This window comes from Mesorhizobium amorphae CCNWGS0123 (assembly GCF_001686985.1).
GTDB classification, from domain to species: Bacteria; Pseudomonadota; Alphaproteobacteria; order Rhizobiales; family Rhizobiaceae; genus Mesorhizobium; species Mesorhizobium amorphae.
In genome coordinates, this window is record NZ_CP015318.1 from 1,118,997 (window position 1) to 1,229,690 (window position 110,694).

The following is a 110,694-nucleotide window of genomic DNA, read 5'->3' on the forward strand; positions in this document are numbered from 1 at the left end:
GCTCGGGCAGCGCCTTGATTTCGCAGCCGATCTTGACCTTCAAATCATGCAGCAGCGGATTGTCGATCGGACCGATCGCCGAGCGGCCGGCGCGCATCTCGCTCCAGATTGCCGATGCATCGGTGCCGAGCCCGCAGAGCCCGCCGATGCCGGTAATGACGACGCGCTTCAGCATTCGGTCAGGCTTTTTTCGCGATCAGCGCGCGAACAGCCTCGACCATGTCGCCGACATTCTTCAAATTGCTCCAGGCATCGACCGTGTTCATCTCGATCTCGATGCCATACTGTTCTTCGAGATCGAAGATGATCTCCGTCAGTTCCAGCGAATGGATGCCCAGCGACGTCAATTCGGTATTGGTGTTGATCTCTTCGCCGCCAGGCTCGGCGTGAGCCTTGATCTTCTCGATGATGTCCGTTGCCAGCTGGTCAGCCATTCGGTTTCTTCCCCAACTTTGTCGTTTCCCGACGCCGACTGATCAGCGCCCCTTTATCCCCGGATGCACACCGTCGTCGTCGCCCTATACCCCGCCAGGCGCTGCGTGACCGTTCCAAGGTGGCTCCCTCTATAGAAACCGAAACGTTGTGAGGCAACAAGCTATATATCGACAAAGCCACGGGAGTGCTTAACGTTGGTCGTGTGGACATGATGGAAACTATCTCGACTTCGGCTCCCGCGGCCCAGCGTGTTGCGGGGCGAGCCAGGCTTTTCTGCGGCAGGAGCGATGGTCGCACGCGCCTTCGGCGTCTCTATCAGGACGGCTCGGCCAAGATCCGCATGCCGGCCGTCTCGGCCGATCCGCTCGAAGCCGTGCTGATCAACACCGCCGGCGGACTGACCGGTGGCGACCGTCTCGACTGGGAGGTGGATGTCGGCGCCGGTGCCTCGGCCTCGATCACCACCCAGGCCTGCGAAAAAATCTATCGCGCGGCATCGGATCGCGCCGAAGTGCGGGTGAGGCTGACCGTGGGCACTGGGGGCCGCATCGCCTGGCTGCCGCAGGAAACCATCGTCTTCGATCGGGCAGCCTTCGCCCGCACGCTCGATGTCGAGCTTGCCGCCGATGCCGAGGCGCTGCTGCTCGAGGCCACCGTCTTCGGCCGCCTGGCGATGGGCGAGCGCACGACGCATGGCGGTTTTCACGACCGCTGGCGCGTCCGCCAGGACGGCGCGCTCGTCCACGCCGAGGATTTCCGTATCGGACCGGATATTGCCGCCAGCCTTGGCCGTGAGGCCGTCGCCGGCGGCGCCGCCGCGATGACGACGGTGCTGTTGGTCTCGCCGCGCGTCGAGGCGTTTCTCGACCCGGTTCGCGCAATCATCGGCGGCGAGGGCGACGCCAGTGCCTGGAGCGTGAAAAAATCTGGCAAGCTTCTTGCGAGGCTGTTTGCCGAGGACGGCTACCAGCTCCGCAAGCGGCTGGTTCCGCTTGTCGAATTGCTCAACGGGCGGGCGGGCCTGCCCAAATTATGGTCACTCTGATTCTGCCACTTTGATTCTACCTCTTTAGGAAAACGCATGAACCTGACGCCGAGGGAAAAGGACAAGCTGCTCATCGCCATGGCGGCGATCGTGGCGCGCAAGCGGCTCGAGCGCGGCGTCAAGCTCAACCATCCGGAGGCGATTGCGCTGATCACCGATTTCGTCGTCGAGGGTGCTCGCGACGGCCGTGCGGTCGCCGAACTGATGGAGGCCGGCGCCCATGTCGTCACCCGCGCGCAGGTGATGGACGGCATCGCCGAGATGATCCACGACGTCCAGGTCGAGGCGACGTTTCCCGACGGCACCAAGCTGGTGACCGTGCACGAACCGATACGGTGAGGAGAAAAACATGCTCGAGCTGCGCCCAAACTGCGAATGCTGCGACAAGGATCTGCCGCCGGAGGCGACGGATGCGCTGATCTGCACCTTCGAATGCACCTTCTGCGCCGATTGCGCGGAAAACGTGCTTGGCGGTGTCTGCCCGAACTGCGGCGGCAATTTTTCGGCGCGGCCGATCCGCCCGGCAGCGAAGCTGGAGAAATATCCCGCTTCGACCAGGCGCGTGCTCAAGGCCGAGGGCTGCGGCTCCCGCAAGGCCGCGTGACCGGCACGAACCCTGTCAGCAGAGAAGGCATTTCGATGATATCAGCTCCGATGAAACGAACCACGCTCGCGGCGATCCTGCTGCTCGCCGCCGCCATGCCCGCCTACGCTCATGTCGGCGTCGGCACCACCTCGTCCTTCGCGGCCGGCTTCATGCATCCGCTGTCGGGCATCGACCACATGACGGTGATGATCGCGGTCGGGCTTTGGGCGGCGCTCAAGGGTGGCAAGGCGATCTGGGCCTGGCCGCTCGCCTTTGTCGGCGTCATGCTGGTCGGCGGCGCCCTCGGCATGCTGCAAATGCCGCTGCCCTTTGTCGAACCGGGCATCCTCGCTTCCGTCGTGGCCTTGGGCCTGCTGGTGGCGCTGGCGGTCGATCTGCCTGTCTCGGCGGGGGTTGCCATTATCGGCCTGTTCGCGCTGTTTCATGGTCACGCCCATGGCGCTGAGGTGCCCGAAAATGCCGGCGGGCTGGAGTACATGGCCGGCTTTGCCGCGGCCACCGTGCTGCTCCATGCGACCGGCATTGCGGCTGGTCTGGGCCTTGGCATGCGCTTCCGCGGCCTTGCCCGTGCGGCCGGCGCCGCCTGCGCGGCGATTGGCGTCGGCCTCGTCTTCGGCGTGCTGTGAGGCGCGCCAGATGATCCCGGGCGAAATCATCACCGCGAGCGGCGAGATCGAACTGAACAAGGGCCTGCCGACCGTGACGCTGAAAGTGGCCAACAGCGGCGACCGGCCGATCCAGGTCGGCAGCCACTACCACTTCTTCGAGACCAATGAGGGGTTGAAATTCGATCGTGCCAGGGCGCGCGGCATGCGCCTGGATATCGCCGCCGGCACGGCGATGCGCTTCGAGCCGGGCCAGGAGCGCGACGTCACGCTGGTTCCGCTCGGCGGCAAGCGCGAGGTCTACGGCTTCCAGCAGAAGGTGATGGGCAAGCTGTGAGATCGATTGCCGATGCATGTCGCCCAAAAGTGCCGAGTGGTTTTGGGGCAACGACATGCATGGAAACAAGCAGCGCTTTCGGCTCAGCCCGACGGCTTGGCCGCCGCATAGATGACGACTTTCCCCGGATCGTCGAACTCGACGGCGAGAACGTCCTCGGCGGCCACGCGCCTGGAATCGATGGCATTGAACAGCAGCGCGTTCGCCTCGATCTCCTTGCGCAGTTCCGCGATATCGTCCTGATGCTGCTTGATCTTGGTCTCGATCGCCGGCGGCGGGCCGCCTTCGCTGCGCGCCGCGTCGGTCAGGAATACGATATCGACCTTGTCGAGCTTGGACGTCTTGCGCACGGTGCCGATGTTTTCCCGCGTCCGGTCGATCGCGCTGCTGACCTTCCCGGCTTCAGTGCTTGTCCTGGTCTCTTGCTGCTTGACCTCCGAGCCGATGATGCGGTCGACGGTCTCGGTGCTTCCAAGCCCTTGCGCGTTGAGCTCGGTGTGGGAGCCGGCCGCAGCGAGAAGCGCCAGCGCGGCCGTCGCTTGCAGCCATCTTGTGGTGGGGGTGATCGCCATCGCTCGCTCCAGACGGAACTCTTTTCGGGACGCGGTTCTGCGCGAAAAGATAGAAACGAATCCCGCCCGGCGAAGGTTCCCTTGCTGATGTGGCCGGCGGGCCGGGTGCCGGCCCGCCGCAGCCACGCGTCAGCTCGCTTTCCCGGATCAGCTCGCCTTCTTTGTGATCAAGGTCAGCGCGCCGTCGGTGTTCATGCTGGCGGCGATCACCTGCGCCGAGGTCAGCCCCTTGGCTTCGAGCGCCGACTTGACCTTGGGCGTCGCGTCGATCGAGCTGCGCAGCTTTTGCAAACCGCCCTCGCCGCGCTGGGCGATTACCTGGTTGACCTGCGTCTGGGTGTCCTTGGGCAGTTCCGTGATGTCGACGATGTTCACGCTCTGGATCGTCGGCACGGCCGGCTGAGCGCCGGGCGCGGCGGGTGCCGCCGGCGGCTGGCTGGGCTGTTGCTGCGCGGGCTGTTGCTGAGCGCTGGCTGCGCTCGCCAACGCCAGGGTGGCGGCGGCTGCGATAAGTATCGTTTTGCGCATGGATCTTCCTTCCATCGATTTGGCAAACGGTCGTTTTGGGGTGACTCGCCCACCTCAACCGCCAAATGGGAACACAAGGTGTCGCCTAGCGGGTCATTGCGTGACCATAGGATGGCGGCAATGTGGGGCATGGCTTCGCAGCCGCATTTCGGGAGCAGTTTCTGATGGCTAGAATTACCCGCGCCGCCTATGCGCAGATGTACGGCCCGACGGTTGGCGACAAGGTGCGGCTGGCCGACACCGAATTGTTCATCGAGGTGGAAAAAGACCTCACCGTTCACGGCGAGGAAGTGAAATTCGGCGGCGGCAAGGTCATCCGCGACGGCATGGGCCAGAGCCAGGTTTCGCGGGCGCAAGGTGCTGTCGACACCGTCATCACCAACGCGCTGGTCATCGATGCTTCGGCCGGTATCTTCAAGGCCGATATCGGCCTCAAGGACGGCCGCATCGCCGCCATCGGCAAAGCCGGCAATCCGGATACTCAAGATGGCGTCACCATCATCATCGGTCCCGGCACCGAGATCATCGCCGGCGAGGGCAAGATACTCACCGCCGGGGGTTTCGACGCGCATATCCACTTCATCTGCCCGCAGCAGATCGAGGAAGCGCTGATGTCAGGCATCACCACCATGCTCGGCGGCGGCACCGGTCCGGCGCACGGCACTCTGGCCACCACCTGCACGCCGGGGCCGTGGCACATGGCGCGCATGATCCAGTCCTTCGATGCTTTCCCGATGAACATCGGCCTGTCGGGCAAGGGCAATGCCTCGCTGCCGGCAGCCCTTGAAGAAATGGTGCTCGCCGGCGCCTGCTCGCTGAAGCTGCACGAGGACTGGGGCACGACGCCTGCGGCCATCGACTGCTGCCTGTCGGTCGCCGACGACCATGATGTGCAGGTGATGATCCACACCGACACGCTGAACGAATCGGGGTTTGTCGAAAACACCGTCGCGGCGATCAAGGGCCGCACCATCCATGCCTTCCACACCGAAGGCGCCGGCGGCGGCCACGCGCCCGATATCATCAAGGTCTGCGGCCTGCCGAACGTCATCCCGTCCTCGACCAACCCGACCCGGCCCTACACGGTCAACACGCTTGCCGAGCATCTCGACATGCTGATGGTCTGCCATCATTTGTCGCCGTCGATCCCGGAAGATATCGCCTTCGCCGAAAGCCGCATCCGCAAGGAAACCATCGCGGCCGAGGACATACTGCACGACATCGGCGCCTTCTCGATCATCTCGTCGGACTCGCAGGCCATGGGCCGCGTCGGCGAGGTGGCGATCCGTTGTTGGCAGACCGCCGACAAGATGAAGCGCCAGCGCGGCTCGCTGCCGCAGGAGACCGGCGACAACGACAATTTCCGCGTCCGCCGCTACATCGCCAAATACACCATCAACCCGGCCATCGCGCATGGCCTGTCGAAGGAGATCGGCTCGGTGGCGGTCGGAAAACGCGCCGACCTCGTGCTGTGGAACCCGGCCTTCTTCGGCGTCAAGCCGGAGATGGTGCTGGTCGGCGGCTCGATTGCCGCTGCTCCCATGGGCGACCCCAACGCCTCGATCCCGACGCCGCAGCCGATGCACTACCGGCCGATGTTCGGCGCCTATGGCAAGGCGCTGACCAACTCCTCGGTGACCTTCGTTTCCAAGGCGGCGTTCGAGTCAGGCCTGCAAGGCCGGCTCAGCGTCGACAAGGCCATGGTCGCGGTCGAAAACACCCGCGGCGGCATTGGCAAGCACTCGATGGTGCTCAACGACGCCACGCCGCATGTCGAGGTCGACCCCGAAACCTATGAGGTCCGCGCCGACGGCGAGCTGCTGACCTGCGAGCCAGCCACCGTGCTGCCGATGGCGCAGCGGTATTTCCTGTTCTGACGCCGGCATTGCCCGGGCAAAATGCGTTGCGGCCGAAATCCGTACGCCGCAATATGCCGTCGAGCAGAAGCCGAATAGTGATCAGGCATGGCCACCGAAATAGCCTCTCCCCACGACGTCTTCCCGCATATCCGCATCGTCATGGGCATGGTGATCGGTCTCGGCGTCACCCGGCTGCTGTCGGGGCTCGCCCGCATCGTTCAGCATCCCGGCCAGTACAAGCTCTATCCTGTGCATCTGGCCTGGGTCGGTTCGATGCTGTTGCTGCTTGTGCATTTCTGGTGGTGGGAATTCGGCCTCTACGCCATCGAGACCTGGACCTTCGGCATATACCTGTTCCTCATCTTCTATGCCGTCACACTGTTCCTGCTCTGCGCGCTGCTGTTCCCGGACTCCATGCTCGACTACACCGGCTACGAGGATTTCTTCTACTCGCGCCGCGCCTGGTTTTTTGGCCTGCTGGCGATGACCTATCTGCTCGACGTCGTCGACACGCTGCTGAAAGGGCCGGAGCATTTCGCTCACTACGGCAATGAATATCTCATCCGCACCCCGGTTTTCGTTGCGCTGTGCATTGCAGCCATCCTGGTTCGCGATCGCCGCTTTCACATCGTTTTCGTCGCCGGCACGCTGATCTATCAGGTATCGTTCATCCTGCGGCTCTTCGACACGATCGTATGACGGCAGCGGATGGATTAGGTTTCTCGCAAAAGGCAAGGTTTCAACCATGTACAAGGCCGTCGGATCGCGCGGGTCCCGGGTCAGCCGCGTGCTCTGGATGCTCGAGGAGCTCGGGCAGCCCTATGAATTCGTCGAGGTCAAGTTGCGCTCGCCGGAAGCCTATGCGCTCAACCCGTCCGGCAAGGTGCCGATCCTGATCGACGGCGAGCTGAAGGTGACGGATTCGGCAGCGATCTGCGTCTATCTCGGCGACAAGCATGCCGACATGGGTATGGGCGCCAATCCGGGTCTCGCCGGCCGCGCCGAGATGGATTCCTGGATGCATTTTGCCCAGTCGGAATTCGAGGCACCGTTGTGGAACAAAGTGCGCCACCGCTTCCTGCTGCCGAAGGAGGTGCGGGTCGATGTCGGCCCCGCTGCGGCGCATGACTTCGCCACGGAGGTCAAGGCCCTGGACCGCCGCCTTGGCGACAATCCTTTTGCGCTTGGCGACCGGTTTTCCGCTGTCGACGTGCTTTTAGGCGATATGGGCGGCTGGGCCCGCGCCGGCCGGTTCCCGATAGAGTCCGACAGCGTCAACGCCTATTTCGACCGCGTGCTGGCCCGTCCGGCCCGCGCCCGCGCGCAGGCCAATGGAGGATCTTCCAGATGAAGCTCGACATCCGCACCGACTTCACCAAGTTTCCGCGTGCCGTCTCCGTGCTGGCAGGCACAGAGGCGGGGCCGACCGTGCCTTACGCCAAGGCTGTGCTTGCTCACGACGAGCGGCATCTGCGCCGCCGCGCCATCGAGACGTCAGGCGGCGAGAAGGTGCTGGTCGATCTGCCGGAGGCGGTCGCCTTGAATGATGGCGACCGGCTGGTGCTGGAGGATGGCCGCCATGTCGAGATCGTCGCCGCGCGCGAAGAGGTCTATGACATTCGCGCCCGCGGTGCCGTGCATCTGGCCGAGCTCGCCTGGCATATCGGCAACCGCCATCTCGCAGCAAGCATCGAAGCCGATCGCATCCTCATCCTGCGCGACCATGTCATCAAGGCGATGCTGGAGGGGCTCGGCGCCACGGTGAGCGACGTCTCCGAGCCATTCAAACCTGTACGCGGCGCCTATTCCGGCCATGGCGGTCATGATCACGGTCATGCCCATGCCGAGGCGCATGCGCACAGCCATTCTGAATCGCATTCCCATTCCCATGCCGAATCGCATTCCCATTCGCACAGCCATTCCCATTCGCATGATGACGACCACCACCATCATGACTGACCAGCCTTCCGGCATCGCACTGCTGCGGCTGATGGCATGGCTGTCGCCGGCCTTTCCTGTCGGCGGCTTTTCCTACAGCCATGGCCTCGAACGCGCCGTGCATGACGGCCTGATAACCGACAGGCAAAGCCTCGCTGCCTGGCTGGAGACGCTGGTCGCGATGGGCTCGGGCTGGAACGATGCTGTGCTGTTCGCCGAAGCCTGGCGGCGCGCCCGTGATGCTGGCGATGTCGATGAAATTGCCGCGCTCGCCGAAGCCTTGGCCGGCTCGCGCGAGCGTCATGCCGAGACAATGCTGCAGGGCGCCGCCTTCCTGAAGGCGGCGTCGGCCTGGCCGTCTCGGGTGCTGGATCGTCTGCCGCAAGACTGCGCCTATTGCGTCGCCGTCGGCGCCGTTGCCGGCGGCAATGGCATCGCCTTGCAGGATGCACTCTCTGCCTTTCTGCAGGCCTTCTTCTCCAACCTCGTCCAGGCAGCGATCAGGCTTGGCGTCGTCGGACAGAACGACGCCACGGCGCTGCTCGCCGGCTTCGAACCATTGGCATTGGCGACAGCCGCCCGCGCCGCCGGCTCGACGCCAGACGATCTTGGCGGCTGCGCCTTCGTCTCCGACGTCATGGCGATGAAGCACGAAACCCAATATTCGCGGCTATTTCGCTCATGATCCTCCTCGCCTTTGCGCTGTCGCTCGTCCTGCTCGGGATCACCGTTCTGCATGTATATTGGGGCATTGGCGGTGTCTGGCCGGGCAGGGACGCTGCGTCCTGCGCCCATGCCGTCGTCGGCTTTCGCGGCGTCAGCGAGATGCCCTCGCCCTTTGCCAGCTTTGCCGTTGCCGCCTGCCTTGGCCTGGCGACGCTGTGGCCGATGGCGCTCGAAGGCGTCTTTGCCTCGCCCTTTCCTAGGGAAGGCCTTGCCGCCACATCGATGCTGATTGCGCTGGTCTTCCTTGGCCGCGGCATTGCGGGCTTCACGCCCTGGTGGCGGCGGCTCACGCCCGAGCAGCCTTTCGCGCGGCTCGATGTCCGTTATTATTCGCCGCTGTGCCTGCTGATCGGGCTCGGCTTCGCCGTCCTTGCCATCACGGAGTTCTCGACATGACCCAAGCCAACGGTCCCCTTCGCATCGGCATCGGCGGTCCTGTCGGTTCCGGCAAGACGACGCTCACCGAAAAGCTCTGCAAGGCGCTGCGCGACGACTTCTCCATCGCCGTCGTCACCAACGACATCTACACCAGGGAAGACGCCATGATGCTGGCCAGGCTGCAGGCGCTGCCCGAAGACCGCATCGTCGGCGTCGAGACCGGCGGCTGCCCGCACACCGCCATCCGCGAGGATGCCTCGATCAATCTGCAGGCGATCGCCGAGCTGAACAAAAAATTCCCGGATCTCGACGTCATTTTCATCGAGTCCGGCGGCGACAACCTTGCCGCCACCTTCTCGCCCGATCTCGCCGATCTGACGCTCTATGTCATCTCGGTCTGCCAGGGCGAGGAGATCCCTAGAAAGGGCGGCCCGGCGATCACCCGCTCCGATTTCCTAGTCATCAACAAGAGCGATCTCGCGCCCTATGTGAACGTCAACCTCGATGTCATGGAAAGCGACGCCGCCCGCATGCGCGGCAAGCGGCCCTTCGGCTTCACCGATTTGTCGCGCGGCAAGGGCCTGCGGGAGGTGATCGATTTCATCGTCGAGCATGGCGGGCTCAGCGTCGGTGCCGCCAGAAGCACGGCCGCGTAGGGCGGGAGCCTCATCCTGCCGGGGACTGCACCAAACGAAACCGGTTGCGTGCTTGTCAGGCGCGCGGCATCCTCGCCTCTTTCACGGAGTACTCTCGATGAGCATTGCCCGCCTGCAGAAAGAGCCGCTGACCAATTTGCCCTTCTATGAGGAGCGCGTCGATCTCGCTTGCGCATTCCGCTGGACGGCGCGGCTCAACATGCACGAGGCGGTGGCCAATCATTTCTCGCTGGCCGTCAACGAGGATGGCACCAGGTTTCTGATGAATCCCAACCAGGTGCATTTCTCGCGCATCAAGGCCAGCGATCTTCTGCTCATCGACGCCAACGATCCCGAGACGCTGTCCGGCCCCAACGCGCCCGACCCGACGGCATGGGGCCTGCATGGCGCCATCCATCGCAATGTCCCGCATGCGCGTTGCGTCATGCATGTGCATTCGGTCCACGCCACCGTGCTCGCCTCGCTCGCCGACTCGACCCTGCCGCCGATCGACCAGAACTCGGCCATGTTCTTCAACCGCCATGTCGTCGACGCCAATTATGGCGGGCTGGCCTTCGAGGAGGAGGGCGAGCGCTGCTCGCAGCTTCTGACCGATCCGAAGGTCAAGGTCATGGTGATGGGCAATCACGGCGTGCTGGTCATCGGCGACAATGTTGCCGATGCCTTCAACCGCATGTTCTATTTCGAGCGCGCCGCCGAGACCTACATCAAGGCGCTGTGGACCGGCCGTCCGCTGCGCACGCTGTCCGACGCCATTGCCGAAAAGACGGCAAGCGAAATGGATGACTATCCCGGCCAGGCCGAGCGTCATCTCAGCGAGTTGAAAGCGATCCTCGACGAGCAGGAGCCGGTCTACCGGAACTGAGGGCTATTTTTAAAGCCCGAATTCCCGGCGCAGATCTTCGGCGCTGTTGATGACGACAGCACCGGGCGGCCCTTCCATCGGCGCCTCCGGCCAGAACATCGTGCGCATTCCCGCCGCCAGTCCGGCCATGGCGCCGGTGCGGCTGTCGTCGACCGCCGCCGCGTCGGCCGGCTCGACGCCGGCCAGGAAGGCGGCGCGCAGGAAGGGTTCTGGATGCGGCTTGCCTTCGTGCACGTCGTTGCGGCTGATCGTCTTCATGCCGGGATAGACGAGGCCGACCGCGCGTAGATTGGCGTCGACGATCAGCCGGTCGGAATTGGACACCACTGCCTGCTGCACGCCGCGTTCGCGCAATTCGTTGAAGATCTCGATCGCGCCGGGACGCGGCTTCAGCGTTTCGGCCATTGGCAGATAGTGGTCGTATTTGCGCACGATCCAGTCGTCGAAGGGCAGGTCGAGGCCGAACTCGCCACGCAGCATCTCGTAGACCGGCCATGCGGCGACGCCCAGCACCCGCTCATGCAGATTGGTCGGCGGCGCGATGCCGACGCTGCGCAGTGCCGCCACCAGGGCTGCCTCGTGCAGCGGCTCGCTGTCGACCAGCGTACCGTCCATATCCCAGAAAACCGCTTTCGGCGTCATGCAAGGCTCCTTTTCTGACCCCCATAAAGCGTTTGTGTCCGGAGATAAACCGTCGAACCCGCGATCCCCGATATTCATGAGGCTGCAGCGTCTTCGCGGAGGTTCGGCCGTAGTGCCGGATGCCCGGTCAGGGGCGCCAAAAGGCGTAAGCAATTGCCCTTTTTGATAGACAATTGCGCACGGCGCCATTCCTTGTAAGCTAAAGCACCCGCTTGCATACTAAGCGGGGCTTGGGAGGCAGGACGTGAATTCGCGGCAGGATGGTGGCAGCAACCGGTTGGACGACGCGGCGCGCGCCGGCTGGCTTTACTATGTCGCCGGCAACACGCAGGACCAGATCGCCGCCACGCTCGGCATCTCCAGACAGACGGCACAGCGGCTGGTGTCGCTGGCGGTGTCCGAAGGGCTGATCAAGGTGCGCGTCGACCACCCGATCGCCAATTGCCTCGATCTGGCGGCGCGGCTGAAATCGCGCTTCGCGCTCGATCTGGTCGAGGTCGTGCCGAGCGACCCGACCTCCTCTTCCACCATTGTCGGCGTTGCCGAGGCGGCCGCGGCCGAGATCGAAAGGCGGCTGAGATCGCCGGAACCGATTGTCATGGCGATCGGCACCGGGCGCACGCTGAAGGCCGCGATCGAGCAGTTGCCGCCGATGGAGTGTCCGCAGCACAAGGTGGTGTCGCTGACCGGCAACATCTCGCCCGACGGCTCCGCCGCCTTCTACAACGTCATCTTCACCATGGCCGACAGGGTCAAGGCGCGCTCGTTCCCGATGCCGCTGCCGGTCATCGCCTCTTCGCCGGAGGAGCGCGAGATGCTGCTCGCCCAGCCGATGATCCAGCCGACGCTGGCGCTCGCGGCAGAGGCCGATGTCACCTTCGTCGGCATCGGCGATCTCGGCCCGAAGGCACCGCTCTACGAGGACGGGTTCATTTCGGAGAGTGAGCTAAAGGCATTGCAGAAAGCCGGCGGCATCGCCGAGATCGTCGGCTGGGTGTTCGACCGCGAAGGCCGCATGATCGAGGGCATCACCAACGACCGCGTGTCGTCGGCCGCGCTGCCGTCGCGTGAAAGATCACTGGTGATTGCGCTGGCCATGGGCGAGCGCAAGCTGCCGGGCATCCTGGCGGCGGTCAACCGGCGGCTGGTCAACGGCCTCATCACCGACGAGCGAACCGCAGCCGCGCTGCTGGCCGCCAGCTGACTTTCCATAAGACAGGCAAGCCTATTTAGACGGTCCGTGAGGGTCGTTGCCGTCGAGGAAACCCATGTCGCGCTGCAGATGCGGCGACAGTTCCCTTATGTCGATGTAGGCCCGCCGCTTTGCCGTGTGCCGCGCAAATCCATGCGTCAGCCACGAAAACCAGCTGTAGCCTGGCGTGAAAGACAGCTTTTCCTGTACCGTGGTCATGATCGTCAGCCTCCGCTATGTCTAGACGAGAGTGATCGTCGACCCCAGATATCGGCCCGATTGGCCCTCGCTGCCAATCAAACGTCGATCACGGCCCATAAGGAGGCCTTATGCCCGAGCTCAACCCACGGCAGCTCTCCCAACTCCCGCCACTCGCGGCGATCCGGGTGTTCGAAGCCGTGGCCCGGCATCTATCCTTCACCAAGGCGGCCGAGGAGCTCGGCATGACCCAAGCCGCCGCGAGCTATCAGATCAAACTTCTCGAGGAGCGCGTCGGCGGGCCTTTGTTCCTACGCCGTCCCAAGCAGATCGTGCTGACCGAGGCGGGGCAACGCATGGCGCCTGCCGTCAGCGAGGCGTTCGCCCTGCTGAGCGGAGCCTATTCCGCCGCGCGCACCGGGGCCGATGGCCTGCTCTGTGTCTCGACGCTGCTGACCTTTGCCTCGAACTGGCTGGCGCAGCATCTCGGCTCTTTCCAGCTCGCGCATCCGTCGTTGGCCGTTCGCCTCGACACGTCGAACCGCCTCGTCGATTTCGCTCGCGAGGACATCGACATCGCCATCCGTTCGGGCGGCGGAAACTGGCCGGGTATGGAAGTGCACAAGCTTCTCGATGCCGACTTCACGCCGATGCTGAGTCCGAAACTCGCAGCGAGCATCGGCGGCGTCAACGAGCCTGCCGATCTGTTGCGCCTACCCATCCTCGATCCCAGCGATATCTGGTGGAGGGACTGGTTCGCGGCTGCCGGTGTGCAGTCGCACGATCTTGCCGCTCGTCCCGGCTCAAGCATGGGTGCGCAAGCCTACGAGGCCAATGCCGCCATCGCCGGGCAGGGCGTCGCCATCCTGACCAGAGCGCTGTTCAAGACCGAACTTGCCGATGGCCGCCTCATCCAGCCCTTTGACCTCGTCGGCGACGACGGCCATGCTTACTGGCTGGTCTATCCCGAGGCGCGGCGCAACGTGCCGAAGATCCGCGCCTTCCGCGACTGGATCCTGGCCGAGATCGCCTGCCAGTAGGCAGCCAGTTTCTTCTCTGCGGCTCGTCGCCGGTATCCGCCCGCTTCGCGGCCGCGACATCCCATCGTCCTACGTCCTCAAGCGCCCCGGCGCGCGATGCCGCGCGGCATCGTCGTGCTGCGCTGCAGCAACGAATCTGGCTTGACATAATTAACGCCAAGTGAGTAATTGCTCACAGCCAAGGCAAATGCTCATCTTGGTTTATGGGAGGAATTTGATGAAACTTCGCACGCTCACACTGGGCCTGTTGTCGGCCAGCGCTCTTGCGTTCGCCGCGCACGCCGAATCCATCACCATCGCCACCGTCAACAACGGCGATATGGTCCGCATGCAGAAGCTGACGGACGACTTCACCAGCAAGAATCCCGACATCCAGCTCAACTGGGTCACGCTCGAGGAAAACGTCCTGCGCGAGCGCGTCACCACCGATATCGCCACCAAGGGCGGCCAGTACGACGTGATGACCATCGGCACCTATGAGGTTCCGATCTGGGCCAAGCAGAGCTGGCTGCTGCCGCTCGACAAGCTCGGCGACGACTACGACGCCAAGGACATCATCCCGGCCATCGCCGGCGGCCTTTCGGTCGACGGCAAGCTCTATGCCGCGCCTTTCTACGGCGAAAGCTCCTTCGTCATGTACCGCAAGGACCTGATGGAGAAGGCCGGGCTGACCATGCCCGACGCGCCGACCTGGGACTTCATCAAGCAGGCCGCCGAGAAGATGACCGATCGCGCCAATGGCGTGAACGGCGTCTGCCTGCGCGGCAAGGCCGGCTGGGGCGAGAACATGGCTTTCCTGACCGCCATGTCGAACTCCTTCGGCGCCCGCTGGTTCGACGAGAACTGGAAGCCGCAGTTCGACCAGCCGGAATGGAAGAACACGCTGCAGTTCTATGTCGACCTGATGAAGGCCGCTGGGCCGGAGGGCGCCTCGTCCAACGGCTTCAACGAGAACCTGGCGCTGTTCCAGCAGGGCAAGTGCGGCATGTGGATCGACGCCACCGTCGCTGCTTCCTTCGTCTCCGACCCGAAGGCATCCACCGTCGCCGACAAGGTTGGCTATGCGCTGGCGCCGGACAATGGCCTCGGCAAGCGCGGTAACTGGTTGTGGGCCTGGTCGCTGGCCATTCCCGCCGGCACGCAGAAGGCTGACGCGGCACAGAAGTTCGTGTCCTGGGCGACCAGCAAGGGCTATGCCGAGCTCGTCGCGTCGAAGGAAGGCTGGGCCAACGCTCCGCCCGGAACGCGCACCTCGCTCTATGCCAATCCTGAGTACCAGAAGGCAGCGCCCTTCGCCAAGATGACGCTGGACTCCATCAACGCCGCCGACCCGACGCATCCGACCGTCAAGCCGGTGCCCTATGTCGGCGTCCAGTTCGTCGCCATCCCTGAGTTCCAGGGCCTTGGCACCACGGTCGGCCAGCTCTTCTCGGCGGCACTCGCCGGCCAGTCGAGCGTCGACGATGCCTTGAAGCAAGCCCAGGACGCCGCCACCGCGGCGATGACCGAGGGCGGCTATATCAAGTAGGCTCCTCCCGGTGCCGAAGCCGGTCGCGCATCATGACCGGCAGAGGCCGCCCGAATCCCAGTTCGGGCGGCCACCTTCAAAACCTGGGAAATTCTGGCACAACTCTGAAATCTGGCTGACCTTTGGAGGGTGACCGTCATGGCTACTCAGCAGACCCGCTCGCTTGCCCGCTTCATGATGGCGCCATCCGTGGTGCTGCTGTTCGTCTGGATGATTGTCCCGCTGGTCATAACCATTTGGTTCTCTTTCCAGCAGTACAACCCGCTCAACCCGATCCGCGACGGGTTCGTCGGCTTCTCGAACTACGCGCTTTTCTATTCCAACCCGGCCTTCCTGCAGTCGATCCTCAACACGCTTGTCCTCGTCGGCAGCGTGCTGCTGATCACGGTGATCGGCGGCATCGCGCTGGCGCTGCTGATCGATCAGCCGATGTGGGGACAAGGCATCGTCCGTATCCTCGTCATCTCGCCCTTCTTCGTCATGCCGCCGGTGGCCGCACTGGTCTGGAAGAACATGATCATGCATCCGCAATACGGCGTCTTTGCCGACATTGCGCGTTTCTTCGGTATGCAGCCGATCGACTGGTTCGGGCAGCATCCGATGCTGGCGATCATCATCATCGTCGCCTGGCAGTGGTTGCCATTCGCGACGCTGATCCTGTTGACCGCCCTGCAGTCGCTTGACGGCGAGCAGAAGGAAGCCGCCGAGATGGATGGCGCCGGCTTCGTCAGCCGCTTCATCTATCTGACGCTGCCGCACATGTCGCGGGCGATCACCGTCGTCATCCTGATCCAGACCATCTTCCTGCTGTCGGTCTATGCCGAAATCCTGGTCACCACCAATGGCGGCCCGGGCTACGCCTCCACCAACCTGCCCTTCCTCGTCTACCAGAAGGCATTGCTGGAGTTCAAAATCGGCCAGGCATCCGCAGGCGGTGTGATCGCCGTCATTCTCGCCAACATCGTCGCCTTCTTCGCCATGCGCGCCGTCGGCAAGAACCTGGACAAGTAAGGGAGGCTAAGATGGCACGTGCAGTCACCACCCAGCACAAGACGATCGCAACCGCTGCCGCATGGATCGTCGCGCTGCTGATCTTCTTCCCAATCCTTTACACGATCATCACCTCGTTCAAGTCGGAGCAGGAGGCGATCCAGGGCTTCGCCCTGATCCCGTCGGGGACCATCGAGAGCTATTCCGAAGTCCAGGCGCAGAGCGGCTATTTCAAGTTCTTCTTGAATTCCGTGCTGCTGTCGGTCGGCTCGACCATCCTGGCTCTGCTCGTCGCCATACCGGCGGCGTGGTCGATGGCCTTCTCGCCGACCAAGCGGACCAAGGACATCCTGATGTGGATGCTCTCCACCAAGATGATGCCGGCGGTTGCCGTGCTGTTCCCGATCTACCTGATCTTCCGCGACTCGGGTCTGCTCGACAGCCGCGTCGGCCTGATGGTCATGCTGATGCTGATCAACCTGCCGATCGTGGTCTGGATGCTCTACACCTACTTCCGCGAGATCCCCGGCGAGATCCTGGAAGCAGCGCGCATGGACGGCGCCTCGCTGTGGAACGAGATCGTCTATGTGCTGACGCCGATGGCGGTGCCAGGCATCGCCTCGACCATGCTGCTCAACATCATCCTGGCCTGGAACGAGGCGTTCTGGACGATCCGGCTGACCACCACTGAAGCCGCACCGCTGACCGCCTTCATCAGCTCCTTCTCCAGCCCGCAAGGCCTGTTCTGGGCCAAGCTGTCGGCGGCCTCGACACTGGCGATCGCGCCGATCCTGATCATGGGCTGGTTCAGCCAGAAGCAGCTGGTGCGCGGCCTGACTTTTGGCGCGGTGAAATAACAACGCCGCAGGCGGACGACGGACACCAATCCCCGGGAGGAAACCATGGGAAACATCACGCTCAAGAACGTCTCCAAATCCTTTGGGTCGACGTCCATCATCCCCGGCCTCGACCTGGTCATTGAGAATGGCGAGTTCGTCGTCTTCGTCGGCCCGTCCGGCTGCGGCAAGTCCACGCTGCTGCGTCTGATCGCCGGGCTGGAGGACACCAGCGGCGGCACCATCAACATCGATGGCCGCGATGTCACCGGCGAGGCGCCGGCCAAGCGCAAGCTCGCCATGGTGTTCCAGTCCTACGCGCTCTACCCGCATATGACGGTGGCCAAGAACATCGCCTTCCCGCTGAAAATGGCGGGCGAGGACCAGGCGACCATCGACAAGAAGGTCAAGGACGCGGCGCGGGTGCTCAACCTCACCAACTATCTCGAGCGCCGCCCCGGCCAGCTCTCCGGCGGCCAGCGCCAGCGCGTCGCCATCGGCCGCGCCATCGTGCGCCAGCCGTCGGCCTTCCTGTTCGACGAGCCGCTGTCCAACCTCGACGCAGCGCTGCGCGGCACCATGCGCCTCGAGATCAGCGAACTGCACCACCAGCTCAAGACGACGATGATCTACGTCACCCATGACCAGGTCGAAGCCATGACCATGGCCGACAAGATCGTCGTCCTCAATGCCGGCAACATCGAGCAGGTCGGCTCGCCGATGGAGCTCTACAAGACGCCAAAGAACCTGTTCGTCGCCGGCTTCATCGGCTCGCCCAAGATGAACCTGATCGAAGGCGCGCCGTCCGCCAAATACGGCGCCAAGACGATCGGCATCCGTCCCGAGCACATGGAGATTTCGACCACGGCCGGCGAGTGGAAAGCCACCGTCGGCGTTGCCGAGCATCTCGGCTCCGACACCTTCCTGCACGTCCAGGCCGATGGCGTCGGGCCGCTGACGGTGCGCGCCGACGGCGAACTCGCCGTCCATCACGGCGACACCATCTACCTGACTCCCGAAAAGGCCAAGCTGCATCGCTTCGGCCCCGACGGGAAGGCGATGTAAGCATGCGCCTGGCCGGCAAATCGGCGCTGATCACCGGGTCGGCGCGCGGCATCGGCAAGGCCTTCGCCGAAGCCTATGCGCGCGAAGGCGCCATGGTGGCGATTGCCGACATCAACCTCGAAGCCGCCGCCAAGACCGCCGCGGAGATCGGCGGGAAGGCCTATGCGGTCAAGCTCGACGTCAGCGATCTCGCTTCGATCGAGGCGGCGGTCAAGGCGGTCGAGACCAGGACGGGCGGTCTCGACATATTGGTCAACAACGCCGCCCTGTTCGACCTGGCGCCGATCGTCGAGATCACCAAGGCAAGCTACGAAAAGCTGTTTTCGGTCAACGTCGCCGGCACGCTGTTCATGCTGCAGGCCGCCGCCCGCTCGATGATCGCCGCTGGCCGGGGCGGCAAGATCATCAACATCGCCAGCCAGGCCGGCCGGCGTGGTGAGGCGCTGGTCGCCGTCTACTGCGCCACCAAGGCCGCCGTCATCTCGCTCACCCAGTCGGCGGGGCTCGATTTGATCAAGCACCGCATCAACGTCAATGGCATCGCGCCCGGCGTCGTCGACAGCGACATGTGGGATGATGTCGACGCGCTGTTCGCCAAATACGAGAACCGGCCGAAGGGCGAGAAGAAGAGACTGGTCGGTGAGAGCGTGCCTTACGGCCGCATGGGCAAAGCGGAAGACCTGACCGGCATGGCCGTCTTCCTGGCCAGCGAGGACGCCGAATACATCGTCGCCCAGACCTACAATGTCGACGGCGGCCAGTGGATGAGTTGAGGGGCGAAGGCGCGCTTCTCCCCGTACCTCCGCGGGGAGAAGACGCCGGGATCGCGAAGGCCGAGTTGGGCCAAAGGGTAAAAGCAGATGACCGTGAAACTCTCGTCTTCCACTCTCGCCAAGCTTCCCTCGAAGGTCGCCGGCCCGCAATACGATCGCGCCACACTCAAGGCTGGCATCGTGCATTTTGGCGTCGGCAATTTCCATCGCTCGCACCAGGCCGTCTATCTCGATGACCTGTTCAATCAGGGCGTCGGCCACGACTGGGCACTGGTCGGCGCCGGCGTCTTCGAGGGCGAGAAGGTGGGCCGCGGCAAGCTGCAGGAACAGGACTGGCTGACCACCGTGGTCGAGCAGGACTCAGGCCATATGAGCGCCCGCGTCACCGGCGTGATGATCGACTTCCTGATGCCGGGCGATGCGACGGCGATCATCGAGCAGCTTGCCGATCCGGCGATCAGGATCGTTTCGCTGACCATCACCGAAGGCGGTTATTTCATCGATCCGGCCTCCGGCGTGTTCAACCCGACCCACCCTGATATCGTTGCCGACGCGCAACCAGGGGCGACGCCAAAAACCGTCTTTGGCCTGATCCTCGCCGGCCTGATGCACCGCCGCAGCGACGGCGTCGTGCCGTTCACCGTCATGTCCTGCGACAACATCCCTCACAACGGCCATGTCACCTCCGACGGCGTTATCGGCCTCGCCCGCCTGATCGACGAAAACTTGGCCAATTGGGTCAGCGACAACGTCGCCTTTCCGAACGGCATGGTCGATCGCATCACGCCCGCCACCACCGACCGCGAGCGCGGCATCCTGGCCAGCGATTTCGGCCTCGAGGATAACTGGCCGGTGTTCTGCGAGCCGTTCAAGCAATGGGTGCTGGAGGATCATTTCACCGACGGCCGTCCGCCGCTGGAAAAGGTCGGCGTGCAGTTCGTCAAGGACGTCGCGCCCTACGAGCTGATGAAGATCCGCATCCTCAATGGCGGCCATGCGACGATCGCCTATCCGGCCGGGTTGATGGACATCCATTTCGTCCATGAGGCGATGCAGGAGCCGCTGGTGCGCGGCTTCCTCGCCAAGCTGGAGCGCGACGAGATCATCCCGACCGTGCCGCCGGTGCCGGACACAGTGCTGGAAGATTATTACCAGCTCATCGAGCGCCGTTTCTCCAACCCGAAGATCGGCGACACCATTCGGCGGCTTTGTCTCGACGGTTCCAACCGCCAGCCGAAATTCATCATCCCGACCATCGCCGACCGGCTGAAGGCGGGAAAGAGCGTGGCCGGGCTGGCGCTGGAATCGGCGCTCTGGTGCCGCTACTGCTTCGGCACCACCGACAGCGGCGCCGTCATCGAGCCCAACGACCCGAACTGGGACCGGCTGCAGGCGACCGCGAAGGCGGCGAAGGGTACACCATCCGCCTGGCTTGCCATGGAGGACATCTATGGCGATGTCGGCCGCTCGCCGGTCTTCGCCGAAGCGTTCGCGCATGCGCTCAATGTTTTGTGGGCGAATGGTACGCGCGCGACGCTGACGCGCTATATCGCCGGCCAGCTCTGACGCCGACGGAAGCAGAGAATGACGCCCGAACTGGTCATCTTCGACTGTGACGGCGTCCTGGTCGACAGCGAGGCGCTCTCCGTCTCGGCTTTGCTCGGCATGATCGCGCTTGCCGGCGGCACTGTCAGCGAGGATCAGGCCTACGAGCATTTCCTCGGCAAGAGCATGAAGAGCGTCCGCGAGATCCTCGATCGCGATTTCGGGCTCGATATCTCCGACCAGCATCTGACCGCGATGCGCGTCGAATTGATGCGCAAATTCCGCGAGGAGCTGAAACCGATCCCCGGCATCAAGGACGTGCTGCCGAAGCTTGGCGTGCCGTTCTGCGTCGCCTCCTCCGGCACACTCGAGCGCATCAGCTATGCGCTCGACGTCACCGGACTGCTCGGCCTTCTGGAGCCGCATCTGTTCAGCGCCACCATGGTGGCCAAAGGCAAGCCCTCGCCCGACCTTTTTCTCCACGCAGCCGCCAGCATGCGCGCCCATCCGCGCAAATGCCTGGTCATCGAGGACAGTCCGGCCGGCATCGCGGCCGCGCGGGCGGCGGGCATGCGCGTCTTTGCCTTCACCGGCGGCTCACATGCCGGCAACCCGGCATTGAAAGCGCGGCTTGCGTCGAGTGAACCGGACTTTATATTCGCTGACATGCTGCAATTGCCCGATCTGATTGCAGGCCTGGGAGCGAGAGAAAAAGCATCTTGACCAACAGTTTCGTTTGCGCGGTCGATGTCGGCACCGGGAGCGCCCGTGCGGGCATTCTCGACACCAGGGGTACCTTGCTTGGCCGCGCCGATCACCCGATCGCCATGCACCAGCCCAAGGCCGATCATGCCGAGCATGATTCGCGCGATATCTGGTCGGCGGTGTGCATCGCCGTACGCGCCGCCCGCGAGAAGGCCGGTGTGGCGGCTGGCGACATTGTCGGCATCTCCTTCGATGCCACCTGCTCGCTGGTGGTGCGCGACAGGCAAGGCGGCCAGCTCAGCGTGTCGGCGACCGGGGAGCGGCGCTGGGACACCATCGTCTGGCTCGACCATCGCGCCATCGCCGAGGCCGACGAGTGCACGGAAAGCGGCCATACGGTGCTCGACTATATAGGCGGCGTCATGTCGCCGGAGATGGCGACGCCGAAGCTGATGTGGCTGAAGCGCAAATTGCCCGGAACATGGAATGAAGCCGGCTATCTATTCGACCTCACCGATTTCCTGACCTGGAAGGCGACCGGCTCGCTGGCGCGCTCGCAATGCACGCTGACCGCCAAATGGACCTATCTCGCGCATGAAGAAACCGGTTGGCGGCGTGATTTCTTCGAAACCGTCGGTCTTGGCGATCTTTTCGAGCACGGCAATCTGCCGGAGAAGGCAAGTCCGGTCGGAGCCGATATCGGCCCGCTCAGCGCCGAGGCGGCGGCGGAGCTTGGTCTGACGGAAAAATGCCGGGTCGGTGCCGGCGTCATCGATGCCTATGCCGGCGCGCTCGGTGTGCTTGGTGGTTTTGCCGGCGACGGCAGCAATATCAGCCGCCATCTGGCGCTGATCGCCGGCACCTCCTCCTGCGTCATGGCAATGTCGCCCGACCCGCAGCCTTTCGCCGGCGTCTGGGGGCCGTACTATGGCGCGGCACTGCCAAAACTCTGGCTGTCGGAAGGCGGCCAGTCGGCCACCGGCGCGCTGCTCGACCACATCATCCGCTGGCATGGCGCCGGCGGCGAGCCCGACGCCGCCATGCACGCCAGGATCGCCCGCCGTGTCGCCGAACTGCGTGCCGCCGAGGGCGAAGGTCTCGCGGCGAGGCTGCATGTGCTGCCGGATTTCCACGGCAACCGCTCGCCGTTGGCCGATCCGCATGCGGTCGGCGTCGTCAGCGGGCTTACACTCGATTCCTCCTTCGACAGCCTGTGCAAGCTCTACTGGCGCACCGCAGTCGGTATCGCGCTCGGCGTGCGCCATGTGCTGGAAGCGCTGAACGAGAACGGCTATCTGATCGACACGCTGCACGTCACCGGCGGCCACACCAAGAACCCGCTTTTGATGGAGCTCTATGCCGACGCCACCGGCTGCGCGGTGGTCGAACCGCTGGCCGATGAGGCGGTGCTGCTCGGCACCGGCATGGTCGCGGCCACCGCCGCCGGGCTTTTCCCCGACCTCAACGCCGCCTGCGTCGCCATGCAGCAAGGCGGCAAGAAACGCGCCGCCAACCCGGCCGCCGGCACTCGCTTCGACCGCGACTACCGCATCTTTCTGGAGATGCACCGCCAGCGGCAGGCGCTGGACGAGATCCGTTAGAACAATTCCAGGAAAAGTGTGAAGCGGTTTTCCCGGGAAAAGCGCGTAGCGCTTTCCCTTGGGAATTGCGTCAAGGCAAACAGATAGAGCGGGTCTGCGTTTCCGTGAAACGCTGAACCGCTCAAGCTCTGGCTCAATAGCTGCCCGCTCCTCCTCCCTTGCCTTCATGTCGCATTTCGTTCAATAGACGGCGCAAACGCCGCGAAACCGAGGGTTTTGCCGTTTGCAATGCGGCTTCCGGCTCCTATGCCGACGCGCCGCAATCGGAAAGAGCAGGACAATGTCTGCGATCGAAGCCGGCGCTCGCGCGCCGGAAAACCTTTGGCGTCAGGAAATCACGGCGACGCTGGCGCTCGCCTGGCCGATGGTGCTGACCAATCTCGGCCAGACGGCCATGACCGCCACCGACGTCATGATGATGGGCAGGCTAGGGCCGGATACGCTGGCCAGCGGCGCGCTCGGCGCCAATCTCTATTTCATGCCGCTGATCTTCGGCCTTGGCCTGATGCTGGCGACCTCGCCGATGATGGCGACCGAACTCGGCCGCCGCCGCCATTCCGTGCGCGACCTGCGCCGCACTGTGCGCCAGGGCTTGTGGCTGGCGATCCTGATTTCAATTCCGATCTGGATCGCGCTCTGGCACGGCGAGGCAATCCTGTTGGCCATGGGCCAGGAACCGGCGCTGGCGCATCAGGCAGGCATCTATCTGCGCTGGCTGGAATGGGCGGTACTGCCCTTCTATGGCTATATCGTGCTGCGCTCGTTCATCTCGGCGCTGGAGCGGCCGGGCTGGGCGCTGATCATCGTCTTCGTCGCCGTCGCCTGCAACGCCTTCTTCAACTGGGTGTTCATGTTCGGCAATCTAGGGGTCACCTCGATGGGCATTGCCGGCTCCGGTCTCGCCACGACGCTCTCCAGCATACTGATGTTTGTCGGCCTGGCGGCGGTGGTGATGCTGGAGAAGAAGTTCCGCCGCTATCGGATGTTCGGCCGCTTCTGGCGCGCTGACTGGCCGCGCTTCAAGGGCCTGCTGCGGCTCGGCATGCCGATCGCCGGCATCCTCGCCTTCGAGGTGACGATCTTCAACGCAGCGGCACTGCTGATGGGCCTGATCGACGCGGATTCGCTGGCCGCTCATGCCATCGCAATCCAGATCGCCTCGATCTCCTTCATGGTGCCGCTCGGCCTCAACCAGGCGGTGACGGTGCGGGTCGGCCTTGCCCATGGTGCGGGCAATCCGGAAGGCGTTTCCCGCGCCGGCTGGACAGCCTTCGTCATCGGCGTCTCCTTCATGGCGCTGATGGGTCTGGTGATGATCCTGTGGCCGCATCTGCTGATCAGCGCCTTCATCGATTTGACCAATCCGGCCAACGCCAGGGTGATCGCGCTTGCCGTGTCTTTCCTTGCGTTTGCGGCGCTGTTCCAGATCTTCGACGGCGCGCAGGCGGTGGCCGCCGGCATGCTGCGCGGCCTGCACGACACCAAGGTGCCGATGATCTATGCCGCGATCGGCTATTGGGGCGTCGGCCTGCCGCTCGGCGTGCTGCTCGCCTTCCATTTCGGCTTCAACGGCGTCGGCATCTGGATCGGCCTGTCGTCAGGGCTGGCGGTGGTCGCGGCCCTGCTTCTGGCACGCTGGCTGCGGCGCGATCGCATCGCGCCGCCGCTTGTGTTCGGGCATTGAAAAACAAAGCGGCCGCCGGACAGGTTCCGGCGGCCGCTTCGTTTGCGTGAGTTCGATCAGTTGCCGTCGGACGACATCGCGCCGAGCAGCCTGCGGATGTCGCCGAACCGCGCGATCGCGCCGAACACCAGCGCCGCCACCGCGACGAAGAACACCGACACCGAAGCCATGGTCGGCGTGTAGCCGTAGCGCAGCGCGTTGAAGATCTTGATCGGCAGCGTCTCGGTGGTGAAGCCGATCGTCATGTAGGCGACGATGTATTCGTTGAGCGACAGCACGAAGGCGAAGGCATAGCCCGAGACGAGGTAGGGCAGGATCAGCGGCAGCACCACGGTCTTCAAGACGGTGCGGTCGTCGGCGCCCATGGTGGCGGCGGCCTCGACCAGCGAGCGGTCGATCGAGGCAAAACCCAGCGACAGCGTCACCAGCGGCAGCGTCACGAAAAAGATCGCATGGCTGATGATGGCGGTGAAGAACTGGCCGAACAGCCCGACCGTCGCCCAGAAGCTGAGGAAGCCGAGCGCGGTGATAACCGGCGGCAAGATGAAGGGCGCCAGCCCCAGTACCTGAAAGATGTTCGCCCAGGGCGCGATGCGCCGCCACAGGAACCAGGCCAGCGGCAGTGCGATGGCCACCGCGATCGCCGCCGAGCAGACGGCGAGCGTCACCGAATGGATCAGCGCCAGCCGCCATTCCGGGTCGGTGAAGATCTGTCCGTACCATGCCAGCGAGAAGCCGACCGGCGGGAAAGCCAGGTCCTGCTTCTCGTTGACCGAGACGCCGGCAACGACGATGAGCGGCGCCGCCAGGAACAGGGCGACGAGGCCGAAATAGAAGCGGCGAAGCCAGATCTCGGTCATAGCGCGTTCTCCTTGCGTCCGACGAGCAGCGTCATTCCAACCAGCGCCAGCGAGATCAGCACCAGGAACACCGCCATCGCCGCCCCGAAAGGCATGTTGGACTGATAGATCGCCTGGTCGGTGATCAGCACCGACAGTGTCCAGTGTTGCGGCCGCCCGAGGATCTGCGGCAACAGATAGGACCCAAGCGCAAACACGAAGACCATGATCAGCGTTGCCACGATGGTGTTTCGGAGCGCCGGCGCCACGACGTTGAAGAAGGCCCGAACCGGCGAGGCGCCAAGCGTGCGCGCCGCCTCGAGCAGTGTCGGGTCGAGGCGCACCAGGGCGGGGTAGAGCACCAGTATGGTGTAAGGCAGCGCCTGGTAGACCATGCCGGTCAGCACCGCGCCGAAGGTAGGCAGCAGCGCCACCGGCTTGTCCATCAGCCCGATCGCCACGAACAGGTTGGTGATGCCCGCGGTGCGCGAAAACAGCGTCGACCAGGCAAAGCCGATGATGACCTCCGACAGCGACAGCACCGACAACAGCCCGACCAGCCACAGCGTCTGCACATGGCGCGGCCGCCTTGTCAAAAGATAGGTGAAGGGGAAGGCGATGGCGACGCAGCAGACGGCGACCAGCACCGCCAGCATCAGCGAAAAGCCGAGCACGCCGCCGAAGAACACCGACAGGAAGCGTGCGTAATTGTCGAACACGAAATCCGGCGTGTAGAAACCGGAGGGATTGCGCTTGAAGAAGCTCACCGCGATCATCGTCGAGAACGGCACGACGAAGAAGACGATCAGCATCAGCGCCGGAAAGAACAGCGGCGTGTAGTCGGCTACCGACTTTGGAGCTTCGCGTCTCATGAGCCGAGCACCACGCAGCTTGCGGGCGGCAGCGTGACGCCGACCTTGGCGCCGACCGGCACGTCATGCCGCTCGCGCGGCGTCGTCACGGCGATGATGCTGGTGCCGCCGACCTCGACGAAGGTCTCGATGGTGCCGCCGAGATCGCGCACGAAACTGACCTCGCCGGTGATTGCCGATCCGCCGGGAGCGCCCAGATGCACGTCCTCGGGACGGATCGACACCGAGGCCTTGCTTTGCCCCGCCGGCATTGCCAGGCCGGGAATGGCAGTGCCGAGGATGGTGGTGCGCCCGGCGCTGTCAACTTCGGCCGGCAACAAATTGGTGATGCCGATGAAGTCGGCGACGAAGGCGTCGGCCGGTTTGCGGTAGATTTCGATCGGCGGCGCCGCCTGCAGGATCCTGCCATGGCCCATGACGACGACGAGGTCGGCCATGGTCATTGCTTCGCGCTGATCGTGGGTGACGACGATGGTGGTGATGCCGAGCCGCTGCTGCAACTGGCGCAGTTCCACCTGCATGGCCTCGCGCAATTTGGCGTCGAGCGCCGACAGCGGCTCGTCGAGCAGGAACAGTTTCGGCGACAGCGCCAAGGCACGGGCGATCGCCACGCGCTGGCGCTGGCCGCCCGACAGTTTCGCCACCGGGCGATCGGCAAAGCCGGGCAGGTGGATCAGGCTCAGCAACTCGTCGACGCGTTTCTTCTGCTCTTCCTTCGAGGCGCCGCGAATGCGCAGCGCATAGGCGATATTGTCTCCGACAGAAAGATGCGGAAACAGCGCCAGCGACTGGAACACCATGCCGAGATTGCGCTTGTGCGTCGGCAGCGGCGTGATGTCCTCGCCGTCGAGCACGATGGCGCCGCTGGTCGGCTCCTCCAGCCCGGCAATCATGCGCAGCAGCGTGGTCTTGCCGCAACCCGATGGGCCGAGCAGGCACACGAAAGTGCCGTGCGGTACGTTGAGCTGGACATTGTCGACGGCGGCGAAGCTGCCGAATTTCTTGGTGATGGCGTTGATGTTCAATCCGGACATGACTCACCCCTCTCAGGCATTGCACTGCAAGGGCCGCCGGAGGCTATCCGGCGGCCGGTCAGGTTAATGCAGGTCGGCTTAGCCGACGATCAGCTCGGTCCACTTCTGGTTGATCCAGTCGGCCTTCGACGTATAGAGGTCGTAGCGCGGGATGATAGGCTCGATGTCCGACGACACCGCGGCGAACTCTTCCGGCTTGAGGTCCAGCACCTCTTTCTTGAGCGTCGGCGTGGTGCCGACCTTGCGCGACATGAGGCCCTGCATCGAGGGTTGGCTCATATAGTCGATGAAGGCGTGCGCCTCGTCGACCTTGGTCGAGGCGCGCGACAGCACCCAATTGCCGGAATCCTGGATGCCGCCTTCCTTCGGGAAGGTCGAGCGGACATGGAAGCCGTCGGCGGCCGCGAGCCCGGTGACGTCGTGATAATACTGGCCCATCGGGATCTCGCCCGACTTCAAGGCCTGCTCGAACTGCGCCTCGTCGCGGTACCAGAGGCGGACGTTCGGCTTGACTTCTGCCAGCTTTTCGAACGCCTTGTTCAGCCCGTCCTCGGTGTCGAGCGCGTTGGTGCCGCCCATGAAGGTCTTGGCAGTCACTTCGAGCAGGAACGAGTTGGAGGCAAGCGCCAGCAGGCCGAGCTTGTCTTCATTGGCCTTGTCCCAGAGCGCCTCCCACGATGTCGGCGCTTCCTTGTAGGCATCGGTGTTGGTGACCAGCGTGATCCACCAGGCAACGGCCCCGATGCCGGCAACGCGGCCGTCCGGATACTTGTTGACGAAGCGGGGCAGCAGGTCGTTGTAGTGCTTGAATTTCGACGTATCGAGCGGCGTCCACAATTCGGTCGACTGGCCCTTTATCGTCGAGCCCTGCGACATCATCGAAAGGTCGGCCGGCGCCTGCCCGGCCTTGGCCGCCTGTTCGAGCTGCACCAGCCAGGCCTCGCCGGTCGGCTCGGCGACGGATTCCACCGCGATGCCGGTTGCCTTGGTGAAATCCGGGAAGACATGCTCGTCGAAGGATTTCTTGAAGTAGCCGCCATAGACGCCGACCTTCAGCGACTTGTCCTGCGCCCGCAGGATCGACGGCATGGCGAGCATGCCTGCCGTTGCGAGGCCGGCGCCAAGCACGCCGCGCCGTGTCAGGGATTTTCCGATCAGTCTGTTCATCTCGTTTCTCCTCAGTTGATGCCGGCTAACCGGCGGGTTCCCGTCACACACTGTTTCGCCGCCTGGCGTCAGTGGGCCGCCGCTCGTTGTTCGAGCGTGCGGGCGTATTGCGTCAGTGGAAAGCACATGACGAAGAAGATCAGCGCCACCAGCCCGTAGACCTTGAACGGCTCGAAGGTGGCGTTGTTGATGGCGTTGGATGTCCTGACCAGTTCCTCGAAGCCGATGATCGAGGTCAGCGCTGTCGATTTGATCAGCTGCACCAGGAAACCGACGGTCGGCGCACGGGTGATCGAGAACGCCTGCGGCAGGATGATCAATCTCAGCTCCTGCAGATAGTGGAGGCCGAGGCTGGCGCCCGCATCCCACTGGCCCTGCGGCAACGCGGCGACGCCGCTGCGCCAGATCTCGGCCAGGTAGGCGCTGGCGAAGAAGGTGAGGCCGAGCACCGCCGCCGTCCACGGCTCGATGCGCAGACCGAGCATGGGCAGGCCGAAGAACATCAGGAACAGCTGCATCAGGAGCGGCGTGCCCTGGAACAGCGCGATGTAGCCGGAAGCAATGCGCCGGCTCCACTTGTTTTTGGCGATCCTGAAGAACAGCACGACGAGGCCGACCAGCGCGCCGCCGACGAAAGCGGCAAGCGACAAAAGCACCGTCCAGCGCGCGGCGAGCAAGAGGTTGCGCAGAATATCCCAGAAGGTGAATTCGATCATGACACACCGGCTCCCAGAACGCGGCGTCCGCCTGAAACCAGCAGCCGGCGCAGCCCCATCGACAGGCCGAGATAGACCATCGTCACCACGAAATAGGTTTCGAAGGCGCGGAATGTGCGGGCCTGCAGCATGTCGGCCTCGTAGGTCAGTTCCCGCACGGCGATCTGCGACACGACGGCGGATTCCAGCATCATGATGACGACCTGGCTGGTCAGCGCCGGGTAGATCACTTTGAGCGCCTGCGGCAGCACGATCTTGACGAACACCTGGCGCGGCCTGAGCCCGAGGGCGAGCGCTGCCTCCGTCTGTCCGCGCGGTACCGCGTCGAGCCCGGCGCCGACGATCTCGATCGTGTAGGCAGCCATGTTGAGCGTCATCGCCAGCATGGCGGCCAGGATCGGATCGAGCCTGACGCCGAGGCTGGGCAGGCCGAAGAAGATGAAGAACAGCTGCACCAGGAACGGCGTGTTGCGCATCACCTCGACATAGACGCCAATCGCCCGCTTCAGCAGCGGCGGGCCGTTTCGCCGGCCGGCCGCGCCGAGGATGCTGAGCAGCGTTCCCACGAACGTGGTCACGACGATCAACAGCATCGTCGTGGCCGCGCCGCGCGCGATCGCGCCCACAGCACCCGCAAGCCAGCCGAAGTCCAGGCTGTAGCCCATGACGATAGGTCCCGTCCGGAATTGCGTAAAAACAAATACTTAGAGCGGGTCGGCGGTTTATCAAAAGCTGAACCGCCCTAAGTATCAATGACTCTGGCATCAATCCTTGAGGTTGTCGGGATTGAGCGGCGTCTTCAGCCAGGCCTTCGAGCTCTCATCCAGCTTGCCGTCGGCGAGCATCTTGGCGACCGCGTCGTTGACCGCCTGCTTCAGCCGGTCCTCGTTCTTGTTGAGGCCGATATGCGAAGGCGAGGTGAGCAACTGGAACTTCTGCTCCGGCTGCAGCGCGTCCTGCTTGGCCAGCACCTGGGCGCCGACATCGTTGCCGACCACCATCAGCTGGGTCTGGCCGGAGATGAAGGCCTGGATGACGGCGTTGTAGTTGTCGAAGCGGCGGATGTCGGCCGAAGCCGGCGCAGCCTCGGTCAGCGAAGTGTCCTCCAGCGTGCCGCGGTTGACGGCGACCGACTTGTCGGCCAGGTCTTCCTTGCCTTTGACCGCAAGGGCGGCCGGGCCGATGACGGCGATGTAGTATGGCGCATAGGCGGCGGCGAAATCGATCACCTGCTCGCGCTCCTTGGAGTAGCCGACGCTCATCAAAATATCGACGCGCTTGTCGGTCAGATACGGGATGCGGTTCTGGCCGGTGACGCTGACCAGGTTGAGCTTGACCTTCAGGGAATCGGCGATGGCCTGCGCCACGTCGATGTCATAGCCCTTGATGCTCATGTCGGCGCTGGCCGAGGAGAAGGGCGGGAAATCGGAGAAGATGCCGACATTGATCGCGCCGGCCTTGGCGATGTCGTCGACCGCGTCGGCATTGGCCTGTGTGGTGAAACCAAAGCCGGTCGCGCCGAGCATCAGCACGGCGGCGATGGATGATTTGAGCTTCATGTGAAAAGTCATTGTCGTTCCCCTGCTGGAAGCTTGTTTGTTTGAGGTCGGCCGCCGGCTCCAGCGCGGCGGCCGCCTTCGATTTGTCTGGTGTCAGGATCCCTTGCTCGTGATCGCCGGGCTGAACACCATCAGGCTCAGGATCTCGAACAGAATCTGAGCGCCGACATGAGCGGTGTTGGTGGTCGCGTCATACTGCGGCGCCACCTCGACGACGTCGCCGCCGACGATGTTGAGGCCCTTGAGGCCGCGCAGCAGTTCGAGCACCTCGCGCGTCGTCAATCCGCCGATCTCCGGCGTGCCGGTGCCCGGCGCGAAGGCCGGATCGACGCTGTCGACGTCGAAGGAGATGTAGGTCGGGCCGTCGCCGACAATCTTGCGCGCCTTCTCGATGATGGCGGGGATGCCGAGGCCGGTCACCTCCTCGGCATGCACCACGGTCATGCCGGATTCGTAGCTGAACTCCCACAGATACTCGGCCGCGCCGCGGATGCCGATCTGGATGGTGCGCGACGGGTCGAGCACACCGTCCAGCACCGCGTTGCGGAACGGCCCGCCATGATGGAACTTGGTCAGGTCGAACAGGCCGCTGGTGTCGCAGTGGGCGTCGATATGGATCATGCCGACCGGCGCCTTCTTGCCGACCGCCTTCAGGATCGGATGGCTGATCGAATGGTCGCCGCCGACTGAAAGCGGGATCACGCCGGCATCGACGATCTGGTGGGTACGGCGCTCGATGTCTTCATGGCTGGTCTCCAGCCGGTAGCGGCTCTGGAACGGCACGTCGCCGATGTCGGCGACCCGAAGCTCATGCGTCGGCGCGCATTCCAGGACGTGGTTGTACGGGCCGATGCGTTCGATGGCGCGCAGCGCTCGAGGCCCGAAGCGCGAGCCCGGTCGGTTGGTGACGCCGAGATCCATCGGCACGCCGATGATCGCCACCTGCAGGTCGCCGAAGTCCGGATTCTCGGCGGCAATTTCGCGATAGGGTGCTGCAAGGAAGGTCGGGATGCCGGAATAGGGCGCCAGCCTTGTGCCGCTCTTGGAAAAGATCTTGTCGGCGACCTTGCGGAATTTCGGGTCGAACATCTCGCCGCCATGGCCCTCGCCATATTTGCGACGCAACGCTTCGAGCTTGCCGCGATCATAACCCATGTCGGTCTCCTCCTGTCTGAACGATGACTCGAAAGGCCTCGGCGACGCTTGGCGAACTGACCACCATCCGGCCGGACCGCTGTCCCGCTCTGGCTGCCTTCGAATTTCACGTCTTGATGCTGCTCTGGTGCAAAGTGTCCGGCAGCTGGATTGAAAAATCAATTGATATTGTTAGTGTGATTACTGTGAGAAAATCTCACAATCATTTTGGCGCGCGATCTTGCCCGAAAACCGGCCCCGGGATCATGCCTAGCGAGTGCCGATGGCCAAGCGTCTGCCCCCTTTGAATCCGCTGCGCGCCTTCGAGGCGACGGCACGCCACGCCTCGCTGACCAAGGCGGCGACCGAGCTCAATGTCACCCACGGCGCCATCAGCCACCAGATCAAGGCGCTCGAGCAATCGCTCGGCGTCAAGCTGTTCGAGCGCACGGGACAGCGGGTGAAGCTCACACCGCACGGCGCGGAACTCTTGCCTGCGGTGTCAAGCGCCTTCGACGGCATCGCCGCAGCCACCCAGCGCATGACCAGGCCGGCCAGCGCCGGCACGCTGTCGGTCTCCTGCGTGCCGGCGCTGCTGCTCTTGTGGATGACGCCGCGGCTCGGCAGCTTCATGGCGCAATATCCCGACATCAGGCTGACGCTGATCCCCTCCAACGATCCAAGGGACATCCGTGCGCCGCAGATCGATGTCTGCGTGCACTATGGCGACGGCAGCTGGAGCGACTGCTGGATGCGCAAATGGTCGGGCCTGGAGTTGTTCCCGGTGGTCAGCCCGACGCTGATCAACAACCGCCCGATCCGCACAGTCCGCGATCTCGCCGACCATGTCTTCCTGCATGGCGATGACGGCCGCGAGTGGCACACCTGGCTGGCGGCCGCCGACGGGCTGGATCTGGAGCGCGGCCGCCGCCACCATCTCGGCGATGCCCGCACCGCAACCGAAGCCGCAGTGCACGGCCATGGCGTGGCGCTTGGCGATTCCGTAACGGCAAGCACGCTGCTCGCCAGGGGCCTGTTGGTCGCGCCGTTCAGCCTGTCGGTGCCGGCGGTCGACGATTTCTACGTCGTCTGCCGCAATGAGATGCGCTCGGCGCCGATCGTGCAGCTGTTCATCGACTGGCTGTTTGCCGAAAAGGAACAGGCCGACGGCCGCGCCGACGCGCCGGTGGCCGGCCGCATCGGCATCCGCCGGAAGCGTCCGGCATTGCGGGTCATCGGCGCCAAGAGCGTGTCCTGAGCTGGACTGGAGCGGTTTCTTTTTGTCGGGCCAGCCTGGAAAGCGGGCAGCGCTTTCAAAAATTCGATGCTAAGAGGCATTTGGCCAATGCATGTCGCCCAAAAGTGCGCAGCGGTTTTGGGAAAACGACATGCGTAGAACAAGGACTTGAAGCGCGTCGCCTGAATCCGTTTCAGAGCGAAGTGCTTCAAGAGCGAGCAGCGAAGGCGGCATCGAGATATGGCAAAGACCGATATAGCGCGGCGCGTCTACAACCACACCTGGAAGCTCGACCCGATCGTCCGCAGCCTGCTCGACACCGATTTCTACAAGCTTTTGATGCTGCAGATGATCTGGGGCATGTATCCCAAGGTCGACGCCACCTTCTCGCTGATCAACCGCACCACTTCGGTGCGCCTCGCCGAGGAGATTGACGAGGCGGAGCTGCGCGACCAGCTCGACCACGCCCGCACTTTGCGCTTCTCCAAGAAGGAGATGATCTGGCTGGGCGGCAACAATTTCTATGGCCGCAAGCAGATCTTCGAACCGGAGTTCCTCGCCTGGCTGGAGGATTTCCAGCTGCCCGAATACGAACTGTCCAAGCGCGGCGGCCAGTATGAGCTCTCCTTCAGCGGCCCGTGGATGTACACCACGCTGTGGGAGATCCCGGCGCTGGCTATTATCAATGAACTCCGATCTCGCGCGGCCATGCGCGCCTTCGGCCCCTTTGCGCTCGACGTGCTCTACGCCCGCGCCAAGGCCAAGATGTGGGCCAAGACCGAGCGGCTGAAGGCCTTGCCCGGCATCCGCATTTCCGACTTCGGCACCCGCCGCCGCCATTCCTTCCTGTGGCAGCGCTGGTGTGTCGAGGCGCTCAAGGAAGGTATCGGCGAGGCCTTCACCGGCACCTCCAACGTGCTTCTGGCCATGGACAACGACCTCGAGGCGCTCGGCACCAACGCGCACGAACTGCCGATGGTGTTTGCAGCGCTCGCCAATTCCGAAAAGGAACTGAAACAGTCGCCCTACAAGGTGCTGCAGGACTGGCAGCGCTACTATGGCGGCAATCTCTTGATCGTGCTGCCCGATGCCTTCGGCACCGCCTCCTTCCTGCGCGACGCGCCGGACTGGGTCGCCGACTGGACCGGCTTCCGCCCCGACAGCGCGCCGCCGATCGAAGGCGGCGAGAAGATCATTTCCTGGTGGCGCGAGAGGGGCAAGGATCCCAGACAGAAGCTGCTGATCTTCTCCGACGGGTTGGAGGTCGAGACCATCGAGGAGACCTACCGCCACTTCAAGGGCAAGGTGCGCATGTCCTTCGGCTGGGGCACCAACCTGACCAACGACTTTGAGGGCTGCGCGCCGACGGAGACCAACAGCCTCGATGCGATATCGCTGGTCTGCAAGGTCACCGAGGCGAATGGCCGCCCGGCGGTGAAGCTGTCCGACAACCCGGCCAAGGCGACGGGGGACCTGAAGGAGATCGAGCGGTATCTCAGGATTTTCGGGGCGAAGGATCGCGTGGAGCAACTGGTCAAGGTGTGAGGGTGCGGACGGCAGCCTGCGCCGACATCTGGCTTGATCCGGCGTCAGCGTCCGGGATGGCAAATTTGGATAGGCTGAGTTCCGTCGCGCCCCCCTCTGTCCTGCCGGACATCTCCCCCACAAGGGGGGAGATTGCGATCTCATCTCCGCCTTCGCCAATTTTCGACGCTGCAAGGGAAGAGCCGGCGGCGAAACCGCCAATCTCCCCCCAAGTGGGGGAGATGTCCGGCAGGACAGAAGGGGGCGCCGTAGAGCGCCGTCGTCACCGGTTAGCGCTTCTAACTCCTGCCCTCGCAATGCTCCCCACCCCAGCCTTCGCGCACGCTTCCGACCGCGGCCATGTACTTCTTCTCCCGACTGGCTACTACGTCGCCGGCGGCGCGCTCGCCGTTGCCGTCAGCTTCCTCGTCCTGGCCCTGTTGCAGCCGGACGCCCTCGATCGCTTCTGGCGCCGGCGCCTGCCGCTCTTCGCCTTCGGCAACAGTTTTCGCACGATCACCAGCCTGATCTCCTTTGCCGGCTTCGCAATCCTCATCGCCGCCGGCCTGTCCGGCAGCCGCGATCCGCTCTCCAACCCGCTGCCCCTCGTCATATGGACGCTGCTGTGGGTGGGTTTGGCCATGTTGCAGGGGCTGCTCGGCGACCTCTGGTCGTGGCTCAATCCCTGGTATGGGCCATGGCGCATCATCAGTCGCCTGATCGGGCGCGAAGACGAGGCGCAGGAAACGCGCCTGCCCGCATGGCTCGGCTGCTGGCCGGCCGTCATCCTGTTCTTCGCCTACGCCTGGTTCGAGCTGATCGATCCGGCGCCCGACGATCCGGCGCGGCTGGCATTTGCCGCCGGCCTCTACTGGCTGCTGACCTTCATCGCCATGCTTGTTTTCGGCTATCGCGCCTGGAGCCGCCGCTGTGAGTTCCTGACGGTCTTCTTCGCTATGGTGGCGCGTTTCGCCATCCTTGAGCGCAATAAAGTCGAGCGTGATGAAGACGGCCGGCTCAATCTCTGCTGGCCCGGCGCCAAGCTGCGCGCGGCCGAGCCGCTGCCGGCAAGCGGCATCGCCTTCTTGCTGCTAGCCCTCTCATCGGTGTCTTTCGACGGCCTGTCCAAAACCTTTTTCTGGCTCGGCCTGTTCGGCATCAATCCGCTCGAATATCCGGGCCGCACCGCGATGATCGGCGTCGGCAGTTTCGGCCTCGTGCTGACATTCGTGCTGCTGGCAGCGGCATTCCTGCTTGCCGTCGTGCTCGGCCAGCGCCTTGCCGCCAGCCGGCATCCTCTTGGCGAGACAGCCGGCCTGCTGGTCTGGTCGATCGTGCCGATCGCGCTCGCCTATCATGTAGCCCACTATCTGACGGCGCTGCTGGTCGACGGCCAGTATGCGATTGCCGCCCTGTCGGACCCGTTTGCGCTCGGCTGGAACCTCTTTGGCACCTCGGACATGCAGATCGAAGCTGGCGTCGTTGCCGGTGCCGACGCGGCCTGGTGGCTGTGGAATCTGCAGGCTGGGATCATCATCGCCGGCCATATGCTCGCAGTGCTCGTCGCCCACGGTCTCGCCTGGCGGCTGCACCCGGTTCCGTCGCGTGCGGCACTCAGCCAATTGCCGCTCACCGTGCTGATGATCGCCTATACCGTCTTCGGCCTTTGGCTGCTTGCCACGCCGACAGCGGGATGACACAAGGCGACCACATCCCTTTGGGCAAAGCTCGCTTGCCACGTCGCGGCTTTGGTGATTTAGTTTGTACACATGCAATTTTGGTCCTCCTGCTAGGAGTGACCTGCCTCGTTACAGCCATTGGTCAAAACTCAAAAAAGGGGAACTGCCGTGACTGACAAGAATGGGTTTTTCGATCTCTCCAAAAGCACTCTTAGCCGCCGCACCGCACTGAAGGGCCTCGCCGCCGGGGCCGGCCTCGCGGTCGCTCCGGGCTTCGTCCGCTACAGCCAGGCGCAGAGCTCGGCACCGGTCAAGATCGGCTTCCAGTCGCACCGCACCGGCATCGGCGCCGCCTATGGCCGCTGGTACGAGAAGACCACCGCTGCCGCCGTCAAGGCGATCAACGATGCCGGCGGCATCAACGGCCGCCCGGTCGAGGTGGTGATCGAGGACGACGGCACCGATCCCGCCCGCGGCGCCGAAGTGGTCGGCAAGTTTGCTACCCAGCACAAGACCGACATCGTCTTCGGCACGCTGTTCTCGCATGTCGTCATCGGCTCGGCGCCCGCTGCCGGCGAGGCCAAGATTCCCTATTTCGTGGTCAGCGAAGGCCATCACGTCGCTTCGACCAAGCTCAACCGCTACGTCTTCCAGCCCGGCATCACCGACGTGAAGAGCCAGATCCAGTCGATGGCGCCATGGATCGCGGCCAATGCCGGCAAGAAGGTAACGCAGATCTTCCCCGACTTCGCCTTCGGCTACGACCACCGCGACTACCTGCCGCCGGCGCTGAAGGCTCAAGGCGCGGACGTCATCGCCCAGATAGCGATTCCGCCTACGGAATCCTCCTTCACCAAATACTTCCCGCAGATTCCGGCAGAAACCGAGGTGATTTACCACGTCATGGTCGGTCCGGCGGTGCTCACCTTCGTCAAGGAGCTCGGCGAATTCTACGGCTCCAACCGGCCGCAGCTGTTCGGCTTCATGGATTCGTTGGAAGCCACTGACATCAACAGCCCCGGGCTGGAATTCCTCGACGGCAGCCATTTCTGGGAAGGCTCGCCGCGCTATGCGCAGCCGGACGATTCCGCCGCGCAGAAGGCCTACCGCGCTGCCGTCGGCATCGACGACAATGGTGCGGCTGTCGGCGATCCCAAGGATGTCTCCACCGCGTCGCACATGTTCGGCTGCTGGGAAACGCTCTACGTCGTCAAGAAGGCGATGGAAGATGCCGGCTACAAAGGTCCGGAAGATCGCGCCAAGTTGGTTGAGGCGACCGAGGCGCTGACCGAGTTCGCCGAGGGACCCGAGCACCCGCAGGGGCCGAAAACCTTCAACGGCAAGATCCACCAGTGTTTTGGTATCCAGAACATCTCCAAGGTCGAAGGCGGCAAGCTGAAGGTCGTCCACAAGACCAAGATCGAGGACGGTCTTTACGAGCCGGAGGGGGATTACACGACGCAGGCGCTGTGAGGCGCCTTACCCTCCCCCTCGAGGGGGAGGGTCGGCGAACAGGTTTCGCATTTTGCGAAGCCTGTGAGACGGGGTGGGGGCTGCGACGGCCCATGCCCCACCCCCCACCCGACCGCTGCGCGGTCACCCTCCCCACGAGGGGGAGGGTAAAGGGCGCCCTGAATGCACTTCGGACCCCATCTCCTCCTCGCTGCCCTCGAAGGCCTCGTTACCTCCGCCGTGCTGGCGCTGACGGCGCTTGGCCTGTCGCTGGTGTTCGGCGTCATGCGCGTCGTCAATGTCGCCCATGGCGAGTTCTTCATGCTGGGCGCGGTGCTGGCCTGGGCGATCTCGACGGCAATCTCGGGCCACCCGGCGATCGGCTTCCTGGCCGCGCTGGTGCTGGCGCCATTGATCGTCGGCGCCATAGCACTGGTCGCCGAACGACTGGTGCTGCGCCGGCTCAATTACAATCCGGAAGCCACCATCGTCGCCACCATCGGCATGCTCTACATCATCCAGCAGCTGGCGCTGACCTTCTACGGTCCGGAGGCGCGCCCGGTGGAGCCGCCTTTCAGCTACCGCATCCTTCTGCCGTGGTTCGGCTATTCCGGCTACAAGCTGTCTGTCATCGCGACCTCGGCACTTCTGCTCGTCGCCACATGGCTGGTGCTGACACGCACGAAGATCGGCCTTGTCATGCGCGCCACGCAGTATGACAGCGAGACGGCGCAGGCTTTCGGCATTCCGGTCGACCGCGTCTATGGCGGCGTCTTCGCGCTCGGCGCCATGCTGGCGGCCATCGCCGCGGTGCTGATCGTGCCGATCAGCCAGGCGCATTACCTGATGGGTCAGGATCCGCTGCTGCTATCCTTCATCGTCGTCATCATCGGCGGCCTCGGCTCGCTGCGCGGCACCGTCGTCGCCGCCGTGCTGATCGGCCTGTCGGACGGCATCATCTCGGTGTTCTTCTCGCCGACGCTGGCCAAGATCATCGCCACTTTCCTGGTCGCCATGGTGCTGGTGTTCCGGCCGCACGGCCTGTTCGGGACGGCATCGCGATGACCGAAGCTTCGCCGGCAAAGCCCTATGCGCTGCATCTCGGCGTCATCGCCCTGCTCTTTGCGCTCAGCTTCGTCCTGCCGGACTATCACCACGGCCTGCTTGCCCGCATCATGGTGCTGGCGGTCTTCGCCATGGGCTACAACATGCTGTTCGGCTATGTCGGGCTGCTCAGCCTCGGCCACGCCATGTTCTTTTCCGCTGGGCTCTATGGCGCCGGGCTGACCGTCTATCATCTGGGATGGAACGTGCCGGCCGCCTTCGCCGCCGGCCTTGCCTGCGGGGCGCTGCTGGCGCTGGTGATCGGACTGCTGGCGCTGCGCACCACGGGTGTCGCCTTCATGATCGTCACCATGATGTTCGCGCAGGTGTTTTATCTCGTCATCCTCTATTTCGCGTCATGGACCGGCGGTGACCAGGGTTTGGTCGTTCAGCAAGCGGCGCGCGTCCTTGTCCTCGGCTCAGCGTCGCTCGACCTGACCAACCCGACCGTGCGCTACATGAGCGCGCTGGCATTGTTTTCGATCGTGCTGCTCATCACGCTTGCCATCGTTCGCTCCAGATATGGCCGCGTGCTGGTTGCCATCCGCGAGAACGAGGAGCGGACGAAGATGCTGGGCTACGACACCTTCTCCAACAAGCTCATCGCGGTCGTCGTCTCCGGCACCATCTGCGCGGCCTCTGGCGCCGCCTATGCGCTGCTGTTCGGCTATGTCGGCTCGAGCTTCGCCTCGGTACAGTATTCCATCCTGCCGCTGCTCTGGGTGCTCTTGGGCGGTGCCGCCACCACGCTCGGTCCGTTGATCGGTACGCTGTTCATGTACTATGTCATCGACATCACCAGCGGCTTTACCTCCGCCTATCTGCTGATCGTCGGCATCGCGCTCATCTTGCTGGTGCTGTTCTTCCCGAAAGGCATTCTGGGCAGCATACGCCAGCGCTGGCTTGGGTGGCTGCCATGATGCCGCTGCTGACGACCAAGGGCCTGTCGCGCAGTTTCGGCGGTCTGCGTGCCGTCGACGGCGTCGACTTCGCACTGATGCCGGGCGAGATCCGCGCCGTCATCGGCCCCAACGGCGCCGGCAAGACCACCTTCGTCAGCCTGGTCAGCGGCCGCATCCAGCCCTCGTCGGGCATGATCGTCTTCGACGGCGCCGACATCACCAACCTGCCGGCCTACGCCAGGGTTCGGCTCGGCGTCGCCTACACCTTCCAGATCACCAGTGTCTTCGCCAACCTTTCCGCCTACGACAATGTCGCGCTGCCGGTGCAGCGCACGCTGACCGATGGCCGTTCGAAGGGCGCGGTCCGAACCGGCGTCATGGCGGCGCTCGAGCGCACCGGCCTCGCCGCCCGCGCCCACATGCCGGCCGGACAGCTCTCGTATGGCCATCAGCGCCTGCTCGAAGTGGCGATGGGCCTGGCGCTGAAGCCGCGCCTGCTGATCCTAGACGAGCCGACGCAAGGCCTGGCCGACAGCGAAATCGACAATTTTATTCAGCTGGTGCGCGAGATCGCCAAAAGCGCCACCGTGCTGCTGATCGAGCACAACATGCCGGTCATCATGCAGCTTGCCGACCGCATCACCGTGTTCAACGCCGGCAAGATTCTCGCCGAGGGAACGCCCAAGGCGATCCGCGAAAACGCCGAGGTGCAGCAAGCCTATCTGGGGACGACCCCATGACCGAAACACCGCCTGAGGCGCTGACCATCTCCGGGCTCGACTGCTTCTACGGCGAAGTCCAGGTGCTCTACGGTCTCGACCTCGTGTTGAACAAGGGCGAGGTGCTGTGCCTGTTCGGCCGCAACGGCGCCGGCAAGACGACGACGCTGAAGGCGATCATGGGCCTGGTACCGGCAAGCGCCGGTTCGATCAGGCTCGACGGCACGGAATTGACCGGCCTGCCGGCGCATGAGGTGCCGAAAGCTGGCGTCGCCTATGTCCCGCAAGGCCGGCGGTTGTTTGCCGAGATGACGGTGGCCGAAAACATCGAGATCGGCCTGATGGCGCGCGCCAAGGGAAAGGCGACCCGCGAGAACGTGCTCGATCTCTTCCCGCTGCTGCGCCAGCGGTTGAGACAACGCTCCGGTACCTTGTCCGGCGGCGAGCAGCAGATGCTGGCCATGGCCCGCGCGCTGTGTCTCGAACCGCAGGTGCTGCTGCTGGACGAGCCGACCGAAGGGTTGATGCCGTCGATGATTGCAAAGATCCGCGAGACGGTGGCCAAGCTGCGCGAGCTCGGCGTCTCGACCATCCTGGTCGAGCAGCGCGTCGATGCCGTGCTGTCGGTCGCCGACCGCGTCTGCTTCATCGAAAATGGCCGCAACCGCGAGACCGTCGATGTAGAAGAGCTGCGCGCCGATCCTTCGGCCGTCCGGCGCTATGTCGGCGTTGGCTGATCAGCCAAAGAATAGAAAGCCGGCGATCAGGAATGTCGGGATCAGCACCAGCCCCGACCACGCCATGTAGCCGAAGAAGCCCGGCATCTTGACGCCGCGATGCCTGGCAATGGCAAAGACCATGAAGTTCGGCGCGTTGCCGATATAGGTGTTGGCGCCCATGAAAACGGCGCCGGCCGAGATCGCCGCCAGCGTCGAAACGGCTTCAGTCATCAGATGCTGTGCATCGCCGCCGGCGAGTTCGAAGAACACCAGATAGGTTGGCGCGTTGTCGAGGAACGACGACAGCGCCCCGGTCAACCAGAAATAGGCGAGGTCGTTGGGCTGGCCCGTGGGCGAGGTGACGAGCGCGACCAGCGGTGCAAGCGCGCCCGCATGGCCGGCCCTGAGGATGGCGATGACCGGCACGATGCAGATGAAGATGCCGGCAAACAATTTTGCGACTTCGGCGATCGGACCCCAGGTGAAGCCGTTCGCCTCGCGATGGCTCTTGTATGAGACGCGAAGCGACAGGAAGGCCAGCGCCAGGATGATGGCGTCGCGCACCAGGTTCTGCAGCTCGAGCCCGATGCCTAGGATGGAAAGGCTGATACCCGGCTTCCAGCTGGCGGAAAGCAGGATCGCGCCGATCACACCGGCCAGCAGCGGCAGGTTGGCCAGGCCGCGAAGCCGCACAGTCGCATCCGGCGTCGGATCCTTGATCTTCGGCGCGCCGCCTTCGCGGCGGTGCAGGACGATGTCGATCGCCAGAAAGACGATCAGCACCAGGCCGCCGACGAACAGCGTCACGCGCCAGAGATTGGTCGTCGTCCAGAAGAAATCGACGCCGCGCAGGAAGCCGACGAACAATGGTGGATCGCCAAGCGGCGTCAGCGAGCCGCCGATGTTGGAGACCAGGAAGATGAAGAAGATGACGACATGGGCGTTGAACGGCCGGTTGTCATTGGCGCGCAGGATCGGCCGGATCAGGATCATCGAGGCGCCGGTGGTGCCGATTACCGAGGCGAGGATGGCGCCGATCAGCAGCAGCATGGCATTGACCTGGGGCGTACCATGGATGTTGCCCGCAAGCAGGATGCCGCCGGAGATCGTGTAGAGCGCAAACAAAAGGATGATGAAGGACATGTATTCGGTGAGCAGCGTGTGCAGCACCGCTTCGCTCGCCAGGGGGATATCGAATGCGATCGCCAGCGGCACCACCACCAGCGCCGCCCACAGTGCGGTGATCTTGCCATAGTGGTGTTCCCAGATGTGATGGAAGAGCAGCGGCCCGGTGGCGATCGACAGCAGCAGGCCGACAAAGGGCAGCGCCCACCAAAGCGACATGGTCGCGCCGGACAATTCGTGGGCTTCCGCCGCGAAGGCCAGTCCCGGAAACAGGAGGACGGCGACTGCCAAGGTGCCAGCCGCCAAAACCGTGGATAATTGTTTGAAGCCCCCCCGGTGCCCCACGGTCTAGTCCGACGCCTGGTCTTCGAGCACCACGCCGGCCTCGCGCATCCGCTTCAGCATGGCCTCGACTGAGCCGTTGAGGTCGATGCCGCGGCAGGCGTCGAGCCGCACCGTGGTCGCAAAACCTTGCTTGACCGCATCGAGCGCCGAAAAGGCGACGCAGAAATCGGTCGCCAGGCCCACCAGGGTCACGGTGTCGATGCCGCGCTCGCGCAGATAGCCGGCGAGACCCGTCGGCGTCTTGTGGTCGTTCTCGAAAAAGGCCGAATAGCTGTCGATGGCCGGGCGGAAACCCTTGCGGATCACCAACTCGGCCTTCGTCCAGGCCAGTCCCGAGTGGAAATCGGACCCCAGGCTGCCCTGGATGCAATGGTCCGGCCACAGTGTCTGCGGCCCGTAGGGCATATCGATCATCGTGAAGGGCTGCGAGCCCGGATGGCTGGAGGCAAAGCTCGAATGGCCGGCGGGGTGCCAGTCCTGCGTCAGCACGACATGCTCGGTTCGCCGGATCAGATCGTTGACCAAAGGCACGATCTCGTCGCCGCCGTTGACCGCCAGCGCGCCGCCCGGGCAGAAGTCGTTTTGCAGGTCGATGACAACAAGCGCTTCGTCGGCCATGGGGCCTCCTTCTTCTCTGTCTCGGCTCAGGCTCCACCGCCGACGCGACCGGACGCAGAAACTTGACCAGATGGCCGGCGGCGTCAACCTCCAGCGCCATAACAATTGCGTGGCGGCCCGCAAGACGCGGGCAGGGTGCAAACTCTGGCTTTGACAATTCCTGTCGGCTTGATATCATTTGCATACGAATGAATTTGACCGGTCCGGACGCCGGCAGGATCCGTCGGGAGGCCTCTTCGAGGCGGCTCTTTTCTGGGAAGGTCCCTTTGTTTTGGAAGGTAGGGCGTGATCCGTTACGCGAAACCCACCACGGTCGACGAGGCGCTCGCTTTGCTTGGCGAGGATCGCTGGCGCATTCTTGCCGGCGGCACGGACTTCTATCCGGCGCAAGGCAGCAAACCTTTTCGCGACAATGTCCTCGACATTAACGGTCTGGCCGCGTTGCGCGGCATTGTCGAGACTGACACTCACTGGCTGATCGGCGCGCGCACCACCTGGACCGATCTTATCCGATATCCTCTGCCGGCCGCCTTCGATGCCTTGAAGCAGGCCGCGCGTGAAGTCGGCTCCGTGCAGATCCAGAACGTCGCCTCCATTGCCGGCAATCTTTGCAACGCCTCGCCGGCCGCCGACGGCGTGCCGGGATTGCTGGTGCTCGATGCCGAGGTCGAACTGCGCTCGGCACAAGCGACACGTCATTTGCCGCTGCAGGAATTCATCCTCGGCAATCGTCGCACGGTCTTGCTGCCGGGCGAGATGGTCACCGCCATTCGCATCCCGAAACCCGCTGCTATCGGCTCATCCACCTTCGTAAAGCTTGGCGCGAGGCGCTATCTCGTCATCTCCATCGCCATGGTGGCGGCGCGCCTCGCTGTCGAGAATGGCATCGTCAGTGAAGCCGCCATCGCCGTCGGTTCCTGCTCGGCGGTCGCCAAACGTCTGACCGGCGTCGAAGCCGCCTTGCGTGCCCAGCCCGCGAACCATGCCCTCGCGGCTGCGGTGCAGTCCGCTCCGATGGACGAGCTTTCACCGATCGGCGATGTCCGCGGCAGCGCCGAATATCGGCAGGACGCGGCGCGCGAGATCGTCGCCCGCGCCGTGCTTGGCGCCATCGACCATTCAGCCGGCGGCAAGGTGGCGGCATGAGCAAAGCTCAGCCTAACATGAATAAAGCTCAGCCTGGCATGAGCGAGGCTCAGCCTGGCATGAGCGAGGCTCAGCCCGGGATGGGGCGCGCCAACATCGACTTCGAGGTCAACGGCGCCGCCGTCAGCGTCTTGGTGCAACCAGTGCGCCGTCTCTCTTCGGTGCTGCGCGACGAGTTGCGGCTGACCGGCACCAAGGTCGGCTGCGACGCCGGCGATTGCGGCGCCTGCACGGTGCTGGTCGACGGCGAACCGGTCTGCGCCTGCCTGATGCCGGCGGCCTCGGCAGCCGGCGCGGCGATAACCACGGTCGAAGGCCTGGCCAACGGAAAACTGTCGGCGCTGCAGGCCTCGTTCCTCGATCATGGGGCGGCGCAATGCGGCATCTGCACGCCCGGCCTGCTGGTCGCGGCCACCGCGCTTCTGGATCGGAGGCCGAACCCGACCGAAGTGGAAACGCAGGATGCGTTGGGAGGCGTGCTCTGCCGCTGCACCGGCTACCGAAAAATCATCGCGGCGGTGATGGATGCCTCGCGCCACGTTGAAAGCCTCGACCACCGCATGCCGCAATCCGGTTCTGCTGTTGGCGCATCGCCGGTTCGCCTCGATGGCTTGCCCAAAGTCACCGGTGGCGAAAAATTCGGCGGCGATTCCTTCCCGGCCGATGCGCTGGCAGTGCTGGTGGTCCGCTCGCCGCACCATCACGCCCGGTTCACTTTCGGCGACCTGGATGCCTGGGCGAGGGCCCGTCCCGGCGTTGCCGGGGTCTTCACTGCCGCCGACATTCCGGGGAAAAACTGCTTCGGCGTCATCGGTCCCTTCGCCGACCAGCCCGCCCTGGCGGAAGGGTTTTCGCGCTTTCGTGGCGAGGCCGTGGCGCTGGTTGCCGGCGAGCGCGAAACCATCCTCGATCTTGACCTTGCGGACTTCCCTGTTTCCTGGACCGAACTGCCCCATGTGCTGCAGCCCTTTGAAGCGCAGGCCGGTGGCGCCGAACTGATCCACAAGCACCGTCCGGCGAACCTGCTCACCTCCGGTTTTGTCGAACGCGGCGATCCGGACGCGGCGCTCTCCGGCGCCGCCGTCACCGTGTCGGGCGCCATCGACACCTCCTACGTCGAGCACGCCTACATCGAGCCGGAAGCCGGCTATGCATACATGGATGGCGACACGCTGGCCGTCGTCGCCTGCACGCAGGCGCCCTACATGGACCGCGACGACACGGCAAAGGTGCTGGGTCTCGCCGTCGACAAGGTACGCATCGTGCCGACCGCCACCGGCGGCGGCTTCGGCTCAAAGCTCGACGTCTCGCTGCAGCCTCTCATCGGCCTGGTGGCGATGAGGACGGGACGGCCGGCAGCACTTGCCTATACGCGCAACGAATCGATGATCTCGACCACCAAGCGCCATCCGGCCGAGATGCAGGCGACCATCGGCGCCGATGCCGAAGGCCATGTCACCGGCATGGTCTTTGTCGGCGATTTCAACACCGGCGCCTATGCCAGCTGGGGCCCGACCGTCGCCAACCGCGTGCCGGTGCATGCGTCCGGTCCCTACGCCACGCCGAACTATCGTGCCGAAGGCCGCGCCATCCACACCAACGGCCCTGTCTCCGGCGCCTTCCGCGGCTTTGGCGTGCCGCAGGCGACGATCATGCAGGAGACGCTCTACGACGAGCTGGCCGGCAAGCTGGGGATCGACAGGCTCGATTTTCGGCTGAAGAACTGCCTTCGGAACGGATCCGAAACGGTCACCGGGCAAAAACTGGACTCCGGCGTCGGCATTGCCGAATGTCTCGAGGCGCTGCAGCCGCATTGGACGCGCGCCCTGGCCGACACGGAGCGGTTCAATGCCGGCAACAGCACAAGAAAGCGCGGCGTCGGCGTCGCGTCCTGCTGGTATGGCTGCGGCAACACCTCGCTGCCCAATCCGTCGACGATCAAGGTCGGCATGTCGTCCCAAGGCGAGATCGTGCTGCATCAGGGCGCCGTCGATATCGGACAGGGATCGAACACGGTCATCAGCCAGATCTGCGCCGACGCGCTCGGCCTGCCGCTGGAAAAATTCCGGCTGAAGAGCGCCGACACGGCGATTACGCCGGATGCCGGCAAAACATCGGCCTCGCGCCAGACCTTCGTCACCGGCAAGGCCGCCGAGAAGGCCGGCCGCGCCTTGCGCGAAGCGATCCTGCGCTTTGCCAATGTTTCGGAGAAGGCGGCGATTGCCCTTGATGGAGCAAGCCTGACTATCCGCGAGGGCGAGGCGACGCGGCGGATCGAGCTCTCGACGCTGGAAGCCGACGCCGACGGCCTCGTCTTCGTCGCCTCGGAAACCTACGACCCGCCGACGCTGCCGCTCGACGCCAAGGGCCAGGGCAAGCCTTACGCCGTCTACGGTTATGGCGCGCAGATCGCCGAACTCGAGGTCGACCTCGAGCTGGGCACGGTGAAGCTGATCAAGATCACCGCCGCGCATGATGTCGGCAAGGCAATCAATCCGTTGCTGGTCGAAGGCCAGATCGAGGGCGGCATCGCGCAAGGCATCGGCATGGCGCTGATGGAGGAATACATCCCCGGCCGCACCGAGAATCTGCACGACTATCTGATCCCGACGATCGGCGACGTGCCGCCGATCGAGACCATTCTGGTCGAAGTTCCGGACCCGGAAGGACCATTCGGCGCCAAGGGGCTGGGCGAGCATGTGCTGATCCCGACGGCGCCGGCGATCCTCAACGCCATCCGCCACGCCACCGGCGTGCTGGTTACCAAGGTGCCGGCGACGCCGAGCCGTATCCGCGCGGCGATCCGCGACAAGGAGGCACGCCGATGAGCGAGCTGGCCGAACGTTTCGAAACCCATGACCCCGGCGAGAAACAGGTGGCGGAAAAGATCCGCTGCGATGCCTGCCCGGTCATGTGCTACATCGCCGATGGTCGCACCGGCGCCTGCGACCGCTACGGCAATGTCGGCGGCCGCATCGTGCGTATGGATCCGCTGACCATCCTCGACCACGCGGCCGAAACCGGCGGTGCGGTCGTGCCTTTCGTTGCCGAAGGCGAGGCGTGGAACGGTGAACTGGTCAACACCGGCCGCCGCTTCGTCACCGCGATCGGTGCCGGCACCACCTATCCCGACTACAAGCCGGCCCCGTTCATCGTCAGCCAGGAGGTCGAGGGCGTCGATCTCGTCACCGTGGTGACGGAGGGCATCTTCTCCTACTGCGGCGTCAAGGTGAAGATCGACACCGACCGCCATATCGGTCCCGAAACGGCGACTGTGCGCGCCGAAGGCGAGGCGATCGGCCATGTCACGACCGGCGAGTACGGCTCGCAGATGCTGTCGCTGGGCGGCGTGCATCACCTGACCGGCGGCTCCAAGGCGGAAGGGCGCGCCACTTGCGATGCAATGCTCAACCTGTGCAACCGCAAGCCGGTCGAGCTCACCATCGACGGCGGCGCCACGGTGATTGTCGAAGCCGGCAAACCACCGGTCATCGACGGCAAGATCGAACACCGCATGCGTGTCGGCTGCGGCTCGGCCACCATCGGCATGTTCGCCACCCAGTGGCGCGGGCTGGTCGACGAGGTGGTGGTGGTCGATGACCACATCACCGGCGTCGTCTCAGAGCATCAGGCCGGCAAGGTGCTGGGCTGGCAGGATACCGGCATAAAGATCATTGGCCGCCGCTCGACGCCTGGCCGTTATTTCAAGGTATCGGAGCCTGGTCTCGGCTGGGGCGGCACCAGCATTTCCGACCCGCTGTCGATCCTTGGTGAGTGGAACGTCAAGAAGGGCGCGCGTCCCGGCCTGTCGCTGCTGATGGTATCGACCACCGGCGAGCAGTTCGCCTATTACGAGCTCGACGACGATCTGAAACCGGTCGAAAAGCCGTTCCCGGAACGGCTGCAGAAGTCGGTCGGTCTGATCGAGGAGAATTGCGAGCCGGCGCTGTGCACCGTGCTGTTCATCGGCGGTGCCGGCGGCTCGCTGCGCGCCGGCGTCACCGAGAACCCGGTCAACCTCACCCGCTCGGTACAGGGCCTGAAGACCTACGTCACAGTCGGCGGCGCGCCTGTCTATGTCTGGCCGGGCGGCGGCATCACGCTGATGGTCGATGTTACCCGCGTGCCGGAAGGTGCCTTCGGCTATGTGCCGACCCCGGCGCTGGTGGCGCCGATCGAGTTCACGCTGCGCCGCGATGACTATGTCAGGCTGGGCGGCTATGAGGCCGAGATCCGGAGCGTCGAGGACATCCTTGCCAAGGGCGGCGAATACCTCAATCCGCGTCGCGGCACCGGCGCGCCGGTCAGCAATCCCTGGCCGCCGCTGGCGCAGCTGCGGCGCGCGGCGAACGGGGCCGGCTGATGAACGGCCCGCAGGCGCATTGGCTCGACGACGGCGGGCGGCTTCATCTCAATCATGGGCCGATCGACCTGATCATTGGGGTATTTGGCCCTGCCGAAGAATGCCAGGCCGCCTATGGTCAGGCGGTAGCGCGATTCCAGACCGTCCTGACCGAACTGGTGGAAGAGCTTGCAGAATTGCGCCGTCCGGCCTCGACAAAGCCACGCCTGTTCGCCGGACCAGTGGCGCGTCGGATGGAAGCGGCGGTCGCGCCGCTGGTAAGAACCTTCATCACGCCGATGGCCGCCGTCGCCGGCTCGGTAGCCGACGAAATGCTGGCCGCCTTGCTGGCCGGCCGAAAGCTCGACCGCGCCTATGTCAACAATGGCGGCGACAGCGCCATCCACCTCGGCACCGGCCAGTCGATGACCCTCGCCATTGCCGGCACGGGGCATGGGCTGCAGGACCGGATCGTCATTCGCGCGGGAGACGCGGTACGTGGTGTCGCCACCAGCGGCTGGCGTGGCCGCTCCTTTTCGCTGGGCATCGCCGATGCCGTCACCGTGCTGGCGAGAACCAGCGCCGAGGCCGATGCCGCCGCGACGCTGATAGCCAACGCCGTCGATCTACCCGATCACCCCGCCATCAAGCGCGAGCCTGCGCGCGACCTGGCGCCCGACAGCGACCTGGGCGACCGCCTGGTGACGACGGCGGTCGGCCCGCTTTCACCGGTAGAAATCGCCACTGCACTGGACAGCGGGCTCGCTGTCGCCGATGATTTTCGCCGAAATGGCCTGATATCAGCTTCGGCGATTTTCCTTGCCGGTCAAACCCGCATCAGTGGTTCCATGGCGCTTGCAGCGCCCACGAAAATCCCAGGGAAGGAAGTTGCCCATGCCTGAGTTTCCGATCCGCAAGATCGCGGTTCTGACCGAGGAAATCTTTCATGACGGCGGACCGGCGGCGAAAGAGCCGCGCCGCCGCGCCGCGGCCCTGGCGCTGGTGAAGAACCCCTTTGCCGGCCGCTATGTCGAGGATCTGCAGAGCGCCATGGACGATCTGAAGCCGCTGGGGCTGATGCTCGCCGACCGGCTGATCGCAGCACTTGGCGGCGACGTGAAGCAGATCGATGGCTACGGCAAGGGCGCCATCGTCGGCTCCGCCGGTGAACTCGAGCATGGTGCTCTCTGGCACGTGCCAGGCGGCTACGCCATGCGCGAGCGGCTCGGCGACGCCAAGGCGATCGTGCCGTCGGCAAAGAAGGTCGGCGCCTTCGGCGCGAAGCTCGACGTGCCGCTCGGCCACATCAACGCCGCCTATGTGCGCAGCCATTTCGACGCCATGGAAGTTGGTGTCAGCGACGGGCCGCGTGCCGATGAGATCCTGTTCTGCCTTGCCATGACCTGCGGCCCGCGCATCCACGATCGCATGGGCGGTCTGGCGGCCAGGGACATCAAGGCATGGGATGGGCTGCGGTGAGCGCCGGCGAGGAAGTCAGGCTCAAGCTGGTCGAGGCCGAGGAGCCCGAGGACAACGACTACCATTTGCAGGAGCAGGTCGGCTTCATCCTGCGCAAGGCACATCAGCGCCATGTTGCGATCTTCGCCGCCCATATCGCCGATCTGACGCCGCCACAGTTCGCCGCGCTGGCCAAGCTGCACGACGTCGGCGAGACCTCGCAGAACCAGCTCGGCACGCTGATTGCCATGGATGCGGCAACCGTGAAAGGCGTCATCGACCGGCTGAAGGCGCGCGGCCTGGTCGAGCTTTCCAAGCACGAGGTCGACAAACGGCGCCTGCTGGTCAATCTGACCGTTGAGGGCCGCGAGGCGGTCGAGCGGCTGATCCCGCTTGCGCGTGGCATCACCGAGGAAACGCTGGCGCCGCTGTCGGCCAAGGAAGCGGCCACCTTCATGCGGCTGCTGGCCAAGTTGGCGTGAAGGAATTCCGGCCCGCTTGACGGCCTACAAAAAAGCCCGGCGCGACGCCGGGCTTTTGCTGCGTTCTTGAGGAAGCGGCCGACGGCTCAGTGATCCATGGCCTTGACGATCTCTTCCGTCATCTTCTTGGCGTCGCCAAGCAGCATCATGGTGCCGTCCTTGTAGAACAGCGTGTTGTCGATGCCGGCATAGCCGGAGCCGAGCGAGCGCTTGACGAACAGGCAGGTGCGGGCCTTGTCGACGTCGAGGATCGGCATGCCGTAGATCGGCGAGGACTTGTCGTCGCGGGCGGACGGGTTGGTGACGTCGTTGGCGCCGATGACATAGGCGACGTCGGCCTGTGCGAATTCCGAGTTGATATCCTCGAGCTCGAACACCTCGTCGTAAGGCACATTGGCCTCGGCCAAGAGCACATTCATGTGGCCGGGCATGCGGCCAGCCACCGGGTGGATCGCGTATTTGACGTCGACGCCATTGGCCTTGAGCTTGTCGGCCATTTCGCGCAACGCATGCTGCGCCTGGGCGACCGCCATGCCGTAGCCGGGCACGATGACGACCTTCTGCGCGTTCATCATCAGATAGGCGGCATCGTCTGCCGACCCCTGCTTGACCGTGCGCTCGATGCCGTCGTCGGCCGCTATCGCCGTCTCGCCGCCGAAGCCGCCGAGGATGACCGAGATGAACGAGCGGTTCATGCCCTTGCACATGATGTAGGACAGGATCGCGCCGGACGAGCCGACCAGCGCGCCGGTGATGATCAGCGCCAGGTTGCCGAGCGTGAAACCGAGGGCCGCCGCCGCCCAGCCGGAATAGGAGTTCAGCATCGACACGACGACCGGCATGTCGGCGCCGCCGATCGGGATGATGAGCAGCACGCCCAGCACCAGCGAGGCCGCCACGATCAGCCAGAAGACGAGCTTCGATTCCGTGGTGACCAAAAGCACGATCAGAACGACGAGTGCGATGCCGAGCGCGATGTTGATGAAGTGGCGGCCGCCGATCATGATCGGCTTGCCCGACATGCGGCCATCGAGTTTGAGGAAGGCGATGACCGAGCCGGTGAAGGTGATGGCGCCGATGGCAACGCCAAGGCTCATTTCGATCAGCGCCTGGGCATGGATGTCGGCAACCGTACCGATGCCGAAACTTTCCGGCGCATAGATCGCGGCGGCCGCCACCATGACGGCGGCAAGGCCGACGAGGCTGTGGAAGGCAGCGACCAGCTGCGGCATCGAGGTCATGGCGATGCGCCGCGCCGTGACGGCGCCGACGGAACCGCCGATCAGCAGCCCGAGCACGATCAGGCCGAAGCCACCGGCCGAAGGGACCGCCAGCGCCAGCGTCGTGGCAATGGCGATGCCCATGCCGATCATGCCGTAGAGATTGCCCTGGCGGCTGGTGGTCGGATGCGACAGGCCTCGCAGTGCCAGGATGAACAGGATGCCGGAGACCAGATAGAGGAAGGAAGCGAAGTTGGCGTTCACGTCACTTGTCCTTCTTCTTGTACATGGCCAGCATGCGCTGGGTGACGAGGAAGCCGCCAAAGATGTTGACCGACACCAGCATCAGCGCAACGAAGCCGAAGCCGGTGGCGATGCCGGACGCCGAGATGCCGACGGCCAGCAGCGCGCCGACGACGATGACCGAGGAAATGGCGTTGGTGACGGCCATCAGCGGCGTGTGCAGCGCCGGCGTGACCGACCACACGACATAATAGCCGACGAAGATCGCCAGCACGAAAATGGCGAAGCGGAAGACGAACGGATCGATGGCGCCGCCCGACAGTGCGTGCGCGGCGTCGCCCGCCGCCTCGGTGCCGGGCGTGGTCGCGAGGTTCTGCACCGCGAGGCGAACTGCGGCGCTCGCCTGGTCGAGCTGGTCGAGGGCTTTCTGCAAGGTCTGATCCATCACGCGATCCCCTTCGGCTTGGCAGCGGACTTGCCCGTGGCGGCATTCTTGCCGGCGGCCTTTTTCGGCGCGGCTTTCTTCACCGACGCATCGGCGACCATGGTCTTCGCCAGGATCGCCGCCGGTTCGACATGCTGGCCCTTTGGCGGTTCTGCAGCCTTGGCGAAGGCCGGGTGCACCACCTTGCCGGCATCGGTCAGCATGGTTGCCTTGACCAGTTCGTCGTCGCGCTTGATGGCGAGCGTCTTCGTCGCCTTGTCGACCAGCGTCTCCAGGAAGGCAAAGAGGTTCCTGGCATAGAGCAGCGAGGCCGAAGCGGCGACGCGGCCCGGCACGTTGAGATGGCCGACGATCTTGACGCCGTTGGTGGTCGTCACGACCTTGCCAGGCACGGCGCCCTCGACATTGCCGCCGCGCTCGACCGCGAGGTCGACGATGACCGAACCCGGCTTCATCGACGCGACCATCGCCGCCGAGACCAGCTTCGGCGCCGGACGGCCGGGGATCAGCGCCGTGGTGATGACGATGTCCTGCTTGGCGATGTGCTCGGCGGTCAGCGCCGCCTGCTTGGCCTGATATTCCTTCGACATTTCCTTGGCGTAGCCGCCGGCGGTCTCGGCCGCCTTGAACTCCTCGTCCTCGACCGCAAGGAATTTGGCGCCGAGTGACTGCACCTGTTCCTTCACCGCCGGACGCACGTCGGTGGCGGTGACAACAGCGCCAAGCCGGCGCGCCGTGGCGATCGCCTGCAGGCCGGCGACGCCGACGCCCATGATGAAGGCCTTTGCCGCCGGCACGGTGCCAGCCGCCGTCATCATCATCGGCAGCGCCCGGTCATATTCGGCGGCCGCGTCGACCACCGCCTGGTAGCCGGCGAGATTGGCCTGCGAGGACAAGACGTCCATCGACTGCGCGCGGGTGATGCGCGGCATGAATTCCATCGAGAAGGCGGTGACGCCTGCCTTGGCAAGTGCGGCGACGGCGGCATCGTTGCCATAGGGGTCCATGATGGCGATGACGGCGGCGCCGGACTTGTAGCCCTTCAGCTCCGCATCCGTCGGCCGGCGCACTTTCAGCACCACATCGGCCTCGGCGGTATCGCCAGCCTTGCCGATCGCGGCGCCCGCCTTGGCGAATTCCTCGTCGGGAATGCGCGAGGCCGTGCCGGCGCCGGTCTCGACGACCACGTCGAGACCCAGCGCCGCCAGCCGTTTCACCGTGTCGGGCGAGGCCGCGACGCGCGGCTCGTTCGCATCGAGTTCACGAGGGATGAAAACCGTCTGTCCCACCGCATGATCCTTTCGGCTGGAACCTGTTGCGCAAGACGCCGGCCGGACCTCCGGCAGCGTCCCTAGCGAAGGATTTCGGAAAGTCTATCGGAGAATGAAGGCGCCGGCAGCCAGGATCAGGGCGCAGAGGATGGTCGCCGAGAAGAAACCGCCAACGAAGAAGCCGAACGCCATCGCGATAACTATGGCGAGGCAAAAGAGCGAACCGTATTTGGCCAGCGCCAGGAAGCCCGCATAGGTGCGGTCGTGCTCGGCATAGTCCATCTTCGCGCCCAGTTCGACAGGACCGGACGGCGTGTGCTCAGCCATAGGAATACCCCTTCGAAGACATCTTTGAGGCACATAGCGAAAAGCCGGGCCAAGAGCAATGGCGCTATTGCCGCATCGCCGGAGACAACAGCCTCAAAGGAAAGTTGAAAGGCGTCCCGTCGAGGCGGGGCCCCTGGCCTTCGTGGGGAGTGACGGGTTCCGGGATATCAGCCCGCCAAATGCGGGAACAGTCCGAGCAGGCCGGCGATGATCAGGTAGATCGCGACGATGTAGTTCAAAAGCCGCGGCATCACCAGGATCAGCACACCGGCAATCAGCGAGATCAGCGGGGTGAGCGCGATCGCGGAAATGGTCATGTCCTTGGTCCTTTCTCGAGTTGATGTCCGCCGTCCTCAGCCGATGCAACGACGGTATCTGTCGCCGCGACAACGCCGGCACGGCCGGAAAGCTCCTTGCCGGCACCATCACAAAACCCGTGAAGGCTCAGGCGGCTTCGGGGAAATACTTGGCCGTCGGCAGGATGGTCAGTGGCGCAAGCTCGCCGGTCGGCGCTTTCGCGAACAGCATGCGCCGTTCCAGCGCCGTCGAGTGGAAGAACGGATAGCGCTGCAGCGTCGGCGCCATGTTCTGCTCGCAGAGCGATTCATAGAAGAAGATCGGCATGGTGAAAGGCGGATAGATGCGCGGCTCACCAACCTGCACCGAACCGAAGATGCGATGATAGAAGGCCGTGTGCTCTTCCCGGATCATCGAGATGCAACTCGTGGCGTTGAAGAACGTGTTGGCGATAACCGCAAGCCGCAGCGTGACATAGGGCAGGGCCCGGTGGGTCGATGACAATTGCGGGTCGACCGCCAGCCGGCTGGGATCGATGAAGGTTTCGCCCCGCGCCAGGCGCAGGAGCAGCCTGTCGCCGAACACCGTCATGATTGGCGCTTCGGGTGTCTCGCGGCTCAGGTGGTGGAGCCTGACGGTGCTGACAAGCTCACCTTCCATGAAGACGCCGAAACAATAACAGTTTGGGACTTCGTCGAGATGATCGGCAAGCTTCTGCTCGACGATGGTATCAAGCAGGCCGTGCGAATGGAACGCCTTGTAGCGCAGCCGGGAGATCGCTTCGAAATCCTCGCCGCTTTCACAGCGCCGGTACTCGACGCGCTCCAGAAGGTCGAGCACGTTGCGCGCGAACAGCGAAGGAGGCTGAGATCTGGCAGCCGAAGCCGCCGCAGGCCGACCTGACTCACGCATGTCCATATTCTTCCCTCGTACCGCCGCAGGAGAACAATATCGGACGAGAGAGTGAACAAGAAGATAAAACTACAATCGTCTTCGTTTACCGAAGGTTAACCTTAACAACTGGTTAACGCGTGGAAAAATCACCTCCTCTTGAGCCGGCTTCTGAAACGTGATCGAGGATCAGGTGGTGGCGCGCTTTGCGACCGGCCGCAGTTCCGCGGCAAAAGGCCAGGTCACGTTGGACATGGTCTCGATGCCCGACGCGCTGAGCGCGGCGCCGAAGAGGAAGCCCTGGACCAGGTCCGGCTTCACCGTATGTAGCAGGATCTTGAGCTGTTCGAAGGTCTCCACGCCTTCGACGGTGACGGTCAGGCCGAGAATCCGGGTCAGGTCGACGACGCCCTTCAACAGGTCGAGCGAGCGCGGGTTCTGGGTGACGTCCATCAGGAACGAACGGTCGATCTTGATCTTGTCGAGCGGCAGCTTGTGGAGGTAGCTCAGGCTCGAATAGCCGGTGCCGAAATCGTCGAGCGCGATGCGCACGCCAAGCTGCTTCAGCTCCTCGATGTACTGGCGCGTCAGCGACTTGTCGTCGAGCAGTGCGGTTTCGGTGACTTCGATCTCCAGGCGGGCGGCCGCAAGCCCGGACGTGGCGAGCGCGTCGCGAACCTTCTGGATGACGTCACTGTTGCGGAAGTCCTTGGCGGAAAGGTTGACCGAAACGCTGGTCTGGTCGGGCCATTTGGCGCATTCCGCGCAGGCCGCTTGAAGAACGAAGGTGCTGATCTCGGAAATGATGCCCATCTCCTCGGCCAGCGGAATGAAGATGCTGGGCGAAACCGGCCCGAGATCGGGATGGTCCCAGCGGCACAATGCCTCGCAGCTGGCAATGCGCATCGTGCTCATTGAGACGATCGGCTGATAGACGACGCGCAGGCCCTTGCTCTCGATCGCGCTGCGCAGGTCCGCCTTCATCAGCTGGCGATTGCGGAAAGCGGCGTCCATCGCGGCCTCGAACAGCCGCCAGTTGTTCTTGCCGAGTTCCTTGGCCTTGTAGAGCGCCAGGTCCGCCTTGACGATCATGGCGTCGACGTCGGTGTCCTCGACCTTGGACAGCACGGCGCCGGCGCTGGCCTGGATGCGCAGCCCATGCCCGGCGACGTCGACCTCGCCCTGCAGGTCGCCGAAAACCTGGTCGAGCAGGCTGGTCAGGTGGCTTTCGTCCTCGATGCGGTCGAAGAAGACCATGAACTCGTCGCCGCCGAAGCGGCTGACGGTGATGCCGTGCCCGGCAACCGCCGCCAGTCGTTCCGCCACGGCATAGATCAGCCCGTCGCCGACCGGGTGGCCCAGCGTGTCGTTGACGCTCTTGAAATCGTCGAGGTCGAGCACGGCCAGGCCGCAGAGACGGTCGCGGTCGCCGGAGGCCATCGCTTCCCCGACCAGTTCGTGGAAATAGGCGCGGTTCGGCAGGCCGGTGAGGTTGTCGTAGCGCGCCATGAAGCGGATTTTTTCTTCGGCTTCGACGCGGGCCGTGACATCTTCGAAGGTGATGACGCCCAGGTCCTGGCTGCCTTCGCGTGCCGAAAACTCGTAGTGCTGGCCGGTGGAGAAGGAAACCAGCACCTTGCGGTCGCGCCCTTCGCGTAGCGCCCGCGTCAGCTGCGCCTCGACATAGCGGCAGTCCTTCGGCGCCAGCATGCCGCCGGCAACGCCGCGCAGGAGCAGCGAATGGATCGATCGCCCGAGCAGCTGGTTCGGCGATTTGAGCGACATCAGATGCGCGGCCTCGGCATTGCCGACCACCACCTTGCCGTCGGGGCCAAGCATCACCAGGCCATGCGACATGGTGTTCAGCGCCCGGTTGAAGCGTTCGGCCAGCCTGGCCGCGGTCTTGCGCTCCGAAATGGCGTCGAAAAGCACCGTGCGGACGTGAGCGGCCATTCGTGTGATGATGAAGATGAACGGCACGATATAGAGGCCGAGGATGAAGGTTGGCACGTCGCCCTTGAGCATCAGCCCGATCGCGATCGGCAGCACGACCGTGAAGGCCTGCACCGCGACCATTGTCTTGGAGCCGTAATTGCGACCGACGATCGTCACCGTCGAGCCCATTATGACGGCGATCGCGGCACTTTCTCCGAACATATCCGGGATGAGGTAGATGGTCGTGAGGCAGAAAAGCCCCATGAAGAAAGCCTGGATGGTGCCGCCGACCAGATAATAGCGTTCCCAGGTCTTGGCCGCTTCATAGCTGTCGAAATTGCCTTCGCGTTGGCCTTTGCGGATGCCGTAATAGCGGTAAAGGCCGGCGGCGAGCATGATTGCCGCCAGGGCGAGGTAGGCCGGATGCTTTGAGGTCAGATAGACAAGAAAACCGATAAGTCCGTGGCAAAAAGCGCCGATCAGCAGGATTCCGGGATCGTTGAACAACGATCGCACGAACCCAGCATAGACGTCCTCACCTATTTCTCCGGTTTTGTGTTCTTGCATGGCCCGCGGTGTCGCACGAACCGCAGTCATTTCACATTCGCCTTAAGAAAGGTTTAGAGACGCCGTTTCAGGCCCTGCCGTCAAGTATCTTCCCCTGGGGCAAGCTGGGGAAACTGGTCTTCAGGTAAACAAGGCGTATCGGCTTACTCGGCGGCTTGAAGTTCCGGTCTTGCAGGGATTTTTGCCAGGCGCTCAAGCAGCCGCGAGCGTTCTCCGGCGGCCTTTTCGGCGCTTGCCTGCCTGACGTGGCCGTAACCGCGAATGAGCGCCGGCACCGAGGCCAGCGCGGCGGCGGCCTCGATCCGGCCCGGCGCCAGCGCCGCAGCGACAAGCTCCAGATCAGCCTCGTATTGGGCAAGAAGCTGCCGCTCCATGCGCCTTTCCGCGCTGTAGCCGAACAGGTCGAAAGCGGTGCCGCGCAGGCCTTTCATCGCCGCCAGCAGGCGGAACCCCTTCATCATCCACGGGCCGAAGCTCGACTTGCGAGGCGTGCCGTCCTTGCCGCGCCGGCCCATGATCGGCGGCGCCAGGTGGAATTCGAGTTTTTCGTAGCTCTGGAACTGTTTTGACATTTCGGCGGTGAAGGAGCCGTCGGTGTAGAGCCGCGCCACCTCATACTCGTCCTTGATCGCCATCAGCCTGAACAGGCTTTTTGCGGCGGCCTCGGTCACAGCGGTCGAACCCGGCACCGCCTTGGCTTCGGCAGCGCGTAGCGCGCCGATCCTGGCAGCATAGCGCTTGCCATAGGCGGCGTTCTGATAGGCGCTCAGGAAGGCGACGCGGCGGGCAATGATGTCGTCCAACGTCTCGGCGATCGCGTTTGCCGCCTTGCCCGGCTGAGCAATGAGACCACGCACGAAATCCGGCTGATGGGCGGCGCGGCGGCCCCAGCGGAAGGCGGCGATGTTCATCGCCACTGCTTGGCCGTTGAGTTCGATCGCCTTCTCGACCGCCTCGGCCGACAGCGGCAGCCCGCCATGCTGGAAGGCAAAGCCGAGCATGAACATGTTGGCGCCAAGCGAGTTGCCGAACAAAGCGGTTGCGGTGCGGGTGGCATCGAAGAAATGCGCCCTGTCGTCACCGGCGGCGGAGCGAATGGCCTTTTTCAGCCGTTCGATGGGCAGCGAGAAGTCGGCCGAGCGTGCGAATTCGCCCGGCATGATCTCGGCGGTGTTGGCGAGGAAGATGGTGTGACCTTCACGCACCGCCGCCAGCACCTTCTGGGCGCCGGAGACGACGAGGTCGCAGCCGAGCACCAGATCGGCCTTTCCGGCCGAAACCCGGATGGCGTGGATATCGTCCGGTGTGCGCGCGATGCGCACATGGGTGAACACCGAGCCGCCCTTCTGGGCCAGCCCGGCCATGTCGATCATGCCGCAGCCCTTGTCCTCGAGATGGGCCGCCATGCCGAGCACCGCGCCGATGGTGACGACTCCGGTGCCGCCGACACCGTCGATGATCGCCGCCCAGCCTTGCTCGCCGAGCGGGAATTCGGCCGGCGCCGGCACACCGTCGAGCGGGTCGGAGTTGCCGGCGGTGCCCTCGGCCTTCCTGATCCTGGCACCATGCACGGTGACGAAGGACGGACAGAAGCCGTTGACGCAGGAGAAATCCTTGTTGCAGCTCGACTGGTCGATCCGGCGCTTGCGGCCGAATTCGGTCTCGACCGGCTGGATCGAGACGCAATTCGACTGCACGCCGCAATCGCCGCAGCCCTCGCAGACCAGCTCGTTGATGAAGACGCGCTTGTCGGGATCGGGGAAGGTGCCGCGCTTGCGGCGGCGGCGCTTTTCTGCGGCGCAGGTCTGGTCGTAGAGCAGCACGGAGATGCCTTTGACCGCGCGCAATTCGCGCTGGACGAGGTCGAGGTCGTCGCGGTGATGGATGGTGACATCGGCCGGGAACTCGGCTTTGCCGGCATATTTGCCTGGCTCGTCGGTAACGACCGCGATCCGCTCGACGCCCTCGGCGCGCACCTGCCTGGCGATCATGTCGACGGTCAGGCCGCCTTCATGCGGCTGGCCGCCGGTCATGGCGACGGCGTCGTTGTAGAGGATCTTGTAGGTGATGTTGGCGTCGGTCGACAGCGCAAAGCGGATCGCCAGCGCACCGGAGTGGTTGTAGGTGCCGTCGCCGAGATTCTGGAAGATGTGGTCGCGTTTGGAGAACGGCGCCTGGCCGATCCATTGCGCGCCCTCGCCACCCATGGCGGTGAAGCCGACGGTGTTGCGGTCCATCCACAGCGCCATGAAGTGGCAGCCGATGCCGGCGGCGGCCAGCGAACCCTCCGGCACCTTGGTCGAGGAATTGTGCGGGCAGCCGGAGCAGAAGAACGGCGTGCGCGAGGCGATGTCCGACGTGTCGGCGAGCATCGCCTGGAACTGGCGTAATTTCGCCACCCGTGCTGCGATCTCCTCCGACGGACCGATGGTGCGCAGGATCCGCTCGCCGAGCGCAATCGCAATCTCGTTGGGATCGAGCGCACCCTTGGCCGGGAACAGCCAGTCGCCGCGTTCGTCCTTCTTGCCGACGATGACCGGCTGCGTGGCGGTGCCGTAGAGGTTTTCGCGCAGCTGCACCTCGATGAGCGAGCGTTTCTCCTCGACGACGACGATGGTGTCGAGGCCGCGGGCAAATTCGGCGATATGCTGCAGGTCGATCGGCCATGGGCAGCCGACCTTGAACAGCCTGATGCCGATGCGGTTGGCGGTCGCCTCGTCGATGCCGATGTCTTCCAGCGCCTGGCGGACGTCGAGATAGCTCTTGCCGATGGTGATGACGCCGAGCTTCGGCTTGCGACCGCCCGAATAGACGATCCGGTTCAGCCCGTTGGCGTGGATGAAGGCGGACGCGGCGGCGCGCTTGTACTCATGCAGCCGCTCCTCCTGGCCGAGCATGTCGATCTCGTGGCGGATGTTGAGGCCGCCGGGCGGCATCTCGAACTCCGGCACGACGATGTTCAGCCGCTCGAGCGAGGCATCGACGGAGGCCGTCGATTCGATGTTGTCCTTGACGCATTTGATCGCCGCCCAGGTGCCGGCGAAGCGCGACATGGCAAAGCCGTAGAGCCCGTAATCGATGATCTCCTGGACGCCGGCCGGATTGAGGATCGGCACCATCGTGTCGACGAACAGGAACTCGGTGGCATGCGCGTTGGTCGAGGATTCGGCCATGTGATCGTCGCCCATCAGGGCAAGCACGCCGCCATGTTTCGAGGAGCCTGCGAGATTGGCGTGGCGGAACACGTCGCCGGAACGGTCGACACCCGGACCTTTACCGTACCAGACCGAAAACACGCCGTCATGCGTGCCTTCGCCCAAAAGTTCGGCCTGCTGCGTGCCCCAGCAGGCGGTGGCGGCAAGCTCTTCGTTGAGGCCGGGCTGGAAGACGATATCGGATTGGGCGAGTTGCTTCTTGGCCTTCCACAATTGCATGTCCAGGCCGCCGAGCGGCGAGCCGCGATAGCCGGAAACGAAGCCGGCGGTGTTGAGGCCGGCGCGACGGTCGCGCTCGCGCTGCATCAACAGCATGCGGATGACGGCCTGCGCGCCGGAGAGGAAGATGCGCTCCTTTCCAAGATCGAACTTGTCGTCGAGCGCGACGTCGTGCAGCGTCATCAGGCATTTCCTCTGCGGAGGCCGCGCTGGAGCGCGCAGCCAACGTAGGAGTCGGATGCCGCAGTCTTTCTCCCCTTTGCAGGGGAGGTCAAACAAAATCGAAGGTGCCAGGCAGTGCGCAACGAACGATCCGGCGCGCATCCATAGGAGTATGAAAATTGCGCCGCGGCGGTCCGCAAGGAAAGTTCCGGCGGCTGCTCTGCTGCGGGCGTGTCAGGCTTTCGAGCAATCCGGCTTTGGCTCGCCCGGGAGCTTGCCGTCGACATGGCCGACCATGTCCTTGTTGAGCTCGTAGACCGGGCCGACCACCAAGGGACGATCGGGCAGGATCGACTGATCGAGCGACGAGGTCAGCGTCGTCTCGAAGCTCTGCAAGAGCGTGCCGCTGGCATCCTCGATGCGGATCGACACCGCATAGGGCTTGTCCTTGACCACGCAGGTCAGCGGCGGGCTGGTCAGCGTTATGTGCGGCAGCTTCGGCCAGATCTTCTGGTTGACGATGATCGGATCGCCGCCGGCCGGGTTCTGGAAACTGACCACGGCAACCTGTCCTTCGCCCATCGGCCGCAGCGGGTTGAGCGTGATGACATAGGTGGCGATGCCCAGCCGGTAGTTGAACTCGAACAGCTTGCCGGAAATGGCGAACAGCTGCTCCTTGCCGGAGTCGCGGCAGGCGCCAAGCACTGCCGCCGCCAGCAAGGCGGCGCCGAGAACCATCGAACGCGAATATGTCCTAGACATTGCTGACCTCCCTGGCCGCCGTGCGGCGGCGATAGTAGCGGTTTGCCTTCTGGCGGTTGCCGCAGACCGCCATATCGCACCAGAGGCGGCTGGAGTTGCGGCTGCGGTCGACGAACAGCCAACTGCAGTTGGGACAGATTCTCAACCTGGCGACCGCGTCGTCGCGCAGCAAAGACAGCGCCGAGACGGCAAGTGCGGCCTCGAAAGCGATCGGCGTCGCCGGGTCGCCGAATGGCTGTCCCGGCGCGCCGATTTCGGTCCGGCTGCCGGCCAGGCCTTCGGCGCAGGCTTGCAGGAACCCGGGCAGATCGCCGGTGGCCAGAGCGCCTTTCGACACCGCGTGGCGAAACAGGCGGTCGGTCGTCTCGCGGATCGACAGCACGACCGGGGCAATCTCCGCCGGGGACTGCGCCTCCAGCCGACGCCCGCCAAGCTCCGTGGCGCGAAAGCCGCTGGCCGCGTCGGCAAAGCGGGCGATCTCGGCCGGATTGTCGAAGCGGTCGAAGGTCTTTTCCGGATCGAACCGCAAAACGACCGTGTTCGCCGCGTCGAGCGCGAGGATGCCGCCGGTGAAGCGATGCGGGGTCCAGGAGACTGTCATGCCGGAAATCTAACCGATAAATCGCATTTGACAAGTTAGATTCCGAATGCAAACGTCCCTTGGGGATGTGGGTTCGCCACCGTCACCCAAGGGTGCTGCATGCTGTATTTCTTCCAGCAGGTTCTGAACGGGCTGCATTCGGGCGCGCTCTATGCCTTGCTCGCCTTCGGCTATGTGCTGACCAACGGGCTGCTGCACCGGACCAACCTCGCCTATGGCGCCATGTTCGCCTTTTGCGGGCACGCGATGATCCTCACGGCGGCCTTCGGCTACCAGGCGCTGTGGCTGACGCTCTATGCCGCGGTCGCGCTCGGCATCGTCGCCGCGCTCCTCTATGCGGCGCTGATCAGCCACGTCTTGTCGCGCAGCGTCTTCGAACCCCTGGCCGACCGCTCGCCCAACGCGATCGTGGTGACGACGCTGGGCATCTTGCTGGTGCTGTCGGAGGCCAGCCGCATCGCCGCCGACACCCACGATCTCTGGCTGCCGCCGATGCTGGCCCGGCCGGTGATCTTCGCGCAGAACGCCGGCTTCAAGGCGACGCTGACACTGATCCAGTTGCTCGACTGCGCAGCCGTGATAGGCGTGCTGGCGCTCACCGCCTGGGTGTTCGCCCGCTCGGGCTTCGGCCGCTCCTGGCGGGCGGTGTCGGACGATCCCAGGGCCGCCGCAATGTGCGGCGTCGACGTGCGCGCGGTGTTTCGGCTGGCGGTGCTGTTCGGCGGTCTGTGCGCCGCGCTGGCCGGCATCCTTGCCGGCATCTACTACGGCAATATCAGCTTCGGCACCGGCCTGGTCTATGGGCTGAAGATCCTGTTCGTGACCGCTGTCGGCGGCTATCTCTCGCCGCTCAAGGCGGCGCTTGGCGCGGCCGCCTTCGGCATGGCCGAATCGCTGTGGGCCGGCTATTTCCCACTCGAATGGCGCGATGCCTGGATGTACCTCTTCCTCGTCGCCATGCTGGTGCTGATCGGCGCCGGCCGCGACCAGCAGAAGATCGCCTGACGCGTCTGCGACTTTGGTTGGATGCCGCCCGGTGAACTGGCGCTTTATCCCCACTCTCGTTTCACAACAGCGTTCGCCGGACCTATGCCTTGTTGACCAGCCCGGCCACGCACGGCATACCGTTAGGCCACAGCGGCGCGGCGGAAAATAAGGGGAGCCGGCGCGCCTCCGACATCAAGGGAGGAATGCATGGCAGGGCTTCTCGCTCTATCCAGAACGATCGACCGTGTGAACGAGTTCATCGGCAAATGGGTATCGTGGCTGATCCTGCTGGCAATCCTGGTCAGCGCCGGCAACGCCGTCATCCGCAAGGTCTTCGACATATCGTCGAACGCCTGGCTGGAACTGCAGTGGTACCTGTTCGGCGCCGCCTTCATGCTGGCAGCCGCCTATACGCTGAAGCAGAACGACCATATCCGCATCGACATCGTTTACGGCATGTTCTCGCGCCGCGTGCAGCACTGGATCGACCTGCTCGGCCACCTCTTCTTCCTGATGCCATTCGTGACGTTGATGGTGATCTATTTCGTGCCTTACGTGTCGCTGTCGTTCCGCAGCGGCGAAATGTCGAACAATTCCGGCGGCCTGATCATCTGGCCGGCAAAGGCCATCCTGCTGGTCGGCTTTTTCCTGCTGGCGCTGCAGGGCATCTCCGAGATCATCAAGAAGATCGCGATCATGCGCGGCGACATGGACGATCCCAATCCGTTCATATCGGCGCATGAGCAGGCTGAACTCGAGGCCAAGGCACTCGCCGAAGAAGCCAAGGCGCTTGCTCAGGAGGTGCGCTCATGATCGAGTTCATCGCCCAGAACATGGCGCCGATCATGTTCGCCTCGCTGATCATTTTCCTTTTGATCGGCTATCCCGTCGCTTTCTCGCTCGCCGCCAACGGCCTGATGTTCTTCTTCATCGGCGTCGTGCTGTCGCCCTATTCGGGCGGGTCGATCAACCTTGCCTGGCCGCTGCTGCACGCACTGCCCGACAATTTCTACGGCAGCCGGGTGATGTCCAACGACACGCTGCTGGCGATCCCCTTCTTCACCTTCATGGGCATCGTGCTCGAACGATCCGGCATGGCCGAGGATCTGCTCGACACGATCGGCCAGCTGTTCGGACCGATCCGCGGCGGCCTGGCCTATGCGGTGATCTTTGTCGGTGCGCTGCTGGCAGCCACGACGGGCGTGGTGGCGGCGTCCGTCATCGCCATGGGTCTTATCTCGCTGCCGATCATGCTGCGCTACGGCTATGACCGGCGCCTGGCATCCGGCGTCATCGCTGCTTCTGGCACACTCGCCCAGATCATCCCGCCGTCGCTGGTGCTGATCGTGCTGGCCGACCAGCTCGGCCGCTCCGTCGGCGACATGTATGCCGGCGCGCTGATCCCCGGCCTCGTGCTGACCGGCATCTACATGCTCTACATCCTGATCATGTCGATCGTCCGGCCGCAGTCGATGCCGGCGCTGCCGCTGGAGGCACGTACGCTCGGCCATGGCGTGCTGTCGCTGCTGGCTGCGCTGCTGGCAACGGTTGCGGTTTCCTACGCGGCGTATCGCTACTTCGCCCCAACACAGGGCGACAATGCCGACATCCTCGGCGCCACCGTCGGCGTGGTCCTGATATACGTCGTGGCGATCGCCGACCAGCGGCTGAACTTCAACATGATGTCCAGGCTGGCGCAGCAGGTGATCATCGTGCTGATCCCGCCGCTGGCGCTGATCTTCCTGGTGCTGGGCACCATCTTCCTCGGTATCGCCACTCCGACCGAAGGCGGCGCCATGGGCGCCGTCGGCGCGCTATTGATGGCGGCGATGAAGGGGCGGCTGTCGCTCGACGTAATCAAGCAGGCACTGGCCTCGACGACCAGGCTGTCGTCCTTCGTGCTGTTCATCCTGATCGGCGCGCGCGTGTTCTCGCTGACCTTCTACGGCGTCAACGGCCACATCTGGGTCGAGCATCTGCTGACGTCGCTGCCGGGCGGCGAGATCGGTTTCCTCATCGGCGTCAACATCCTGGTCTTCCTGCTCGCCTTCTTCCTCGATTTCTTCGAGCTCGCCTTCATCATCGTACCGCTGCTGGCGCCGGCCGCCGACAAGCTCGGCATCGACCTGATCTGGTTCGGCGTGCTTTTGGGCGTCAACATGCAGACAAGCTTCATGCACCCGCCCTTCGGCTTCGCGCTGTTCTACCTGCGCTCGGTCGCCGCGCGCGTGCCCTATCTCGACCGCCTCACCGGCAAGCAGATCGCGCCGGTCACCACCGGCCAGATCTACTGGGGCGCGGTACCCTTCGTCTGCATCCAGGTGATCATGATCGGTCTGACCATCGCCTTCCCGCAAATGGTGATGCACTACAAGGGCGCGGCGGTCGATCCCGGCACGATCGACATCCAGTTGCCGGACATGCCAGGTCTGTCACCGCTCGGCACGCCGCCAGCGGATGGCGGCGCCCCGGCCAATGGCGGCGCCGCACCGGCGGCACCTGCCAACGACCTGTCGCAACCACCGAACTTCGGCGACGCTCCGCCCGCCAAGCCGGCGCCGCCGGCAACTGACCTCTCGCAGCCACCGAATTTCAACTGATGCTGGAGACCCGACAGCCATGAAAGCGGTCCGCCTAGAGGCGGTGGGCAGCATCGCGCTGCGCGAGGTCGGCAAGCCGTCAGCGGGGCCGGACGACTTGCTGGTGCGCATAGAGGCCTGCGGCGTCTGTGGCACCGACCGGCATCTGTTCCACGGCGAGTTCCCCTGCAAACCACCCGTGACGCCCGGGCATGAATTTTCCGGCATCGTCGAAGCGGTCGGGGCTGCCGTATTGGGCTTTTCCGTCGGCGACCGGGTCACCGGCGATCCCAACATCGCCTGTGGCCGCTGCAAGCATTGTCACGCCGGCCGGGTCAATCTCTGCAGCAATCTCAATGCCATAGGCATCCACCGCGACGGCGGCTTTGCCGACTATGTCGTGCTGCCGCAAAAGCAGGCGTTTCTTCTGCCCGCTGACCTCAAGCCGACGCATGGTGCCTTCTGCGAGCCGCTCGCCTGCTGCCTGCACGGCGTCGATCTGGCCGCAATCAAGCCTGGCGCTTCGGTCGCCGTGCTCGGCGGCGGCGTGATCGGTCTGCTCACCGTGCAACTGGCGAAGCTCGCCGGAGCAACCACCATCATCCTGTCGACGCGCCAGGCCTCGCGGCGCTCCCTTGCCGAGGATATCGGGGCGACGGCAACGGTCGACCCAGGTGCTGCCGATGTCATCGATGCCGTTGCCGGACCGTCCGGACTGGTGCCCGGCGGCGTCGACGTGGTGTTCGAATGCGCCGGCGTGCGCGACACCGTCGAGCAATCGATGCGGTTGGCGAGGGCCGGCGGCACGGTCATCATCGTCGGCGTGGTGCCGCAAGGCATGAAGGTGGCGTTCGAGCCCTTCGACCTGTTGTTTCGCGAGCTGAAGGTACTGGGCTCCTTCCTCAATCCCTACACCCACGGCCGCGCGGCCCAGCTCATCGCTTCGGGCGCGATCGAGATCGACAGGCTGATCTCCAGGCAGGTTACTCTCGAAGAGGCGCCGGCGGTGATCGCCAATCCGCCTGCCCCCGGCGAGGTCAAGGTTCTGGTGGTGCCAGGCCAGGGCTGAGTCGCCTGCGCTTGGTGGCCAGGCTGCTTGCCGCCGGTCAATCGATCGGTTATTCAAACCGCGCCGAAAAAGACATGACCGGTTCGGTAGTCCGGTCTCTTCCGTTTCTCAAGCGGAGGCCCGTCCATCGCCTTGTGCGAGAGGACCCGCGGCCGGCAAGCGAGGCGAAAGCCCGCGAGCCGGTTGGGTCATGTCCGGATCTCCTGACATCACGGTCCCGCCGGTTTGCGGTTTGCGACCAAGCCTGTCCGCATCTCAACCCGTGACAGGATACAGACCATGAAACTGAACCATGCAAATCTCGTAACGACGGACGTCGCCGGCCTGTGCGATTTCTTCGCCAGCCATTTCGGTTTCGAGCTTCTCGACATTCGCGGCAAGGATGCCTTCGCCGTGCTGCGCGGGAGCGACGGCTTCGCCCTCAACCTGATGAAGCCGGGCAAGGGCGAGGCCGCCACCTATCCCGGCGGCTTTCATATCGGCTTCCTCGTTGGCAAACTGGAAATCGTGCATGCAAAGCATGCCGAGCTTGCCAGTGCCGGCCGCGAGCCGGGCGATGTGCAGGAGTTGACGCGTGGCGGCGCCAGGTCGAGCACCTTCTATTGCCATGCGCCGGGCGGAATCCTGGTCGAAGTCAGCGCCTTCGACGCCTGACAAAAAGCCCCGGGCCTGTCCGCCCGGGGCTTCTCTCGATGAACAGCTGTGGGGCGCCTACAGCTTGCCGTTGCGCTGCTGGACCATCATGAAAGTATCGTAATTGTATTCCGCCACCTGGGCCCAGAGATAGTGCTCCTTGCGGAACGCCTTGATCGAATCCCAGATCTTCTTGAACGGCGCGTTCGAGGCTTCCATTTCGGCATAGACCTCGTTTGCCTTTTCGAAGCAGGCGGCCATGATCTCCTGGCTGAACGGCTTCAGCTTGGCGCCGCCGGCCACCAGACGCTTCACCGCCGCCGGATTGAGAGAGTCGTATTTCTGCAGCATGTCGGCGTCTGCGGCTTGCGCGGCAGTGTGCACCAGCGACTTGTAGGCCGGCGAAAGCTCTTCGTATTTCGCCTTGTTGAACATCAGATGGACCGTCGGTCCGCCTTCCCACCAGCCGGGATAGTAGTAGTAGGGCGCGACCTTGTAGAAGCCGAGCTTCTCGTCGTCATATGGGCCAACCCATTCGGCGGCGTCGATGGTGCCCTTTTCCAGCGCCGGATAGATGTCACCGCCGGCGATCTGCTGTGGCACGACGCCAAGCTTGGCGACCACCTTGCCGGCAAAGCCGCCGATGCGCATCTTCAGGCCGGAGAGGTCGGCGACCGTGTTGATCTCCTTGCGGAACCAGCCGCCCATCTGCACGCCGGTGTTGCCGCCCGGCAGGCCGAACAGCCCTTGCGTGGCGAGGAACTCGTTGAACAGGTCGATGCCGCCGCCATGATAGTGCCAGGCATTGATACCGCGCGCGTTGAGCGAGAACGGCACCGCCGCGCCCAGCGCCCAGGTCGGGTCCTTGCCCCAGTAGTAATATGCCACCGTGTGGCAGGCCTCGACGGTACCGGCGGTGGTGGCGTCGGCGGCCTGCAGACCGGGGACGAGCTCGCCGGCGGCGAAAACCTGGACCTGGAAGTTGCCGTCGGTTGCTTCCGACAGCATCTTGGAGAAGACCTCGGCGCCGCCATAGATCGTGTCGAGGGACTTCGGGAAGGACGACGCCAGCCGCCACGTCACTTTCGGATTGGATTGGGCGATAGCGGGCGCGGCAAGCGTCGCAGCCGCCGCCGCGGCCCCCACGCCGGTCGTGCCGGCCTTGCGGATGAATGAACGACGATCCATGCAGTTCCTCCCTTTTGGATCAACAGACCGATTTTCGGGAACATCCTCGATATCCCGGCTCGGCCTGGGGCGAAACAATACACAGGCAAAAGGTCGAGTCCAGCGCGGCAGCCGGATTTGGCGGCGGCGCTTTCGCGGAATTCGCAGCGTCGGTGCACGGCCTGCAACTATAGTCTAATGCCAGATCCCCAACGCGATTCCGTGGCCCATACGACGCGATGAAACTTGTCATGGAAAAGCGCCTTCGGATCGCCTATTTTGTAGGCAGAATAATTCCTTAGCTCCCAATGGATACCGGAACCAAAATGCAGCAGCCGCTCGTCGCCATCTCGACCGACGTCCGCCAATTCGACAACTACACCTGGCATGCCGCCCCGCAGCAATATCTGGAGGCGGCGATTTCGGGCGCCGGCGTCTTCCCGGTGCTGGTGCCGTCCTTCGGCGAGCGGCTCGATTTCGATGAACTCTTGTCGTCGGTCGACGGCGTCATGGTCACCGGTTCGAAGTCCAACGTGCATCCCTCGCTCTATGGCGGCGACGCCAGCGAAAAGAACGGTCCTTACGATCCGGCGCGCGACGCCACGACGCTGCCGCTGATCCGCCGGGCGGTGGAGCGCGGCGTGCCGCTGCTCGCAATCTGCCGCGGCATCCAGGAAATGAATGTGGCTCTGGGTGGCACGCTGGGCACCGAGATCCAGGAGCGCGAGGGCACGTTCGACCACCGCGCGCCGGTGAGCGACAATCAGGACGAGCGCTTCGCCATCCACCAGAAAGTAACGATCAAGCCCGGCAGCTGCCTGGCAGGCGTGTTCGGCGCCGGCGAGATCATGGTCAACTCCGTGCATCGCCAGGCGGTCGATCAGCTCGGTTCGAAGCTGCAGATCGAAGCGGTCGCCGACGACGGCACGGTCGAGGCGGTCTCCGTGCGAGACTCACGCGCCTTCGCCGTCGGCGTGCAATGGCACCCCGAATACTGGGTCAAGTCGGACGATACCTCGGCAAAGATATTCCGTGCCTTCGGCGATGCCGTGCGCTTGCACGCGGCGGCAAAGTCGGGCGCGCGCGCCGCGGCTGAATAATCCCGATTATCAGTTGCCGGCAGCCGAATAATCTCGGTTGTCGGCTACCGCCAGCGACAGCAGCGGCAAAGCCGGCGCGTAGGATTCATAGCCGTCGCCATCGGCAACGGCGAAGGTGACGATCGGATCGACGCCGTTGGCGCTGAAGGCAACCGTCCCGTCCTCCTGCTCGCGCCAGAATTTCGCGCGCTCGATGCCGGGCAAAAGCCGGCGGCAGATCGAGGCGATCGTCAGCAGCGACAGACCTTCCGAGACTTCAGCGCCGCGATGGACAGTGCAGGCGGCTTCATCGCCATTGGCCGTCAGCTGGTAGGTGCTCGCGGGTGGGGTTTCCCTGGCGACGCTTGCGCCACTGCCGCCGTGAAAAAGCTGAACGCCGCCGGCCAGCGCGGCAACCCCAATCAATGCAGGAAGCACCTTCACCCTTTTTCTCCGCGCATTCGAAGTGCGTGGGGGCAACGCGCTTCAAGAATCTTGCATAACGAAGTATGCAGAATGATTTCAAAGCGTTAAGCCGACGTTAATAAGTGTGGCGGCCTGCCGTTCAGCTGCGCGGCCTGACCTGCACCGTCTCCGGCACCGGGGTCAGCGGTCGACGCTCGGCGAACCAGGACACCAGATTGTCGACGCAGAGGTCCGCCATGGCGCGGCGCGTATGCTCCGAAGCCGAGCCGACATGCGGCAGCAGCGAGGTGTTGGGGGCGGCCAGCAGTGCCTGCGGTACATTTGGTTCGTCGGCAAAGACATCGAGCCCGGCGGCGGCGATGGTGCCGCTGGCAAGCGCCGCGGCAAGGGCAGCCTCGTCGACCGTGCTGCCGCGGCCGATGTTGACGAAGATGCCGTTGGCGCCGAGCGCCGACAGGACCTCGGCATTGACGGCCTTCTCCGTCGAAGCGCCGCCCGGTGCCACCGAGATCAGCGTGTCGACCGCTTCGGCAAGCCCCTTCAGCGTCGGATGGTATTGATAGGCCAGGCCCTCGACCTGGCGGCGGTTGTGATAGGCGACCGGCAGGCCGAAGGCTTCCAGCCGCCGGGCAATGGCCAGCCCGATGCGGCCCATGCCGAAGATGCCGACGCTGCGGCCGCGCAAGGTAAGCCGGCTCAGGCGATAGGCGCCGCTCTTCACCCAGCTGCCGTCACGCAGCCATTTCTCGGCGGCATACATTTCGCGCACGGTGTTGATCAAAAGGCCGATCGCCGTGTCGGCGACCTCCTCGGTCAGCACGTCGGGCGTGTTGGTGACCATGATGCCGCTTTGCGCGGCGTGGCTGGCGTCGACCGAATCGTAGCCGACGCCGAAATTGGCGATGATCTCGAGATTGGGCAGGGCGTTCATCAAGGCGGCATTTATCCCGCCGAACGAAGCGATGCCGCGCACCGTGCGCCGCATCTCCTCGGTGACAAGAGCCGGGTCGGCCTGTTCGATCGTCACCCGCTGGAATATCTGGTCGATGCGGCAGCTGGCGTGCTCGTTGAAATGGTCGGGCACCAGAATGGCGACCGGCTCTCTAAGTTCAGGCTTTGTCATGCACGCTCCACCGGCTTGCCGGTCGACTGACGCACATGCAGTTCCGGCTTGATCAGTTCCTGCGACGGCCGCACCGTCTGTCCGTTCAGCTTGTCCAGCAAGGCGCTCGCGGCGCGACGGCCGACCTCGCGCTGGCCGTTCCAGACCGTGGTCAATGCCGGCGTTGCGATCGCAGCCTCTTCGAGATCGTCATAGCCGGTGACGGAGATGTCGACGCCCGGCACAAGGCCAGCGCGCGCGATGCCGTTCATCAGCCCGATGGCGACGAGATCATTCCAGCAGCAGGCGGCGGTCGGCTTGTCTTTCAGCGCCAAAAACTGTCCGGCGGCCTCGAAGCCGGCCTGCTTGGTGCGCGGGCCGGCGATGCGCCAGGACGGCCTGACCTCCAGTCCGGCCGCCTCCATGGCGTTGACATAGCCCTGGTAGCGGTCGCGGCCGGTCGAGGTCTGGTCGGTGCCGCCGATCATGGCGATGCGCTTGTGGCCGAGCGAGATCAGGTGGTTGGTGGCAAGGCCGGTGCCATAGGAATCGTCGCCGCGGAAGACCGGCACGTCGGCCCCGGCCACCGTGCGCGCAATCAGCACCGCCGGCAGGCCGTTTTCCTCGGCCATGATGATATCTTCGGCCGGTGTGCCGATGGCCGGCGACATGATGACGCCGTCGGCGCCGAGCTGCAGCAGCGTGTCGATGAAGGTGCGCTGCTTTTCGAGCTGGTCGTAGTGGTTGGACAGGATGAAGGTCTGCCGGCTGCGGTCGAGCTCGCTTTCGATCGAGCGCAGGATCTCGGCGAAGAAGGGGTTCATGATGTCGTGCACGACGACACCGACGATGCCCGAGCGCGAGGTGCGCAGGCTGGCGGCGCGGCGATTGTAGATATAGCCGATGGCGCGGGCATGTTCCTTGATGCGGTCGCGGGTGCTGCCGGCGACCAGCGGGCTGTCGCGCAGCGCAAGCGATACCGTGGCCGTGGACACGCCAAGGGCATCCGCGATCGTCGAAAGCTTGATCTTCTGTGCCAGCGCCTTGCGCTCCCCGAAAGCGATTTAAACTGTTTAAAGGCGGCTCTTATGCCATCGATCGGCAGCAAATCAAAGTTTTTTTGCCAGCGTTTCCGTCTCCGCGTCCAGCGCCGCGTGATTGCGCAGGCGAAGCCGGTGTTCGCGATGGATGATGTAGAGACCGCTGGCGACGATGATGGCCGCGCCCACCAGCGTCCAGCGGTCGGGAAACTGGTGGAAGATGATCCAGCCGGACAGGATCATCCACACCATCTGCGAATAGGGGTAGGGGGCGAGTGCCGTGGTCGTCGCCAGACGATAGGCCTGGACCAGCAGCCAATGGCCGGTCGCGCCGAACACGCCGAGCATCAAGAGGACGGACCAGTGCCAGGCGTCCTGCGGCAGCGACAGCGAGAACGGCAGTGTGGGCAGGAGCAGCACCGCCGGCGCCAGCGCCGAGAACAGGATGAGGCTTTCGGACGTCTCCGTCGCCGACATGCGGCGCGTCATGATGACATAGAAGGAGTTCGACAGCATCGAGCCGAGCGCAAACAGATGGCCTATGCCGAAAACGCCGACACCCGGCCGGGTGATGACCAGCACACCGACAAAGCCGGACAGGATCGCCATCCAGCGCCGCCAGCCCGCCCATTCGCCGAGCAGCGGACCGGCAAGTGCGGTGATCACCATCGGGCCGAAGAAGTAGATCGAAGTGGTCTCGGCCAGCTGCAAGGTGCGCAGCGCCATGATGTTGCACATGGTCGATCCGAACAGGAAGGCGCCGCGCAATATGTGTGCCGGTAAATTGTTGGCGCGAAAGCGCGATGGCTCGCTCCAGCCGCGCAGAAAGACGCCGACCAGCAGAACATGGACGACGAAGCGGGCCCAGGCGACGATCAGCGCCGAGATGCCGGCCAGCACGAGGTATTTGCTGCTGGTGTCGAGAAAGGTGAAGCAGACATAGGTGGAAAGCATCAGCAGCATCGCCGCCGGCGGCGTTGCGCTTTCGTCTGGTTTTCTGGGAACGCTCAATTTCAGGCCGAAGGAAGGTGGGCAGACACCAACCTTTGCGGCAATCGTCGCCGGCCGACAAGCCAATTGTCGGCTGTGGCCGGACCAAAAGAAGCCAGTGCAACAATACCCAGGCGTTCAGGCGTGCATGCGGGCGCCCTTGGTGATCTTGTCGACCAGTTTCTTCTCGGCGCGCAGCGCGATGCCGACGACCTTGGCATCCTCGGGCGCGAATTCGGCGAAGACGGCGCGGTTGGCGGCGTCAAAACCCGTCGAGAACATCTCCTCGACATAGAGCGACGTCGTCACGCCCCGCTCCAGCGCGCGCCGGTGGATCGCGCCAAGTGTCGCGCTGTCGGCCGAAAGCACGATGACCGGCTGGATCGACAGCGGGTTGTAAATGTTGCCGGCCCGGTCGCGATAGGGCTCGCCGATGATATCGGCGAACTGCGAGACGATGCCGCTGGTCAGGAAGGCGGTGACGTTGAGCTTCTGCCAGACGGGAAGATCTTGCCTGAGCACGATTGCAAATTTCGTATCGAACATGAGACAGTCGCCGGTTCCAGAGTGTTGTTGAAGCGATGACGCACGATCTAGGCCGGGAGGCCCGTCAGGGTCTTGAACGTTTGTGCTGGGATGCGGCCGAGGACGGCATCGTCTCGGCGCCGGGCACGGCTGGCATCGAGCGCATCGAGGCGCGCTTCCATGGCAATGCCTTCGATCTCCACCGCCACGATACCTACGCGATCGGGGTGACGCTGCACGGCGTACAGAGCTTCCGCTATCGCGGCGCGGCGCATCATAGCTTGCCTGGCCAGATCATCGTTCTGCATCCCGACGAATTGCACGACGGCGGCGCCGGCACCGACGAAGGCTTGCACTACCGGATTCTCTATCTGGAGCCGTCGCTGCTGCTCGACTGCCTGGGCGGCGCGCCGTTGCCTTTCGTCGAGGATGCCGTGGTGAGCGATCCGGCTTTACGTGGCACACTGCTTTCCGCACTGGCGCCGCTCGATGAGGAACTGGACGAGCTGTTTGTCGCCGATTTCATTGCGCAGCTGGCGCAGAATCTGGGGCGCCATGCCGGGCAGCCGGCAAAGCCGATGGAAAAGACGGCGTGGCGCGCCGCAGCACTGGCGCGCGACTATCTGGAAGAGAATGTCGAGCGGGCGGTGCGGTCCGATGAACTGGAAGCCGTCACCGGCCTCGACCGCTATGCGCTTTCGCGCCATTTCCGCGCGACCTATTCCACGAGCCCACACCGTTTCCTTTTGATGCGCCGGCTGCAGCGGGCACGGCGCATGATCGAGGCGGGAGAGGCGCTCGCCGAGATCGCCATTGCCGCCGGCTTCAGTGACCAGAGCCACTTCCACCGGCATTTCAAGAAGGCGTTCGGCCTGACGCCTGGACGCTGGTCGGCGCTGGTGCGCGGGCCATCGGTGGCGGCAGCGGCTTAGCGGAAAGGCGACGACGCTGCGCGTCGCGCTTTAAGGGGCATCGTTTAGCGCGTCGCTTTTCGCGACGACGCTGACGCGTCGCGCTTTAATCGTCGAGATCGGTGTCGTCGTCGATCAGCACCAATTCCTCGTTCGAGAGATTAGCTTCAATGCGGGCGAGCAATTTGAACAGCGCCTTCTGGTCTTTCTTGTCGAGGCCCTTCAGCGCCTGCTTCTCGGTCTTCTTCACCGATTTCTCGATGGCGTGGATGATCTCGCGGCCGGTGTCGGTGAGGAAGATGTGCGCCTGACGGGCATCGTTCACCGAAGCGCGCTTTTCGAGAAAGCCCTGTGCCTGCAGCCGGTTGATGGTCTTGGTAATGGTCGGCGGGCGCACGCCGAGGCGACCGGCGAGGTTGCCCGGTGTCTGGCCGTCCTCGCGGTCGAGCGACAGCATGATCTGGTCCTGTCCGGCATAGAAACCGTGCGCCAGAAGCCGCGCGGCAAGTGCCGTACGCGCCAGCCGCGCCGCCGAATGCAGCCGGCTCATTGTTGCAGTTTTGTCCGCCTTGGCCATGGTCATCCCTCTTCGGCCGAACCGGTGCCGGCAGCATAGAACCTGCCTGCCGGTTGGCAATCGACGATCAAAAAGAATCCGGCTTGCGAAAACAGCTTTGCCGGCAAGCATTGCGACGTCCGCCGTGGTGAATGCCAGATGTTTATTTCAGTTAGATGACAAACGACTTTTTGGGCCGGAGGACTTTTCCCGGTGCCATGGGCGGGGCCCCAAAACGGAGCTCAGCCGGCCTTCACAGCGACGACCAGCAGGGCCTGATAGGCATCCGCCGCCTCGCGCAGGGCGGCCTGCGACAAGGGTCCGGCCCGTCGCGCTATGCCGTCCCGCGCATTCGAGGTGTCACGTTTGCCGGGACGGTCGTTGTAGGGCGAGACGGTCGCAAAGATCTGATCGCTCAGGCCGTCGGGGAAAAACAATTGGCCGGTCATCACCGATCGTTCGTTGGGGAAGACCTTGAAGTGGATGTGGGTGGTGCGGCCGCGATACCAGCCGGGATAGATGGTGGCGAAGGAGACGATGCCGCTTTCGTCCGTCTTCTGCCAGCCGCGTAGGAATGTCTGGCCGGAGGTATCGACATCCTGGCCGTCGGCCTGTCCGGGATAGCCGGAATAGGCGCCTTGCGCGTCGCAATGCCAGATATCGACGCGGGCACCGGCAAGCGGGCGACAGGCGGTATCGACCACCTGCAGCCGCACATCGAGACCGACGCCCTTCTTGCCTTCGGTGACGTCGGCGCGTTCAAGCTTCGGGTCGAAATAGAACGGCCCTTCCGTCACCTCCGGCGTGATGGTGCAGACGCCGGCACCGGCGTCGAACAGGGCAAGCCCGGCATAGGGTGAAGTCTGCGCCGTCGCGGCGGCCGGCAGGAAAGCGCCGCCGCCGGCGGTGACGGCGATGAGGCTCAGCGCCTGACGCCTGTTCAACGGCATGGTAGGCGGCTTGTCGGACATCTGGCTCCTCTCGCAGCGGCCAGTATGGCCCAGCGGTTTGCTACGTGCAAAAGCAAAGCGCACATCCTATATGGAGCCGACAATCTCCTTTTCGAGGCCTACACATGAGCGATGCACAGACGCAGATCCCAGTAACCGTCCTGACAGGCTATCTCGGCGCAGGCAAGACGACGCTGCTCAACCGCATCCTCTCGGAAAGCCACGGCAAGCGCTATGCCGTCATCGTCAACGAATTCGGCGAAATCGGCATCGACAATGATTTGATCGTGGAGTCCGACGAGGAAATCTACGAGATGAACAATGGCTGCGTCTGCTGCACGGTGCGCGGCGACCTGATCCGTGTCGTCGAGGGCCTGATGCGCCGGCCCGGCCGTTTCGACGCCATCGTCGTCGAGACCACGGGCCTGGCCGACCCGGTGCCGGTGGCGCAGACCTTCTTCATGGACGACGACGTGCGCTCCAAGACCAGGCTCGACGCGGTAGTGGCGCTCGTCGACGCCAAGCACCTGCCGCTCAGGCTGAAGGATTCCAAGGAAGCCGAGGACCAGATCGCCTTTGCCGACGTCGTCGTGCTCAACAAGACCGATCTCGTCACGCCAGACGAACTCGCCAAGGTCGAGGCGACTATCCGCGCCATCAACCCGGCGGCCAGGATCCACCGCACGACGCGCGCCGGCGTGGCGCTGGCCGAGGTGCTCGACCGCGGCGCTTTCGATCTTTCACGGGCGCTGGAGAACGATCCGCATTTCCTCGAGGCGCATGACGGCCACGATCACGACCATCACGATCATGACCACGATCACCACCACCATGATCATGACGGGCACGACCATCACCACCACGACCATCCTTCCGACATCCACGACGTGACGGTGCAGTCGGTGTCGCTGCGCGGCGGCGAGATGGATCCGAAGAAATTCTTCCCCTGGATCGAGAAGATCACCCAGATGGAAGGCCCCAACATTCTCAGGCTGAAGGGCATCATCGCGCTCAAGGGTGATGATGAGCGCTACGTCATCCAGGGTGTCCACATGATCATCGAAGGCGACCACCAGCGCGCCTGGAAGGACGGCGAAAAGCACGAGAGCCGACTGGTCTTCATCGGCCGTGAACTCGATGCCGAACGGCTGAAGAAGAGCTTTGAAGCCTGCCAGGCGGCCTAAACGCCGAATTGTTGATCCCATAGGGTTGATTGTTGTTTCATGTACACATATCATGTGTACATGAAACTGAGGAGACACCCTTATGCCGCGGCCCGCCGACCACAAGACTGAACGTTATCAAATTCGCATTGCGCCCGCGCAGAAGGCGATGATCGCGCGCGCCGCTGCACTCTCGCATCAGGACGTTGCCGACTTCATCCTCAACAAGGTCGTTCCTGAGGCACAGGCTGTGATCGAAGCCGCAGAGGTCACAAAAGTATCCGACCGTAATTTCACACGTATACTCGACCTGCTGGAGAATCCGCCGAAACCCAATGCAAAACTGCGAGCGGCGATCGCGGCCCTGCCGGATACACTGTGACACTTCCGTCCTGGCACGAGCAGCCGATTGCGAAACAGCACGATCGGGCCTCGTTCGACTGCGGTGATGCGCAGATGAACGATTTTCTGCGGCGGTTCGCGCGACAAAGCCATGAACAAAATGCCGCCAAGACCTTCTGTGCGATCGACGACGCGACTACCGAGCGGATTCTCGGCTTTTATACAATCGCGCCGTCTGCAGTAGCTTATGAAAACGTGCCCGTGGCCATGACGAAGGGATTGGCGCGGCACGAGGTTTCCGGTTTCAAGCTCGCCCGTCTCGCGACCGATCGCAGCGTAGCAGGGCAAGGGCTGGGCGGTCAGTTGCTTGCCGCCGCTGCGCTCCGCTGCTTGCGCCTCGCTGGCGAAGGTGGCGGCGTACTGCTCATCATTGACGCCAAGAGTGAGCGGGCCGCCAGATGGTACGCCAGCTACGGTGCCGAGTCTCTTCAAGGCCAATCTCTGACGCTGGTGATGCCGCTTGCGACTTTCGCGACGGAGCTGCGGGCAAAGGGGCTGCTTTGATGCCCTCCCACTCTGCCCTTGAGGGACCGTTGCCGATCCCTATGGTTGCCGATGTGGGAAACGTCGAGTAAGCCGCCAAGATAAATCCAAAAATCTCGTTCACCCAGGAAGCCATGCCCACAGTCGCCCCGCTTGATCTCGAAGGCCATTGCGTCGCCGCCGTCTTCCTCGGCGACGTGCCGCATTTCGCGCTGGCCGATGGCGTCGTCCACCGGCTCGACCATGGCCACAAGACCGTGCAGGCCAATGACGGGCTGCTCGCCGCCTTTCATGATGTGGCCAACGACCGGCTGATCACCGGCGGCGAGGACGGCAAGGTGTTTGCCATTGGCGCCGGCGGCAATGCTGCGGAGCTGGCGAGCGCCGGCAAGAAATGGATCACCAGCGTTGCCGCCGGGCCGCAGGGGGCCATCGCCTTCGCCTCCGGCAAGACCGCCTATGTGCGCTTCGCCGACGGCAAGACAAAAGAATTCGCGCATCCGCGCTCGGTCGAGGGGCTGGCCTTCTCGCCCAAGGGCATGCGCTTCGGCGTTGCCCGCTACAATGGCGCGACGCTGCATTTCCCGGCCGCCGAGGGCAAGCCGGTCGAGCTCGAATGGGCCGGCGCCCACACCGGTGTCACCTTTTCGCCGGATGGCGCCTTCCTCGTCACCACCATGCAGGAAAACGCACTGCATGGCTGGAAGCTGGCCGACGGCAAGCACATGCGCATGAGCGGCTATCCCGGCAAGGTCAAAAGCCTGTCGTGGAGCGCCAAGGGCAAATGGCTGGCGAGTTCCGGCGCGCCGGCGGCGATCGTCTGGCCGTTTTCGGGCAAGGACGGGCCAATGGGCAAGGCGCCGCTGGAGCTCGGCACGCGCGGCAATGCCATGGTGACCACTGTCGCCTGCCATCCGAGCCAGGATGTCGTCGCCGTCGGCTATGACGACGGCATGGTGATGGCGGTGCGCTTTGCCGACGCCAAGGAGGTGCTTCTGCGCCGCCCGGGCAAGGGCGCCATCACCTCGATGATGTGGGACAAGGAGGAACGCCGCGTCGCCTTCGGCAGTGCCGCCGGTGACTGCGGCGTCATCGACATCACGGCTTGAACGCGCCTACTCGGCCCCGCACGATACTTTGCCGGTGACTTCAACCGGCTTGCCGTCCTGGTCCGTATCCGCCGCGGCGTCATAGATGGAGAGCGTGTAGCCCCCGTCATAGACGCCTTCGTCACTGGTCTTGGTCATGATCGTCAGTTCGACCGAGTTGAGGCGTTCCGCGGCCTCGTGCTCGCGATAGATGTTCAGCCGCAATTCCTTGCCGTCGAGCCAGTACTGCGTCAGGTTGGAATCCTCGAACACGGTCTTGCGCAGGCTGTCACCGGCAGGCCGGCCGAGAATTTCGAGATCGCCGCGAAAGTTGAAAGTCGGCCCGCCCATACCCCTGGTAACGCCGGCTTCGACCTGGAATATTGCCGCGGCATCTTCAGCGGAGCACCAGACGCCGCCGCTCGCAAAGGCTGCGCCAGCCGACAGAAGCAACGTCGCAGTACAGATGATCGCCCGCATTTTTCTCCCCCAAACCACAAGCCCGCCAGTATTGGCGCCGGATTTTGCCTCCAGGTCAAGCGCCAGCCGAGTGGCGCTGAGCCAATGCAGCGCAGCCAGGCGGCCAATTGCGGGTTGAGACTGTGATTGTCTACAGTGGCCGGCGAGAGGGGCCTCATGCATTCAATCGACCATTCAAGGACTTCGATCGGCGGCATCGGTCGCGACCGCATTGCCAGGCTGCGCGAGACGGAGGCGGAGGCTTTTCGCAAGGCGCGGCCGAAATCGGCCGCAAAAATCGGCAACGGACTGCCCGGCTTCTTCGGCGGCGTGCCGATGCATTGGATGAACGACTGGCCGACGCCGTTCCCCATCCTGGTCGACAGCGCCAAGGGCGCCACCATCACCGATATCGACGGCAACAGGCTCGACGATTTCTGCCTCGGCGATACCGGCTCGATGTTCGGCCATTCGCCGCCGCCGGTGGCGCGTGCCATCCGCCGCCAGGCCGGCCGCGGCCTGACCTACATGCTGCCCAGCGAGGATGCGCTCGCCATCGGCCCGCTGTTGCAGCAACATTTCGGCCTGCCGTTCTGGCAGATCGCGACGACGGCGACCGACGCCAACCGTTTTGCGCTGCGCGTCGCCCGCGCCGTCACCTCAAGAGAAAAGATCCTGGTCTTCAACGGCTGCTATCACGGCTCGGTCGATGAGACGATGGTGCGGCTGGTCGACGGCAGGCCGGTCAACCGGCCGGGGCTGGCTGGCGAATTCCGCGACCTCACCCACAAAACCGGGGTTGTCGAGTTCAATGATTTGCCGGCGCTGGAAGCCGCGTTGCGCGGCAAGGATATTGCCTGCGTTATCACCGAACCGGTGCTGACCAACTCCTGCATGGTGCTGCCCGACCCCGGCTTTCACGACGCGCTGCGCAAACTGACCCGCGCCGCCGGCACGCTGCTCTTGATCGACGAAACCCACACCATCTCGACCGGACCTGGCGGCTACACCAGGACATACGGGCTGGAGCCGGATCTGTTCGTGCTCGGCAAGCCGATCGCCGGCGGCGTGCCGGCGAGCGTCTGGGGCATGAGCGACGATGTCGCCACGCGCTATGCCGCCTATAACCTGACCAAGGAGCCGGGTTATTCCGGCATGGGCACGACGCTGTCGGGCAACCCGCTGCAGTTCGCTGCGATGCGCGCGACGCTGGAAGAGGTGATGACCGACGAGAACTATCTCCATATGGGCCGTTTGGCGCTGCGGTTACACGCCGGGCTGACCGGGGTCATCGACCGCTATCGCCTGCCCTGGCATGCTGCCCGTGTCGGCGCCCGCGTCGAGTTCATCTGCGCGCCCGGTCCCTTGAGGAATGGCGGCGAGGCCGAGGCAGCGCACGCGCCGGACCTCGAGGCCGCGATCCATGTCGCGCTGGTCAACCAGGGCGTGCTGATAGCGCCTTTCCACAACATGATGCTGATCTCGCCGGCAACCACCGCGACCCAGGTCAACCGGCTGATCACCGCCTTTGGCGCGGTTGCGGCAAGGCTTGCGGCATGAGACAAGCGCGCATGCCTACCTCAACCGCCGTAGCGACCTCACCTTCGGGCTCGACGCCCAGCGAAGCGAGAGCTTTCCTTGACGCCCATCCCGAGATTGAAGCCTTCGATATCGTCTTGACCGACGCCAACGGCGTCGGCCGCGGCAAGATCGTACGCCGGCACGAATTGATGAGCATCTTCGAGGGCGGCCGGCACATGCCGATCTCGATCCTCGGCCTCGACATCACCGGCGAGGACGTGCACGAGACCGGGCTGATCTGGACGACCGGAGACGGCGACCTCAGGGCATGGCCGATCCCCGGCACGCTGGTGCCGCTCTACGGCACAAGTCCGCCGCGCGGGCAGGTGCTGATGGCGATGTATCACCTCGACGGCCAGCCGATGTCGTCCGACCCGCGGCTCGCGCTGGCCAGGCAAGTGGATACATTGGCGGCCAAAGGCCTGCATCCGGCCGGCGCCTTCGAACTCGAATTTTTTCTGCTTGCCAATGAGCGTGACGCCGAAGGCAAGGTGCAGGCGGCACGCGCCGTGCTCGACGGCCGCATCTCGGGCAAGACCGAGGTCTATTCCGTCGACCATTTGCACGGCATGGAACCGCTGTTTTCCGACATCTATGCCGCGGCCAAGGCGCAAGGCATTCCGGCCGAAACGGTCATTTCCGAATATGCGCCGGGCCAGTACGAGCTGACGCTGAACTACCGCAAGGACGTGATGCGGGCGGCCGACGATCTCGTCATGCTGAAACGGCTGGTGCGGGCGCAGGCGCGCCGCCACGGCGTCACCGCCTGCTTCATGGCCAAGCCGATCGAGAAATATGCCGGCTCGGGCATGCATTTCCATGTCTCGCTGCTGGACGATGCCGGGAGGAACGTCTTTGCCGAAGCCGCCGGAGAGACGTGGTCGCTGCCGCTGCTGCGCGGTCTCGGCGGCCTGATCCAGACCATGGCGGAATCGATGCTGGTGTTTGCGCCGCACGCCAATTCCTGGCGGCGCTTTGTCTCGCAATCCTATGCGCCGGTGGCCCCGACCTGGGGCGTCAACAACCGTTCGGTGGCGCTGCGCGTGCCGGCGGGCGATGCCAAGAACCGTCGCATCGAGCACCGGCCGTCGGGCGTCGACGCCAACCCTTATCTGGTGGCGGCAACGGTGTTGGCGGGTATCGTCAAAGGACTGGACGACGGTCTCGACCCCGGTCCGGAAACCACCGGCAACGGCTATGAATCGGCCGTCACGCGAACGACGATGCCGGTCGACTGGCGCGCCGCGATCGAGGCCGCGCGGGCTTCGACGTTCCTGAAAGGCGCGCTCGGCGAGGATCTGCACCGGACCTTCGTGGCGATCAAGCAATCGGAATATCTGCGTGTCGCCCGCACCGTCAGCGAGCTGGATTATCACCTCTACCTGCACGAGGTGTGAGCAGCGAGGCCGGCTAACGAGCCTGCCTTGCGGCCTCAGCGGATCAGGATCGCCCGCAGATCATTCACATTCGTGCCCGTAGGGCCGGGCACGAACAGATCGCCGACCGCATTGAAGGCCGTCCAGGCATTGTTGCCGGCCAGCATCGCCTTGGCGTCGATGCCCGCCGTGCGCATGCGCGAGACCGTCGAGCCATCGGCAAAGGCGCCGGCATTGTCCTCCGAACCATCGATGCCGTCGGTGTCGGCGGCCAGCGCATGGACGCCCTCCATGCCGCTGATGCCGATGGCGAAGGCGAGCAGGAATTCCGAGTTGCGGCCGCCCTTGCCTTTGGCACGGAGCGTCACCGTGGTTTCGCCGCCCGACAGGATCAGCACCGGCTTTTGGAAAGGCCGACTGCGAGTCGCCACCTCGCGCGCGACTGCGGCATGGACGCCGCCGACCTCACGCGCCTCGCCCTCGATCGAATCGGAAAGGATGACGGCCTCTATGCCTTGCCGCCTGGCCTCGGAGGCTGCCGCTTCCAGTGATACGCCGGCCGAGCCGATCAGGTGCACCTCATTACCGGCAAAGCGCGGATCGTCCGGACGCGGCGCGTCGGCTGCGGGTGAATTGATATGCGCCATGACCGAAGCCGGCAGCGTCATGCCATAGGCGGCGATCGAGGCCAGGGCGTCCTCGCGGCTGCCTGTGTCGGGAACGGTGGGCCCGGAGGCGACCAGCGCCGGATTGTCGCCGGGAATGTCGGACACGACCAGCGACACCACCTTGGCCGGATGGGCCGCTGCGGCCAGCCGGCCGCCCTTGATGGTCGAGAGATGCTTGCGGATGGTGTTCATCGCCGCGATCGGCGCGCCGGAGGCAAGCAGCGCCTCGTTGACGGCGATCTCGTCCGCCAGTGTCAAGCCGCCTGCAGGCGAAGGCAACAGCGCCGAACCGCCGCCTGAAATCAACGCGACGACCAGATCGTCCGCCGTCAGCCTTTGCACCTTCTCAAGCAGTCGCCGCGAGGCCTCGAGCCCGGCCGCATCGGGCACCGGATGCGCCGCTTCGATGATCTCGATGCGCTCGCATTTGGCGCCATAGCCGTAGCGCGTGACGACGAGCCCTTCGATCGGCCCGTCCCACACCTTTTCGAAGGCCGCCGCCATCTGCGCCGAGCCCTTCCCGGCGCCGATGACGATGGTGCGGCCCTTGGGTTTCGCCGGCAAATGATCCCGGATCGTCCGTTCCGGGTCAGCAGCGGCGACGGCGGCGGTGAAGATCGAGGTGAGGAAGGTCTTCGGATCGAATTCAGTCATTTTGCTTCCGGCGGCAATGCCAGTTCGGCTGCGTCGACGCGCAGATATTTGCAGATCGCATCGACCACGACGCCGTGGTCTTCGCGCTCCGGCAGGCCCGAGACGGCGATCACGCCGATGACACCGGCGCCCTTGACCGTCACCGGAAAGCCGCCGCCGGCCAGCACGTAGTCTGATATGTCGAGCCCTTCGCCGACCTTGAAGGTGCGGTCCGGGCGCTGCTGTTCCAGCACCATGCGATAGGTGCTTTTCAGGAACCGCTTTACCACATTGATCTTGCGCCGCGCCCAGTCCGGATTGGAGGCGTTCGAGCCAGGCATCGCAGCGTAGAAGAGCGGCCGGTCGAAAGTCCTGATGTCGACGATGATGGGCATGGTCTCGGCCAGCGCCCGATCGCGGATCGCCGCGCCGATCTCGAAGGCGACGGCCTCATCAAAGGAAGGGAAGACGAGCGCGGCTTCCTGTTTCTTGATCAGAGCGATGTCGTCGGCAACGGCCATGTCGTTCCCCTGTCAATGTCGCCGCACGCTTTGACCGATGGCTGCCGCCGGGTCAAGCGGGGAACGCACCAGGTCAGGCCGCCATGTCGCGCTTGGCCGGCCGCCCCGCCACATAGACCTCGCGGACAGTGCGGTCGTCTCCCAGCGTCTGCAGCAGGAACAGCTCCTCGGCCAGCGACCCCACCGTTTCCATCCTCAGCCGCATCGCCGGCGTGGCGCGGGCGTCGAGCACGACGATGTCGGCGTCGGTACCAGTATCCAGCGTGCCGACCTTGTCCGCCACCGACAGCGCCTCGGCATTGCCGCGTGTCAGTTGCCAGAAAGACTGGAACGGGTTGAGCTTCTCGCCGTTCAGCGCGATCACCTTGTAGCCCTCATCCATGGTGCGCAGCATCGAATAGTTGGTGCCGCCGCCGACATCGGTGGCGGCCGCGATGCGCAGGGCTTTGTCACGCGTGCGGTAGCGCTGGTAGTTGAACAGGCCGGAGCCGAGGAACAGGTTCGAGGTCGGGCAGAACACCGCCACCGACCCATTGTTCGAAAGTGCATCCGCCTCGCGTTCCGACAGATGGATGCAATGGCCGAACAGGCTCTTTTTCCCCAGCAGCCCGTAGTGCTCGTAGACGTCGGTGTAATCGCGCGACCAGGGGTAAAGCTCCTGGGTGAAGGCGATTTCGGCGTGGTTTTCGGACAGGTGCGTCTGCATGTGCAAATCGGGGTGTTCGCGGCAGAGTGCGCCGGCCATCTCCAGCTGCTCGGGTGACGAGGTGATGGCGAAGCGCGGCGTGATGGCATAGTGCTGGCGCCCCTTGCCGTGCCAATCCCTGATCAGCGCCTTGCTGTCGTCATAGCCGGATTGCGGCGTGTCGAGCACACCATCCGGCGCGTTGCGGTCCATCATCACCTTGCCGGCGATGTTGAGCATGTTGCGGTCATGCGACTCGGCGAAGAAGGCTTCGGCCGAAGCCTTGTGCACCGAGCAATAGGCGGCGACTGTCGTCGTACCGTGCCGTACCATCTCGTCCAGAAACAGCCTGGCGATGCGGCGACCGTGCTGGGCGTTCTGAAACTTCGTCTCTTCCGGAAAGGTGTATTTGTTCAGCCAGTCGAGCAGCTCGGCGCCATAGGAGGCGATGACCTGCATTTGCGGGAAATGCACATGCGCGTCGATGAAACCCGGCAACAGCAGATGCGGCCGATGGTCGATTTTTGCGACGCCTTCGCCGGCCTGTTTCTCCACTTGCGCATAGGCGCCGGCCGCCACGATCCGGCCATCGCGGATCAGCAGGCCGCCATCCTCCTCGTAGCGCCAGGCGGCATGGTCGTCGATGCTTTCAGGCCAGCGCAGGAAGGACAGCGTGCGGCCGCGCAGAAGTGTGGAGGTCATGCCTATTTCCCTGCGCCTTCGAACCAGGCGACCAGCAGTGCCCGTTCCTTGTCGCTGATCTGGGTGACGTTTGCAGGCGGCATGGCATGGCTGCGGCCGGCCTGCAGGTAGATCTCGCGGGCGTGCTCGGCGATGGCCGCATCGGTATCTAGCATCACTCCCTTCGGCGCGTGGTAGATGCCCTCATAGACAGGCTCCTGCGTATGGCACATCGAGCAGCGGCCAAGCACGGTATCGCGCACGGCGGGGAAATGCGCCGAGGCGATGTAGACTTCCGCCGCGGCGGAGGCCTTGGGCTCGCCGGTCAGCACCTTGGGTGCTGTCGACAGCCAGATGATGATGACGAACAGCACGGCGGCGCCGAGCCAGGTCCAGGTCGGGTTGCCCTTGCGCGCATGGACGCTGTTGAAATAGTGCCGGATCAGCACGCCGATGATGAACACCAGGGAAGCGATCACCCAGTTGAACTCGGTAGCAAACGCCAGCGGATAGTGGTTCGACAGCATCAGGAACAGGACGGGCAGCGTCAGGTAATTGTTGTGCAGCGAGCGCTGCTTGGCGATCTTGCCGTATTTCGGGTCGGGCTTCCTGCCGGCGATCAGGTCGGCGACGACGATCTTCTGATTTGGGATGATGACCATGAAGACATTGGCCGACATGATCGTTGCGGTGATGGCGCCAAGATGCAGGAAAGCCGCGCGGCCCGTGAACAGATGCGTCAGCCCCCAGGCGATGAACACCAGCACGCCATAGAGAACCAGCATCAGGCCGGTGTCGCTTTTGCCGAGCGGCGAGCGACAGAGCAGATCATAGACCACCCAGCCGACGCCGATGGTCGCCAGCGACAGCAGGATGCCGACTGGCACCGACATCGGCAGCACATTGGGATCGATCAGGAACAGATCGGCGCCGGCATAGTAGACCACGCACAGCATGGCGAAGCCCGACAGCCAGGTGGCGTAGGACTCCCATTTGAACCAGGTCAGGTGCTCCGGCATTTCGGCCGGCGCCACCAGATACTTCTGGATGTGGTAGAAGCCGCCGCCATGCACCTGCCATTCCTCGCCGAAGGCGCCGGCGGGCAGCCCGGGACGCTGGCGCAGGCCAAGATCGAGCGCGACGAAATAGAAGGACGAGCCGATCCAGGCGATGCCGGTGATGACATGCAGCCAGCGCACGGCGAAACTCAGCCAGTCCCAGAAAATCGCGAAATCCATCATTGAAGTCGTCCCTGCCGATCAACTGACTTTACGGTGTCGGGCGCAAACGAAAAGAGGCGAGGTGCGCGATGACTTTCAAAAAAAAATGGAAAATACTAGGTTGGCTATACCAGCCGCTTGAGAGCCACGAACCCGCATGGCCTATCTCGACAACATCGCCGTTTTCGTCCGCGTCGTCGAACTCGGCAATCTGTCGGCGGCGGGCCGCGACATGCGCATTTCGCCGGCGGTCGCCTCCAACCGCATCAAGGAACTGGAGAAGCACCTCGGCGTCCGCCTTTTCAACCGCACGACCCGACAGTTGATGCCGACCGAGCACGGCACGGTATTCTATACGGGCGCCAAGCAGGTTCTGGAAGCGATCACCGAGGCGGAGGCCGCGGTATCGGCATTGTCAGGCCAGCCGCGCGGCACGATCAGGGTGACGGCACCGCTTGGCCTCGGACGGCGGCTGGTAGCGTCGGGCATTCCTGATTTCCACGACAAATACCCCGATATTGAAGTCAGGCTCCGCCTCTCCGACCACAATGTCGACATCATGAAGGAAGGCATCGACGTCGCCTTCCGTCTCGGCATCATCGAGGATTCCAGCCTCCGCATGCGCGGCATCATGGAATGCGAGCGCGTGCTGGTGGCGGCGCCGAAATATCTGGAGGCGCGCGGCGAGCCGGCCGAGCCGCACGAACTGATCGGCAAGAAGCACGACTGCCTGATGCTGCGCTATTCCGGCGCGCGCGAATATGTCTGGACGTTGCAGATGCCCGGCGGCCCGCAGAAATTCGAGGTGCACGGCCCCTATGACACCGATGATGGCGACGTGCTGACCGGCTGGGCGCTGTCGGGACGCGGCATCATCAACAAGCCGCGCTTCGAGGTCGAACCGTTCATTCGCGATCAGCGGCTGAAGGTGATCCTGGCCAGCACGCCGCCGACGCCGGTGCAGTTCGCCGCCGTCTATCCGCACAAGAAGCTGCAGGATCCGAAGGTGCGGCTGCTGCTCGACTTCATGGCCGAACGCTGCCAGCGGTTGATCAAGGATCTTCTGGCCGGCAAATGATGGCGTGCTGGCCCACTCGACAGGGTTGCCTTGAACGCAGGCGAACTTAGGTTCGCCTCATGCATCTCGCCGTGTCGCTCAACATCGCTTCCGCTGCAGGGCGGGCCTCCGGGCTGGATTTCGGCCGCATCGCCGGCTTTGCTCGGGAGGCGGAAGACGCCGGGCTGGACATGGTCGTCATTTCCGACTCCGCGGCTGGCGGCCAGCAAGCGAGCAGCCCGTTCGAGGCGACCACGCTTCTGGCGGCACTGGCGACAGTGACCGAAAGGATCGGGCTCGTTGCGGGCGTTTCAACGCTTGCCCATCAGCCTTATAATCTGGCGCGCCGTTTTGCTTCGCTCGACATCATCAGCCATGGCCGAGTGGGCTGGAACGCGACCATGGTCCAGGATCCGCGCGAGGCGGCCAATTTCAGCCGGCCGGAAGGCATTTCCAACGATGATTTTCGCCGCCGTGCGGAAGAGTTCATCGGCATCGTGCAGGGCTTGTGGAAGGGCTGGGATGCGGACGCGCTGCTGTTCGATAAGTCCGGCGGCCGCTTCCACGACCCGGAAAAGATGCACCTGCTCGACCACAAGGGCGAGTTCTTCGCGGTGCGTGGTCCGCTGAACGTCGCGCGCTCGCCGCAGGACACGCCGGTGCTGGTGGTGTCCGGGCTGGCGGAGGCCGATCTCGATTTCGCCGCCCGCATGGCCGACGTCATCCTGATCGAGAAACAATCGCTTGAGAGTGCGAAAGCCGCCTATGACGATCTGAAACGCCGGACGCTTGCCGCCGGGCGCAATCCGGACGCCGTGAAGGTGCTGATATCAGTCGCAACAGGTCCCGAACTGGCCGCCGACAGGCTCGAAGCGCAGTTCGGGTCGAAAGGCTGCGACGGGTTCAACCTGGCTTTGCCGGCGGATGTTCCGGCGCTCGAGGATTTCGTAGATCGCGTCGTGCCGGAACTCCGCCGTCGCGGCTTGCCGCGGCCCGACTACACCGGCACGACGCTGCGCGCGCGTCTCGGACTTGGCGGAGGCAACAGGCCATGACCGTGCGCAAAAGACAGATGAAGCTCGGTCTCTTCTTGTGGGCGACGGGGCACCACATCGCCGCCTGGCGCCATCCCAAGGCGCATGTCACTGCGGGAATCGACATCGACCACTACATAAGGCTCGCGCGCACGGCGGAAGCAGCCAAGCTCGACATGATCTTCTGCGAGGATGCCGCCGGCCTGCGCGAGGCCAATGTAGGCATCGCCAGCCAGACCTCGCGCTCGATCGGCTTCGAGCCGATCAGCCTGCTGGCCGCACTCGCCGTCCAGACCGAGCGCATCGGCCTCGTCTCGACGGCGTCGACCAGTTACAACGAGCCTTATGGCCTGGCGCGGACCTTTGCCTCGCTCGATCAGCTGAGCGGCGGCCGCGCCGGCTGGAACCTGGTCACCTCGGCGAACCACATCGAGGCCGCCAATTTCGGTTCGACGGGCCTTCGCCCCCACGCCGACCGCTACGAACGGGCACGTGAATTCGCCGCCGTGGTCGCTGGCCTCTGGCGCGGTGCGGAAGCCCTCAACCATGACGGCCAGAGCTTTTCGGTCAAGGATGCGCTCGATCTGCCGCGCTCGCCGCAGGGTGCGCCGGTGATGGTGCAGGCGGGAGCATCGGAGGACGGCCAGAACCTTGCGGCCAGGACCGCCGATGTCGTGTTCAGCGCAGCACAGACATTCGAGGAAGCGAAAGCCTTTTACGACGGTCTCAAGGGGCGGCTGGCTGACTATGGACGCGAGCCGGACGACGTCAAGATCATGCCCGGCGTAGCGCCCGTGGTGGCCGAAACGGAAGCGGAAGCCCGCGAGAAATATGAGCAATTGCAGGAGCTGATCCCCGATGATGTCGGCGTCGCGCTGCTGTCCAGCTATCTCAGCATCTCCGATCTCTGGCGCTACCCGATCGACGGACCGCTGCCGGAACTGCCGCCCAGCGAAGGCATGAAGAGCCGGCAGGCCCTGGTCATCGAGCAGTCGCGCCGCGACAATCTTTCCATCCGCGACCTTGCCCGCCACTTCGCCGGCGCGCGCGGCCATTGGCGCGTCGTCGGCACGCCGGCACAGATCGCCGACGAACTGCAGGCGCGCTTCGAAGGTGGCGCCGCAGACGGCTTCAACGTCATGCCATCCTGGTTCCCCGGCGAACTCGACGCCTTTGCCACGCTCGTCGTGCCCGAACTGCGGCGGCGCGGCCTGTTCCGCACGGACTACGAAGGTCGCACCTTGCGCGACCATCTCGGTCTGAAACGGCCGGCGTAGGCCTCGTCAGTCTGTACTCATTATTCGGGCTGTTCCGGAGACTCTGATCGAACTGCCCGGCGTTGGCGGGATATCGGCATGGAGGCGCGAGCGCATGCCCATGTCCTCACCCTGCACGATATCGATGGCGCCACCATGCGGCCAGCCAATGTCGCGCAGATAGCCGGCAAAGGCGGCAGTCGAGGCCCCGGTCGCCGGATCCTCGTAGACCCCGCCCGACGCGAACGGGTTGCGGGTATGGAAGAGGCGCGGCGCCTCGGCATAGGCGAGCAGGATCGTCACCAGGCCCTCGCGCCGCATCAGCGCCTGCCCCGTCTTCAGGTCGTAGGCCATGGCAGCCAGCGCCTGGCGCGACTTCAGTGCCAGCACGAGATGGTCGGCGCCGCCATGGATTAATGCCGGCGCAATGGCCGGGTCGATATCCTCAGCCGCGTAGCCGAATAGCGCCAGCGTCTCGGCGATAAGCTCGGGCGGAGCCGGCTTGCTGCGCGTCGGCGGCGACTGCAGCGCGGCGGCGATGTTGGTGCCGTCGCGAAACCCTTCGACGGAGATTTTGGCCTGGTTGAGGGCCAATGCAAAAGTCCCGTCCCCGAAACTTCTGACGAGGCCTGCGCCGAGTGCGATCGTGGCATGACCGCAAAAGGGAACCTCGGTCTCGGGCGAAAAATAACGGACCCGCCAGCCGTCACCCTCGGGTGCGGCAAAGGCGGTTTCCGAAAATCCAACCTCGGCCGCGACGCGCTGCATTGTGGCGGCATCCGGCAAGGCATCGCCTATCACCACGCCCGCGGGATTGCCGCCCGAGTCTCCGTCTGAAAAAGCCGCGATTCTCAATATGTCCATGTGAAGTCCGCCATGTTGAAAGGCGTGCAGGAAACGCTGTCCCTGGCCATTTGTGAAACGAAGAAAGCGAGGAGCAGCTGTGAGCGGGGATCATACCCGAGTTCCGAAGCCGCCGGCTTTCGCGGAACGAAAGCCACCCAATGCCGTTTTGGGCTCTGGCGGCCGCGCGATGGCAAGCCCAGCCTGCGACTGCCATTCGAGATCATTTCGCCCACGGACCTCACCCCCACAGGAGCCAGTCATGGACGCCATCGTCACCAAAAACGATCTGAAGTCCGACGCCAAGAAGGAGTCGATCGATCTGCTCAACGCCCGCCTCGCCGACGCCATCGACCTGGCGCTGATCACCAAGCAGGCGCACTGGAACGTCAAGGGGCCGCAATTCATCGCCATCCATGAAATGCTGGATACGTTTCGCGAGGAGATCGACGGCCATGTCGACATTATCGCCGAGCGTGCCGCGCAGCTCGGCGGCACCGCGCATGGCACGTCGCAGGAGGTGGCGAGGGCCACCAAGCTGAAGCCCTATCCGACTGACATCCACAAGACCAAGGATCATCTGGCGGCGCTGATCGACCGCTATGCCGCGGCGGCCAAGTTGACCCGCGCGGCGATCGACGAGGCGGCCGATGCGGGCGACGCCGACACCGCCGACATCTTCACCGCCTATTCGCGCTCGCTGGACAAATTGCTGTGGTTCCTCGAAGCGCACACGCAGGAAAAGGAATAGGCCGCTTGAAGCCGGCTGGCATCAACCGGCCATGGCTACCTCGGAATGGCTTGAAGCGGCCGCCGAGGCGGCATGGGAAACCAGCGCCGTCATGATTTCGGCGGCGGCGAGCGCCGCGATCACCGGCGGTCGCTTGTCCTTCACCGCGTCACCGCCGATCGGCGAGATGAGGCGGGCGAATTCCGCCTCGCTGCCGTCCGCCGACTTCAGGAACCAGTTTTTGAACGTCGCTTTCTTGGTCTTCGAGCCGATCATGCCGACATAGGCGGCATCGTCGCGCTTCAGCGCCTCGGCAACGATCAGGAAATCGAGCGCATGGTCGTGCGTGAGGATGGCGAAGGCCGATCCCGCCGGCGCTTCGCGCACCACGGCCTCGGGCATCGGCGTCAGCAGCGTCTCGACCGTTTCCGGCATGCCTTCCAGTGCGTCGGCGCGCGTCTCGACGACGACGGCATGAATGGGCAAAAGCGCCAGCGCCGATGCCAGCGCCTGGCCGACATGGCCACCGCCAAAGAGATACACATGAGGCAGATGCGCCTCCTCGGCCTCCGCATTGCGGATGAGGTCTGCCTCGAGGGCCGCGTCGAGCAAGCGGATCGACACCTCGACCCTGCCGCCGCAGCACTGGCCGATTTCCGGCCCGAGCGGCACGTCGAGCGTGGCGCAGACCTCGTCGACCTCGATCCGAGCTTCAGCCGGCCGCGGCGACGGCCGTGTCCCCAGTATCTGCCGTGCCTTGTCGATCGCCATATATTCGAGCTGGCCACCTCCGATCGTGCCAAAGATCGCCAGGCGCGAGACGAGCATGAAGGCGCCCTTCTCGCGCGGCGTCGAGCCCTTTGTGCCCGCCACTTCGACCAGGGCAACCTGGCCGGCACCGGCTAAAAAGGCTTTCAGGCTTTGCACTTTCGAGTTCATTTTTCGCGTTCCCGATCGGGAAATATAAGCGTTTTCGGCCGGATTTGCACGGTTTGGCCGATTCAGACCCTGGCCTTGGCTTTCAACCGCTCGATCGCCATCAGCACCCTCTCCGGCGTCGCTGGGGCGTCGAGGCGTGGACAGACCTTGTGATCAGCGACGCTCGCCACCGCATCCGACAGCGCGTGCAGCACCGACATGCCGAGCGGGAAGGGCGGCTCGCCTACCGCCTTGGAGCGATGCACCGTCGGCTCGCTCGCCTCCGGCCAGTCGGCCAGCGTCACGTTGAAGATCTTCGGCCGGTCGGAAGCGAGCGGGATCTTGTAGGTCGACGGCGCATGCGTGCGCAGCCGGCCCTTGCCGTCCCACCAAAGTTCCTCGGTCGTCAGCCAGCCCATGCCCTGGATGAAGCCGCCCTCGATCTGCCCGAGATCGATGGCTCGGTTCAGCGAGCGGCCGGTCTCGTGCAATATGTCGGTGCGCTCGACCACATATTCGCCGGTCAGCGTGTCGACCGACACTTCCGAGCACGACGCGCCATAGGCGAAGTAGTAGAAGGGGCGGCCCTGGCCCTTGTCGCGGTTCCAGTGGATCTTCGGCGTCTTGTAGAAACCCGCGGCCGAAAGCTGGATGCGCGCCATATAGGCCTGCTTGATCAGATCGGCGAAGGCGATTTCCTGGTTGCCGATGCGCACCCGGTTGGGCAGGAAGACCACCTGGTCGCGCGGCACCTGGTATTTTTCCGCGGCGAAGTCCGTCAGCCGGTCCTTGATCTGCCTGGCACCGTTCTGCGCCGCCATGCCGTTGAGGTCGGAGCCGGAGGACGCCGCGGTGGCCGAAGTGTTCGGCACCTTGCCGGTCGTCGTCGCGGTGATCTTCACCTGGTCGAGGTCGATCTGGAACTCTTCGGCCACCACCTGCGCCACCTTGAGATAGAGGCCCTGCCCCATCTCGGTGCCGCCATGGTTCAGGTGCACCGAACCATCGGTGTAGACATGTACCAGCGCGCCGGCCTGGTTGTAGTGGGTGGCGGTGAACGAGATGCCGAACTTGACCGGCGTCAGCGCCAGCCCGCGCTTGATGAAGCGGCTGTTGGCGTTGAACGCCTCGATGACGCGGCGGCGCCTCGTATAGTCCGAGCTCGCCTCCAGCTCGGCGACGATACGGTGGATGATGTTGTCCTCGACCGTCTGGTGATAGGGCGTGATGTTGCGATCCGAGGTGCCATAAAAATTCTGCTTGCGAATCTCGAGCGGATCCTTGCCGACGGCAAAGGCAACCTCGTCGATGACGCGCTCGGCGCCGACCATGCCTTGCGGACCACCGAAGCCGCGGAAGGCGGTGTTCGAGACGGTGTTGGTGTAAAGCGGCGCCGACTGCGCATGCACCGCCGGCCAGAAATAGGTGTTGTCGCAGTGGAACAGCGCGCGGTCGGTGACCGGGCCGGAAAGGTCCGACGAAAAACCGCAGCGCGCCGCGAACATGAAGTCGACGCCCAAAATGTTGCCGTCGTCGTCGAAGCCGACTTCGTAATCGACAAGGAAATCATGGCGCTTGCCGGTGGCGATCATGTCGTCGTCGCGATCGGGACGGATTTTTACCGCACGGTGATGCCGCTTGGCTGCGATGGCCGCGAGCGCTGCAAACTGATTGCCTTGCGTTTCCTTGCCGCCGAAACCGCCGCCCATGCGACGGATTTCCACGGTGATGGCGTTGCTCGGCACACCGAGCGCATGGCTGACCATGTGCTGGACTTCGCTCGGATGCTGGGTCGAGGAATAGATGGTGACGTCATCGTCCTCGCCGGGGATGGCCATTGCGATATGGCCTTCGAGATAGAAATGCTCCTGGCCGCCGACGCGCATCTGCCCCTTGAGCCGGCGCGGCGCGGCCTTGATCGCGGCGGCGGCATCGCCGCGCTTCAGCGTCAGCGGCGGCGTGACCAGTTTGTCTTTCCGTGGATCGAGATCGCCAATGTCGGTGACAAAGGGCAATTCCTTGTATTCGACCTTGGCCAGCCTTGTGGCGCGGCGCGCCTGTTCGCGGGTCTCGGCGATGACGCAGAAGATCGGCTGGCCGTAGAACTCAACCCTGCCGTCGGCGAGCACCGGCTCGTCATGGCGGCCGGTCGGTGAAATGTCGTTTTCGCCCGGCACGTCCTTCGCCGTCAGCACGTCGACGACGCCAGGAGCGGTTCGCACCGCCGACAGGTCCATTTTGGCGATCGTGGCATGCGTGGCCGTGCAAAGCCCGAGGCAGCCATGCAGCGTGCCGGCCGGCTCCGGCATATCGTCGATATAGACCGCCGTGCCGCTGACATGCTTATGCGCGGAATCATGGCGCTGGTCGGTGGCAACGCCACCGGAAATCTTCTGTGCCTTGAGATTGGGGGTGTGCTTGGTCATCACGCCGCCTCGTACCGTGAAACCTGGAACGGCGCCTTGGTTCCGGTGGTTTCGACAAAGAAGCGCAGCAACAGATTCCTCGCCGCCATCGCCCGGTATTCGGCAGATGCCCGCATATCGGTCAGCGGCGTGAAGTCGTTGGCGTATTCGGCCATCGCAGCCTCGACCGCGGCTTCCGTCCACGGCTTGCCGAGCAGTGCCTTCTCGACACCAAATGCCCGCTTCGGCGTCGCCGCCATGCCGCCATAGGCGATCCGGATGTCGGCCACAGTGCCATCCTTGGCCAATGTCAAATAGAACGCGCCGAGCGCTGCGGTGATGTCCTCGTCACGGCGCTTGGTGACCTTGTAGACGGCAAACTTCGTTGCCTTGGCCGGCCCCGGCACGTGCACGGCCTCGACGAACTCGCCCGGCTGCCGGTCCTGCTTGCCATAGGCGATGAAGAAAGTTTCCAGCGGGATCGTGCGGCGCTTTTTGCCACGGCGGAGCGTGAGGCGTGCGCCGAGCGCGATCAGCGGCGGCGGCGTGTCGCCGATCGGCGAGCCGTTGGCGATGTTTCCGCCGATCGTGCCCATGTTACGCACCTGCTCGCCGCCGATGCGGTCGAACAGCGGCCCGAGCGCCGGAATGCGTTTCGCCAATATCGAGAACGCGTCGCTATAGGTGACGCCGGCGCCGATCGAAATCACGCCCTTGTCCTCGGAGATCGCGCAGAGACCGTCGAGATTGCCGATGAAAACCACCGGCGAGATGTCGCGCATGTGCTTGGTCACCCACAGGCCGACATCGGTCGAACCGGCAACGATGGTGGCACCGGGCTCCTTGTCGAGCACGCCGGCCAGGTCATCGGCATTGGCCGGCACGATCAGGCGCTGCTTGCCCGAACCGATCTCGACGCGTGAACCGTCCTTCATCGCCGCGAGCTTCGCCGTGATCGCCTTGCGCTCCGCCGCCAGCGGATCCTTCGCCGCCTTGCCGTAGCTGGAGATGGCACGCGCCGCGCGCATGATCGCCTCATAGCCGGTGCAGCGGCAGAGATTGCCCTGCAGTGCCTTTTCGATCGCCGCGTCGGACGGCTCCGGCGAGCGCATCCACAGCGCATAGAGAGACATGACGAAGCCCGGCGTGCAGAAGCCGCACTGCGAGCCGTGGAAATCGACCATTGCCTGCTGCACGGGGTGCAGTTTTTCGCCGTCGCCGCGCAGGTGTTCGATCGTCACCACATGGGTGCCGTCGAGCGAGCCAAGGAAACGGATGCAGGCGTTGACGCTCTCATAGACCAACCTGCCGGCGGACAGCCTGCCGACCAGCACCGTGCAGGCGCCGCAATCGCCTTCGGCGCAGCCTTCCTTGGTGCCGCGCAGCGAACGGTTGAGCCGCAGCCAATCGAGCAAGGTTTCTTCGGGCGCGACCGTGGTCAGTGCGATATCCTCGCCGTTGAGGATGAAGCGGATTTCGTTGCGTGTCTTGAGCTTGGCCATGTCTCAGCTCCCCCGATAGGTCGAATAGCCATAGGGCGAGATCAGCAGCGGCACATGATAGTGCACCGGCTCCGCCATGCCGAAGCGGATCGGCACGCTGTCGAGGAACGCCGGCTCGGGCAGCTTGCCGTGCCGGCGCAGATAGTCGCCGGCCGCAAAGACCAGTTCGTATTCACCGGTGCGGAAGTCCGCCCCGGCAAGCAGCGGCGCATCGCAGCGGCCGTCATCATTGGTCACCACCGTCTTCAGATGCGTGCGGGCCTGGCGCTCTATGCGGTAAAGCTCGATCGACAGGCCATTGGCCGGCCTGCCGGTCGCGGTGTCGAGGACATGGGTCGTCAGACGCCCGCCATCGGCTTTCGACGTTTCTGCCACTGGCCGTCTCCCATTCCGGTACAGTCGAACGTTTCTGGTGAATTGTGCGCCCATTAAAGGCGATGCATAAGTCCCGGTCGAGCGGAGCGCGACAAAAAGCTCTTTCAAAAATTTTCGGGGGAATGCGCAAGCACTCCTTTCGATATCTTCATCTCAATATCCGGCAGGAGTGACAATGCGTTACGAACGGGACATGCGCGGCTACGGGGCCAACCCGCCGGATCCGAAATGGCCGGGCGGCGCGCATGTCGCTGTGCAGTTCGTCGTCAACTACGAAGAAGGCGGCGAGAACTGCGTGCTGCATGGCGACAAGGCTTCGGAAGCCTTCCTGTCCGAGATCGTCGGTGCTGCTCCCTGGGTCGGCCAGCGTCACTGGAACATGGAATCGATCTACGAATATGGCGCCCGCGCCGGCTTCTGGCGGTTGCTGCGCCTGTTCACTGAGGCGCAGGTGCCGGTCACCTGCTACGGCGTCGCCACAGCGCTGGCGCGCTCGCCCGACCAGGTCGCGGCGATGCAGGAGGCCGGCTGGGAGATCGCCTCGCACGGGCTGAAATGGATCGACTACCGCGACCATGCCGCCGAAGACGAGCGCCGTGACCTCGAAGCGGCGACCAAGCTGCATTACGAGGTGACCGGCGCGCGCCCGACCGGCTGGTACACCGGCCGCACCTCGGTCAACACCGTGCGGCTGGTGGCCGAGGAGGGCGGCTTCGACTACGTCTCCGATACCTATGACGACGAATTGCCCTACTGGTTCGAGCGCGACGGTGCCGAAAAGCCGCAGCTCGTCATCCCCTATACGCTCGACGCCAACGACATGCGCTTCGCCACGCCGCAAGGCTTCAACTCCGGCGACCAGTTCTTTGCCTATCTGAAGGACAGTTTCGACACGCTCTATGCCGAGGGTGCGGACGGGCGGCCGCGCATGATGAATATCGGCCTGCACTGCCGCCTCGTCGGTCGGCCGGGCCGGGTCGCGGCGCTGAAACGCTTCATCGACTACGTCAAATCGCACGACAAGGTATGGCTGGCGCGGCGCATCGACATCGCAAGGCACTGGCACGAAAACCATCCGTTCCGGCAGCCCTCGCTGCGCCCGTCGAAAATGGAATTCGAGGCTTTCGTGCATGCCTTCGGCGGCGTCTTCGAACATTCGCCATGGATCGCCGAGCGCGCCTATGGGCTGGAGCTCGGCCCGGCGCATGACAGCGCCGGCGGTCTGCACAACGCGCTCTGCCGCGTCTTCCGCGCGGCAACAGAGGCCGAGCGGCTCTCCGTGCTCAACGCCCACCCCGACCTCGCCGGCAAGCTGGCAAAGGCCAAACGGTTGACGGCTGAGTCAACGAAGGAACAGGCCTCGGCCGGGCTCGACGCGCTGACCGATAAGGAGCGCGAGCTGTTCTCCAAGCTCAACGCTGCCTACGTCACCACATTCGGCTTCCCCTTCATCATCGCCGTGAAGGGCAAGACCAAGGAAGAAATCCTGGCGGAATTCGAGGCGCGCATCGGCAACAGCCGCGGCGCCGAATTCGACACCGCCTGCAAACAGGTCGAGCGCATTGCGCTGCTTCGGCTGAGAGACGTGCTGCCACTCTAAGTGTTTGTTTTTACGCAATTCCGGGCGGAAAACCGTTACACACTTTTCCTGGAATTGCCTTAAGGGTCAGGACCACATGGATATGATCAAGACGCCCGAGCGAACCTACTACGCGCCGCATGGCGGCCATCCCGGCCAGAGCGAGCTGTTGACCGGCCGCGCCGTCTTCACCGAGGCCTATGCCGTCATCCCCAAGGGCGTGATGCAGGACATCGTCACCAGCGCCCTGCCATTCTGGGACAAGACCAGGGCCTGGATCATCGCGCGGCCGCTGTCGGGCTTTGCCGAGACGTTTTCGCAATACATCGTCGAGGTCGAGCCGGGTGGCGGCAGCGACCGGCCGGAACCGGATGCTGCCGCCGAGGGCGTGCTGTTCGTGGTCGAGGGCGAGCTCAGCGTTTCGCTAGCCGGCAAGACACATGTGCTGAAGCCGGGCGGCTTTGCCTTTTTGCCGCCGGGGATCGGCTGGACGGTCCGCAACGAAAGCGGTGCGGCTGTCCGCTTCCACTGGGTGCGCAAGGCCTATGAAGCGGTCGAGGGCCTCGACGTGCCGGAAGCCTTCTTCACCAACGAGCAGCAGGTCGCGCCGAGCCCGATGCCCGGCACCGACGGCCGCTGGGCAACGACGCGCTTCGTCGATCCGGCCGACATGCGCCACGACATGCATGTCACCATCGTCACTCTGGAGCCGGGCGCGGTCATCCCCTTCGCCGAGACCCATGTCATGGAGCACGGCCTCTATGTGCTCGAAGGCAAGGCGGTCTATCGCCTCAACCAGGACTGGGTCGAGGTCGAGGCCGGCGATTATATGTGGCTGCGCGCCTTCTGCCCGCAGGCCTGTTATGCCGGCGGTCCCGGCAAGTTCCGCTATTTGCTCTACAAGGACGTCAACCGGCACGCCAAGCTCGGCGGCGTGGGCGTCGGAGGCCGCGCGCGGTGACCCGCATCGTCGCTAAACCACTGACCCGCGAAGGCTTCGCCGAATTCGGCGACGTCATCGACATGGGTGGCGACAACCACTACCCGATCAATGGCGGCAAGGCCGAGCGCTACCACGACCTCGCCACCGCCGAAGCGCAGGGGCCGAATGCCCGCGTGCTGATCTCCATGGTGCGCGGCACGCCCTACGAATTGCCGTTGAAGCTGACCATGGTCGAGCGTCATCCGTTCGGCAGCCAGGCCTTCATCCCGCTGTCGCCGCGGCCGTTCCTGGTCGTCGTCTGCCATGACGGCAAGGATGGTCCCGGCGAACCGCACGCCTTCATCACCGCGCCCGGGCAAGGCATCAACTATCCGCGCAACCTCTGGCACGGCGTGCTGACGCCGATCGGCGAGGTCCAGGACTTTGTCATCGTCGATCGTGGCGGCGACGGCTCCAACCTCGAAGAGTGCCACTTCTCGCACCCCTACGAAATTCATCTTCCCGACGGAAAGCAATAATGACCGACATTTCGCTGATCGACCGCCTGCTCGACGTCATCGAGCACGACATCGTGCCGAAGACGGCCGATGGCGTGGCCCATGGCAACAAGCTGTTCGGCGCCGCGATCCTGCGCAAGGACGACCGCTCGCTGGTGCTGGCCGAAACCAACAATGAGATCGAAAACCCGCTCTGGCATGGCGAGGTGCACTGCCTGAAGCGCTTCTACGAAATGCCCAGGGCCGAGCGCGTCGACACGAACGATGCCATCTTCCTCGCCACGCACGAGCCCTGCTCGCTCTGCCTGTCGGCGATCACCTGGACCGGCTTCGATAATTTCTACTACCTGTTCAGCCACGAGGATTCGCGCGACAGCTTCGCCATCCCGCACGATTTGAAGATACTAAAGGAGGTTTTCACCCTCGATCCCGGCGGCTACAATGCCGAGAACGCTTATTGGAAGAGCTTCTCGATCCGCAGGCTGGTGCGGTCGCTGCCCGAGGCCGAGCGGTCGCGCCTGGAAGGACGGATCGGCAGGATTTCCGCCCGCTACGACGACTTGTCCGGCGCCTATCAGGCGAGAAAGGCCGAAAACGACATTCCGCTGAACTGACGCGGATTGACCAGCCGAATTCGTTGGCTGGCCCACGACGCGACCCAGCGGGCTCCATCATCTGGCGTTCCTGGAGTCCTCGCATGAAAACCGTCACCGAATTCTCCCGCAAGGTCGTCGAATTCCCTGATATGGGCATCGTCATGCCGGACGGGTGCCGGCTGTCGGCGCGGGTGTGGATGCCGGCAGATGCCGGCGACGATCCGGTGCCGGCAATCCTCGAGCATTTGCCCTACCGCAAGCGCGACGGCACCATCTTTCGCGATCAGCTGACGCATCCCTATTTCGCCGGCCACGGCTACGCCTCGATCCGCGTCGACATGCGCGGCAACGGCGATTCCGAAGGGCTGATGGACGACGAATATTCCGAGCAGGAATTGCAGGACGCCTGCGATGTCATCGCCTGGGCGGCCTCCCAGCCCTGGTGCAACGGCAAGGTCGGCATGATGGGCATTTCCTGGGGCGGCTTCAACTGCCTGCAGGTGGCGGCGATGCAGCCGCCGGCGCTGAAGGCGGTGATCAGCCTGTGCTCGACCGTCGACCGCTATGCCGACGACATCCACTACAAGGGCGGCTGCCTGCTGATCGAGAATTTCGGCTGGGCCTCGACCATGCTGTCCTATTCGTCGCGGCCGCCGGATCCGCTGATCGCCGGCGATAACCGCTGGCGCGATCTGTGGCTGACCCGGCTGGAGAACCAACCATTCCTGGCGCCGCTATGGTTGAAACACCAGCACCGCGACGCCTATTGGAAACGCGGCTCGATCTGCGAAGACTATTCCGCCATCCATGCCGCCGTGCTGTCGATCGGCGGCTGGCATGACGGCTATCGCAACACGATTTCCCACCTCGTCGGCAACATCGAGGCGCCGGTCAAGGGCATCGTCGGCCCGTGGATCCACAAGTACCCGCATTACGCGGCACCCCAGCCCGCCATCGGCTTCTTGCAGGAAGCCTTGCGCTGGTGGGACCGCTGGCTGAAGGGCCTCGACACCGGCCTCGATGCGGATCCCGCCTATCGTGCCTATGTCATGGACAGCGTGCGCCCGGCGCGCTGGCATCCCGAGCGTCCGGGGCGCTGGATCGCCGAACAGATTTGGCCATCGCCCGACATCAAGGCGGAGGCGATCGAACTCATCGCCGAGGGCGACAGGCCGGTCATCATCGCCTCGCCGCAGTCCTGTGGCCTTGCCGGCGGCGAGTATTTTCCCTTCACCTTCGGTCCGGAACTGCCCGGCGACCAGCGTCCGGACGATGCGCTGTCGGTCTGTTTCGACCGGCCGCCGCTCAGCGAAGCAATCGATATCGTCGGCGCGCCGGAGGTGCTGGTCTGGGTCTCGTCGGATCGGCCTCAGGCGAACATCGCCGTGCGGCTATGCGATGTGCATCCCGACGGCGCCTCGGAACTGATCTCCTATGGCGTGCTCAACCTGACGCACCGCAACTCGCATGAATTCCCCGAGCCGCTGGTACCGGGCGAGCCCGCCACCGCCAGGGTCGTGCTCGACCAATGCGCCTACCGCGTGCCGGCCGGCCACCGTTTGCGCATTGCCGTGTCGAACGCCTATTGGCCGATGATCTGGCCGTCGCCCGAACCGGTCCGTCTCAAGCTCAAGGCCGCGACGCTGACGCTGCCGCTGCGCCCTCTGGCGCAAGGCGACGAGATCACGTTCGCCGCTCCGGAAGGGGCCACGCCTTGGGCGACGGAGACGGTCCGGCCCGCCAATTCCGAACGCCATGTCGACCATGACGAGAAGACCGGCATGGTCACGCTGTCCATAACGGACGATTTCGGCGAGGTGCGCGATCTCCAGCACGGCCTCGCCAATGGCAGCATCGCCAGGGAGACATGGGCGATCCATCCCGACGATCCGCTGTCGGCGTCTGGAAAGACCCACTGGACACAGACCTTGTCGCGAAATGGATGGTCGGTGCGCACCGAAACATCGGCTGAGATGCGGTCCGACGCCAAAAGCTTCACGGTTAGCGCCAGAATCGAAGCCTTTGAAGGCGAAAAGCTGGTTTTTGAGCGCAACTTCGAGGAGAAAATCCCTCGCGCCCTACTGTGAGCGCTCACCCGATTGGTCCAATTGCGACGTGCGATTTACGCCACGGCATGTCGCATTCGGTCTTGCTTACTGCTTTCCCTTGCGGTCATTATTCTCCTCACAAGAAACGAGAAAACGACCATTCAGGTCGAACCAACAGAGTGAGGAACTCATCATGTCCAATGAACTGGAATATCTGAGCCGCCGCGTTGCATCCGGCAAACTCAGCCGTCGTGATTTTCTCGGCCGCGCCGCCGCTCTCGGCATCACCGCGACCTTCGCCAACTCGCTGCTTTCGAGCGCGGCGCGCGCCGCCGGCCCGGTCAAGGGCGGCACGCTGAAGGCCGGCCTGGTCGGCGGTGAATCCACCAACAGCCTCGATCCGGCGCTGATGATGACGCAGGTGCCCTTCGCCTTCGGCAAGTGCTGGGGCGAAATGATCGTCGAGCTGTCCCCCGAAGGAAAGCTCGAGAACCGCATCGCCGAGGAGATCGGCTCATCGGACGACGCCAAGGTCTGGACGCTGAAGATCCGCGACGGCGTCGAATTCCACAACGGCAAGACGGTAACCGCCGAGGACGTGGCCGCCACGCTCGAGCGCCATTCCGATGAGAAGTCGAAGTCCGGCGCGCTTGGCTACATGAAGGGCATCGAGAGCATCAAGGCCAGCGGCAAGGAAGTGGTGCTGACGCTGAAGGAGGCCAACGCCGACCTGCCCTATCTGCTCAGCGACTATCACCTGATTGTCCAGCCCAACGGCGGCAAGGACAAGCCCGATGCCGGCATCTCGGCCGGTCCATACGTGGTCAAGACCAACGAGCCCGGCGTGCGCCATGGCGCCGAACGCTTCGCCAATTACTGGCAGGGCGACAAGATGGGCCATGCCGACCAGGTCGAAGTCATCGTCATCAACGACGCGACGGCGCGCACGTCCGCCCTGCAGGGCGGCCAGGTCAACATGATCAACCGCGTCGAGCCGAAGATCGTCGACCTGATCAAGCGTCTACCCGGCGTCACCATCCGCAATCATGCCGGTCCCGGCCACTACGTGTTCATTATGCATTGCGACACGGCGCCGTTCGACAACAACGACCTGCGCACCGCGCTGAAGCTGGCGATCGACCGCGAGGAGATGCTCGACAAGATCCTGCGAGGCTACGGCTCGCTCGGCAACGACTTCCCGATAAACGCGTCCTATCCGCTGTTCACCGACATCGAGCAGCGCAAGTACGATCCCGACAAGGCCAAGTTCCACTACAAGAAGTCGGGTCACGACGGCACCGTGCTGCTCAGGACCTCGGACGTTGCCTTCCCGGGCGCAGTCGATGCGGCGCAGCTCTACCAGCAGAGCGCGGCCAAGGCCGGCATCAAGATCGAGCTCAAGCGTGAGCCCGGCGATGGCTACTGGAACGAGGTCTGGAACAAGCAGCCCTTCTGCGCCTCCTACTGGGGTGGCCGTTCGACCCAGGACCAGATGTACTCGACCGCCTATCTGTCATCAGCCGACTGGAACGACACGCGTTTCAAGCGTCCGGATTTCGACAAAATGGTGCTGGCGGCGCGCGCCGAGCTCGACGAGACCAAGCGCAAGCAGATGTACCACGACATGGCCGTCATGGTGCGCGACGAAGGCGGCCTGATCCTGCCGATGTTCAACCAGTTCATCGACGCGACAGGCGCCAAGCTCGCCGGCTGGGTCGACGATCCGCATCAGGAACTGATGAACGGCTACGCTCTGGCAAAGTGCTGGCTCGAAGCCTGAGCCCGGCCTTGCGGAGATGTCCTCACCCATCGTGAAACTGGTGGCCCAGCGCGTTGCGCTGGGCATCGTCCTGCTGTTGGCCATTTCGGTCCTGATCTTCGCCGGCACCCAGATCCTACCCGGCGACGTCGCGCAAGCCATCCTCGGACAGTCGGCGACGCCGGAGTCGCTCGCCAATCTGCGCGAGCAGCTCGGGCTGAACGAACCTGCCTATGTCAGATATTTCCATTGGCTGGGCGGCGTCGTCACCGGCGACCTCGGCACGGCGATGTCGAGCGGCCAGGATATCGCGACCTCGATCGAGGGGCGGCTGTGGAACACGCTGTTTCTCGCCTTCTGGGCGGCGGTCGTCGCCGTGCCGCTGGCGATCATCCTCGGCCTGATCGCGGTGCGTTATCGCAATGGCTGGGTCGACAAGCTGATCTCCGGACTGGCGCTCGCCTCGACCTCGTTTCCAGAGTTCTTCATCGGCTATGTGCTGGTCTATTTCTTCGCCGTGAAATGGCAGATCTTCCCCGGCATCTCCACCGTCTATGAGGGCATGCCGTTCGGCGAGCGTATGCAGGCGATCGCGCTGCCGGCCACCGCGCTGACGCTGGTGGTGCTCGCCCACATGATGCGCATGACGCGCGCCGCGATCCTCAACGTCATGCAGTCGGCTTATGTCGAGACGGCGGAGTTAAAGGGTCTGTCGGCCTTCAATGTCATTCGCAGACATGCCTTCCCCAATGCCATCGCCCCGATCATCAACGTCGTCATGCTCAACCTCGCCTACCTGATCGTCGGAGTCGTCGTGGTCGAAGTGATCTTCGTCTACCCCGGCATGGGGCAGTATCTCGTCGACCACGTCACCAAGCGCGACGTACCTGTCGTGCAGGCGGTCGGCCTGATCTTCGCCGCCGTCTACATCAGCCTGAACATCATTGCGGACATAGCGGCGATCGTCGCCAATCCGCGTCTCAGACATCCGAAGTAAGGGAGCGGGTATGCTCGATATCAAACGCATCCCCATCCCGGCATTGATCGGCATCGTGATGACGATGCTGTTCGTGCTGGCGGCGATCTTCGCACCCTTGATCGCACCGCACGGCAATGGCGAGATCGTCGGCGACGTCTGGGAACCGATGTCGGCGGCGCATTGGCTGGGCACCGACAATCTCGGCCGCGATCTGTTGTCGCGCATGATCTATGGCGCTCGCACTACGCTGTTCATCGCGGTGCTCGCCACCGCCCTGTCCTTCTCGCTCGGCGCCATCCTCGGTTTTTCGGCGGCGGTTTTCGGCGGCTGGTTCGACACGCTGCTGTCGCGCCTCGTCGACCTGCTGATGTCGATCCCGACGCTGATCATGGCTCTGGTCGTGCTCTCCGTGCTGCCGACCAATCTGGTGATCCTGATCCTGGTCATGGGCATTCTCGATTCGACCCGCGTCTACCGCCTGTCGCGAGCCGTCGCCGTCGACATCAACGTCATGGACTACGTCGAAGCGGCGAAGCTGCGCGGCGAAGGTGAGGCCTGGATCATCTTCCGCGAGATCCTGCCCAACGCGCTGTCGCCGTTGGTCTCCGAACTCGGCCTGCGCTTCATCTATGCGGTGCTCTTCCTGTCGACGCTGTCCTTCCTCGGCCTCGGCGTGCAGCCACCGGATGCCGACTGGGGTGGCATGGTCAAGGAAAACAAGGACGGCATCGTCTTCGGCATCGCGGCGGCGCTTATTCCCGCCGCGGCGATCGCAGCACTGGCGATCTCGGTCAACCTCGTCGCCGACTGGGTGCTGAACCGCACGACAAGCCTGAAGGGAGGGCGCGGGTGATGGCTGACAGCAAAGCGAAATCCGGCCTGCTGCTCGATATCCGCAATTTGCGCATCGAGGCCACCGTCTATCCGCCTGGCGAGGCGCCGAAGAACATCGTGCTTGTCCATGATGTCTCGCTGACGCTGGAAAAGGGCAAGGTGCTCGGCCTGATCGGCGAGTCCGGCGCCGGCAAGTCGACCATTGGCCTGTCGTCGATGGGCTATGGCCGCGGCGGCGTGCGCATCACCGGCGGCGAGGTCATCCTCAACGGCCGCGACATCCTCAAGGGCGGCAAGGAAGGGTTCCGCCAGCTGCGCGGCCGCGAGGTCTGCTATGTCGCGCAATCGGCTGCGGCCGCCTTCAACCCGGCGCACAGGTTGATGGACCAGGTGGTGGAAGCGACGCTGCTGCATGGCACGGCGACACGCGCCGAGGCCGAGAAGCGCGCCGTCGCGCTGTTCAAGAAGCTCAGCCTGCCGAACCCCGAAACCATCGGCGAACGCTTTCCGCACCAGGTGTCGGGCGGCCAGCTGCAACGCGTGATGACGGCGATGGCACTGTGTTCGGAGCCGGACCTGATCGTCTTCGACGAACCGACCACGGCGCTCGACGTGACGACGCAGATCGATGTGCTGGCGGCCATCAAGGACGCCATCCGCGACACCCATGTGGCGGCTTTGTACATCACCCACGACCTTGCCGTGGTTGCGCAAGTCTCGGACGAGATCATGGTGCTGCGCCACGGCAGGCTGGTCGAATGGGGCGGCACCCGCCAGATCATCAAGGAACCGCGCCAGGAATACACCAATGCGCTGGTCTCGGTGCACGAGATCGAGCACCATGAGCAGAAGCCCGGCACGACACCGTTCCTGTCGGTCAAGAACGTCACCGCCGCCTATGGCCGCAGCCACATCAAGGTATTGAAGAACGTCTCGGTCGATATCTATCCTGGCCAGACGCTGGCCGTCGTCGGCGAGTCCGGTTCGGGCAAGTCGACGCTGGCGCGCGCCATCACCGGGCTGTTGCCGCCTGAGGAAGGCACCGTCACCTTCGACGGCAGGCCGCTTGCCAACAAGCTTGCCGACCGGCCGAAGGAGGATCTGCGCCAGCTGCAGATGATATACCAGATGGCCGACGTGGCGATGAACCCGCGCCAGACCGTCGGCACCATCATCGGCCGGCCGCTGGAATTCTATTTCGGCATGCGCGGGCGCGAGCGCGACAAGCGCGTCGCCGAGCTGCTTGACAAGATCGAGATGGGCAAGGGTTTTTCCGACCGCTACCCGGCCGAGCTTTCCGGCGGCCAGAAGCAGCGCGTCTGCATCGCCCGCTCGCTCGCCGCCAAGCCGAAGCTGATCATCTGCGACGAGGTGACCTCGGCGCTCGACCCGCTGGTGGCCAACGGCATCCTGAAGCTGCTGCTCGAGCTGCAGAAGGAGGAGAGCGTCGCCTATTTGTTCATCACCCATGACCTCGCCACGGTGAAGTCGATCGCCGATTCGATCGCGGTGATGTATCGCGGCGAGGTGGTCCGCTATGGGCCGAAGAGCAAGGTGCTGACGCCGCCCTTCGACGCCTACACCGATCTTTTGCTGTCCTCCGTTCCCGAAATGGAAATCGGCTGGCTGGAAAAGGCGATCAAGGGCCGGCGCATGGCGAGCGCCGGCAACTAGGGGCAAACCACGACCCCGGAAAACACTGTCTTACAGCAACGCGCCGCGTGTCCCAGGGCCTCGCGGCGTTTTGATTTCAACTGACACGTCGCATGGAGCCACTCGTGGCGCTCGAGACCAAGCTTCTGCTCATCATCCTCGACGGCGTGCCCTATCGGAACTGGCGCCGCCTGATGGGCAATCTCGAAGGCTGGGTGCAGTCGGGCGAGGCGCGTGTCTGGAAGATGCGCTCGGTGCTGCCCTCGACCTCGGCCTGCTGCTATGCCTCGATCCACACCGGCGTGTCGCCGCAAGTGCACGGCATCCTCTCCAATGAGAACCGGTTCCGGGTCAAGCAGCCGGATATTTTCTCCGAGGTCAGCAAGGCCGGCGGCAAGACCGGAGCGGTCACCCATTCCTACTGGTCGGAGTTCTTCCGCGCCCATCCGTTCGACCTGGTCGAGGACATGGAATTCGACGAAACGGGCGGGCCGATCACGCATGGCCGCTTCCACACCATGACTGGCTACAACGCCAGGAACCAAATGACGCCGAGCGATGTCGACCTGTTCGCCACACTGACCATGCTGACCCGGCGCCACGGCATCGACTACGGCATCCTGCATACCTGCACGCTGGATTCGATGGGCCACCGCTTCGGCCATGACTGCCACGAGATGGACCATGCCTGCTATGCGATGGATGGGATGCTGGCCGCCTTCCTGCCCGGCTGGCGCGAAGCCGGCTATGAGGTGATCGTCACCGCCGATCATGGCCAGACGAACCGCGGCCATCACGGCGGCCATGACGACGAGATGCAGGATTTCGCGCTGTATTATTTCGGGCCGGGCAAGGGACCGGAAGCCGACACCTTGCTCGACCAGTTGCAACTGGCTCCGACGGTGCTGAAGCGTCTTGGCGTGCCGGTGCCGGCGACGATGAAGGCGAAGCCGTTTTTGGGGTGAGTGATTGGCCACCAGCGTTGGCGCCCCCCTCTCCCCGTATGGGGACGGGGAAAAGGGAGACACTCTGGCAACCCTCACCTTCTTCGGCTAGCCTCCCAAAATTCCTTGGCGGAGGATGAACCTTTTTGGACCGATCGGCGACAGAGCAGACAGGAGCCAGGCGGCTCGACCGGCCATGACGGCGGCGACGGAGACCGATCGCGCGCTTGTCGACCGGGTCGCGAAGGGCGACAGGGCCGCCGTGCGGCTCCTGTTCATGCGCCACCACGCGCGGGTTTACCGCTTCGTGGTGCGCCAGACGGGATCGGAAATGATGGCCGACGATATCGCGAACGAGGTCTTTCTCGAGCTCTGGCGCCAGGCGCCGGGCTTCGAAGGGCGCTCGGAAGTCTCGACATGGCTGCTCGGCATTGCCCGCTTCAAGGCGCTGTCCTTGCTGCGCAAGAAAAAGGAAGACTGGATCGACGACGACGACGCGGCGCAGATCCCCGACAGCGCCGACACGCCGGAAGTCGTCACCATGAAGGACGACAAGGCTGCGGCCCTGCGGCGGTTCATCGATGCGCTGCCGGAAGAGCACCGAACGGTGATCGACCTTGCCTATTACCACGGCCAGTCGGTGACCGAGATCGGCGAGGTGCTCGGCATTCCGGTCGCCACCGTCAAGACCCGGATGTTCTACGCCCGCAAGAAACTCGGCGAAGCCTTGAAGGCCGCCGGTTACGACAGGGGGTGGCCATGAGCGCCGCTGAAAAGATGTCGCGCCGCGACGAGATGGAAACGCTGCTGCCGTTCTACCTGAACGGCTCGCTGGAAGGTGCTGAACTGGAAGCCGTCGAGGAATGGCTGGCGACCGACCCGGCGGCACTTGCCGCGCTCGGCGAGGCGGAGGCCGAATTCTCGGGCACCGCTGCTGCCAACGAGGCGATCCGCCCGCCGGCCGACGCGCTCAGCCGGTTTGCCAAGGCGCTCGACGCCGAGGCCGGCCCGGCGCGCGCTCCGGCAGGTCAATCATGGCTGGCGCAGGCGTTCAACCGCTTCATGGCGGTGCCGGTCGGCGTCGCCTGGG

General features: G+C 64.2%; 111 protein-coding genes (2 of these 111 running past the window's edge). 67 read left to right on the forward strand and 44 right to left on the reverse strand.

Annotation, left to right across the window (positions count from 1 at the left end; genetic code table 11):
* A protein-coding gene (locus tag A6B35_RS05400; RefSeq protein ID WP_006200747.1) for a beta-ketoacyl-[acyl-carrier-protein] synthase family protein crosses the window boundary here: on the reverse strand, positions 1-175 show its 5' end (the start). Its footprint begins 1,034 nt before the window's first position; the window shows 175 of its 1,209 coding nt (coding positions 1-175); its start codon is at positions 173-175; its stop codon lies beyond the left edge, outside the window.
* A 4-nt stretch (positions 176-179) separates the two neighbouring features.
* Positions 180-434: an acyl carrier protein gene (locus A6B35_RS05405; RefSeq protein ID WP_006200748.1), complete on the reverse strand. Its 255-nt coding sequence runs from the start codon at positions 432-434 to the stop codon at positions 180-182.
* A 209-nt stretch (positions 435-643) separates the two neighbouring features.
* Here A6B35_RS05405 and A6B35_RS05410 point away from each other — a divergent pair, with 209 nt between their 5' ends.
* The 5 genes from A6B35_RS05410 to A6B35_RS05430 are packed head-to-tail and all read left to right on the forward strand — an operon-like array spanning position 644 to position 3,029.
* Positions 644-1,480 carry an urease accessory protein UreD gene (locus tag A6B35_RS05410; protein ID WP_006200749.1) on the forward strand — a complete coding sequence of 279 codons (837 nt, stop codon included), beginning with the start codon at positions 644-646 and terminating at the stop codon, positions 1,478-1,480.
* A gap of 36 nt (positions 1,481-1,516) precedes the next feature.
* Positions 1,517-1,819, forward strand: a complete 303-nt coding sequence (locus A6B35_RS05415) for an urease subunit gamma (RefSeq protein WP_006200750.1) — start codon at positions 1,517-1,519, stop codon at positions 1,817-1,819.
* Between the two features lie 10 nt (positions 1,820-1,829).
* On the forward strand, positions 1,830-2,084 hold the full coding sequence (locus A6B35_RS05420) for a DUF1272 domain-containing protein (protein WP_006200751.1): 255 nt from the start codon (positions 1,830-1,832) through the stop codon (positions 2,082-2,084).
* 35 nt (positions 2,085-2,119) lie between these two features.
* Entirely contained in the window at positions 2,120-2,713 is a 594-nt protein-coding gene (locus A6B35_RS05425) for a HupE/UreJ family protein (RefSeq protein WP_040582267.1), read from the forward strand.
* A gap of 10 nt (positions 2,714-2,723) precedes the next feature.
* Complete coding sequence (locus A6B35_RS05430; protein ID WP_006200753.1) at positions 2,724-3,029, forward strand: urease subunit beta; 306 nt, start codon at positions 2,724-2,726, stop codon at positions 3,027-3,029.
* Between the two features lie 83 nt (positions 3,030-3,112).
* On the opposite strand, the gene A6B35_RS05435 is transcribed toward A6B35_RS05430, so the two are convergent.
* Both A6B35_RS05435 and A6B35_RS05440 read right to left on the reverse strand, forming a co-directional pair.
* The gene (locus A6B35_RS05435; RefSeq protein ID WP_006200754.1) at positions 3,113-3,601 is read right to left on the reverse strand and encodes a hypothetical protein; all 489 of its coding nucleotides are present in this window, start codon (positions 3,599-3,601) and stop codon (positions 3,113-3,115) included.
* Positions 3,602-3,748: 147 nt separating this feature from the next.
* Entirely contained in the window at positions 3,749-4,129 is a 381-nt protein-coding gene (locus A6B35_RS05440; RefSeq protein WP_006200755.1) for a hypothetical protein, read from the reverse strand.
* A gap of 164 nt (positions 4,130-4,293) precedes the next feature.
* On the opposite strand from A6B35_RS05440, the gene ureC reads away from it, so the two are divergent.
* The 8 genes from ureC (at position 4,294) to A6B35_RS05480 (ending at position 10,551) form a co-directional block, all read left to right on the forward strand.
* Entirely contained in the window at positions 4,294-6,006 is a 1,713-nt protein-coding gene (gene ureC, locus A6B35_RS05445) for an urease subunit alpha (RefSeq protein ID WP_006200756.1), read from the forward strand.
* Between the two features lie 87 nt (positions 6,007-6,093).
* The gene (locus A6B35_RS05450) at positions 6,094-6,687 is read left to right on the forward strand and encodes a hypothetical protein (RefSeq protein WP_006200757.1); all 594 of its coding nucleotides are present in this window, start codon (positions 6,094-6,096) and stop codon (positions 6,685-6,687) included.
* A 46-nt stretch (positions 6,688-6,733) separates the two neighbouring features.
* On the forward strand, positions 6,734-7,339 hold the full coding sequence (locus tag A6B35_RS05455) for a glutathione S-transferase family protein (RefSeq protein ID WP_006200758.1): 606 nt from the start codon (positions 6,734-6,736) through the stop codon (positions 7,337-7,339).
* Positions 7,336-7,947, forward strand: coding sequence for an urease accessory protein UreE (locus tag A6B35_RS05460; protein WP_006200759.1), 612 nt, complete (start codon positions 7,336-7,338; stop codon positions 7,945-7,947). Before A6B35_RS05455 ends, A6B35_RS05460 begins: the two co-directional genes overlap by 4 nt.
* Entirely contained in the window at positions 7,922-8,611 is a 690-nt protein-coding gene (locus A6B35_RS05465) for an urease accessory protein UreF (protein WP_193364547.1), read from the forward strand. Before A6B35_RS05460 ends, A6B35_RS05465 begins: the two co-directional genes overlap by 26 nt.
* A complete protein-coding gene (locus A6B35_RS05470; RefSeq protein ID WP_065518156.1) occupies positions 8,608-9,048 on the forward strand; it encodes a DUF3995 domain-containing protein in 441 nt (146 codons plus the stop codon). The genes A6B35_RS05465 and A6B35_RS05470 overlap by 4 nt, the downstream gene beginning before the upstream one ends.
* On the forward strand, positions 9,045-9,686 hold the full coding sequence (gene ureG / locus A6B35_RS05475) for an urease accessory protein UreG (protein ID WP_006201812.1): 642 nt from the start codon (positions 9,045-9,047) through the stop codon (positions 9,684-9,686). The genes A6B35_RS05470 and ureG overlap by 4 nt, the downstream gene beginning before the upstream one ends.
* Before the next feature lie 97 nt (positions 9,687-9,783).
* The gene (locus tag A6B35_RS05480; RefSeq protein WP_006201813.1) at positions 9,784-10,551 is read left to right on the forward strand and encodes a class II aldolase and adducin N-terminal domain-containing protein; all 768 of its coding nucleotides are present in this window, start codon (positions 9,784-9,786) and stop codon (positions 10,549-10,551) included.
* 9 nt (positions 10,552-10,560) lie between these two features.
* Here the strand turns inward: A6B35_RS05480 and A6B35_RS05485 are convergent, their stop codons facing one another.
* A complete protein-coding gene (locus A6B35_RS05485; RefSeq protein WP_006201814.1) occupies positions 10,561-11,193 on the reverse strand; it encodes an HAD family hydrolase in 633 nt (210 codons plus the stop codon).
* 244 nt (positions 11,194-11,437) lie between these two features.
* On the opposite strand from A6B35_RS05485, the gene A6B35_RS05490 reads away from it, so the two are divergent.
* On the forward strand, positions 11,438-12,397 hold the full coding sequence (locus A6B35_RS05490; protein WP_006201815.1) for a sugar-binding transcriptional regulator: 960 nt from the start codon (positions 11,438-11,440) through the stop codon (positions 12,395-12,397).
* Positions 12,398-12,418: 21 nt separating this feature from the next.
* On the opposite strand, the gene A6B35_RS05495 is transcribed toward A6B35_RS05490, so the two are convergent.
* On the reverse strand, positions 12,419-12,604 hold the full coding sequence (locus A6B35_RS05495) for a hypothetical protein (protein ID WP_006201816.1): 186 nt from the start codon (positions 12,602-12,604) through the stop codon (positions 12,419-12,421).
* A gap of 110 nt (positions 12,605-12,714) precedes the next feature.
* On the opposite strand from A6B35_RS05495, the gene gcvA (A6B35_RS05500) reads away from it, so the two are divergent.
* From gcvA (A6B35_RS05500) to A6B35_RS05545, 10 genes are all read left to right on the forward strand, one after another.
* On the forward strand, positions 12,715-13,623 hold the full coding sequence (gene gcvA / locus A6B35_RS05500; protein WP_006201817.1) for a transcriptional regulator GcvA: 909 nt from the start codon (positions 12,715-12,717) through the stop codon (positions 13,621-13,623).
* A 217-nt stretch (positions 13,624-13,840) separates the two neighbouring features.
* Complete coding sequence (locus A6B35_RS05505; protein WP_006201818.1) at positions 13,841-15,151, forward strand: ABC transporter substrate-binding protein; 1,311 nt, start codon at positions 13,841-13,843, stop codon at positions 15,149-15,151.
* Positions 15,152-15,289: 138 nt separating this feature from the next.
* Complete coding sequence (locus A6B35_RS05510) at positions 15,290-16,162, forward strand: carbohydrate ABC transporter permease (RefSeq protein WP_006201819.1); 873 nt, start codon at positions 15,290-15,292, stop codon at positions 16,160-16,162.
* Positions 16,163-16,173: 11 nt separating this feature from the next.
* A complete protein-coding gene (locus tag A6B35_RS05515; RefSeq protein WP_006201820.1) occupies positions 16,174-16,998 on the forward strand; it encodes a carbohydrate ABC transporter permease in 825 nt (274 codons plus the stop codon).
* A gap of 45 nt (positions 16,999-17,043) precedes the next feature.
* Complete coding sequence (locus tag A6B35_RS05520; RefSeq protein ID WP_006201821.1) at positions 17,044-18,042, forward strand: ABC transporter ATP-binding protein; 999 nt, start codon at positions 17,044-17,046, stop codon at positions 18,040-18,042.
* A gap of 2 nt (positions 18,043-18,044) precedes the next feature.
* On the forward strand, positions 18,045-18,815 hold the full coding sequence (locus tag A6B35_RS05525; protein WP_006201822.1) for an L-iditol 2-dehydrogenase: 771 nt from the start codon (positions 18,045-18,047) through the stop codon (positions 18,813-18,815).
* 87 nt (positions 18,816-18,902) lie between these two features.
* Positions 18,903-20,381: a mannitol dehydrogenase family protein gene (locus A6B35_RS05530; RefSeq protein ID WP_006201823.1), complete on the forward strand. Its 1,479-nt coding sequence runs from the start codon at positions 18,903-18,905 to the stop codon at positions 20,379-20,381.
* Between the two features lie 18 nt (positions 20,382-20,399).
* The gene (locus tag A6B35_RS05535) at positions 20,400-21,083 is read left to right on the forward strand and encodes an HAD family hydrolase (protein ID WP_006201824.1); all 684 of its coding nucleotides are present in this window, start codon (positions 20,400-20,402) and stop codon (positions 21,081-21,083) included.
* Complete coding sequence (locus A6B35_RS05540) at positions 21,080-22,666, forward strand: FGGY-family carbohydrate kinase (protein WP_006201825.1); 1,587 nt, start codon at positions 21,080-21,082, stop codon at positions 22,664-22,666. Before A6B35_RS05535 ends, A6B35_RS05540 begins: the two co-directional genes overlap by 4 nt.
* 280 nt (positions 22,667-22,946) lie before the next feature.
* Entirely contained in the window at positions 22,947-24,350 is a 1,404-nt protein-coding gene (locus tag A6B35_RS05545) for an MATE family efflux transporter (RefSeq protein ID WP_006201826.1), read from the forward strand.
* 56 nt (positions 24,351-24,406) lie between these two features.
* Here A6B35_RS05545 and A6B35_RS05550 read toward each other — a convergent pair whose 3' ends face one another.
* The 8 genes from A6B35_RS05550 to speB form a co-directional block, all read right to left on the reverse strand.
* Positions 24,407-25,210, reverse strand: coding sequence for an ABC transporter permease (locus A6B35_RS05550; RefSeq protein WP_006201827.1), 804 nt, complete (start codon positions 25,208-25,210; stop codon positions 24,407-24,409).
* A complete protein-coding gene (locus A6B35_RS05555; RefSeq protein WP_006201828.1) occupies positions 25,207-26,061 on the reverse strand; it encodes an ABC transporter permease in 855 nt (284 codons plus the stop codon). The genes A6B35_RS05550 and A6B35_RS05555 overlap by 4 nt, the downstream gene beginning before the upstream one ends.
* Positions 26,058-27,095, reverse strand: coding sequence for an ABC transporter ATP-binding protein (locus A6B35_RS05560; protein WP_006201829.1), 1,038 nt, complete (start codon positions 27,093-27,095; stop codon positions 26,058-26,060). The genes A6B35_RS05555 and A6B35_RS05560 overlap by 4 nt, the downstream gene beginning before the upstream one ends.
* Positions 27,096-27,173: 78 nt before the next feature.
* On the reverse strand, positions 27,174-28,262 hold the full coding sequence (locus A6B35_RS05565; protein WP_006201830.1) for an ABC transporter substrate-binding protein: 1,089 nt from the start codon (positions 28,260-28,262) through the stop codon (positions 27,174-27,176).
* Between the two features lie 68 nt (positions 28,263-28,330).
* A complete protein-coding gene (locus A6B35_RS05570; protein ID WP_006201831.1) occupies positions 28,331-28,978 on the reverse strand; it encodes an amino acid ABC transporter permease in 648 nt (215 codons plus the stop codon).
* Entirely contained in the window at positions 28,975-29,643 is a 669-nt protein-coding gene (locus tag A6B35_RS05575; RefSeq protein ID WP_006201832.1) for an amino acid ABC transporter permease, read from the reverse strand. Before A6B35_RS05575 ends, A6B35_RS05570 begins: the two co-directional genes overlap by 4 nt.
* 99 nt (positions 29,644-29,742) lie before the next feature.
* A complete protein-coding gene (locus tag A6B35_RS05580) occupies positions 29,743-30,549 on the reverse strand; it encodes a transporter substrate-binding domain-containing protein (protein ID WP_006201833.1) in 807 nt (268 codons plus the stop codon).
* Between the two features lie 81 nt (positions 30,550-30,630).
* Complete coding sequence (speB, locus tag A6B35_RS05585; protein WP_006201834.1) at positions 30,631-31,692, reverse strand: agmatinase; 1,062 nt, start codon at positions 31,690-31,692, stop codon at positions 30,631-30,633.
* Positions 31,693-31,954: 262 nt separating this feature from the next.
* Between speB and gcvA (A6B35_RS05590) the strand changes: the two genes are divergently transcribed.
* From gcvA (A6B35_RS05590) to A6B35_RS05625, 8 genes are all read left to right on the forward strand, one after another.
* Positions 31,955-32,929, forward strand: coding sequence for a transcriptional regulator GcvA (gene gcvA / locus A6B35_RS05590; protein WP_006201835.1), 975 nt, complete (start codon positions 31,955-31,957; stop codon positions 32,927-32,929).
* 219 nt (positions 32,930-33,148) lie between these two features.
* Positions 33,149-34,453, forward strand: coding sequence for a nicotinate phosphoribosyltransferase (pncB, locus tag A6B35_RS05595; protein WP_006201836.1), 1,305 nt, complete (start codon positions 33,149-33,151; stop codon positions 34,451-34,453).
* A 221-nt stretch (positions 34,454-34,674) separates the two neighbouring features.
* Positions 34,675-36,129, forward strand: a complete 1,455-nt coding sequence (locus tag A6B35_RS05600; protein ID WP_040582669.1) for a hypothetical protein — start codon at positions 34,675-34,677, stop codon at positions 36,127-36,129.
* A gap of 150 nt (positions 36,130-36,279) precedes the next feature.
* Positions 36,280-37,584 carry an ABC transporter substrate-binding protein gene (locus tag A6B35_RS05605; RefSeq protein WP_006201838.1) on the forward strand — a complete coding sequence of 435 codons (1,305 nt, stop codon included), beginning with the start codon at positions 36,280-36,282 and terminating at the stop codon, positions 37,582-37,584.
* A gap of 162 nt (positions 37,585-37,746) precedes the next feature.
* Positions 37,747-38,628, forward strand: coding sequence for a branched-chain amino acid ABC transporter permease (locus tag A6B35_RS05610; RefSeq protein WP_006202417.1), 882 nt, complete (start codon positions 37,747-37,749; stop codon positions 38,626-38,628).
* Entirely contained in the window at positions 38,625-39,587 is a 963-nt protein-coding gene (locus A6B35_RS05615) for a branched-chain amino acid ABC transporter permease (protein WP_006202416.1), read from the forward strand. Before A6B35_RS05610 ends, A6B35_RS05615 begins: the two co-directional genes overlap by 4 nt.
* Positions 39,584-40,309, forward strand: coding sequence for an ABC transporter ATP-binding protein (locus A6B35_RS05620; protein ID WP_040582808.1), 726 nt, complete (start codon positions 39,584-39,586; stop codon positions 40,307-40,309). The genes A6B35_RS05615 and A6B35_RS05620 overlap by 4 nt, the downstream gene beginning before the upstream one ends.
* Entirely contained in the window at positions 40,306-41,025 is a 720-nt protein-coding gene (locus A6B35_RS05625; protein ID WP_006202414.1) for an ABC transporter ATP-binding protein, read from the forward strand. The genes A6B35_RS05620 and A6B35_RS05625 overlap by 4 nt, the downstream gene beginning before the upstream one ends.
* Here the strand turns inward: A6B35_RS05625 and A6B35_RS05630 are convergent, their stop codons facing one another.
* The gene (locus A6B35_RS05630; RefSeq protein WP_081482150.1) at positions 41,026-42,351 is read right to left on the reverse strand and encodes a sodium:proton antiporter; all 1,326 of its coding nucleotides are present in this window, start codon (positions 42,349-42,351) and stop codon (positions 41,026-41,028) included.
* A 129-nt stretch (positions 42,352-42,480) separates the two neighbouring features.
* On the reverse strand, positions 42,481-43,095 hold the full coding sequence (gene pncA, locus A6B35_RS05635) for a bifunctional nicotinamidase/pyrazinamidase (RefSeq protein WP_006202412.1): 615 nt from the start codon (positions 43,093-43,095) through the stop codon (positions 42,481-42,483).
* A 285-nt stretch (positions 43,096-43,380) separates the two neighbouring features.
* On the opposite strand from pncA, the gene A6B35_RS05640 reads away from it, so the two are divergent.
* The 6 genes from A6B35_RS05640 to A6B35_RS05665 are packed head-to-tail and all read left to right on the forward strand — an operon-like array spanning position 43,381 to position 50,523.
* Positions 43,381-44,241: an FAD binding domain-containing protein gene (locus tag A6B35_RS05640; RefSeq protein WP_006202411.1), complete on the forward strand. Its 861-nt coding sequence runs from the start codon at positions 43,381-43,383 to the stop codon at positions 44,239-44,241.
* 59 nt (positions 44,242-44,300) lie between these two features.
* On the forward strand, positions 44,301-47,069 hold the full coding sequence (locus A6B35_RS05645) for a molybdopterin-dependent oxidoreductase (RefSeq protein ID WP_244425932.1): 2,769 nt from the start codon (positions 44,301-44,303) through the stop codon (positions 47,067-47,069).
* Positions 47,066-48,604, forward strand: coding sequence for a hypothetical protein (locus A6B35_RS05650; RefSeq protein ID WP_006202409.1), 1,539 nt, complete (start codon positions 47,066-47,068; stop codon positions 48,602-48,604). Before A6B35_RS05645 ends, A6B35_RS05650 begins: the two co-directional genes overlap by 4 nt.
* Complete coding sequence (locus A6B35_RS05655) at positions 48,604-49,485, forward strand: UPF0280 family protein (protein WP_006202408.1); 882 nt, start codon at positions 48,604-48,606, stop codon at positions 49,483-49,485. Before A6B35_RS05650 ends, A6B35_RS05655 begins: the two co-directional genes overlap by 1 nt.
* The gene (locus A6B35_RS05660; RefSeq protein ID WP_006202407.1) at positions 49,478-50,062 is read left to right on the forward strand and encodes an amino acid synthesis family protein; all 585 of its coding nucleotides are present in this window, start codon (positions 49,478-49,480) and stop codon (positions 50,060-50,062) included. The genes A6B35_RS05655 and A6B35_RS05660 overlap by 8 nt, the downstream gene beginning before the upstream one ends.
* Positions 50,044-50,523: a MarR family winged helix-turn-helix transcriptional regulator gene (locus A6B35_RS05665; protein ID WP_006202406.1), complete on the forward strand. Its 480-nt coding sequence runs from the start codon at positions 50,044-50,046 to the stop codon at positions 50,521-50,523. The genes A6B35_RS05660 and A6B35_RS05665 overlap by 19 nt, the downstream gene beginning before the upstream one ends.
* 86 nt (positions 50,524-50,609) lie before the next feature.
* Here the strand turns inward: A6B35_RS05665 and A6B35_RS05670 are convergent, their stop codons facing one another.
* From A6B35_RS05670 to A6B35_RS05715, 10 genes are all read right to left on the reverse strand, one after another.
* Complete coding sequence (locus tag A6B35_RS05670) at positions 50,610-52,007, reverse strand: NAD(P)(+) transhydrogenase (Re/Si-specific) subunit beta (protein WP_006202405.1); 1,398 nt, start codon at positions 52,005-52,007, stop codon at positions 50,610-50,612.
* A 1-nt stretch (position 52,008) separates the two neighbouring features.
* Complete coding sequence (locus A6B35_RS05675) at positions 52,009-52,431, reverse strand: NAD(P) transhydrogenase subunit alpha part 2 (RefSeq protein WP_006202404.1); 423 nt, start codon at positions 52,429-52,431, stop codon at positions 52,009-52,011.
* Entirely contained in the window at positions 52,431-53,720 is a 1,290-nt protein-coding gene (locus A6B35_RS05680; RefSeq protein WP_006202403.1) for a Re/Si-specific NAD(P)(+) transhydrogenase subunit alpha, read from the reverse strand. Before A6B35_RS05680 ends, A6B35_RS05675 begins: the two co-directional genes overlap by 1 nt.
* Before the next feature lie 84 nt (positions 53,721-53,804).
* A complete protein-coding gene (locus A6B35_RS05685; RefSeq protein WP_006202402.1) occupies positions 53,805-54,029 on the reverse strand; it encodes an aa3-type cytochrome c oxidase subunit IV in 225 nt (74 codons plus the stop codon).
* A 167-nt stretch (positions 54,030-54,196) separates the two neighbouring features.
* Positions 54,197-54,346 (reverse strand): DUF3096 domain-containing protein, encoded by a 150-nt coding sequence (locus tag A6B35_RS05690; RefSeq protein ID WP_006202401.1) that lies wholly within the window; start codon positions 54,344-54,346, stop codon positions 54,197-54,199.
* A 127-nt stretch (positions 54,347-54,473) separates the two neighbouring features.
* Positions 54,474-55,238: an N-acyl amino acid synthase FeeM domain-containing protein gene (locus A6B35_RS05695; RefSeq protein WP_244425931.1), complete on the reverse strand. Its 765-nt coding sequence runs from the start codon at positions 55,236-55,238 to the stop codon at positions 54,474-54,476.
* 168 nt (positions 55,239-55,406) lie between these two features.
* Positions 55,407-57,719 (reverse strand): putative bifunctional diguanylate cyclase/phosphodiesterase, encoded by a 2,313-nt coding sequence (locus A6B35_RS05700; RefSeq protein WP_040582821.1) that lies wholly within the window; start codon positions 57,717-57,719, stop codon positions 55,407-55,409.
* 143 nt (positions 57,720-57,862) lie between these two features.
* Positions 57,863-61,336: an indolepyruvate ferredoxin oxidoreductase family protein gene (locus A6B35_RS05705; RefSeq protein WP_006202398.1), complete on the reverse strand. Its 3,474-nt coding sequence runs from the start codon at positions 61,334-61,336 to the stop codon at positions 57,863-57,865.
* Between the two features lie 213 nt (positions 61,337-61,549).
* Complete coding sequence (locus A6B35_RS05710) at positions 61,550-62,077, reverse strand: hypothetical protein (RefSeq protein ID WP_040582806.1); 528 nt, start codon at positions 62,075-62,077, stop codon at positions 61,550-61,552.
* Positions 62,070-62,678: a CGNR zinc finger domain-containing protein gene (locus tag A6B35_RS05715; RefSeq protein ID WP_006202396.1), complete on the reverse strand. Its 609-nt coding sequence runs from the start codon at positions 62,676-62,678 to the stop codon at positions 62,070-62,072. The genes A6B35_RS05710 and A6B35_RS05715 overlap by 8 nt, the downstream gene beginning before the upstream one ends.
* 99 nt (positions 62,679-62,777) lie before the next feature.
* Between A6B35_RS05715 and A6B35_RS05720 the strand changes: the two genes are divergently transcribed.
* The 5 genes from A6B35_RS05720 (at position 62,778) to A6B35_RS05740 (ending at position 67,967) form a co-directional block, all read left to right on the forward strand.
* Positions 62,778-63,683 carry a branched-chain amino acid ABC transporter permease gene (locus tag A6B35_RS05720; protein ID WP_006202395.1) on the forward strand — a complete coding sequence of 302 codons (906 nt, stop codon included), beginning with the start codon at positions 62,778-62,780 and terminating at the stop codon, positions 63,681-63,683.
* 189 nt (positions 63,684-63,872) lie between these two features.
* Positions 63,873-64,478, forward strand: a complete 606-nt coding sequence (locus A6B35_RS05725; RefSeq protein WP_006202394.1) for a TRAP transporter small permease subunit — start codon at positions 63,873-63,875, stop codon at positions 64,476-64,478.
* Positions 64,475-66,265: a TRAP transporter large permease gene (locus tag A6B35_RS05730; RefSeq protein WP_006202393.1), complete on the forward strand. Its 1,791-nt coding sequence runs from the start codon at positions 64,475-64,477 to the stop codon at positions 66,263-66,265. Before A6B35_RS05725 ends, A6B35_RS05730 begins: the two co-directional genes overlap by 4 nt.
* Positions 66,266-66,284: 19 nt before the next feature.
* Positions 66,285-67,313 (forward strand): zinc-dependent alcohol dehydrogenase family protein, encoded by a 1,029-nt coding sequence (locus A6B35_RS05735; RefSeq protein ID WP_006202392.1) that lies wholly within the window; start codon positions 66,285-66,287, stop codon positions 67,311-67,313.
* A gap of 279 nt (positions 67,314-67,592) precedes the next feature.
* On the forward strand, positions 67,593-67,967 hold the full coding sequence (locus A6B35_RS05740; protein ID WP_006202391.1) for a VOC family protein: 375 nt from the start codon (positions 67,593-67,595) through the stop codon (positions 67,965-67,967).
* A 57-nt stretch (positions 67,968-68,024) separates the two neighbouring features.
* Here A6B35_RS05740 and A6B35_RS05745 read toward each other — a convergent pair whose 3' ends face one another.
* On the reverse strand, positions 68,025-69,134 hold the full coding sequence (locus A6B35_RS05745; RefSeq protein WP_006202390.1) for a TRAP transporter substrate-binding protein: 1,110 nt from the start codon (positions 69,132-69,134) through the stop codon (positions 68,025-68,027).
* A 305-nt stretch (positions 69,135-69,439) separates the two neighbouring features.
* Between A6B35_RS05745 and A6B35_RS05750 the strand changes: the two genes are divergently transcribed.
* Positions 69,440-70,213, forward strand: coding sequence for a gamma-glutamyl-gamma-aminobutyrate hydrolase family protein (locus A6B35_RS05750; RefSeq protein ID WP_040582819.1), 774 nt, complete (start codon positions 69,440-69,442; stop codon positions 70,211-70,213).
* 9 nt (positions 70,214-70,222) lie between these two features.
* Here A6B35_RS05750 and A6B35_RS05755 read toward each other — a convergent pair whose 3' ends face one another.
* The 5 genes from A6B35_RS05755 to A6B35_RS05775 all read right to left on the reverse strand — a co-directional run bounded on the left by A6B35_RS05755 (position 70,223) and on the right by A6B35_RS05775 (position 74,296).
* The gene (locus tag A6B35_RS05755; RefSeq protein WP_006202388.1) at positions 70,223-70,636 is read right to left on the reverse strand and encodes a hypothetical protein; all 414 of its coding nucleotides are present in this window, start codon (positions 70,634-70,636) and stop codon (positions 70,223-70,225) included.
* A 121-nt stretch (positions 70,637-70,757) separates the two neighbouring features.
* Entirely contained in the window at positions 70,758-71,741 is a 984-nt protein-coding gene (locus A6B35_RS05760; protein ID WP_006202387.1) for a 2-hydroxyacid dehydrogenase, read from the reverse strand.
* On the reverse strand, positions 71,738-72,760 hold the full coding sequence (locus A6B35_RS05765; RefSeq protein ID WP_081482146.1) for a LacI family DNA-binding transcriptional regulator: 1,023 nt from the start codon (positions 72,758-72,760) through the stop codon (positions 71,738-71,740). Before A6B35_RS05765 ends, A6B35_RS05760 begins: the two co-directional genes overlap by 4 nt.
* Positions 72,761-72,829: 69 nt before the next feature.
* Positions 72,830-73,714 (reverse strand): DMT family transporter, encoded by an 885-nt coding sequence (locus A6B35_RS05770; protein ID WP_040582818.1) that lies wholly within the window; start codon positions 73,712-73,714, stop codon positions 72,830-72,832.
* Positions 73,715-73,888: 174 nt separating this feature from the next.
* Positions 73,889-74,296, reverse strand: a complete 408-nt coding sequence (locus tag A6B35_RS05775) for a DUF2000 family protein (RefSeq protein WP_006202384.1) — start codon at positions 74,294-74,296, stop codon at positions 73,889-73,891.
* Positions 74,297-74,331: 35 nt separating this feature from the next.
* Between A6B35_RS05775 and A6B35_RS05780 the strand changes: the two genes are divergently transcribed.
* Positions 74,332-75,207, forward strand: coding sequence for an AraC family transcriptional regulator (locus A6B35_RS05780; protein ID WP_040582804.1), 876 nt, complete (start codon positions 74,332-74,334; stop codon positions 75,205-75,207).
* Positions 75,208-75,292: 85 nt separating this feature from the next.
* On the opposite strand, the gene A6B35_RS05785 is transcribed toward A6B35_RS05780, so the two are convergent.
* Both A6B35_RS05785 and A6B35_RS05790 read right to left on the reverse strand, forming a co-directional pair.
* Positions 75,293-75,763 (reverse strand): MarR family winged helix-turn-helix transcriptional regulator, encoded by a 471-nt coding sequence (locus A6B35_RS05785; RefSeq protein WP_040582816.1) that lies wholly within the window; start codon positions 75,761-75,763, stop codon positions 75,293-75,295.
* 221 nt (positions 75,764-75,984) lie between these two features.
* Complete coding sequence (locus A6B35_RS05790) at positions 75,985-76,713, reverse strand: intradiol ring-cleavage dioxygenase (RefSeq protein WP_006202380.1); 729 nt, start codon at positions 76,711-76,713, stop codon at positions 75,985-75,987.
* Between the two features lie 104 nt (positions 76,714-76,817).
* Between A6B35_RS05790 and A6B35_RS05795 the strand changes: the two genes are divergently transcribed.
* The 4 genes from A6B35_RS05795 (at position 76,818) to A6B35_RS05810 (ending at position 79,849) form a co-directional block, all read left to right on the forward strand.
* Positions 76,818-77,876 carry a CobW family GTP-binding protein gene (locus A6B35_RS05795; RefSeq protein WP_006202379.1) on the forward strand — a complete coding sequence of 353 codons (1,059 nt, stop codon included), beginning with the start codon at positions 76,818-76,820 and terminating at the stop codon, positions 77,874-77,876.
* 82 nt (positions 77,877-77,958) lie between these two features.
* On the forward strand, positions 77,959-78,237 hold the full coding sequence (locus tag A6B35_RS05800) for a type II toxin-antitoxin system TacA family antitoxin (protein ID WP_006202378.1): 279 nt from the start codon (positions 77,959-77,961) through the stop codon (positions 78,235-78,237).
* Positions 78,234-78,761, forward strand: coding sequence for a hypothetical protein (locus tag A6B35_RS05805; RefSeq protein ID WP_006202377.1), 528 nt, complete (start codon positions 78,234-78,236; stop codon positions 78,759-78,761). Before A6B35_RS05800 ends, A6B35_RS05805 begins: the two co-directional genes overlap by 4 nt.
* A 113-nt stretch (positions 78,762-78,874) precedes the next feature.
* Complete coding sequence (locus A6B35_RS05810) at positions 78,875-79,849, forward strand: WD40 repeat domain-containing protein (protein ID WP_006202376.1); 975 nt, start codon at positions 78,875-78,877, stop codon at positions 79,847-79,849.
* A 6-nt stretch (positions 79,850-79,855) separates the two neighbouring features.
* On the opposite strand, the gene A6B35_RS05815 is transcribed toward A6B35_RS05810, so the two are convergent.
* A complete protein-coding gene (locus A6B35_RS05815) occupies positions 79,856-80,308 on the reverse strand; it encodes a hypothetical protein (protein ID WP_006202375.1) in 453 nt (150 codons plus the stop codon).
* Between the two features lie 156 nt (positions 80,309-80,464).
* Here A6B35_RS05815 and A6B35_RS05820 point away from each other — a divergent pair, with 156 nt between their 5' ends.
* Together A6B35_RS05820 and A6B35_RS05825 are read left to right on the forward strand one after the other, a co-directional pair.
* On the forward strand, positions 80,465-81,847 hold the full coding sequence (locus A6B35_RS05820) for an aspartate aminotransferase family protein (RefSeq protein ID WP_006202374.1): 1,383 nt from the start codon (positions 80,465-80,467) through the stop codon (positions 81,845-81,847).
* On the forward strand, positions 81,844-83,265 hold the full coding sequence (locus tag A6B35_RS05825) for a glutamine synthetase family protein (RefSeq protein WP_050900736.1): 1,422 nt from the start codon (positions 81,844-81,846) through the stop codon (positions 83,263-83,265). Before A6B35_RS05820 ends, A6B35_RS05825 begins: the two co-directional genes overlap by 4 nt.
* 35 nt (positions 83,266-83,300) lie before the next feature.
* Here the strand turns inward: A6B35_RS05825 and A6B35_RS05830 are convergent, their stop codons facing one another.
* From A6B35_RS05830 to A6B35_RS05845, 4 genes are all read right to left on the reverse strand, one after another.
* Positions 83,301-84,566, reverse strand: a complete 1,266-nt coding sequence (locus A6B35_RS05830) for a glycerate kinase type-2 family protein (RefSeq protein ID WP_006202372.1) — start codon at positions 84,564-84,566, stop codon at positions 83,301-83,303.
* Positions 84,563-85,066, reverse strand: a complete 504-nt coding sequence (locus A6B35_RS05835; RefSeq protein WP_006202371.1) for a heme-degrading domain-containing protein — start codon at positions 85,064-85,066, stop codon at positions 84,563-84,565. Before A6B35_RS05835 ends, A6B35_RS05830 begins: the two co-directional genes overlap by 4 nt.
* A gap of 73 nt (positions 85,067-85,139) precedes the next feature.
* Complete coding sequence (guaD, locus tag A6B35_RS05840; RefSeq protein WP_006202370.1) at positions 85,140-86,453, reverse strand: guanine deaminase; 1,314 nt, start codon at positions 86,451-86,453, stop codon at positions 85,140-85,142.
* A 2-nt stretch (positions 86,454-86,455) separates the two neighbouring features.
* Positions 86,456-87,673 (reverse strand): urate hydroxylase PuuD, encoded by a 1,218-nt coding sequence (locus A6B35_RS05845; protein WP_006202369.1) that lies wholly within the window; start codon positions 87,671-87,673, stop codon positions 86,456-86,458.
* A gap of 136 nt (positions 87,674-87,809) precedes the next feature.
* On the opposite strand from A6B35_RS05845, the gene A6B35_RS05850 reads away from it, so the two are divergent.
* Genes A6B35_RS05850 through A6B35_RS05860 form a run of 3 tightly spaced genes read left to right on the forward strand, consistent with a single transcriptional unit; the run spans position 87,810 to position 91,020 of the window.
* A complete protein-coding gene (locus A6B35_RS05850) occupies positions 87,810-88,730 on the forward strand; it encodes a LysR family transcriptional regulator (protein WP_006202368.1) in 921 nt (306 codons plus the stop codon).
* 59 nt (positions 88,731-88,789) lie between these two features.
* On the forward strand, positions 88,790-89,764 hold the full coding sequence (locus tag A6B35_RS05855; RefSeq protein WP_006202367.1) for an LLM class flavin-dependent oxidoreductase: 975 nt from the start codon (positions 88,790-88,792) through the stop codon (positions 89,762-89,764).
* A complete protein-coding gene (locus A6B35_RS05860) occupies positions 89,761-91,020 on the forward strand; it encodes an LLM class flavin-dependent oxidoreductase (RefSeq protein WP_006202366.1) in 1,260 nt (419 codons plus the stop codon). The genes A6B35_RS05855 and A6B35_RS05860 overlap by 4 nt, the downstream gene beginning before the upstream one ends.
* Positions 91,021-91,026: 6 nt before the next feature.
* Here the strand turns inward: A6B35_RS05860 and A6B35_RS05865 are convergent, their stop codons facing one another.
* A complete protein-coding gene (locus A6B35_RS05865; protein ID WP_006202365.1) occupies positions 91,027-91,863 on the reverse strand; it encodes a PhzF family phenazine biosynthesis protein in 837 nt (278 codons plus the stop codon).
* Positions 91,864-92,104: 241 nt separating this feature from the next.
* Between A6B35_RS05865 and dps the strand changes: the two genes are divergently transcribed.
* Positions 92,105-92,593, forward strand: coding sequence for a DNA starvation/stationary phase protection protein Dps (gene dps, locus A6B35_RS05870; protein WP_006202364.1), 489 nt, complete (start codon positions 92,105-92,107; stop codon positions 92,591-92,593).
* A 21-nt stretch (positions 92,594-92,614) separates the two neighbouring features.
* Here dps and xdhC read toward each other — a convergent pair whose 3' ends face one another.
* From xdhC to uraH, 4 genes are all read right to left on the reverse strand, one after another.
* Positions 92,615-93,511, reverse strand: coding sequence for a xanthine dehydrogenase accessory protein XdhC (gene xdhC, locus A6B35_RS05875; RefSeq protein ID WP_006202363.1), 897 nt, complete (start codon positions 93,509-93,511; stop codon positions 92,615-92,617).
* Between the two features lie 62 nt (positions 93,512-93,573).
* Complete coding sequence (gene xdhB / locus A6B35_RS05880) at positions 93,574-95,916, reverse strand: xanthine dehydrogenase molybdopterin binding subunit (protein WP_006202362.1); 2,343 nt, start codon at positions 95,914-95,916, stop codon at positions 93,574-93,576.
* Positions 95,916-97,397 carry a xanthine dehydrogenase small subunit gene (xdhA, locus tag A6B35_RS05885; RefSeq protein WP_006202361.1) on the reverse strand — a complete coding sequence of 494 codons (1,482 nt, stop codon included), beginning with the start codon at positions 97,395-97,397 and terminating at the stop codon, positions 95,916-95,918. The genes xdhB and xdhA overlap by 1 nt, the downstream gene beginning before the upstream one ends.
* A gap of 3 nt (positions 97,398-97,400) precedes the next feature.
* A complete protein-coding gene (gene uraH, locus A6B35_RS05890) occupies positions 97,401-97,772 on the reverse strand; it encodes a hydroxyisourate hydrolase (protein WP_006202360.1) in 372 nt (123 codons plus the stop codon).
* A 175-nt stretch (positions 97,773-97,947) separates the two neighbouring features.
* Here uraH and puuE point away from each other — a divergent pair, with 175 nt between their 5' ends.
* The 12 genes from puuE to A6B35_RS05950 all read left to right on the forward strand — a co-directional run.
* Entirely contained in the window at positions 97,948-99,372 is a 1,425-nt protein-coding gene (gene puuE, locus A6B35_RS05895; RefSeq protein WP_006202359.1) for an allantoinase PuuE, read from the forward strand.
* A gap of 76 nt (positions 99,373-99,448) precedes the next feature.
* Positions 99,449-100,312 (forward strand): bifunctional allantoicase/(S)-ureidoglycine aminohydrolase, encoded by an 864-nt coding sequence (locus A6B35_RS05900; protein ID WP_040582803.1) that lies wholly within the window; start codon positions 99,449-99,451, stop codon positions 100,310-100,312.
* Positions 100,309-100,812, forward strand: a complete 504-nt coding sequence (locus A6B35_RS05905; RefSeq protein ID WP_006202357.1) for an ureidoglycolate lyase — start codon at positions 100,309-100,311, stop codon at positions 100,810-100,812. Before A6B35_RS05900 ends, A6B35_RS05905 begins: the two co-directional genes overlap by 4 nt.
* Positions 100,812-101,405, forward strand: coding sequence for a nucleoside deaminase (locus A6B35_RS05910; RefSeq protein WP_006202356.1), 594 nt, complete (start codon positions 100,812-100,814; stop codon positions 101,403-101,405). Before A6B35_RS05905 ends, A6B35_RS05910 begins: the two co-directional genes overlap by 1 nt.
* An 83-nt stretch (positions 101,406-101,488) precedes the next feature.
* On the forward strand, positions 101,489-103,474 hold the full coding sequence (locus A6B35_RS05915; protein ID WP_006202355.1) for a CocE/NonD family hydrolase: 1,986 nt from the start codon (positions 101,489-101,491) through the stop codon (positions 103,472-103,474).
* A gap of 154 nt (positions 103,475-103,628) precedes the next feature.
* Positions 103,629-105,215 (forward strand): ABC transporter substrate-binding protein, encoded by a 1,587-nt coding sequence (locus A6B35_RS05920; RefSeq protein ID WP_006202354.1) that lies wholly within the window; start codon positions 103,629-103,631, stop codon positions 105,213-105,215.
* Positions 105,216-105,231: 16 nt separating this feature from the next.
* Positions 105,232-106,191, forward strand: coding sequence for an ABC transporter permease (locus A6B35_RS05925; protein WP_040582802.1), 960 nt, complete (start codon positions 105,232-105,234; stop codon positions 106,189-106,191).
* A 10-nt stretch (positions 106,192-106,201) separates the two neighbouring features.
* Positions 106,202-107,026: an ABC transporter permease gene (locus tag A6B35_RS05930; RefSeq protein WP_006202352.1), complete on the forward strand. Its 825-nt coding sequence runs from the start codon at positions 106,202-106,204 to the stop codon at positions 107,024-107,026.
* A complete protein-coding gene (locus A6B35_RS05935) occupies positions 107,026-108,681 on the forward strand; it encodes an ABC transporter ATP-binding protein (protein WP_006202351.1) in 1,656 nt (551 codons plus the stop codon). The genes A6B35_RS05930 and A6B35_RS05935 overlap by 1 nt, the downstream gene beginning before the upstream one ends.
* A 104-nt stretch (positions 108,682-108,785) precedes the next feature.
* Entirely contained in the window at positions 108,786-109,625 is an 840-nt protein-coding gene (locus tag A6B35_RS05940; RefSeq protein ID WP_081482148.1) for an alkaline phosphatase family protein, read from the forward strand.
* Positions 109,626-109,800: 175 nt separating this feature from the next.
* Positions 109,801-110,367, forward strand: coding sequence for a sigma-70 family RNA polymerase sigma factor (locus A6B35_RS05945; RefSeq protein WP_040582815.1), 567 nt, complete (start codon positions 109,801-109,803; stop codon positions 110,365-110,367).
* On the forward strand, positions 110,364-110,694 hold the beginning of the coding sequence (locus A6B35_RS05950; RefSeq protein WP_081482147.1) for an anti-sigma factor. It continues 338 nt past the right edge of the window; 331 of the gene's 669 nt are visible here — the first part of the coding sequence; it begins with the start codon at positions 110,364-110,366; its stop codon lies beyond the right edge, outside the window. Before A6B35_RS05945 ends, A6B35_RS05950 begins: the two co-directional genes overlap by 4 nt.

What these genes read in the sequence shown, in the direction of transcription:
- A6B35_RS05770 (WP_040582818.1), bottom strand. Translation starts at nt 73,714, where the DNA reads ATGCTTTCCACCTATGTCTGCTTCACCTTTCTCGACACCAGCAGCAAA.
- A6B35_RS05460 (WP_006200759.1), top strand. Translation starts at nt 7,336, where the DNA reads ATGAAGCTCGACATCCGCACCGACTTCACCAAGTTTCCGCGTGCCGTC.
- A6B35_RS05780 (WP_040582804.1), top strand. Translation starts at nt 74,332, where the DNA reads ATGACGCACGATCTAGGCCGGGAGGCCCGTCAGGGTCTTGAACGTTTG.
- A6B35_RS05570 (WP_006201831.1), bottom strand. Translation starts at nt 28,978, where the DNA reads ATGATCGAATTCACCTTCTGGGATATTCTGCGCAACCTCTTGCTCGCC.
- A6B35_RS05530 (WP_006201823.1), top strand. Translation starts at nt 18,903, where the DNA reads ATGACCGTGAAACTCTCGTCTTCCACTCTCGCCAAGCTTCCCTCGAAG.
- pncA (WP_006202412.1), bottom strand. Translation starts at nt 43,095, where the DNA reads ATGGCCGACGAAGCGCTTGTTGTCATCGACCTGCAAAACGACTTCTGC.
- gcvA (WP_006201817.1), top strand. Translation starts at nt 12,715, where the DNA reads ATGCCCGAGCTCAACCCACGGCAGCTCTCCCAACTCCCGCCACTCGCG.
- A6B35_RS05790 (WP_006202380.1), bottom strand. Translation starts at nt 76,713, where the DNA reads ATGTCCGACAAGCCGCCTACCATGCCGTTGAACAGGCGTCAGGCGCTG.
- A6B35_RS05800 (WP_006202378.1), top strand. Translation starts at nt 77,959, where the DNA reads ATGCCGCGGCCCGCCGACCACAAGACTGAACGTTATCAAATTCGCATT.
- A6B35_RS05420 (WP_006200751.1), top strand. Translation starts at nt 1,830, where the DNA reads ATGCTCGAGCTGCGCCCAAACTGCGAATGCTGCGACAAGGATCTGCCG.
- A6B35_RS05620 (WP_040582808.1), top strand. Translation starts at nt 39,584, where the DNA reads ATGATGCCGCTGCTGACGACCAAGGGCCTGTCGCGCAGTTTCGGCGGT.
- A6B35_RS05450 (WP_006200757.1), top strand. Translation starts at nt 6,094, where the DNA reads ATGGCCACCGAAATAGCCTCTCCCCACGACGTCTTCCCGCATATCCGC.
- A6B35_RS05915 (WP_006202355.1), top strand. Translation starts at nt 101,489, where the DNA reads ATGAAAACCGTCACCGAATTCTCCCGCAAGGTCGTCGAATTCCCTGAT.
- A6B35_RS05425 (WP_040582267.1), top strand. Translation starts at nt 2,120, where the DNA reads ATGATATCAGCTCCGATGAAACGAACCACGCTCGCGGCGATCCTGCTG.
- A6B35_RS05735 (WP_006202392.1), top strand. Translation starts at nt 66,285, where the DNA reads ATGAAAGCGGTCCGCCTAGAGGCGGTGGGCAGCATCGCGCTGCGCGAG.
- pncB (WP_006201836.1), top strand. Translation starts at nt 33,149, where the DNA reads ATGGCAAAGACCGATATAGCGCGGCGCGTCTACAACCACACCTGGAAG.
- A6B35_RS05775 (WP_006202384.1), bottom strand. Translation starts at nt 74,296, where the DNA reads ATGTTCGATACGAAATTTGCAATCGTGCTCAGGCAAGATCTTCCCGTC.
- A6B35_RS05900 (WP_040582803.1), top strand. Translation starts at nt 99,449, where the DNA reads ATGGATATGATCAAGACGCCCGAGCGAACCTACTACGCGCCGCATGGC.
- A6B35_RS05630 (WP_081482150.1), bottom strand. Translation starts at nt 42,351, where the DNA reads ATGTCGCTTTGGTGGGCGCTGCCCTTTGTCGGCCTGCTGCTGTCGATC.
- xdhB (WP_006202362.1), bottom strand. Translation starts at nt 95,916, where the DNA reads ATGACCAAGCACACCCCCAATCTCAAGGCACAGAAGATTTCCGGTGGC.
- ureG (WP_006201812.1), top strand. Translation starts at nt 9,045, where the DNA reads ATGACCCAAGCCAACGGTCCCCTTCGCATCGGCATCGGCGGTCCTGTC.
- A6B35_RS05650 (WP_006202409.1), top strand. Translation starts at nt 47,066, where the DNA reads ATGAGCGAGCTGGCCGAACGTTTCGAAACCCATGACCCCGGCGAGAAA.
- A6B35_RS05510 (WP_006201819.1), top strand. Translation starts at nt 15,290, where the DNA reads ATGGCTACTCAGCAGACCCGCTCGCTTGCCCGCTTCATGATGGCGCCA.
- A6B35_RS05850 (WP_006202368.1), top strand. Translation starts at nt 87,810, where the DNA reads ATGGCCTATCTCGACAACATCGCCGTTTTCGTCCGCGTCGTCGAACTC.
- A6B35_RS05760 (WP_006202387.1), bottom strand. Translation starts at nt 71,741, where the DNA reads ATGACAAAGCCTGAACTTAGAGAGCCGGTCGCCATTCTGGTGCCCGAC.
- xdhC (WP_006202363.1), bottom strand. Translation starts at nt 93,511, where the DNA reads ATGAACTCGAAAGTGCAAAGCCTGAAAGCCTTTTTAGCCGGTGCCGGC.
- A6B35_RS05930 (WP_006202352.1), top strand. Translation starts at nt 106,202, where the DNA reads ATGCTCGATATCAAACGCATCCCCATCCCGGCATTGATCGGCATCGTG.
- A6B35_RS05525 (WP_006201822.1), top strand. Translation starts at nt 18,045, where the DNA reads ATGCGCCTGGCCGGCAAATCGGCGCTGATCACCGGGTCGGCGCGCGGC.
- guaD (WP_006202370.1), bottom strand. Translation starts at nt 86,453, where the DNA reads ATGACCTCCACACTTCTGCGCGGCCGCACGCTGTCCTTCCTGCGCTGG.
- A6B35_RS05455 (WP_006200758.1), top strand. Translation starts at nt 6,734, where the DNA reads ATGTACAAGGCCGTCGGATCGCGCGGGTCCCGGGTCAGCCGCGTGCTC.
- A6B35_RS05745 (WP_006202390.1), bottom strand. Translation starts at nt 69,134, where the DNA reads ATGGATCGTCGTTCATTCATCCGCAAGGCCGGCACGACCGGCGTGGGG.
- A6B35_RS05715 (WP_006202396.1), bottom strand. Translation starts at nt 62,678, where the DNA reads ATGACAGTCTCCTGGACCCCGCATCGCTTCACCGGCGGCATCCTCGCG.
- A6B35_RS05935 (WP_006202351.1), top strand. Translation starts at nt 107,026, where the DNA reads ATGGCTGACAGCAAAGCGAAATCCGGCCTGCTGCTCGATATCCGCAAT.
- A6B35_RS05555 (WP_006201828.1), bottom strand. Translation starts at nt 26,061, where the DNA reads ATGAGACGCGAAGCTCCAAAGTCGGTAGCCGACTACACGCCGCTGTTC.
- A6B35_RS05550 (WP_006201827.1), bottom strand. Translation starts at nt 25,210, where the DNA reads ATGACCGAGATCTGGCTTCGCCGCTTCTATTTCGGCCTCGTCGCCCTG.
- A6B35_RS05695 (WP_244425931.1), bottom strand. Translation starts at nt 55,238, where the DNA reads ATGCGTGAGTCAGGTCGGCCTGCGGCGGCTTCGGCTGCCAGATCTCAG.
- A6B35_RS05520 (WP_006201821.1), top strand. Translation starts at nt 17,044, where the DNA reads ATGGGAAACATCACGCTCAAGAACGTCTCCAAATCCTTTGGGTCGACG.
- A6B35_RS05485 (WP_006201814.1), bottom strand. Translation starts at nt 11,193, where the DNA reads ATGACGCCGAAAGCGGTTTTCTGGGATATGGACGGTACGCTGGTCGAC.
- A6B35_RS05910 (WP_006202356.1), top strand. Translation starts at nt 100,812, where the DNA reads ATGACCGACATTTCGCTGATCGACCGCCTGCTCGACGTCATCGAGCAC.
- A6B35_RS05495 (WP_006201816.1), bottom strand. Translation starts at nt 12,604, where the DNA reads ATGACCACGGTACAGGAAAAGCTGTCTTTCACGCCAGGCTACAGCTGG.
- A6B35_RS05655 (WP_006202408.1), top strand. Translation starts at nt 48,604, where the DNA reads ATGAACGGCCCGCAGGCGCATTGGCTCGACGACGGCGGGCGGCTTCAT.
- A6B35_RS05565 (WP_006201830.1), bottom strand. Translation starts at nt 28,262, where the DNA reads ATGAACAGACTGATCGGAAAATCCCTGACACGGCGCGGCGTGCTTGGC.
- A6B35_RS05615 (WP_006202416.1), top strand. Translation starts at nt 38,625, where the DNA reads ATGACCGAAGCTTCGCCGGCAAAGCCCTATGCGCTGCATCTCGGCGTC.
- A6B35_RS05830 (WP_006202372.1), bottom strand. Translation starts at nt 84,566, where the DNA reads ATGACTGAATTCGATCCGAAGACCTTCCTCACCTCGATCTTCACCGCC.
- xdhA (WP_006202361.1), bottom strand. Translation starts at nt 97,397, where the DNA reads ATGGCCAAGCTCAAGACACGCAACGAAATCCGCTTCATCCTCAACGGC.
- A6B35_RS05690 (WP_006202401.1), bottom strand. Translation starts at nt 54,346, where the DNA reads ATGACCATTTCCGCGATCGCGCTCACCCCGCTGATCTCGCTGATTGCC.
- A6B35_RS05730 (WP_006202393.1), top strand. Translation starts at nt 64,475, where the DNA reads ATGATCGAGTTCATCGCCCAGAACATGGCGCCGATCATGTTCGCCTCG.
- A6B35_RS05795 (WP_006202379.1), top strand. Translation starts at nt 76,818, where the DNA reads ATGAGCGATGCACAGACGCAGATCCCAGTAACCGTCCTGACAGGCTAT.
- A6B35_RS05820 (WP_006202374.1), top strand. Translation starts at nt 80,465, where the DNA reads ATGCATTCAATCGACCATTCAAGGACTTCGATCGGCGGCATCGGTCGC.
- A6B35_RS05505 (WP_006201818.1), top strand. Translation starts at nt 13,841, where the DNA reads ATGAAACTTCGCACGCTCACACTGGGCCTGTTGTCGGCCAGCGCTCTT.
- A6B35_RS05785 (WP_040582816.1), bottom strand. Translation starts at nt 75,763, where the DNA reads ATGGCCAAGGCGGACAAAACTGCAACAATGAGCCGGCTGCATTCGGCG.
- A6B35_RS05645 (WP_244425932.1), top strand. Translation starts at nt 44,301, where the DNA reads ATGAGCGAGGCTCAGCCCGGGATGGGGCGCGCCAACATCGACTTCGAG.
- A6B35_RS05435 (WP_006200754.1), bottom strand. Translation starts at nt 3,601, where the DNA reads ATGGCGATCACCCCCACCACAAGATGGCTGCAAGCGACGGCCGCGCTG.
- A6B35_RS05925 (WP_040582802.1), top strand. Translation starts at nt 105,232, where the DNA reads ATGTCCTCACCCATCGTGAAACTGGTGGCCCAGCGCGTTGCGCTGGGC.
- A6B35_RS05470 (WP_065518156.1), top strand. Translation starts at nt 8,608, where the DNA reads ATGATCCTCCTCGCCTTTGCGCTGTCGCTCGTCCTGCTCGGGATCACC.
- A6B35_RS05845 (WP_006202369.1), bottom strand. Translation starts at nt 87,673, where the DNA reads ATGATGGATTTCGCGATTTTCTGGGACTGGCTGAGTTTCGCCGTGCGC.
- A6B35_RS05465 (WP_193364547.1), top strand. Translation starts at nt 7,922, where the DNA reads ATGACGACCACCACCATCATGACTGACCAGCCTTCCGGCATCGCACTG.
- A6B35_RS05610 (WP_006202417.1), top strand. Translation starts at nt 37,747, where the DNA reads ATGCACTTCGGACCCCATCTCCTCCTCGCTGCCCTCGAAGGCCTCGTT.
- A6B35_RS05430 (WP_006200753.1), top strand. Translation starts at nt 2,724, where the DNA reads ATGATCCCGGGCGAAATCATCACCGCGAGCGGCGAGATCGAACTGAAC.
- A6B35_RS05945 (WP_040582815.1), top strand. Translation starts at nt 109,801, where the DNA reads ATGACGGCGGCGACGGAGACCGATCGCGCGCTTGTCGACCGGGTCGCG.
- A6B35_RS05545 (WP_006201826.1), top strand. Translation starts at nt 22,947, where the DNA reads ATGTCTGCGATCGAAGCCGGCGCTCGCGCGCCGGAAAACCTTTGGCGT.
- A6B35_RS05415 (WP_006200750.1), top strand. Translation starts at nt 1,517, where the DNA reads ATGAACCTGACGCCGAGGGAAAAGGACAAGCTGCTCATCGCCATGGCG.
- A6B35_RS05700 (WP_040582821.1), bottom strand. Translation starts at nt 57,719, where the DNA reads ATGCAAGAACACAAAACCGGAGAAATAGGTGAGGACGTCTATGCTGGG.
- A6B35_RS05480 (WP_006201813.1), top strand. Translation starts at nt 9,784, where the DNA reads ATGAGCATTGCCCGCCTGCAGAAAGAGCCGCTGACCAATTTGCCCTTC.
- A6B35_RS05860 (WP_006202366.1), top strand. Translation starts at nt 89,761, where the DNA reads ATGACCGTGCGCAAAAGACAGATGAAGCTCGGTCTCTTCTTGTGGGCG.
- A6B35_RS05665 (WP_006202406.1), top strand. Translation starts at nt 50,044, where the DNA reads ATGGGATGGGCTGCGGTGAGCGCCGGCGAGGAAGTCAGGCTCAAGCTG.
- A6B35_RS05720 (WP_006202395.1), top strand. Translation starts at nt 62,778, where the DNA reads ATGCTGTATTTCTTCCAGCAGGTTCTGAACGGGCTGCATTCGGGCGCG.
- A6B35_RS05815 (WP_006202375.1), bottom strand. Translation starts at nt 80,308, where the DNA reads ATGCGGGCGATCATCTGTACTGCGACGTTGCTTCTGTCGGCTGGCGCA.
- A6B35_RS05810 (WP_006202376.1), top strand. Translation starts at nt 78,875, where the DNA reads ATGCCCACAGTCGCCCCGCTTGATCTCGAAGGCCATTGCGTCGCCGCC.
- A6B35_RS05600 (WP_040582669.1), top strand. Translation starts at nt 34,675, where the DNA reads ATGTCCGGCAGGACAGAAGGGGGCGCCGTAGAGCGCCGTCGTCACCGG.
- A6B35_RS05920 (WP_006202354.1), top strand. Translation starts at nt 103,629, where the DNA reads ATGTCCAATGAACTGGAATATCTGAGCCGCCGCGTTGCATCCGGCAAA.
- A6B35_RS05740 (WP_006202391.1), top strand. Translation starts at nt 67,593, where the DNA reads ATGAAACTGAACCATGCAAATCTCGTAACGACGGACGTCGCCGGCCTG.
- A6B35_RS05580 (WP_006201833.1), bottom strand. Translation starts at nt 30,549, where the DNA reads ATGACTTTTCACATGAAGCTCAAATCATCCATCGCCGCCGTGCTGATG.
- gcvA (WP_006201835.1), top strand. Translation starts at nt 31,955, where the DNA reads ATGGCCAAGCGTCTGCCCCCTTTGAATCCGCTGCGCGCCTTCGAGGCG.
- A6B35_RS05725 (WP_006202394.1), top strand. Translation starts at nt 63,873, where the DNA reads ATGGCAGGGCTTCTCGCTCTATCCAGAACGATCGACCGTGTGAACGAG.
- ureC (WP_006200756.1), top strand. Translation starts at nt 4,294, where the DNA reads ATGGCTAGAATTACCCGCGCCGCCTATGCGCAGATGTACGGCCCGACG.
- A6B35_RS05710 (WP_040582806.1), bottom strand. Translation starts at nt 62,077, where the DNA reads ATGTCTAGGACATATTCGCGTTCGATGGTTCTCGGCGCCGCCTTGCTG.
- A6B35_RS05750 (WP_040582819.1), top strand. Translation starts at nt 69,440, where the DNA reads ATGCAGCAGCCGCTCGTCGCCATCTCGACCGACGTCCGCCAATTCGAC.
- A6B35_RS05515 (WP_006201820.1), top strand. Translation starts at nt 16,174, where the DNA reads ATGGCACGTGCAGTCACCACCCAGCACAAGACGATCGCAACCGCTGCC.
- A6B35_RS05410 (WP_006200749.1), top strand. Translation starts at nt 644, where the DNA reads ATGATGGAAACTATCTCGACTTCGGCTCCCGCGGCCCAGCGTGTTGCG.
- A6B35_RS05560 (WP_006201829.1), bottom strand. Translation starts at nt 27,095, where the DNA reads ATGTCCGGATTGAACATCAACGCCATCACCAAGAAATTCGGCAGCTTC.
- A6B35_RS05855 (WP_006202367.1), top strand. Translation starts at nt 88,790, where the DNA reads ATGCATCTCGCCGTGTCGCTCAACATCGCTTCCGCTGCAGGGCGGGCC.
- A6B35_RS05675 (WP_006202404.1), bottom strand. Translation starts at nt 52,431, where the DNA reads ATGGATCAGACCTTGCAGAAAGCCCTCGACCAGCTCGACCAGGCGAGC.
- A6B35_RS05835 (WP_006202371.1), bottom strand. Translation starts at nt 85,066, where the DNA reads ATGGCCGTTGCCGACGACATCGCTCTGATCAAGAAACAGGAAGCCGCG.
- A6B35_RS05575 (WP_006201832.1), bottom strand. Translation starts at nt 29,643, where the DNA reads ATGGGCTACAGCCTGGACTTCGGCTGGCTTGCGGGTGCTGTGGGCGCG.
- speB (WP_006201834.1), bottom strand. Translation starts at nt 31,692, where the DNA reads ATGGGTTATGATCGCGGCAAGCTCGAAGCGTTGCGTCGCAAATATGGC.
- A6B35_RS05440 (WP_006200755.1), bottom strand. Translation starts at nt 4,129, where the DNA reads ATGCGCAAAACGATACTTATCGCAGCCGCCGCCACCCTGGCGTTGGCG.
- A6B35_RS05825 (WP_050900736.1), top strand. Translation starts at nt 81,844, where the DNA reads ATGAGACAAGCGCGCATGCCTACCTCAACCGCCGTAGCGACCTCACCT.
- dps (WP_006202364.1), top strand. Translation starts at nt 92,105, where the DNA reads ATGGACGCCATCGTCACCAAAAACGATCTGAAGTCCGACGCCAAGAAG.
- A6B35_RS05865 (WP_006202365.1), bottom strand. Translation starts at nt 91,863, where the DNA reads ATGGACATATTGAGAATCGCGGCTTTTTCAGACGGAGACTCGGGCGGC.
- A6B35_RS05625 (WP_006202414.1), top strand. Translation starts at nt 40,306, where the DNA reads ATGACCGAAACACCGCCTGAGGCGCTGACCATCTCCGGGCTCGACTGC.
- A6B35_RS05535 (WP_006201824.1), top strand. Translation starts at nt 20,400, where the DNA reads ATGACGCCCGAACTGGTCATCTTCGACTGTGACGGCGTCCTGGTCGAC.
- A6B35_RS05405 (WP_006200748.1), bottom strand. Translation starts at nt 434, where the DNA reads ATGGCTGACCAGCTGGCAACGGACATCATCGAGAAGATCAAGGCTCAC.
- A6B35_RS05685 (WP_006202402.1), bottom strand. Translation starts at nt 54,029, where the DNA reads ATGGCTGAGCACACGCCGTCCGGTCCTGTCGAACTGGGCGCGAAGATG.
- A6B35_RS05660 (WP_006202407.1), top strand. Translation starts at nt 49,478, where the DNA reads ATGCCTGAGTTTCCGATCCGCAAGATCGCGGTTCTGACCGAGGAAATC.
- puuE (WP_006202359.1), top strand. Translation starts at nt 97,948, where the DNA reads ATGCGTTACGAACGGGACATGCGCGGCTACGGGGCCAACCCGCCGGAT.
- A6B35_RS05705 (WP_006202398.1), bottom strand. Translation starts at nt 61,336, where the DNA reads ATGACGCTGCACGACGTCGCGCTCGACGACAAGTTCGATCTTGGAAAG.